Below are 108,798 nucleotides of genomic sequence, written 5' to 3'. Positions count from 1 at the left end.
ATTCGCTCGATCGCGTCACCAATCCGAAGACGCAGAGCCCGGGCGCCGGCTTCTTCGGCTCGATCAAGGGCCATGACGAAGTCGCTGCCGGCAAGGCGGAAAGGCTGGCGGGCGTCACCGTCGTCGATCCCTACACGATCAAGTTCGAGCTGACCCGGCCCGACGCCACCTTCCTGCATGTCATGGCCATCAACTTCTCGCATGTCGTGCCGAAGGAGGAAGTCGAGAAATACGGCGCGGATTTTGGCAAGCATCCGGTCGGCACCGGGGCTTTCAAGTTCGCCGAATGGACGCTCGGCCAGCGCGTCGTCTTCGAGCGTAACCCGGATTACTGGCACAAGGGCCTGCCGCATCTCGACAAGGTCACCTTCGAGATCGGCCAGGAGCCGATCGTGGCGCTGCTGCGGCTGCAGAAGGGCGAGATCGACATTCCCGGCGACGGCATTCCGCCGGCCAAGTTCCAGGAGGTGATGGCCGATCCCGAGCAGAAGGCCCGCGTCGTCGAGGGCGGCCAGTTGCACACCGGCTACATCACCATGAACACCACCATGGCGCCCTTCGACAATGTGAAGGTGCGGCAAGCGGTCAACATGGCGATCAACAAGGACCGTATCGTCCAGCTGATCAACAACCGTGCGGTGCCGGCCAATCAGCCGCTGCCGCCGTCGATGCCGGGCTACGACAAGGAATTCAAGGGCTATCCCTATGACGTGGCCAAGGCCAAGGCTTTGCTTGCCGAGGCCGGTCATCCCGACGGTTTCGACACGCAGCTGTTCGCGATGAACACCGATCCCAACCCGCGTATCGCCCAGGCGATCCAGCAGGATCTGGCGGCAGTCGGCATCAAGGCCAGCATCCAGTCGCTCGCGCAGGCCAATGTTATCGCCGCCGGCGGCGACAAGGCCGGCGCGCCGATGATCTGGTCCGGCGGCATGGCCTGGATCGCCGATTTCCCCGATCCGTCGAACTTCTACGGGCCGATCCTCGGCTGCGCCGGCGCGGTTCCGGGCGGCTGGAACTGGTCGTGGTACTGCAACAAGGATCTCGACGCCAAGGCGGCGGAGGCCGACTCGATCGTCGATCCGGCCAAATCAGGCGAACGTGCCGAGATGTGGAGCGCGATCTACGGCAAGATCATGGAAGACGCGCCCTGGGCGCCGGTCTTCAACGAGCAGCGTTTCACCATGAAATCGGCCCGGATGGGTGGCGCCGACAATCTCTATGTCGACCCCGTCCATATCCCGATCAATTATGACAATGTGTATGTGACCGATGTGCAATAACTGCGACTACACCATCCATGGGCGCCATCACCATTTCGGCTGGGACAATTCCTTTGTCCCGACTGAGCGGGTGGCGCCCGGTTCGACGATCGAGTTCCAGTGCCTCGATTCGTCGGGTGGCCAGCTTCAGGCCGACAGCACCGTTGCTGACGTCGCTTTGCTCGACTTCGCCAAGGTGAACCCCGTCACCGGGCCCATCTATGTCGAAGGTGCCGAGCCGGGCGATGCACTGAAGGTGACGATCGAGATGTTCAGGCCGTCCGGCTTCGGCTGGACGGCGAACATTCCGGGGTTCGGGCTGCTCGCCGACGATTTTCCGGAGCCGGCGCTGAACATCTGGACATACGACGCCGCCTCGCTCGAGCCGGCGCTGTTCGGCAAGCATGCCCGCGTGCCGCTGAAACCCTTTGCCGGCACCATCGGCAACGCGCCGGCTGAAATGGGCCTCCACTCGGTGGTGCCGCCAAGGCGCGTCGGCGGCAATCTCGACATCCGCGATCTCGCGGCCGGCACCACGCTCTATCTGCCGGTGGAGGTGGCCGGTGCGCTGTTTTCGGTCGGCGACACGCATGCCGCGCAGGGCGACGGCGAAGTGTGCGGCACGGCGATCGAAAGCCCGATGGATGTCGTGCTCAAGCTCGACCTGGTTAAGGATGCGCGGCTGAAGACGCCGCGCTTCACCACGCCGGGTCCGGTGACGCGCCATCTCGATGCCAAGGGCTATGAGGTGACGACCGGCATCGGACCGGACCTGATGACGGGCGCCAGGGAAGCGGTCTCGCAGATGATCGACCTGCTTGCCGGCCGCTACGCAATGGACCCGGTCGAGGCCTACATGCTGGTTTCGGTCTGCGGCGATCTCCGGATCAGCGAGATCGTCGACATGCCGAACTGGGTGGTGTCGTTCTACTTCCCGCGCTGCGTCTTCGAATGAGCAAAAGCGCAGGCAAAAAGCGGACCGGGGTTTTTGCCCCGGCCGTTTCGACCACGGCTGGACCGGTGCTGGAAATCTCCGGCCTGACCGTCAGCGTGCGCGGCGAAGACGGCGAGCGGCCGGTGGTATCAGGCCTGTCGTTCTCGATTGCACGCGGTGAGACCCTTTGCATTGCCGGTGAATCCGGTTCCGGCAAATCGATGACCGCGCTGGCGATCATGCAGTTGCTTCCGCAGCCCGCCGCCCGGATAGAATCCGGCGCGATCCGGTTTCGCGATATCGATCGGGGCGACATCGATCTGGCTTTGCTCGATGAGCGCCGGATGCGCCACATTCGCGGCGACCGCATCGCGATGATCTTCCAGGAGCCGATGACCTCGCTCAATCCGGTGCTGTCGATCGGCCGGCAGCTGGTCGAGTCCATCGAGGCCCATACCGGCCTGTCACGCGCCGAGGCGCGCCGGCGCGCCATCGAGGCGCTGAAGGCCGTCCGCATCCCGGAACCCGAAAGCCGGCTAAAACAGTTTCCGCACGAACTGTCCGGCGGTATGCGCCAGCGCGTGATGATCGCCATGGCGCTGGCGCTGAAACCGGATGTGCTGATCGCCGACGAGCCGACGACGGCGCTTGACGTCACCGTTCAAGGCGAGGTGCTGGAACTGTTGCGCGATCTGCAGCGCGAACACGGCACCAGCGTCATCCTCATCACCCACGACATGGGCGTGGTTGCCGAAATGGCCGATCGCGTCGTCATCATGCGGCACGGCCGCATGGTCGAGCAGGGAACAGCCGCCGATATCTTTTCCCGCCCGCAAGCCGACTATACGCGTGAACTGCTCGCCGCCGTGCCGCGCATCGGTACCGGCGCCGGCCGCCGGAGTTCCGTCGAAGCGGAAATGCCCGGAAGCGTGGCGGTGGTCAACGATCTGCATGTCCATTTCGACCTGCGCGGTGGCTTCTTCGGCCAAGTGAACCGCCGTGTCCACGCCGTCGAAGGCATCAGCTTTTCGATCGCGCCGCACGAGACGCTGGCGCTGGTCGGCGAATCCGGCTGCGGCAAGTCGACCACCGCCAAGGCGCTGGCCGGGCTTGTGCCCTACCACGGCGATATCGTGATCGGCGGGCGCAATCTGGCGGGCCTTGGCCGTGACCAGCGCAAGGCGGTTCGCCGCGACGTGCAGATGATTTTCCAGGATCCCTATGCCTCGCTTGACCCGCGCATGCGCGTTGGCGACCTCGTTGCCGAGCCGCTGTTGATCCATGGCATTGCCTCGAAGGAAGAGCGCGGCCAGCTTGTGGCGGCGCTGTTCGAGCGCGTCGGCCTGTCGGCCGACCAGATGGAGCTCTATCCGCACGAATTCTCGGGCGGCCAGCGCCAGCGCATCTGCATCGCGCGCGCTCTGGCGCTCAGGCCCAAACTCATCATCGCCGACGAGAGCGTTTCGGCACTCGACGTGTCGGTGCAGGCCCGGGTGCTCGACCTGCTGAAGGAACTGCAGCGCGAATTCGGCATCGCCTATCTGTTCATCTCGCACGACATGGCGGTAGTCGAGAACATTTCCGATCGTGTCGCCGTCATGTATCTCGGCCAGATCGTCGAAATGGGCACCCGCGACCAGGTCTTTTCGAACCCGCGCCATCCCTACACCAAGCGCTTGATCGAGGCCGTGCCGGTGCCCGATCCGGCAAAGCGCCGGCCGCGTTTCGCGCGTCTCGATCAGGAGATCCCGAGCCCGACCCGAAAAATTGGCGAAGAGCCGCCGAAACTGGCCCTGAGGGATCTTGGCAACGGTCATCTCGTTGCGGTTTCCTGACGTGCGCAACTGTCGGCATTCTTGCGACGCTCAGAGCCAGCGCCGCACGCGTTGCCTGTAGTCGAGATACGCACTGCCGAAACGCCGTTCGAGATAGGCCTCCTCGCGGGCGACGACGCCGTAGCGGATCAGGATTGCAAGCGGCAGAGTGAGGACAAGGATCCAAATATTCTGCGCGGCCACGCCGATGCCGCCATAGATGAGGAACATGCCGAGGTAGATCGGATTGCGCGTCCATCCGTGGATGCCGGTCATCACCAGCACGCGCGTCGGCTCATTCGTCGGCACCGGCGTCGCTGCGCGCATGAAGTTGCCAATGCCCGCGGCGAAAAGCGCCAGGCCGATCAGGATCAGCGAGCCGCCGATGATCCAGGCCCCCGCAACCGGGAACGGCAAACGCAGCAGGCGATCCAGCACGAAGCCGATCAGCAGAGCGGCGAGAAAGAGCAGGGGCGGTCTCGCGATGACGCCTGCGGTTCCGCTGTCGGTTTGCCCAGCCGGGTCCATTGCCATGTCTGCTCCCGCAAATGCTGGAGGGCTACGAAGCTCACAGCTGCCTATAATGACAACTAAGGTGTCACTCTAGAAGTTGACAACAAGGGTGTCAATCGCAGAAATTCGCAAGACAAAAGGAAGGAAGCGATGGCGTCGGCAAGACACGACCAGAGGACCGGGGCGGACCCCATCGCTGACGGCAAGGCCGAGGCGATCGCCGAGCTGATGCTCGAAGTGGCCCAGTGCTTCTTCAGAATACGGGCTCTCGGCCAGAAGACAGGGCTCATCACCAGTTGGGGCGGCGGCTCGTTCGGCTTCATGCGAAGCCTCGCGCTGCTTGGCCCGCTCACCGTGCCGCAGATCGCCCGGATGCGGCCCACCAGCCGCCAGCGCATGCAGCGGCTGGCGGATGAGCTAGCGGCCGAGGGGCTCGTCGAATTCATGGACAATCCGAAGCACCGGCGCTCGAAGCTTGTGCAGCTGACGCGCAATGGCGCGGCGCGCTACGGCGAGCTGAACGCCCAGCTCCTGGCGATCGCCTCGACCATGGGCGTCGCTCTCGACGAAGCCGACATCCACAAGACCGCCGATATCGTGCGGCAGCTGAGCGACGATGTGAAACTGCGCTCGGAGCGGCTGGGCTGACGCAAAGGCTGCGAGGGCGCCATTGAAGCGATCCCCGATGCTTGAGCGACGAGCTGCCGGCCGTTTGCCGCTTCCGTCCGCCCGCCGGCGGACGATTGCCAACCGGAACCTCTGCGGAACTGAGGCGTTCGAAGCGCAAAAGCTGAGAGCTGCGCCACCGCAAGAAGAGTACTGCAATGGCTCAGAAAAAAACGACAGGCACGAACGACCGGCCGCGCAACAAGACCATAGGCCAATCCGGCGAAGGCCTGCCGGGCAGCAAGCCGCTTGAAGTCGATGAGGCTGCGGTCGCCTGGGTGAGAAAGCAGCTGCAAGGCGAACCCGGGCAATCTGGCAAAGCCAATGCCGAAGCGGCAGGCACTGCCGGCGCTGGCGAGCATATGTGTCGCCGCTGCGCCGGGACAGGCATGATCGACGGCCGCACCTGCCCCGAATGCGGCGGAACCGGAAAGGTGACGACGCCGATAGGCGGCGGCTGAGAAGATCGAGACAGCGATCCCATTTCGCGGCAATCTGGATCACTGAAGAGCCAAGCAGTTGGGGCGATGGAAATTGTGCGGGTCAGATCGCCGGCACCCACTTCCAGAACACGCCCTCCATCCGTTCGGGATAGTATTTGAACTCGCATTCGAAGCGCCATCCGTAAGTCTTGGCGGCCGCCAGCGCTTCCTTGCTGACCGGGTTCATGCCCGTTCCCGGCGCGAACCAGTCTTCCAGCAAGTCGTCGGGCACGTAGGCGCCGATCCTCAAAGGCAGCTTTTCGAGGACGACATCCATTTCGGCAGGTGCGGACACGGCGGCGCTCCTTTCAGGCTACCTACGGAGAAGTCATTCGCAGCCGATTGGGTTCCAGACTATCGCTGAGTTCGAAGGTGACGTGGGCGGGATCGTCCCGGAACCCCTTAAACTTGGTCAGGCCTGTTCGGCCAAAATAGCTCCCGTTCCTCCGGCAGAGGCGGTCGCGAAGGCCCGGTCGCCGCACCCTGCGGCGACCCATCCTCAGGCACCTCAATTCAGCTTGAGTTTGTCATCTATCGGTGCCTGTTCACTCCACCTGCTCTGCCTGCTGAATTGAAGATGCGTCGACGATCTTCGGCAGATTTTCAGCTAAGGCCAGCACAGTGGATGCGGCACCTCTAGCCGCCATACGACGAAAGTCGTCCATGAACTCCCCTATGCCATTATCTCCGGAGCTGTCGGTCGGATGCATGCTGCGAAGCGCGTGCTCGCAGCCTAACAAGAGAATGCGCATTCCGAGGATGTACTTCTCGGTAATGACGTTGCGGGCAACGCCGTCCTTCGCCGCTATTCGGTATTTGATATGATAGACGTTGTCATAGTTGATCTTGTAAACGCTCTCCTTTCCGAGATCCTGAATCAGGCCACCGTCGGTCTCGGAGAAGTCATCCGGCCATTCTTCGGTCTGATAGCCGGACATTTCTCGCCCATCCTTGGTCAAGAGAATGACGGCCGGCAATCCGTGGGTTGGGGCATCTTCCCCATCGCCTGCTTTCTTATCCCCAGCACTGACATCAGGCTTCGGCTTCGGCTTCGGCGTTACTTTTTTCTCGTCGTCTTCATCGACCACGGCAACTACCCGCACGGTCACCTCTTCCGATACAACGGCCTGCGGCATTGCTTCGTCCTGTAACGCTATCCGAAATGTGAATGTGTCGTCGACATCAACATCTTCCTTGTCCGGAGAAAGGTAGAGAGTCAGTCGACCGTCCTTCAGATGCTCGCGAACGCCGAACTTCTTCCGGATCTCTTCGTCAAGGATCACTCGGCCGGGATTGTCTGGTCTCTGCAGATAATCGTTGCCCGCGTCCGTTCTGGCTCCCAGCGGTCGGCTGCGGCCCAGCGGAATTTCGACAGCGTTTTTCGCAACGCGTTCCTCCAACCGGATAAAGGTCGGGCTGTAGGATCCCTTGAACTCCTCGGCTGTTCCGCTCTCTTTTCCGCCAGCCTTGGACCCACCCGAGGCAGGCAGCTTGATCGAAGGATCGCGGCTCGACAGCAAGCCGGCGAGACTGGGATCTCGGTCGACAAGCTTCTGGAACAGCGAATTGCCCTCTGTCTTCGCCGCGCGCTCCAACTCCTCGGCGGCGATCTTGGCTTGTAGGTCCTTCAGTGCCTGTGACTCTTTTATTGTCTTGGTGACCTCTTCGACGTAGCGCTCGCCATCGAGCGTGTTGCTAAGGTGTTCCCGATCGCCCTTCCACACCTCGTTGTGTGCCGCGAATGTCAGATTGCTGGCATCAACGATAACGACGATGCGGTCCTTTAAGGCAGGAAATCCGCATGTGGTGGAGAGATAGCCGCGTGTCTGCTTGAACTGGACCTGTCCGTTGACGGCATGAAAGACACGATTGTTGGAGTTGTTCGGCTTGAGCCACCCTGGGATGTCGCGCTTCAACGGTATCGCGCTGATGCTCACTTCGCCGAGATTCGGGTGCGAAAACTTGCCGACAAACACCCTGTCTTCGCCCGAGGCTTCGTCTTCGCCTTCCAGGCCCTCTTCCTTGTGGGAATTGAGGAGCAGGAATTCCATCCCGTAAAACGGGCGTGGGTCTACCCCCAATGCGCGGTCCGGACCGCGCTTCGGGTCCGGCTTCTGCCTGAGATCAAGGATGCGGAATGGCAGGATGGTCTCGACCAAGTTCTCGTTAAGCGCATCGCGCGAACCGCGGAAGCTGAGAAACCGGGACCCGACCTGGTAGTCGTAGAGCTTCACGATCGTGCCCGCATTCAAATGCATGCGGTCGTAGCGCTTCTTCTCGATCGTATGGTAGGGAAACAGCTCCTCGGCATCGAACCTTGCGATCTTGCCGCCCGGCATGACGAAATACTCTGCCACAGGCATGCGATCGCCGTCGGTCGGGCGGCGACGCATGATGGTCCATCCCCACGGACCCGACTTATCGTAACGGCGGGACACGATGAGCTTGAACCAGCGACGGCCGCAATAGCGAAGCACGCCGGACGAGCCCATGTTGAACTTGCCCTGGACGAAGTTGATAGATTTCTTGTTGCCGGCGCTCAGCGACAGGAAAGTGGTTTCAAAATCGTCCGGGTGCTGGCCTTCACCGTTGTCGGCGAATGAATAACAAGGCAACCCTTCCGCCTTCGACTTCGCACCTGTGATACCGATCGCGAGATTGCTCTGGGCGAACTTCTTGAGCCATGGATCGTTTGGCCCGAGGTTCACCAGCTTTCCGCCGTGCATCTTATGAACGAGGTGGTCGACCGCTTGATACATGGTGGCGGGGGCTTTTTTGCCTTTCGGATCGATGCCCTTGAGGTAGGCGTGTTTCAGGAGCACGGCATCGACCATGTTGGTCATCAGTTCGGTCAGTGCCTTCCCGCCGTCCGATGCCTGGTTGGAAGTAACGTTGAAGTTGGTTTCGCGGCCGTCGAGAGGCTTCCAGTTTTTGGAGTCCTGCATCTCCGGGACTGAAGCAAGAATTTTTTCGACTTCGAGTTCGGACTCGGCAGCCAGAAGTGACAGACATACTTTTTTGGAATCCATGACTTATCCCCTATTCCAACGTGAACTTGGTCGCCCCGTTTCTCTTTCCGGAGAGCTCAAACCGTTTCCGGCAAACGCTGATCTCTTCGTTCAGAGCCTTAAAAATCTTCGTAATATCCTCATCCGTGTAGTCATAATTCGATCGATTTGCGAGATTTCCGATAAGCTGGATGTCCTTTAGCGCCTTGGTAACCCGGGTGGATGCCAGTCTTATAAATTTTGCCCGGTCTTCTTCGCGTACCATATTCGCTCTCCACGCAATTGAGGCCGTACATATGACAAATGTACGATCGTGAAAAGCAATATGTTGCATTGCTAGGTAGGTGGTCCACTCCGAGCAACGTATTTGGATGACCGATAACGCGTTAAATGATTGTGACTCCAACGAAATTTCTTGCGCAGCCATTGACTGCATTCCGACGATGAGTATGATTGAATATATTCACGGAGATTTGTGTGTCGCGCGAGAAGACCTACTCCACGGACGGGGCCGCAAAGGAGTTGGGAATCTCGAAAAGCACCCTCCTGCGCTGGTTCCGGGAAAAGAGGATCGAAGATGTGAAGCGCGACAGAAATGGTTGGCGTGTGTTCACGTCTGCCGATATCAAGCGCATCAGGAAGGTACTGTGATGGGTGTTTCGGTCGGCAAGAAAGACGAGCAAAAGGCGGCAAAGATGCCGAATTTTCTCGCAGTTGATTTTTTTTGCGGTGCCGGCGGAACGACGCGAGGTCTGATCGATGCCGGCGGTTACGTGATTGCCGGGATCGACAAGGACAATCGCTGCCGCCTTACCTACGCAGAGAACAATTTCAACGAAACGGTCGACCATTCAAACTCAAGGTTCCTCCACTACGACGTTTTCCCCGCAACCGAGGATTACCCAGGCGGGCAACAGGCAGAACTGTGTGCGGAGCTTGATTCGCTGCTGGGCTACTATCGGTCGAAAGCTCCAGCCACTCCCGTACTTTTTGCCATTTGTGCGCCCTGCCAGCCATTCACCCGCCTTTCCCGGAAGAAACTGAGCGAAAAGCGTCGATTGGGAAGGGAGAAGGACCGTAGCTTGCTGACGGAAGCTGCCGAATATGTCGACCGCTATAAGCCTGAAATGGTGTTGTCCGAGAATGTTGCAGGTATCAAGGATGCCAAGTACGGAGGTATCTGGGAAGATTTCAGAGTGCGCCTTAATCAATTGGGTTACGTGACCGGCTCGAAGGTGGTGTGCACTTCGAACTTCGGCATCCCTCAATTCCGCAAACGGTCGATTCTGATAGCGGTTCGACGCGACCTTGTCCGCGAGGAGCGTTTCGCCGATCTCTTGGAAACCGAGTTGTTGGTACCGGACTCCGATCCGAACGAAACTCTGGTTTCGGTGTCCCGTGCGATCGGACACTTGCCCCCCGTGGCCGCGGGCGAAGTCCATCCGGAAATCCCCAACCACAAGGCCCGCTCGCTGAGCGAGCTGAACCTCATGCGTCTGTCTTCCGCCAAGCCCGGAGAGTCGAATGCTTACATGGCAAACACCCAATACGGCGACCTGACGCTCGACTGCCACCGCAAGGTCAACGAGCGTCTCAACGACCGCTGCTTCAGCGATGTCTACACCCGAATGCATCCAGATCGGCCGTCGCCGACAATCACGACGAAGTGCCACAGCATTTCAAACGGGCGATTTGGGCATTTCGATACCAACCAAGTTCGCGGGATTTCCCTTCGGGAGGCAGCCATCCTGCAATCCTTTCCAGATGAATACGTTTTCTATCCGACGGAGCAGATCGAGCCTGTCGCTCGCATGATCGGAAATGCCGTCCCTCCCAAGCTGGCTCGCTATTTTGCAGGCTACCTTGTCAACTCGATAGAACCGTCGCGCGCCCGCTGACGTCTGCCAGGTCTGTTAGCAGGGCATCGGTGTCGGCTTCGAGACGGCATTCCCAGATCGTTACTACGTGCCAGCCAGCCGCCGTCAGAGCTTCCAAGTTGCGTCGGTCGCGGCCCATGGTTCTGTCGATCTTCTCTGCCCAGAATTCCGTGTTCGAAGACGGGCGCTTGCCTCGCCTACAATCGTGACCGTGCCAGAAGCAGCCGTTTATGAACACCGCCGTCCAATATCTCGGCAGCACGATATCTGGTCGGCCTGGCAAATCATTACGATGAAGGCGGAATCGATAGCCGGCAGCGTGGAGGATCCGCCGAACATAAATCTCTGGACGCGTGTTCCTGCCTCGAATCAGGCTCATTATTCGCGAGCGAACTTCTGAGGAAATGCTGTCGACCATCGTCTGTACTGTGGTTCCAGTAGGGCGGAAGAAAGCTTCGGCCATCGAGCGGGGCTGAGGCAATTCTATGGCGCACCCGACAGGATTCGAACCTGTGACCTCTGCCTTCGGAGGGCAGCGCTCTATCCAGCTGAGCTACGGGTGCCTTCAGGATCGAAATCCGGAAAACGAACCAGCCAGTGAACCGGCCAGCCACGGCTTCTTAGCTGAAGCCGGGGCGGGCTTCAACGCAGAAATGGAACAGCGCCCGCCACTTCATGCATGGTGATCCGGACACAAACCCAAAAGGTTTCCAACGTGGGGTGATCGGTGATCTGCTGGGAGACACTCAATACGGCACGAGCGCGAAAGCTGGAGAAGCCGGAGCGTTTCCGATTCTGCGCATGGGCAATGTCACCAATGACGGTCGAATTGTCGTGGTTGACCTCAAGTTCATCGATCTTTCTGACAAAGAGGTAGAAAAATACACGGTCCGGAAAGGAGACATCCTATTCAATCGGAAAAACAGCGTCGATCTTGTGGGTAAGACTGCTGTTTTTGGAATAGAGGAGCCATTTGCTTTCGCTGGGTATCTTGTTCGGGCGAGGACCAAGAATTCAATCAGTCCGCACTACGTTGCAGGCTACCTCAATTCTCGACAGGGCAAAGCCACCTTGCGCAACATGGCAAAGAGCATCGTCGGAATGGCAAATATCAACGCGAAGGAAATGGCCTCAATCTCCATTCTTATCCCGGACGCCGACAGCCAGGGTCGCTACACGACTGCTCTAACATCAGTCGGAGATCAGCGCAGGCGATTGGAGACACAATTGCGGGACACCAACTCACTCTTCTCCTCCCTCCAATTCCGCGCCTTCTCAGGCCAGCTCTGACTATGTCCGACGCGCTGACCGGCAGTGATTGGACGGACCGCGAGATCGACCTCATCACCGCCGACTATTTCGACATGCTGTCGCTGGAACTGGCGGGCCGTTCGTTCGTCAAGGCGCAGCGCAACGCGCAGCTTCAGGAATTGACCGGCCGCAGCCGCGGCTCGATCGAATTCAAACACCAGAACATAAGTGCGGTGCTCTATCGGCTCGGCATGCCGTGGATCGCCGGATACAAGCCGATGGCGAACTTCCAACGCGCCCTGGTCGACGGCGTCGAGCGCCATATCGCCCGCGATCCGGCGCTCTTTGAGAGCCCGATCTTGGCCGCGTCTGCACCCGGGTTGCACGAGCCTCAGCCCCTTTTCTTCGAAGCGCCACCTGTCGCGGCGTTCGAAACCGTGCCGCCCGCGCTGGAGCGGATCGTGCGGAAATTCGATCCGGCGCTGCGGGACGCCCGCAACAGACAACTGGGCCAGAGCGGCGAGGAACGCATCTTCTTTGCCGAGCAGTCGGGCTTGCGCGCGGCAGGGCGCGACGATCTTGCCCGGAAGGTGCGCTGGGTATCAGTGGAGGACGGCGCCGGCGCCGGCTATGACATTCGCTCGTTCGATCCGGCCGGCAGCGAGCGGCTGATCGAGGTGAAGACCACCACCGGCCACAAGCAGACCCCGTTCCTGCTTTCGGAGAACGAACGGGCCTTCTCGGAGGAGCGGCCGGACGCCTTCCGGCTGGTCCGGCTGTTCGACTTCGTGCGCCAACCGCGCGCCTTCGAACTTACGCCACCGCTGGACAGATCCGTGCTGCTGAAGGCCGCAACCTGGCGGGCGCATTTCTGATGCCGCTCAATATTTGAAACTGCTTGCTAAATGGTAACATAAATGTCACCATGTGATCCGTATTGAAGAGTATCTGACCGAAAAGGATGAAAGCCCGTTCCGCAAATGGTTCGATGCGCTCGACGGCCAGGCGGCGGCGCTTGTCACGACGCGGCTCGCCAGGCTTGGCGATGGCAATACGTCGAACGTGAAGCCGATCGGCGAAGGTGCGGCGGAACTTCGGATCGATCGCGGACCCGGCTATCGTATCTATTTCGGCTGGGACGGCACGACGCTGGTGATCCTGTTGGGCGGCGGAACGAAGAGACGGCAGCAGGACGACATACAAGACGCACTGAGACACTGGCGCGATTACAGGGCGCGCAAGCGCGCGGGCAGCAGGAAGGACAGATAGTCATGCCGTTGACGAGGGCGTTTCGCGAGACGGTGCGCGCGCGGGCTGAGCGCGATTCGCTTTTTCGGGAGGCGTTGTTGCGCCAAGCGGTGCAGGATCTGCTCGATGGCGATGCCGCTGGCGGCCGCGCGGCGATGCGCGAGGCGATCAACGCCACGATCGGCTTCGAGCGGCTGGGTGAAATCGTCGGCAAGTCGCCGAAGAGCCTCATGCGCATGTTCGGACCAGACGGCAACCCTACGGCGGAGAACCTTCTCGGCGTCATCCGCGCCCTGCAGATCGAAACCGGGGTGCATCTGACGGTGCAAGCCGCGGCCGACGCGGCCTGACCAAAAGTCTGCCGGGGGGCTGCGGCAGCCATGACGAGGACCGTGTGATGAGGCTGGTCAGCCGCATCCGCGAGATCAGCGACAGCGCAGTCGCCTAGTCTCACTGCTCCCCGGCATACAGCAGCCGCGTCGTCGTGTTCGACGCCGGCGACAGGTTGCGCTGGATCAGTGCTTCGACGTGGTCGTTGCGCTGGCGCGCGCTGTCGGCGCCCATCACCACGAGGATCAGCCGGCGGCCGTCGGCATCGTAGGAGGTGACGATGTTGAAGCCTGAGGCTCTGATATAGCCTGTCTTGATGCCGTTGACGCCGCGGACGCGGCCGAGCATGTCGTTGTGGCCGCGCACCAGCCTGCCCCGGAACATGAAGTCGCTTTCCGAAAAATAGTGGAAATGCTGGGGGAAGCGGGCGCGTAGCGCCATCCCGAGCACCGCCATGTCGCGCGCCGTCGTCTGCTGGCCGCCGTCCGGCAGGCCGGAAGCGTTGCGGAAGACGGTGCTTCGCATGCCGATCTGGCGCGCCTTGGCCGTCATCATCGCGGCAAACGCAGCTTCGCTGCCGCCGAGATATTCGGCGACGGCGACCGCCACGTCATTGGCCGACTTGACGGTGATCGCCCGGATCGCCGAATCGACGTCGATCGTCTCGCCGCGCCGGAAGCGCAGCTTGGTCGGCGGCTGCCTGGCGGCGTTGGCCGAAACCGGGATCAGCGTCGTCTTGCTGACGCGGCCCTGATCCAGCGCTTCGAACAGCAGGTAGAGCGTCATCATCTTGGTCAGCGACGCGGGATAGCGCGGCGCCGTCGAATTGGCCTCGAACAGCGTCCTGCCGCTGCTGCCATCGACGACGACAGCCGCATATTTCTGCGCCGGCGCCGGCACCGCCAGCATGGTCTCGGTCGGCGTCGTCGCGCAGCCGGCAACGAGCACCAGCAGCGCAAACGCCGCGACAAATTTCTGGAGGAGCGGAAAGTGGCGCGGTTTGGACATTCTGAAGGTAAGCTGTTGCTGAAACGAGTGGGAAACTAGCCTAACCCAATGGCGCCGTCCATTTGGTTAATGCCGGTCTTCACGGCAATCGCTTCGGGTTGAATTCCCGGCGTTGGCGCTGCCCCTCATTGCCCTGCCGGCATTGCGGCCAGTTTCTTTCTCCCCGTTTACGGCAGGGCTATCTCGGTGAAAGGCCGAGGCTTTCGCTCTACGATGGACCCCCACCCTAACCCTCCCCACAAGGGGGAGGGAACGCTGCCGCGCGCCTTTACTTTCCCTTGGGTGCGCCGGAAGGCAGGCAATTTGCCGAGGTCAGCGCCAACGGAAGTCTCCCTCCCCCTTGTGGGGAGGGGTTAGGGGTGGGGGTACATCGTAGAGCAAAAGCCTCGGCTTTACCTGCGGTAGCGCTGCCCTTGTGGGGAGGGGTTAGGGGTGGGGGTACATCGTAGCGCGAAAGCCTCGGGGCTAGGGGTACGTCACCGGGCAAATGCGTCTCTGACATGAAATGCCCGTCACCCAGCTTGCGCAACCGACACCGAGCGGGTTTGCTGGCGCCGGCAGAATCAGCAGGTGCGCCATGGATACGCTCACGATCAAGGCAAAGGGCATTTCGGTAACTGTCGATCTCACCGTCGGCCATCTCGCCGACATGACCGTCGATATCGACGGGCGCCGACTAAAACCGCTGCATCGCGCGCCGTGGGTCGACGAGCCGCGCGAGACGCTGCCGCCAGACCTGCCCGAGGGCACCGTTCGCCTGTCCGGCGATTTTTTATGCGCGCCGTTTTCGCGCAGCGATGTCGAGGAAGCGCCCTTGCATGGCTGGCCGGCCAACAGCCGCTGGGATGTCGTCGCCTCCGCGGCGACTGCCGATGGCTGGCGGGCCGTTTTCAGGCTGCAGCACAAGGTCATGGGCGCGACGGTCGACAAGATTCTCACCCTGCGCGACGATCATCCGTTTCTCTATCAGGAACATGTCTTTTCCGGCGGGTCCGGCGGCATTTCCGTCGCCCATCATCCGATGACGGTGATGACGGACGGCGGCAGGCTGGCTTTCTCGCCGAAGCGGTTTGCGGCAACGCCGGACGACCCGCTCGAGCCCGATCCGGCCCGCGGCCGTTTCCGCTTCGCCTATCCCGCGCGGTCCGCCGACCTGACGCGTTTTCCCGCCGCCGATGGCGGCACGCTCGACCTGACCGACTATCGCATCGACCAGGGCCGAGAGGATTTCGTCACGCTGGTCGAGGCCGACCATGGCGGGCCGGGCTGGACCGCGCTGGCGCGAAAAGCGGAAGCCGATCTGGTTGTGGTGCTGAAAAACCCGGCCGAGCTGCCGGTCACCATGCTGTGGGTCAGCAATGGCGGGCGCGACTACGCGCCGTGGAGCGGCCGCCATCGCGGCGTGCTCGGCATCGAGGACGGCCGCACCGCGCTCGGCCATGCCGCGTCGCTCGGTGACAACTGGCTGAAGCGGGAAGGTGTGGCGACCGCCTTTGCGCTTGGCGAAGGCCGCAACGTCTCGTTCCGCCACGTCATCGGCGCACTGCCCCAACAAGCCGGCGGCGAGCCGCCGCGTGACATCATAACAGCGCAGGGGCATATGCGCCTTGCGGCTGCCGACGGTTCGACGCGGGATGTCGCTTTCGACGGCGATTTCCTGCGGATTGGCCGATCGGTTCCTGGTTGATTGGGCTGGCCTGGGCGATTGCTTTAACTTGAATTACGCCTCACGGTCCAGTTCTGGGGCGAGCGGCCACGTGCAGCTTTCCCTTCTCCCACAAGGGGAGAAGGAAGAAGCGCGGCGCCGACGTCGCGGCCAATGAGGGGCGGCGCCGACCTCGACAATTGGGCGATCTTCAATCCCGCGTTTGAAATTTCCGCGAACTGTCGCCAAGATGCAGCCGAAATTATCACCCGGAATCACGCATGTCCGAGATTGCCCACCTCGCCGCCACCATCTTCAAGCGCGCCGGCAAGGCGCGGCGCTTTGTCGTTGCCATCGCCGGTCCTCCGGGCGCCGGCAAGTCGACGCTGTCGGCCCGCCTGCATGAGCTGCTGCCGGAAGGCGCGGCCGAAATCGTGCCGATGGACGGCTTCCATTACGACGATATCGTGCTCGAGCGGCGCGGCCTGCGGGCGCGAAAAGGCGCTCCGGAAACTTTTGACTTTGCCGGCTTCGAAACCTTGCTGAAGCGCATCCGCGCCGCCGAGCCCGACATCGCCATTCCGGTGTTCGACCGCAGCATGGAGCTGTCTCGCGCGGCCGCTTCGATCATCGCCGCCGACACCAAGTTCATCCTGGTCGAAGGCAACTATTTGCTCCTTGACGAGGAACCGTGGTCGCGGCTGGCGCCGCTGTTCGATTTCTCTGTTTTCGTCGATGTGCCGCGCGCCGAGCTCGAGCGCCGGCTGCTCGAGCGATGGCACGAGCATGGACGCTCCGATGAGGACGCCCGCGCCTGGATCGCCTCCAACGACATGCCCAACATCGACCGCGTGCTTGCCCGCCGCCGCCCCGCCGATCTGGTGATCGGCGATCACGCCTGATTTGCAGGATGGCCCGCGCCTGGAACCTTAGGACTTTCCGGCCGTTGTCTCAGATACGGCAATGATGCTGACATGAGGAAAACTGTCCGATGGCTACTCCGATGGCAACCAAGGCAAGAAAGCCTGCGCCCGGCAAGGGCAGGGTAACTCGATCCAGGGCAACTGGATCAAAGGCAACTGAATCCAAGACCGGTGCTGGCCCGGCCGTTGCCGCCCGCTCCAAGGATGCAAAACCCAGTTTCGGCAAGGCAGCACCGAAGAAAGTGACACCGACCGCAGCCAAGGCCACGGCAAAACCGACCAAGCCGAGGAAATCGGCAAGCGGTGGCTCGATGGCAGACAGCGCAATGCGCACGGTCAAGACGACGGCCAATGTCGCGGCCGGCGCGGTTGTCGCCACCGCCAGGGGCGCTGCATCGCTTGCCGCTTCCGTCATGGGCAAGGGTGGCTCAAAACCCAAAGCCAAGACAAAGTAATCGGTTCGCGGCACCAGCCGCCGATTTGAGCTAACGCCGGGCGGGGATAATAAGACCCCGTTGCACCGCCGGCCGGGCAAGGCCGCGCTCCAGCCATGCCGCGACATGGGAAAAATCGTCGAAGCCGACAAGTTCCCTTGCCTCGTAAAAACCGATCAAATTGCGCACCCAGCCCAGCATCGAGATATCGGCGATGGTGTAATCGTCGTCCATGATCCAGCTGCGGCCCGTCAGCCTCGTCTCGAGCACACCGATCAGCCGCCGCGATTCGTCGCGATAGCGCGCCAGCGGCCGTTTGTCGGCGATCTCGCGTCCGGCGAATTTGTGGAAGAAGCCGACCTGCCCGAACATCGGCCCGATCGAGGCCATCTGGAAGAACACCCACTGGATCGTTTCGTAACGCCGCGCCGGGTCGGCCGGGATCAGCCTGCCGGTCTTGTCGGTGAGGTAGAGCAGGATGGCGCCGGATTCGAACAGCCCGATCGGCTTGCCGCCCGGGCCGTCCGGATCGATCATCGCCGGGATCTTGCCGTTCGGGTTCAGCGACAGGAATTCCGGCGTCCAGCTTTCGTCCTTGCCGATGTTCACCGCATGCGCCTCGTAGGGCAGGCCGAGTTCCTCCAGCGCGATCGACACTTTCACTCCGTTCGGCGTCGGGAACGAATAGAGCTGGATGCGGTCGGGATGGCTGGCCGGCCAGCGCGTGGCGATCGGAAAGGCGGACAGGTCGGTCATCGAAACTCCTGGGCGTGATTTTTTTTCGCGCGGCATCGCGTGGCAAAGAAGTCTCGCGGTAGGTGGGCAACCGATTGCGGTCAGACCGCCTTGAACGCCAGCACCGCATTGGTGCCGCCGAAGGCGAAGCCGTTGCTGATCGCCGCGCGCACCTTGCGCTCGCGCGCCACATTCGGCGTGATGTCGAGATCGCAATCGGCGTCGGTTTCGCGAAAATTAGCCGTCGGCGGCACGATGCCTTCGCGGATCGCCATCACGCAGGCGATCAGCTCCAGCGCGCCCGACGCGCCGAGGCAGTGGGCATGCATCGATTTGGTCGAGGAGATTGAAAGCCTGTGCGCATGATCGCCGAAGACGCGCTTGATCGCCGCCGTTTCGATCTGGTCGTTGGCCTTGGTGCCGGTGCCATGCGCATTGATGTAGTCGATGTCTTCCGGGTTGAGCCTGGCATCGACGAGGCAGAAGCGTATCGCCGCCTCCGGCCCTTCGATGGTCGGCGCCACGATGTCGGAGGCATCGCCGGAAAGCCCGGCGCCGGCAATTTCGGCGAGTATAGTGGCGCCGCGCGCCATGGCATGCTCGTAGGTTTCCAGCACGACCATGCCGGCGCCTTCGCCGAGCACCAGGCCCTGGCGATCGGCCGAAAACGGCCGGCAGGTGTCGGGCGCCAGCACCCGCAGCGCCTCCCAGCCTTTCAGGATGCCCCAGACCAGCGGCGCATCGGTGCCGCCGGCGAGCATGACATCGGCGCGGCCAAGCCTGATCTGGTCGACCGCCGAGGCAATGGCGTGGTTGGACGAGGAGCAGGCCGAGGTGATGCCGAAGACCGGCCCGCGCAGGCCGAGGTTCATGCTGACATGGCCGGCCGCAGCGCCCGGCATCACTTTCGGCACGGTGAAGATGCCGGTGCGGTTCTTGCCTTCGAGCAGAATGGCGCGATAGCTCTCTTCGATCGCCTCCCAGCCGCAGACGCCGACGCCGACGATGGAGCCCATCCGGTAGGTGTTGGCCGCGTGCAGGCTTAGCCCGGCTTGTTGCGCGGCCTCGCGCGCGGCGATGGTCGCCAAAAGGCTGAAGCGGTCCATCGACACGGCCTGCTTGCGGTCGATGCCGTGCTCGGGAAGCGTCCTGATTTCGCAGCCGACCCTGATTTTCAGGTCATGCAGCTCCGAATTGACGATCGGGCCAATGGCCGAGCGGCCGGCGCGCATCTCGTCCCAGATCGCCGGCACATTGGTGCCGAGCCCGCACAGGCCGCCGATGCCGGTAATGACGACGCGCTTGTGCATTCAGTCAGGCTTTTTTCGCGATCAGCGCGCGAACCGCCTCGACCATGTCGCCGACGTTCTTCAGATTGCTCCAGGCATCGACCGTGTTCATCTCGATCTCGATGCCATACTGTTCCTCGAGGTCGAAGATGATCTCCGTCAGTTCCAGCGAATGGATGCCAAGTGAGGTCAGTTCGGTGCTGGTGGTGATTTCTTCGCCACCCGGCTCGGCATGAGCTTTGATCTTCTCGATGATGTCCGTTGCCAGCTGGTCAGCCATTCGGTTCCTTCCCCAACCCTTGTCGTTTCCCGACGCCAACTGCTCGGCGCCTGTTTTTCCCCAGGTCCAGATAGTCACCGTCGCCTTTTATCCCCGCCAAGCGCTGTGTGACCGTACCAAGACGGCTCCTCTATAGAAACCGAAACGTTGTCAAGCAACAAGCTTATATGTCGACAAAGCCGGCGCTGTGGTTATCGTTGGCACCATGGATATGATCGAACATGGCCTGACCTTTGTGCCGCCGGCGCAGCGCGTCGCCGGAACGGCGCGTCTCGGCTGTGACAGGAATGGCGGCCGCACGCGTCTTCGGCGGCTTTATCAGGATGGTTCCGCCAAGATCCGCATGCCGGCCGTCTCGGCCGATCCGCTTGAAGCCGTCCTGATCAACACCGCCGGCGGGCTGACCGGCGGCGACCGCCTCGGCTGGGAGGTCGATGTCGGCGCCGGCGCCTGCGCCACCATCACCACCCAGGCCTGCGAGAAGGTCTACCGCGCCGCGTCCGATCGCGCCGAGGTGCGGGTGAAGCTGACCGTCGGCGCCGGCGGCCGCATCGCCTGGCTGCCGCAGGAGACCATCGTCTTTGATCGATCGGCTTTTGCCCGCAGGCTCGACCTGGAGCTTGCTGCCGGTGCCGAGGCGCTGGTGCTCGAGGCGACCGTGTTCGGCCGCCTCGCCATGGGCGAACGCGCGGCGCACGGCAATTTCCACGACCGCTGGCGCGTCAGCCAGGACGGAGCGCTGGTTCATGCCGAGGATTTCCGCATCGGGCCGGACATTGCCGCCATTCTGGGCGGTTCGGCCGTGGCCGGTGGCGCCATCGCCATGGCGACGGTGCTGATGATCTCGCCGCGGGTCGAGGCTTTGCTCGATCCGGCCCGGGACATCATCGGCGGCCAGGGCGACGCCAGCGTCTGGAGCGTGAAGAAATCTGGCAAGCTTCTTGCGAGGCTGTTTGCCGAGGACGGCTACCAGCTCCGCAAGCGGCTGGTTCCGCTCGTCGAATTGCTCAACGGACGGGCGGGTCTGCCCAAATTATGGTCACTCTGATTCCGATTACGCCATTCTGACTATGCTATTGCGGGGAAACGCATGAACCTGACGCCAAGGGAAAAGGACAAGCTGCTCATCGCGATGGCAGCGATCGTGGCGCGCAAGCGGCTCGAACGCGGCGTCAAGCTCAATCATCCGGAGGCGATCGCGCTGATCACCGACTTCGTCGTCGAGGGCGCCCGCGACGGCCGCCAGGTCGCCGAGCTGATGGAGGCCGGCGCCCACGTCGTCACCCGCGCGCAGGTGATGGAGGGCATCGCCGAGATGATCCACGACGTCCAGGTCGAGGCGACGTTTCCCGACGGCACCAAGCTGGTGACCGTGCACGAGCCGATAAGGTGAGTGCCGACAAGGTGAGGTGAGAAAAATGCTTGAGCTGCGCCCCAACTGCGAATGCTGCGACAAGGACCTGCCGCCTGAGGCGACGGATGCGCTGATCTGCACCTTCGAGTGCACCTTCTGCGCCGATTGCGCGGCAAATGTGCTGGGCGGCGTCTGCCCGAATTGCGCCGGCAATTTTTCAGCGCGCCCGATCCGGCCGGCAGCGATGCTGGACAAATATCCCGCCTCGACAAAGCGCGTCCTCAAGGCCGAAGGCTGCGGCCCGGCCCGCAACGCCGCGTGACGGCACGATCCTGACAGTGAAAGGCATATCGATGGTCCCCGCAACGATCAAACGCACGTCCCTCTCGGCGATCCTGCTGCTCGCCTCCGGCCTCGGCTTCGGCGCTTTGTGAGGTTGGCGATGATCCCGGGCGAAATCATCACGGCAGGCGGCGAGATCGAACTCAACAAGGGCCAGCCGACCGTCACCATGAAAGTGGCCAACAGCGGCGACCGGCCGATCCAGGTCGGCAGCCACTATCATTTCTTCGAGACCAATGAGGGGCTGAAATTCGATCGCGACAAGGCGCGCGGCATGCGCCTCGACATCGCCGCCGGCACGGCAATGCGCTTCGAGCCCGGCCAGGAGCGCGACGTCACCTTGGTGCCGCTCGGCGGCAAGCGGGAGGTCTACGGGTTTCAGCAGAAGATCATGGGCGCACTGTGAGATCAGTAGCGTCGAGCGGTTTCGGCTCAGCCGGGCGGCTTGGCCGCCGCGTAGATGACGACCTTGCCAGGATCGTTGAATTCGACGGCGAGAACGTCTTCGGTCTGCACGCGTCGAGAGTCGATGGCGTTGAACAGCAATGCGTTCGCCTCGATCTCGTCGCGCAGTTCCGCAATCTCCTCCTGATGCTGCTCGACCTTGCTTTCGATCGCCGGCGGCAGCCCGCCTTCCGTGCGCGCGGCGTCGGTAAGGAACACGATATCGACCTTGTCGAGCTTGGATGTCTTGCGCACCGCGCCGATGTTTTCACGCGTCCGGTCGATCGCGGTAGTGACTTTGCCGGCCTCGACAGCCGTGTTGGTCTCTTCCTGGCCGACCTCCGAGCCGATGATCTTGTTCACGGTCTCAGGGCCTTCAAGGCCCTGCGCATTCAGCCCGGCCTGGGGAGCGCTCACCGCAAGAAACGCAGTTGCGGCAATCATATGCAGCCATCGGGTGTCGGGGAAGGTGGTGATCGCCATCGCTCGCTCTCAAAGCCTCTTTCGAGACTCGGTTCTAGGCCAAAAAGTCGAAACGTATTCCGCCCTGCGAAGGTTCCCTCCCCGATGCGGCAGGCCGGCCTCGTGCCGGCCCGCCACTGCGTGTCGTCAGCTCGCCTTCTTGGTGATCAAGGTCAGCGAGCCGTTGGCGTCCATGCTGGCGGCGATCACTTGCGCCGAGGTCAGTCCCTTGGCTTCGAGCGCGGATTTGACTTGGGGGGTCGCGTCGATCGAGCTGCGCAATTTCTGCAGGCCGTCCTCGCCGCGCTTGGCGATCACTTCGTTGACCTTCGTCTGCGTTTCCTTGGGCAGTTCCTCGATGTCGACGACGTTGACGGTCTGGATCGCCGGCGCAGCCGGCTGGGTGCCAGGCGCCGCGGGAGCGGGCGAAGCCGGCGGCTCGCCGGGTTGCGGAGCAGGCTGTTGCTGGGCGCTGGCAGCGGTCGCGAGCAGGAGGGTGGCGGCTGCTGCGAGAGATATCGTTTTGCGCATGGATCTTCCTTTCCATCGATTGGCAAACGGTCGTTTTGGGGTGACCTTGCCACCTCAAACGTTAAATGGGATCGGAAGGTGTCGCCCAGCGGGTCATTGCGTGACCATAGGATGGCGACAATGTGGGGCCGGGCTTCGACCGGCTGTATCTTGGGGCTGTATTTCGGGCCGTATTTCGGGAGCAATTGCTGATGGCTAGAATCACCCGCGCCGCCTATGCGCAGATGTACGGCCCCACCGTCGGCGACAAGGTGCGGCTCGCCGATACCGAGCTGTTCATCGAGGTCGAGAAGGATTTTACGCTGCATGGCGAAGAGGTGAAATTCGGCGGCGGCAAGGTCATCCGCGACGGCATGGGCCAGAGCCAGGTGTCCCGCGCCCAAGGCGCGGTCGACACCGTGATCACCAATGCGCTGGTCGTCGATGCCTCAGGCGGCATCTTCAAGGCCGATATCGGCCTCAGGGATGGCCGCATCGCCGCGATCGGCAAGGCCGGCAATCCCGACATGCAAGACGGCGTCACCATCATCATCGGCCCCGGCACCGAAATCATCGCCGGCGAAGGCAAGATCCTCACCGCCGGCGGCTTCGACGCGCATATCCATTTCATCTGCCCGCAGCAGATCGAGGAAGCGCTGATGTCAGGCATCACAACCATGCTCGGCGGCGGCACAGGACCGGCGCATGGCACGCTGGCGACGACCTGCACGCCCGGCCCGTGGCATCTGGCGCGCATGATCCAGTCCTTCGACGCCTTCCCGATGAATATCGGCCTGTCGGGCAAGGGCAACGCGTCGTTGCCGGCCGCGCTTGAAGAAATGGTGCTGGGCGGTGCCTGCTCGCTTAAGTTGCACGAGGACTGGGGCACGACGCCAGCGGCAATCGACTGCTGCCTGTCGGTCGCCGACAACTATGACGTGCAGGTGATGATCCACACCGACACGCTGAACGAGTCCGGCTTTGTCGAGAACACGGTGGCGGCGATCAAGGGCCGCACCATCCACGCCTTCCACACCGAAGGCGCCGGCGGCGGCCATGCGCCCGACATCATCAAGGTTTGCGGCCTGCCCAACGTCATCCCGTCGTCGACCAATCCGACCCGGCCATACACCGTCAACACGCTGGCCGAGCATCTCGACATGCTGATGGTCTGCCATCATCTGTCGCCGTCGATCCCCGAAGACATCGCCTTTGCCGAAAGCCGCATCCGCAAGGAGACCATCGCCGCCGAAGACATTTTGCACGACATCGGCGCCTTCTCGATCATCTCGTCGGACAGCCAGGCGATGGGCCGCGTCGGCGAGGTGGCGATCCGCACCTGGCAGACCGCCGACAAGATGAAGCGCCAGCGCGGTTCGCTGCCGCAGGAGACCGGCGACAACGACAATTTCCGCGTCCGCCGCTACATCGCCAAATACACGATCAACCCGGCCATCGCCCACGGCCTGTCGAACGAGATCGGCTCGGTGGCGGTCGGCAAGCGCGCCGACCTGGTGCTGTGGAACCCGGCCTTCTTCGGCGTCAAGCCGGACATGGTGCTGGTTGGCGGCATGATCGCCGCCGCCCCGATGGGCGATCCCAACGCCTCGATCCCGACGCCGCAGCCGATGCACTACCGGCCGATGTTCGGCGCCTATGGCAAGGCGATGACCAATTCGTCGGTGACCTTCGTTTCCAGGGCGGCGCTCGATGCGGGCCTGCGCGACAGTCTCGGCGTCGACAAGCAGATGGTCGCCGTCGACAACACCCGCGGCGGCATCGGCAAGCATTCGATGGTGCTCAACGACGCCACCCCGCATGTCGAGGTCGATCCCGAAACCTACGAGGTGCGCGCCGACGGCGAATTGCTCACCTGCGAACCGGCCACCGTGCTGCCGATGGCGCAGCGGTACTTTTTGTTTTGATCCCTACCGTCGCCTTGGCGGCTGAGGTCAAATTCGGTGCTCAGTTGTCCAAGGCTCTCTCGTGCCGTTTTGCGATTGTCTCGAAATTGCGGCATGATGGGCCTCATGAACAGGATTGATCGTCTCAGGGCCCTCACTCCCTACGAAGCGGACTACGTCCAGTGGTGCGCCGAGCAAGGCGCATTGTTGCGCGAAGCTCGTTTCTCCGACCTCGATCGTGAGAATCTTGCCGAGGAGATCGAGAGCTTGGGGAGACGTGACAAACGAGAGATTCGCAGTCGGATGGAGGTGCTGCTTGCACATCTCCTGAAATGGGAATTCCAACCCGGCCATCGAAGTCATAGTTGGCAGTCGTCAATTTCCGAACAGCGCATCTGGATCGGAAACATCATCAAGGACAGCCCGAGTCTTCGCCGATATCCCGTTCAGATTTTCGACGAGGCATATAAAGACGCTTTGCTTGTCGCGGTCAGGGAAACGGGTCTCAGGAAATCTCACTTTCCAGGCGAACCTCCGTTCACATGCAAGCAGGCGCTCGATGAACGATTTTGGCCGGGCAATCCACTCTCGATGGGCGATTTCCTGCGGGATTAGCTGGGTCCTTCAGCGACCGCCGCTTTCACACCACCTTCGTCGCCGCCGCCCTCGTCTACCAGATATCGTTCATCCTGCGGCTCTTCGACACGATCGTTTGAGCAGCATTGGGGCGGCGGATGCGATAGGCTACGCTTGTTGGGAAAGGCAGTTTTACATGAAGCTCGACATCCGCACCGATTTCACCAAATTCCCGCGTGCCGTCTCGGTTCTGAGCGCCGGCGAGGCAGGAGCGGTCGCGCCCTACGATCGTGCGGTGCTTGCCCATGACGAGCGGCATCTGCGCCGCCGCGCCATCGAAACTGCCCGTAGCGATAGAGTGCTGGTCGACCTGCCCGAGCCGGTGGCCTTGAACGATGGCGACCGCCTGGTGCTGGAGGATGGCCGTCATATCGAGATCGTCGCGGCCGAGGAACCGCTCTACGATATCCGTGCCAGCGGCCCTGTCCATCTGGCCGAGCTTGCCTGGCATATCGGCAACCGCCATCTTGCCGCCGCCATCGAGGCTAACCGCATCCTCATCCTGCGCGATCACGTTATCAAGGCGATGCTGGAAGGCCTGGGCGCCACGGTGAGCGACGTCTCCGAGCCGTTCAAGCCGCTGCGCGGCGCCTATTCTGGGCACAGTCACGGTCATGCCCATGCCGAGGCGCATGCGCACAGCGGGTCGCATTCCCATACCCATGGCGAATCGCATACCCACAGCCATTCGCACGACCATGACTGACCAGCCTTCCAACGTCGCTTTGTTGCGGCTGATGGCGTGGCTGTCGCCTGCCTTCCCGGTCGGCGGTTTTTCCTACAGCCATGGTCTCGAACAAGCCGTGCATGCCGGCCTGGTCGCCGACAGCAAAGACCTCGCCGCATGGCTGGAGACGCTGGTCGAGATGGGCTCGGGCTGGAACGATGCCGTGCTGTTTGCCGAAAGCTGGCGGCGCGCCCGCCAAGCCGGCGATCTCGCCGAAATCGCCGCCCTCGCCGAGGCCTTGGCCGGCTCGCGCGAGCGCCATGCCGAGACCATGCTGCAGGGCGCCGCCTTCCTGAAGGCGGCATCGGCCTGGCCGTGCCAGGTGCTCGACCGTCTGCCGGCCGAGTGCGCCTATTGCGTTGCCGTCGGTGCAACTGCCGGTGGCAACGCCATTGCCCTGCACGATGCACTGTCGGCCTTCCTGCAGAGCTTCTTTTCCAACCTCGTCCAGGCCGCGATCCGGCTCGGCGTCGTCGGCCAGACCGGCGCCACGGCGCTGCTCGCCGGCTTCGAACCGCTGGCCTTGGAAACTGCCGCTCGCGCCGCCGGCTCGACGCTGGACGATCTCGGCGGCTGCGCGTTTGTCTCGGATGTCATGGCGATGAAGCACGAAACGCAATATTCGCGGCTGTTCCGCTCATGATCGTCCTCGCCTTCGCGCTCTCCTTCGTCCTGCTGCTGATCACCACCCTGCATGTCTATTGGGGCATTGGCGGCATCTGGCCGGGCAGCGACGCTGCCTCCTGCGCCCGCGCTGTGGTCGGCTTTCGCGGCGTCGACGAAATGCCGGCGCCCTTCGCCAGCTTCGCCGTCGCCGCCTGCCTCGGCCTGGCGACACTGTGGCCGCTGGCGCTCGAAGGCGTGTTTGCCACGCCCTTTCCCAAGGCCGGGCTTGCCGCGACAGCGCTGCTCATCGCGCTGGTCTTCCTGGGGCGCGGCATTGCCGGCTTCACGCCGTGGTGGCGCCGGCTGGCGCCCGAACAGCCTTTCGCGCGGCTCGATGTCAGCTATTATTCGCCGCTCTGCCTGGTTGTAGGGCTCGGCTTTGCAGTGTTAGCCATCATGGAGTTCCCTGGATGACACAAGCCAATGGTCCTCTTCGCGTCGGCATCGGCGGCCCCGTCGGCTCCGGCAAGACGACGCTCACCGAAAAGCTCTGCAAGGCGCTGCGCGACGAGTTCTCGATCGCCGTCGTCACCAATGACATCTATACCAAGGAAGACGCCATGATGCTGGCCCGGCTTCAGGCGCTGCCCGAGGATCGCATCATCGGCGTCGAGACCGGCGGCTGCCCGCACACCGCCATCCGCGAGGACGCCTCGATCAATCTGCAGGCGATCGCCGAGATGACCAGGAAATTCCCGGATCTCGACATCGTCTTCATCGAATCGGGCGGCGACAACCTCGCCGCCACGTTTTCCCCGGACCTCGCCGATCTGACGCTCTACGTCATCTCGGTCTGCCAGGGCGAAGAAATCCCGCGCAAGGGCGGCCCGGCGATCACCCGATCCGATTTCCTGGTCATCAACAAGAGCGATCTCGCCCCCTATGTGAACGTCAATCTCGATGTCATGGAGAGCGATGCCGCCCGCATGCGCGGCAAGCGGCCGTTCGGATTTACCGATCTGTCGCGCGGCAAGGGCCTGCAGGAGGTGATCGATTTTATCGTCGAGCATGGCGGGCTGCGCATCGACGCCGCCAGAAGCACGGCGGCGTAAGGCACGGCGCTCGCCTGCACCAAACGAAACCGGTTGCGCGCATCTGCGGCGCGCGGCATCCTCGCTTCTTTCACGGAGGTTTCCATGAGCATCGCCCGCCTGCAGAAGGAAATGCTGACCAACCTGCCCTTCTACGAGGAACGCGTCGATCTGGCTTGCGCCTTCCGCTGGACAGCGCGGCTCAACATGCATGAAGCGGTGGCCAATCATTTCTCGCTGGCGGTCAACGATGACGGCTCGCAATTTCTGATGAATCCCAACCAGGTGCATTTCTCGCGCATCAAGGCGAGCGACCTGCTGCTGATCGACGCCAACGATCCCGATACGCTCTCCGGCCCGGATGCGCCCGACCCGACGGCATGGGGGCTGCATGGCGCCATCCATCGCAATGTCCGTCATGCGCGCTGCGTCATGCATGTGCACTCGATCCACGCCACGGTGCTCGCTTCGCTCGCCGACTCGACGTTGCCGCCGATCGACCAGAACGCGGCGATCTTCTTCAACCGCCACGTCGTCGACGGCCATTATGGTGGGCTCGCCTTCGAGGAAGAGGGCGAACGCTGCTCGCAGCTGCTCACCGATCCGAAGGTCAAGGTGATGGTCATGGGCAACCATGGCGTGCTGGTCATCGGCGATACCGTCGCCGACACCTTCAACCGCATGTTCTATTTCGAACGCGCCGCCGAGACCTACATCAAGGCGCTGTGGACCGGCCGTCCGCTGCGGATCCTGTCGGACGAAATCGCCGAGAAGGCAGCAGTGGAGCAGGAAGATTATCCCGGTCAGGCCGAACGGCACCTGTCCGAATTGAAGGCGATCCTCGACGAGCAGGAGCCGGTTTACCGGGCCTAAAGTCCCAGCTCCGCCCGCAATTCGTCGGCGCTGTCGATGACGATCGCGCCGGGCGGCCCTGCCATGGGCGCTTCCGGCCAGAAGATCGTCCTGATCCCCGCCGCCAGCCCTGCCGTGGCGCCGGTCACGCTGTCCTCGACGGCCATGGCATCGGCTGGATCGACACCGGCCAGCCATGCGGCGCGCAGAAACGGTTCGGCGTGCGGCTTGCCTTCGCGCACGTCGTTGCGGCTGATCGTCTTCATGCCGGGATAGAAAAGACCGACCATGCGCAGATTGGCGTCGACGACCAGCCGGTCGGAATTGGACACCACCGCTTGCGCCACGCCAAGCGCGCGCAGCTCGTTGTAGATCTCGATGGCGCCGGGGCGCGGCTTCAGCGTCTCGGCCATCGGCAGATAGTGGTCGTATTTGCGCACGATCCAGTCGTCGAAGGCCAGGCCGAGGCCGAACTCGTCGCGCAGCATCTCGTAGACCGGCCATGCGGCGATGCCGAGCACACGCTCATGCAGGTTGGCCGGCGCCGCGATGCCGACGCTGTGCAGCGCCGCTATCAGCGCCGCCTCGTGCAACGGCTCGCTGTCAACCAGCGTGCCGTCCATGTCCCAGAAAACCGCTTTCGGCGTCATGCAAGGCTCCTTTGCCCGAATCCCTTAAAGGGTTTGCCTCGGGAGATAAACCGCCGCGCCGGCTGCACCAACATTGTGGGATCTGCTTGGATATTACCACCCACTCGAAACACCGCAGGCACATCGGGAGCTTTACCTAGGCAATTGCTCTGGCAACAGGCAATTGCTTACAAGCGCATTCCCCGGTAGAACTAAATGCGCTCCCGCTCGGTGCTCGGGGGCAGGGAGGCAGCAAGTTGAATTCCCGGCAGGACAGCGGCAGCAACAGGCTGGACGACGCGGCGCGCGCCGGCTGGCTCTATTATGTCGCCGGCAACACGCAGGACCAGATCGCCTCGATGCTCGGCATCTCACGGCAGACGGCGCAGCGGCTGGTGTCGCTTGCGGTGTCGGAAGGGCTGATCAAGGTGCGTGTCGACCACCCGATCGCCAATTGCCTCGACCTCGCGGCCCGGCTGAAATCGCGTTTCGCCCTCGATCTGGTCGAGGTGGTGCCGAGCGATCCTGCTTCCTCCTCCACCATCGGCGTCGCCGTGGCGGCGGCCGCCGAGATCGAAAAGCGGCTGCGCTCGCCGACGCCGATCGTCATGGCGATCGGCACCGGCCGCACGCTGAAGGCGGCAATCGAGCAGCTGCCGCCGATGGAATGCCCGCAGCACAAGGTGGTGTCGCTGACCGGCAACATCTCGCCCGACGGTTCGGCCGCCTTCTACAACGTCATCTTCACCATGGCCGACAGGGTCAAGGCGCGGTCCTTCCCGATGCCGCTGCCGGTCATCGCCTCCTCGCCGCAGGAGCGCGAGATGCTGCTAAGCCAGCCGATGATCCAACCGACGCTGGCGCTTGCCGCGGAAGCCGACGTTACCTTCGTGGGCATCGGCGATCTCGGCCCCAAGGCGCCGCTTTACGAGGACGGCTTCATTTCGGAGAGTGAGTTGAAAGCGCTGCAAAAGGCCGGCGGCGTCGCCGAGATCGTCGGCTGGGTGTTCGATCGCGAAGGCCGGATGATCGAGGGCATCACCAATGACAGGGTGTCGTCGGCATCGTTGCCGTCGCGTGAAAAATCGCTGGTGATAGCGCTCGCCATGGGCGAGCGGAAACTGCCGGGTATCCTTGCGGCTGTTAACCGGCGGCTGGTCAACGGTCTCATCACCGACGAGCGGACCGCCGCCGCCTTGCTGGCCGCCGGCTGATTTGCGATAAATCCAGCAAGGCTATTTGCGCCGGCCGCAAGGATCGTTGCCGTCAAGAAAACCCATGTCGCGCTGCAGATGCGGCGGCAATTCCCTGATGTCGAGATAGGCCCGTTTCCTGGCTCCGTGCCGTGCCAATCCCCGCGCCAGCCGCAAAAACCAGCCTCGCCCTGGCGTCAGAAATAGCTTTTCCTGTACCGTGGTCATGATCGTCAGCCTTCGTTATCTCTGCGCATGACCCCGAAAACCGAGATCGATTTTCGGAAAGGATCATGCGCAAAATCAAAAGTGCTACAGCGTCCTTTGCGCGTCCAAAAAGGACGCGCGGCGCTGTAGACGAGAGTGATCGTCGACCTCAAATATCGGCTGGATCGGGCCTTGCTGCCAATCAAACGTCGATCACGGCCCATAAGGAGGGCTTATGCCTGAACTGAAGTCACGGCAGGTCTCCCAACTCCCTCCGCTTCAGGCGATTCGGGTGTTCGAGGCGGTGGCGCGGCATCTTTCCTTCACCAAGGCCGCCGGCGAGCTCGGCATGACGCAGGCGGCGGCGAGCTATCAGATCAAGCTTCTGGAGGAGCGCGTCGGGGCGCCTTTGTTCCTGCGCCGGCCAAAGCAGATCGTGCTGACCGAGGCCGGGCAACGCATGGCGCCGGCGGTCAGCGAGGCGTTCGCCCTGTTGGGCGGAGCCTATGCCGCGGCGCGCAGCGGCGCCGACGGAGTACTTTGTGTCTCGACGCTGCTGACCTTTGCCTCGAACTGGCTGGCGCAGCATCTCGGTTCGTTCCAGGTCGCGCATCCGTCGCTGGCGGTGCGTCTCGATACATCGAACCGCATCGTCGACTTTGCCCGCGAGGACATCGACATCGCCATCCGTTCGGGCGGCGGAAACTGGCCGGGCGTGGAGGTGCACAAGCTTTTCAATGCGGACTTCACGCCGATGCTGAGCCCGAAACTCGCGGCGACCATCGGCGGGGTGAAGGAGCCAGCCGATCTGTTGCGCCTGCCGATCCTCGACCCTGGCGACATCTGGTGGCGGGACTGGTTTATCGCCGCCGGCCTGCCGGTCGAGGAACTGGCCAAGCGCCCCGGCTCCAGCATGGGTGCGCAGGCCTATGAGGCCAACGCCGCGATCGCCGGGCAGGGCGTGGCGATCGTAACGGCCGCTCTTTTCAAGGCCGAGCTTGCCGATGGCCGCCTGATCCAGCCTTTCGATCTGGTCGGCGACGACGGCCACGCCTATTGGCTGGTCTATCCCCAGGCGCGGCGCAACGTGCCGAAGATCCGCGCTTTTCGCGAATGGATCCTGGCTGAGATCGCCGGCCAATAGTCGATAATCCATCCGGTCAAGCGAGCACCGAAATTCGGCATTTTCGCGCGCCCTAATCCTCCGGAGCAAGATCCCGCACGAGGCTGCGTGCTGCACTGCAGCAACGAATCCGGCTTGACATAAATCACGCGAGGTGAGTAATTGCTCACAGCCAAAGCAAATGCTCAGCTTGGTCCATGGGAGGAATTTTGATGAAACTTCGCACGCTCACCCTGGGTCTGTTGTCGGCCAGCACCCTCGCGTTCGCCGCGCATGCCGAATCCATCACCATCGCCACCGTCAACAATGGCGATATGGTGCGCATGCAGACGCTGACCGACGATTTCACCGCCAAGAACCCCGATATCCAGCTCCAGTGGGTCACGCTCGAGGAGAACGTGCTGCGCGAGCGCGTCACCACCGACATCGCCACCAAGGGCGGCCAGTACGACGTGATGACCATCGGCACTTACGAAGTTCCGATCTGGGCCAAGCAGAGCTGGCTGCTGCCGCTCGACAAGCTCGGCGACGACTATGACGTCAAGGACATCATCCCGGCCATTGCCGGTGGCCTCTCGGTCGATGGCACGCTTTATGCAGCACCGTTCTATGGCGAAAGCTCGTTCGTCATGTACCGCAAGGACCTGATGGAGAAGGCCGGGCTGACCATGCCCGACGCGCCGACCTGGGACTTCGTCAAGCAGGCCGCCGAGAAGATGACCGATCGCGCCAATGGCGTGAACGGCGTCTGCCTGCGCGGCAAGGCCGGCTGGGGCGAGAACATGGCCTTCCTGACCGCCATGTCGAACTCCTTCGGCGCACGCTGGTTCGATGAGAACTGGAAGCCGCAGTTCGACCAGCCCGAGTGGAAGAACACGCTGCAGTTCTATGTCGACCTGATGAAGGCCAATGGCCCAGAGGGCGCATCTTCGAACGGCTTCAACGAAAACCTGGCGCTGTTCCAGCAGGGCAAGTGCGGCATGTGGATCGACGCCACCGTCGCTGCCTCCTTCGTCTCCGACCCGAAGAACTCCACGGTCGCCGACAAGGTCGGTTATGCGCTGGCGCCCGACAATGGCCTGGGCAAGCGCGGCAATTGGCTGTGGGCGTGGTCGCTGGCCATTCCCGCCGGCACGCAAAAGGCTGACGCCGCCCAAAAATTCGTATCCTGGGCAACCAGCAAGGCCTATCTCGAGCTCGTCGCAGCGAAGGAAGGCTGGGCCAATGTTCCGCCGGGAACGCGCACCTCGCTCTACGCCAACCCCGAATACCAGAAGGCGGCGCCGTTCGCCAAGATGACGCTGGACTCGATCAACGCCGCCGATCCGACGCATCCGACCGTCAAGCCGGTGCCTTATGTCGGTGTCCAGTTCGTCGCCATCCCCGAGTTCCAGGGCCTTGGCACCACCGTCGGCCAGCTGTTCTCGGCGGCACTCGCCGGCCAGACCAGCGTCGACGACGCCTTGAAGCAGGCCCAGGACGCCGCCACCGCAACGATGACCGAGGGCGGTTATATCCAGTAGGCTCCTCCCGGTGCCGAAAGCCGGTTGCCTATCTTAACCGGCAGGGGCCGCCCGAATCCCAGTTCGGGCGGCCACCTTCAAACCTTGAAAAATTTGGCTGACCTTGAAGGGTGACCGTCATGGCTACTCAGCAGACCCGTTCGCTTGCCCGCTTCATGATGGCGCCATCCGTGGTGCTGCTGTTCGTCTGGATGATCGTGCCGCTGGCATTCACCCTGTGGTTCTCCTTCCAGCAGTACAATCCGCTCAACCCGATCCGCGACGGCTTCGTCGGCTTCTCGAACTACGCGCTTTTTTATTCCAATCCGGCATTCCTGCAGTCGATCCTCAACACGCTTATCCTCGTGGCCAGCGTGCTTTTGATCACGGTGATCGGCGGCATCCTGCTGGCGCTGCTGATCGATCAGCCGATGTGGGGACAGGGCATCGTCCGCATCCTCGTCATCTCGCCGTTCTTCGTCATGCCGCCGGTCGCCGCGCTGGTGTGGAAGAACATGATCATGCATCCGCAATACGGCGTCTTTGCCGACATTGCGCGTTTCTTCGGCGGGCAGCCGATCGACTGGTTTGGCCAATACCCGATGCTGGCGATCATCATCATCGTCGCCTGGCAATGGCTGCCGTTTGCGACGCTGATCCTGTTGACCTCCCTGCAGTCGCTCGACGGCGAGCAGAAGGAAGCCGCCGAGATGGACGGCGCCGGTTTTGTCAGCCGCTTCATCTATCTGACGCTGCCGCATATGTCGCGCGCCATAACCGTCGTCATCCTGATCCAGACGATCTTCCTTCTGTCGGTCTATGCCGAGATCCTCGTCACTACCAATGGCGGCCCGGGTTACGCCTCCACCAACCTGCCCTTCCTCGTCTACCAGAAGGCGTTGCTGGAGTTCAAAATCGGCCAGGCATCCGCCGGCGGTATCATTGCCGTCATTTTAGCCAACATCGTCGCCTTCTTCGCCATGCGCGCGGTCGGCAAGAACCTGGACAAATAGGGAGGAAACGATGGCACGTGCAGTCAGCACCCAGCACAAGACGATCGCGACCGGGGCCGCCTGGATCGTCGCCCTGCTGATCTTCTTCCCGATCCTCTATACGATCATCACCTCGTTCAAGTCGGAGCAGGAGGCCATCCAGGGCTTCAACCTGTTTCCGTCGGGAACCACGGAAAGCTACACCGCGGTCGAGGCGCAGAGCGGCTACTTCAAGTTCTTCCTCAACTCGGTGTTCCTGTCGGTCGGCTCGACCATCCTGGCCTTGCTCGTCGCCATACCGGCGGCCTGGTCGATGGCGTTCTCGCCGGGCAAGTGGACCAAGGACATCCTGATGTGGATGCTTTCCACCAAGATGATGCCGGCGGTCGCCGTGCTGTTCCCGATCTACCTGATCTTCCGCGATACCGGATTGCTCGACAGCCGCATCGGCCTGATGATCATGCTGATGTTGATCAACCTGCCGATCGTGGTGTGGATGCTCTACACCTATTTTCGCGAGATCCCCGGCGAGATCCTGGAAGCGGCGCGCATGGACGGCGCATCGCTCTGGAACGAGATCGTCTATGTGCTGACGCCGATGGCGGTGCCGGGCATCGCCTCGACGATGCTGCTCAACATCATCCTGGCATGGAACGAGGCGTTCTGGACGATCCGGCTGACCACCACCGAGGCCGCCCCTCTCACCGCCTTCATCAGTTCCTTCTCAAGCCCGCAAGGCCTGTTCTGGGCCAAGCTGTCGGCGGCCTCGACACTGGCGATCGCGCCGATCCTGATCATGGGTTGGTTCAGCCAGAAGCAGCTGGTGCGCGGCCTGACGTTTGGCGCCGTGAAGTAACACCGCCGCGAGCGATGAACGACGGACAATAACCCCTCGGGGAGGAAACCATGGGAAACATCACGCTCAAGCACGTCTCCAAGTCGTTCGGGTCGACGATCATCATTCCGGGCATCGACCTGGTCATCGAAAACGGCGAGTTCGTCGTCTTCGTCGGCCCGTCGGGCTGCGGCAAGTCCACGCTGCTGCGACTGATCGCCGGGCTGGAGGACACCACCGCCGGTACCATCAACATCGACGGCCGCGACGTCACCGGCGAGGCGCCGGCCAAGCGCAAGCTGGCCATGGTGTTCCAGTCCTATGCGCTCTACCCGCACATGACGGTGGCCAAGAACATCGCCTTCCCGCTGAAGATGGCGGGCGAGGACCAGGCGACTATCGACAGGAAGGTGAAGGACGCGGCGCGCATCCTGAACCTCACCAACTATCTCGATCGCCGCCCCGGCCAGCTCTCCGGCGGTCAGCGCCAGCGCGTCGCCATCGGCCGCGCCATCGTACGCCAGCCATCGGCTTTCCTGTTCGACGAACCTTTGTCCAATCTCGACGCGGCGCTGCGCGGCACCATGCGGCTGGAGATCAGCGAGCTGCATCATCAGCTCAAGACGACGATGATCTACGTCACCCACGACCAGGTCGAGGCGATGACCATGGCCGACAAGATCGTCGTGCTCAATGCCGGCAACATCGAGCAGGTCGGCTCGCCGATGGAGCTCTACAAGACGCCGAAGAACCTGTTCGTCGCCGGCTTCATCGGTTCGCCCAGGATGAACCTGATCGAAGGCGCGCCGGCGGCCAAACATGGCGCCAAGACCGTCGGCATCCGTCCCGAACATATGAACATCTCGACGACTTCAGGCGAATGGAAAGCCACGGTCGGCGTCGCCGAGCATCTCGGCTCCGACACATTTCTGCACGTTCAGGCCGACGGTGTCGGGCCGCTGACGGTGCGCGCAGACGGCGAACTGGCCGCCCATCACGGCGACACGATCTATCTGACGCCGGACAAGACCAAGCTGCACCGCTTCGGCGCCGACGGAAAGGCGATGTTGCAATGAGGCTCAGGGGTAAATCGGCGCTGATCACCGGATCGGCGCGCGGCATCGGCCGGGCGTTCGCCGAAGCCTATGTCCGCGAGGGCGCCACGGTCGCCATCGGCGACATCAATCTCGAAGCTGCGGAAAAGACCGCTTCGGAGATCGGCGGCAATGCTTACGCCGTGAAACTGGACGTCACCGACCTCGCTTCGATCGAGGCGGCGGTGAAAGCGGTCGAGACAAGGGCTGGCGGACTGGACATTCTGATCAACAACGCCGCTCTGTTCGACCTGGCGCCGATCGTCGAGATCAGCAAGGCGAGCTACGACAGGCTGTTTTCCGTCAATGTCGCCGGCACGCTGTTCATGCTGCAGGCAGCAAGCCGCTCGATGATCGCGGCTGGCAAGGGCGGCAAGATCATCAACATGGCGAGCCAGGCCGGACGCCGCGGCGAGGCCCTGGTCGCCGTCTATTGCGCCACCAAGGCCGCCGTCATCTCGCTCACCCAGTCTGCCGGGCTCGATTTGATCAAGCACCGCATCAACGTCAATGCCATCGCGCCCGGAGTCGTCGACGGCGAGCACTGGGACCATGTCGATGCCCTGTTCGCCAAGTACGAAAACCGGCCGAAGGGCGAGAAGAAGAGGCTGGTCGGCGAAGCCGTGCCTTACGGCCGCATGGGCACGGCGCAAGACCTCACCGGCATGGCGGTGTTCCTGGCCAGCGACGACGCCGAATACATCGTCGCCCAGACCTACAATGTCGATGGCGGCCAGTGGATGAGTTGAGGGGGCGAAGGCGCTCTTCTCCCCGTCTCCTCCACGGGGGGAAGAGCCGTCCCGCTAAAAGGTAAAGCAGATGACCGGGAAACTCTCTTCTTCCATCCTCGCCAAGCTTCCGCCTGAGGTCGCCGGCCCGAAATATGATCGCGCGGCGCTCAACGCCGGCATCGTGCATTTCGGCGTCGGCAATTTCCATCGCTCGCACCAAGCCGTCTATCTCGACGACCTGTTCAATGCGGGCGTCGGCCACGACTGGGCAATTGTCGGCGCCGGCGTTTTTGAGGGCGAAAAGGTCGGCCGCGGCAAGTTGCAGGAACAGGACTGGTTGACCACCGTGGTCGAGCAGGATTCTGGCCACATGAGCGCCCGCGTCACCGGTGTTATGATCGACTTCCTGATGCCGGGCGACGCGGTCGCGATCATAGAGCGGCTTGCCGACCCGGCGATAAGGATCGTTTCGCTGACCATCACCGAGGGCGGCTATTTCATCGATCCGGCGTCCGGCGTGTTCAACCCGACCCATCCGGACATCGTCGCCGATGCTGAGCCGGGAGCAATGCCGAAGACCGTGTTCGGCATCATTCTTGCCGGGCTGTTGCGCCGCCGCGACGACGGCATCGTGCCCTTCACGATCATGTCCTGCGACAACATCCCCCACAACGGCCATGTCACCGCCGACGGCGTCATCGGGCTCGCGCGGCTGATCGACGAGAAACTGGCGACCTGGGTGAGCGAGAACGTCGCCTTTCCCAACGGCATGGTCGACCGCATCACGCCGGCCACTACCGACCGCGAGCGCGGCATTCTGTCGAGCGAGTTCGGGCTCGACGACAATTGGCCGGTATTTTGCGAGCCGTTCAGGCAATGGGTGCTGGAGGACCATTTCACCGACGGCCGCCCGCCGCTGGAAAAGGTCGGCGTGCAATTCGTCAGCGATGTCGCACCCTACGAGCTGATGAAGATCCGCATCCTCAATGGCGGCCATGCGACCATCGCCTATCCGGCCGGGCTGATGGACATCCATTTCGTCGACGAGGCGATGCAGGAGCCGCTGGTGCGCGGTTTTCTCGAAAAACTGGAGCACGACGAGATCATCCCGACGGTGCCGCCGGTGCCGGGTACCGTGCTGGAGGATTATTACCAGCTCATCGAGCACCGCTTCTCCAATCCGAAGATTGGCGACACCATTCGCAGGCTTTGCCTCGACGGCTCCAACCGGCAGCCGAAATTCATCATCCCGACCATCGCCGACCGGCTGAAGGCCGGCAAGGGCGTCGCCGGCCTGGCGCTGGAATCGGCGCTCTGGTGCCGCTATTGCTTCGGCACCACGGATTCAGGCGCGGTCATCGAGCCCAATGATCCAAGTTGGGACCGGCTGCAGACGACCGCCAGGGCGGCAAAGGCTGCGCCTGCCGCCTGGCTGGCCATGGAGGACATCTATGGCGAGGTCGGCCGCTCGATGCCGTTCGTCGAGGCCTTTGCCAAGGCGCTCGAGGCGCTCTGGGCCGATGGCGCACGTACGACGCTGACGCGCTACCTCGCCGGCAACCTCTAAGATCGGCCCAATGCATGTCCCCGCCGATGAGGGCCCTGCAATGACGCCTGACCTGGTCATTTTCGACTGCGACGGCGTGCTGGTCGACAGCGAGGGGCTGTCCGTTTCGGCGCTGCTTAGCATGATCACGCTTGCCGGCGGCAGTGTCAGCGAGGATGCCGCCTATGAGCATTTCCTCGGCAAAAGCATGAAAAGCGTTCGCGAAATCCTCGGTCGCGACTTCGGACTTGATATCACCGACCTGCATCTGAGCGAGATGCGCGTCGGGCTGATGCGCAAATTTCGCGACGAGCTGAAGCCGATCCCCGGCATCGGCCAGGTTCTTCCGAAGCTTACCGTGCCATGCTGCGTTGCTTCCTCCGGCACGCTGGATCGCATCCGCTATGCGCTCGACGTCACCGGGCTGCTCGGGCTGCTCGAGCCGCATCTGTTCAGCGCCGCCATGGTGGCGCGGGGCAAGCCGGCGCCGGACCTTTTTCTCCACGCAGCCGCCAAAATGGGAGCGATCCCGCAAAATTGCGTCGTCGTCGAGGACAGCCCCGTCGGCGTCGCGGCGGCACGGGCGGCGGGAATGCGCGTCCTGGCCTTCACCGGCGGCTCGCATGCCGGCAACCCGGCACTGAAAGCGCGGCTTGCGTCGAGTGAGCCGGACTTTATATTCGCTGACATGCTGCAACTGCCCGATCTGATTGCAGGCCTGGGAGCGAGAGTAAGAACATCTTGACGAACAGTTTCGTTTGCGCGGTCGATGTCGGCACCGGGAGCGCTCGTGCGGGCATTCTCGACACCAGAGGCACCTTGCTCGGCCGCGCCGAGCATCCGATCGTCATGAACCGGCCGAAGGCCGATCACGCCGAGCACGATTCGCAGGATATCTGGTCGGCGGTCTGCATTGCGGTGCGCGCCGCCCGCGAAAAAGCCGGCGTGTCAGCGCAGGATATCGTCGGCATCTCCTTCGACGCCACCTGCTCGCTGGTGGTGCGCGGCAAGGATGGTGGCCAGCTCAGCGTGTCGGTGTCAGGCGAAAGGCGCTGGGACACTATCGTCTGGCTCGATCACCGCGCTATTGCCGAGGCCGATGAATGCACCGAAAGCGGCCATGCCGTGCTCGACTATATCGGCGGCGTCATGTCGCCGGAAATGGAGACGCCGAAGCTGATGTGGCTGAAGCGCAACCTGCCCGCAACATGGAGCGAAGCCGGCTATCTATTCGACCTCGCCGACTTTCTCAGTTGGAAGGCAACCGGTTCGCTTGCCCGCTCGCAATGCACGCTGACCGCCAAATGGACCTATCTGGCGCATGAAGAGACCGGCTGGCGGCACGACTTCTTCAAAGCCGTCGGGCTCGGCGATCTTTTCGAGCACGGCAATCTGCCTGACAAGGCCAGCCCGGTGGGCGCCGATATCGGCCGGCTGAGCGCGCAAGCCGCGGCCGAGCTTGGCCTGAGCGAACAATGCCGGGTCGGCGCCGGCGTCATCGATGCCTATGCCGGCGCGCTCGGCGTGCTCGGCGGCTTCGCCGGCGATGAAACCAACATCGGCCGGCATCTGGCGCTGATCGCCGGCACTTCGAGCTGCGTCATGGCGATGTCGCCCGACCCGCAACCCTTTGCCGGGGTCTGGGGCCCGTATTATGGCGCGGCCCTTCCCCGGCTTTGGCTGTCGGAAGGCGGCCAATCGGCCACCGGCGCGCTGCTCGATCACATCATCCGCTGGCACGGCGCCGGCGGCGAGCCGGACGCCGCCATGCACGCCAGGATTGCCCGGCGCGTTGTCGAGTTGCGCGCCATAGAGGGCGAAAATCTGGCCGGAAGGCTGCATGTGCTGCCGGATTTCCATGGCAACCGCTCGCCGCTCGCCGACCCGCATGCCGTCGGCGTCATCACCGGTCTGACGCTGGATACCTCCTTCGACAGCCTGTGCAAGCTGTATTGGCGCACCGCCATCAGCATTGCGCTGGGCGTGCGGCATGTGCTGGAAGCCCTGAACGAGAACGGCTATCTGATCGACACGCTGCATGTCACCGGCGGTCACACCAAGAACCCGCTGCTGATGGAGCTTTATGCCGACGCCACCGGCTGCACGGTGGTCGAGCCGCTGGCCGATGAGGCGGTGCTGCTCGGCACCGGCATGATCGCCGCCACCGCCGCCGGGCTTTTCCCCGATTTGAACGCCGCCTGCGTCGCCATGCAGCAAGGCGGCAAGACGCGAGAGCCCAATTCGGCGGCCGCCGGCCGGTTCGACCGCGACTACCGCGTGTTTTTGGAGATGCACCGGCAGCGGCAGGCGCTGGACGCGATCAGGTAGGCTCGAATGGCTTGTACCGCTACCTCTGGTTCCAGCGCCGGATAATTGGCTCGCCAAGGTCGTGCTCATAACCGAGCACGCTTGTGCTGGCGGTATCCAGCACGAAAAGCGCGCCATCTTGCGGCGGCAGGCCGAGCCAGCGCGCCGTCAGCACCCGCAGGAAATGCGAGCTTGAGAACACCAGGACATTGCCGTTGACGTCACGCAATTCATTGACGATCCGATCGGCCCTTGCGCTGACATCCTCTGCCGCCTCGCCGTCAGGGCAGCCGTCGCGAAACAGACGCCAGCCGGGACGCTCGACGAGGATCTGCTTCGTGGTCAGTCCCTCGTAAGCGCCGTAATCCCATTCCGCCAGATCGGCCTTCTTCATGCCGGCCGAACCGAAGCCGGCAAGCGCGCAGGTCTTGAAGGCGCGCTGCGACGGGCTCGACCAGACTGCCTGGAACGAAAGCCCCTGCAACCGCTCAGCGACCCGCCCGGCGGCCGCCTCGCCGGCTGGCGTCAACGGTATGTCGGTCAGGCCGGTGTGCTTTCCCGACGCGCTCCATTCCGTCTCGCCATGCCGAACCAGATGGATTTCGGGAAACGCGCTCATCCGCATGCCCTTTCGAGACACTGGGTATACAGCCTGCCCGGCTAGAAACCGCCTGAAGAGCAGACCTCATCGACTTCTACACTTCTACAGTCGCTGCTTCCGACGGTATTGCAAGCGGCGCGACCGGATCTCACGAGGATCGGCGACGATCATCGCCAGTTTCCGAAATGCGCCGGCGGGGCGGATGATCCAGGGATATCCAGAGAAGAGACAGCGGGATCTGCTACCGAGTGGTGCGATCATTGCTCGGCGCAGCGCTGCTGATCTCCAGAACGAGCTTTCTGCGAATGGCGACCGAATAGTCGGCGGGCGAAGCGGGCGCGATGACGAATGATCCTGCCCCGCCGATGACATTCTCCCTGAAGTAGCCGGGAAGGTCGGTGATAACGCCGGGCTCGGTTCGCTCCACTGCGATTGCGTTGATGATGTAACCCTTGGCAACCGCTCGCCGGCGGCTTTCCGTCACCGGCAACCCGTCATTGTTGGTTCCATTCGAGGAGACATCGATAATGTTCTTTCTTGCAGTTCCCGGAAACCTGTCGAGCAATTGGCCGCTTACGTCGATCGCGAAGGAAAGAGACGTTCTTCCGCGAGAGCTGCGCCCTTGACCCGTGTCGCCCGCCCTGTCGGTGGTTGAGGCCGCAGCTGCAGCTTGCCCACTGTCGCATATTGTCGTCCACGGCAGCACCGTCTGGAGGCGTCCAACGCTCGACTATTGGATGTAAGTGATGGCAATACATCCGACCAGGCCGCCGGCGATGGCGTACGCCACCTCTTTCGAACGGAGTGCGTCGACATGCCCCTGTCGCTGCAGAGTCGCATGTTCGATGTTTATTGAGGCGGACTTGTCGACCGCAAAGACGAACGCCGCGTCGACATCGTTTGCCCAGGCCTTCGCGCCAGGGAAGGGTACAATGGCGGCAAGCAAGCAAACGCCGGAAACGAGGCTGCGGAGGCTCCGCAGCGTTGCATGAGACATGGGGCGTTTCCTCGTTCCCCGCTTAAGGCGCGTCGCGTTTGAACCGATTCATGCGACGCGCTTGAAGTCTTTGTTTTTGTGCATGCTGTTGGTCCAAAACCGCCGCACACCTTTGGGTCAAGCCCAGGGGCACGCTTTTGGGCGATATGCACCAGCCGCGAGATTCTAGATGAACCCGACATTCTCGCTTCTCCAGGCAAGCACCGTCATCGTCCATTTGAATGACAGGGCACAGCGCCGTACGGATCGCTGGCTCAACGCTTCCCCTAAGCCAGCCCCCTTGCCATACCTGCCCATTTCGTGGACAAGCCGTGCGGATAATGCGGAATCCGGGCCGATCACGGCCATTTTCCGCGCTGAGACGCGGCTTCCGGCCCTTTTTGCCGACGCGCCGCAATCGGATAGGCGAAATAATGTCTGCGATCGAAGCCGGCGCGCGCGCGCCGGAAAATCTTTGGCGTCGGGAAATCAAGGCGACGCTGGCGCTCGCCTGGCCGATGGTGCTCACCAATCTCGGCCAGACCGCGATGACCGCCACCGATGTCATGATGATGGGGCGGCTGGGTCCGGACACGCTGGCCAGCGGCGCGCTCGGCGCCAACCTCTATTTCATGCCGCTGATCTTCGGGCTCGGCCTGATGTTGGCGACCTCGCCGATGATCGCCACGGAACTCGGCCGCCGTCGCCACTCCGTGCGCGATCTGCGCCGCACCGTGCGGCAGGGCCTGTGGCTGGCGATCCTCATCTCAATCCCGATCTGGATATTTCTCTGGTACGGCGAGGCCGTGTTGCTGGCCATGGGCCAGGAACCGGCGCTGGCGCATCAGGCCGGTATCTACCTGCGCTGGCTCGAATGGGCGGTGCTGCCGTTCTATGGCTATATCGTCCTGCGCTCGTTCATCTCGGCGCTGGAGCGGCCTGGTTGGGCGCTGGTCATCGTCTTCGTTGCCGTCGCCTGCAATGTGTTTTTCAACTGGGTGTTCATGTTCGGCAATCTCGGCGCCCCTTCGATGGGCATCGCCGGCTCCGGCCTCGCCACCACGCTGTCCAGCGTGCTGATGTTCGCCGGCATGGCGGCGGTGGTGATGCTTGAGCCGAAGTTTCGCCGCTACCAACTGTTCGGGCGGTTCTGGCGGGCCGACTGGCCGCGCTTCAAGGGCCTGCTGCGGCTCGGCCTGCCGATCGCCGGCCTGCTTGCCTTCGAGGTGACGATCTTCAACGCGGCGGCCCTCCTCATGGGGCTGATCGACGCCGCCTCGCTCGCGGCGCATGCCATCGCCATCCAGATCGCTTCGATCAGCTTCATGGTGCCGCTTGGCCTCAACCAGGCGGCGACGGTGCGCGTCGGGCTCGCCCATGGCGCCGGCAATCCGGAAGGGGTTTCCCGTGCCGGCTGGACCGCTTTTGTCATCGGCGTCTCATTCATGGCGCTGATGGGGCTGGTGATGATCCTGTGGCCGCAATTGCTGATCAGCGCCTTCATCGATCTCGCCGACCCGGCCAATGCCACTGTGATCGGGCTTGCCGTGTCGTTCCTGGCCTTTGCCGCGCTGTTCCAGATTTTCGATGGCGCCCAGGCCGTGGCCGCCGGCATGCTGCGCGGCCTGCACGACACCCAGGTGCCGATGATCTATGCCGCGATCGGCTATTGGGGCATCGGCCTGCCGCTCGGCGTCCTGCTCGCCTTCCATTCCGGGCTCGACGGCGTCGGCATCTGGATCGGCCTGTCGTTGGGGCTGGCGGTGGTGGCGGCGCTGCTCCTGGCGCGCTGGCTGGGGGGGGGGGGGGGGGCGCCCCCCCCCGGCGGGGGGGGGGGTTTTGGGGGGGGGGGGGGCGCCCCGGGGGGGGGGGGGGGGGGGGCCCGCGGCCCCCCCCGCCGCTCTACTTTGGGCATTGATGAAAGCGGCTTCGTCACGAGCAGGACGGGGTCGTGACGTCTATGGATATTTCGTCTGATTTGCACGCGCGGCCTGTGGGCTTAAGTCACTGTGCAACTCCTTTGGCAGTGGAAGGCTTGAGCACCGCAAGTGCACCGCGCGGGCGAACAATTTTCGTTGCTTCTGCTGGTGCTCCTTGATGGCTGCTGCGAGCCCTAATCCGTACGGGCCAAGAAAGACGCCGGTTCCCCAGCCCGGCTGCTTTTTTTCGCGAGCGTCGTAGTCCGAAGCCTCCATGCGGGCTTGCTGGCATTCCGGCGACGCCCATTTCCGGTCTTGCTTCGAAAGCGACGCTCCATAGTCGACCGGAGAGGTCGCGCACCCGGCTACTGTCGCGGCCAACGCGACGAACATTGCAATTCTCATCCCCAAGCCCTTGATAAGCATTGTGAGAGTACACAGAACTCTTCTTCCAACAAGGAGATAGCTCCGAAGAAGCGAAGAAGGTGTCCGAACGCCAAGCGCAGAGGCGGCTTGCTAGTTTGAAGTCGCCCGTCGTTCAAGCGAACGTGCATATTGCGTCAGCGGGAAGCACACGACGAAGAAGATCAAGGCGACCAGCCCATAGACGGTGAACGGCTCGAAGGTCGCATTGTTGATGGCGTTGGATGTCCTGACCAGTTCCTCGAAACCGATGATCGAGGTCAGCGCGGTCGACTTGATCAGCTGCACCAGGAAACCGACGGTCGGGGCGCGGGTGATCGAAAACGCCTGCGGCAGGATGATCAGCCTGAGTTCCTGCAGATAGTGAAGGCCGAGGCTGGCGCCGGCGTCCCACTGGCCGCGCGGCAGCGCATCGACGCCGCCGCGCCAGATCTCGGCGAGATAGGCGCTGGCGAAGAAGGTCAGGCCAAGCGCTGCAGCGGTCCACGGCTCGATGCGCAAGCCCAGCATCGGCAGGCCGAAGAACATCAGGAAGAGCTGCATGAGCAGCGGCGTGCCCTGGAAAAGCGCAATGTAGCCCGAGGCCAGCCGCCGCGCCCATTTATTTTTGGCGATCCGGAAGAACAGCACGACCATGCCGACCACGCCGCCGCCGACGAAGGCCGCCAGTGACAGAAGCACCGTCCAGCGCGCGGCGAGCAGAAGGTTGCGGACAATATCCCAGAAGGTAAATTCGATCATGACACGCCGGCTCCCAGAGCCCGGCGGCCGCCGCTGACCAGCAGCCGGCGCAGCCCCATCGACAGGACGAGATAGACCATCGTCACCACGAAATAGGTCTCGAAAGCACGGAAGGTGCGCGCCTGCAGCATGTCGGCCTCGTAGGTCAGTTCGCGCACCGCGATCTGCGACACCACGGCGGACTCCAGCATCATGATGATGATCTGGCTGGTCAGCGCCGGAAAGATCACCTTGAGCGCTTGCGGCAGCACGATCTTGACGAAGACCTGACGCAGCCTGAGCCCAAGCGCAAGGGCTGCTTCCGTCTGCCCGCGCGGCACCGCGTCGAGCCCGGCGCCGACGATCTCGATCGTGTAGGCCGCCATGTTGAGCGTCATTGCCAGCATGGCGGCCAGCAGCGGATCGAGCCTCACGCCGATGCTGGGCAACCCGAAGAAGATGAAGAACAGCTGCACAAGGAACGGCGTGTTCCTGATAATTTCGACATAGACGCCGATTGCCCGCTTGAGCAGCAAGGGGCCGTTTCGTCGCCCTGCTGCGCCGAGGATGCTGAGGAACGTTCCCGCGAGCGTGGTCACGGCGATCAAAAGGATCGTCATGGCCGCCCCGCGCGCGATCGCACCTGTCGCATCGGCAAGCCAGCCGAAGTCGAGGCTGTAGCCCATGATAGGTCCTTACCCCGGAGATCAATCCTTGAGGTTGTCGGGATTGAGCGGTGTTTTGAGCCAGGCTTTCGAGCTTTCGTCCAGCTTGCCGTCGGCCAGCATCTTGGCGACCGCGTCGTTGACCGCCTGCTTCAGGCGGTCCTCGTTCTTGTTGAGGCCGATATGCGAGGGCGAGGTGAGAAGCTGGAACTTCTGCTCCGGCTTCAGTGCCTCCTGGCGGGCGAGCACCTGGGCGCCGACATCGTTGCCGACGACCATCAGTTGGGTCTGACCCGAGATGAAGGCCTGGATGACGGAATTATAGTTGTCGAAACGGCGGATGTCGGCCGAGGCGGGTGCTGCCTCGGTCAGTGACGTATCTTCCAGCGTGCCGCGGTTGACGGCGATCGACTTGTCGGCGAGATCGTCCTTGCCTTCGACCTTGAGCGCGGCCGGGCCGATGACGGCGATATAATAGGGCGCGTAGGCGGCGGCGAAATCGATCACCTGCTCGCGCTCCTTGGAGTAGCCGACGCTCATCAGGATATCGACGCGCTTGTCGGTAAGATACGGGATGCGGTTCTGCCCGGTCACGCTGACCAAATTGAGCTTGACCTTGAGCTGGTCGGCGATGAACTGCGCCACGTCGATGTCATAGCCCTTGATGCTCATATCGGCACTGGCCGAGGAGAAGGGCGGAAAGTCGGAGAAAATGCCGACATTGATCGCGCCGGCCTTAGTGATGTCGTCGAGCGCGTCGGCATTGGCGGCCTGGGTGGCAAGACCGAGGCCGGCGAGCATCAGCACGGCGGCGATGGATGATTTCATGTGAAGTGCCATTGTCGTTCCCCTGCTGGAAGCTTGTTTTGTTTGAATGCGGCCGCCGGCTCCAGCGCGGCGCTCGCCTTGGAAGTTCTTGCCTGATGCGTCAGGCTCGCTTGCCTGAGAGCGCCGGGCTGAACACCATCAGGCTGAGGATCTCGAACAGCACCTGCGCGCCGGCATGGGCGGTGTTGGTGGTCGCGTCATACTGCGGCGCCACCTCGACGACGTCGCCGCCGACGATGTTGAGGCCCTTCAGGCCGCGCAAGAGTTCAAGCACTTCCCGCGTCGTCAGCCCGCCGACTTCCGGCGTGCCGGTGCCGGGCGCGAAGGCCGGGTCGATGCTGTCGATGTCGAAGGATACATAGGTCGGGCCGTCGCCAACGATCTGGCGCGCCTTCGCGATGATGGCTGGGATGCCGAGGCCGGTAACCTCTTCGGCATGCACGACGGTCATCCCGGATTCGTAGGTGAACTCCCACAGATATTCGGCCGAGCCGCGGATGCCGATCTGGATGGTGCGCGACGGGTCCAGCACCCCGTCCAGCACCGCGTTGCGGAACGGCCCGCCATGGTGGAACTTGGTCATGTCGAACAGGCCGCTGGTGTCGCAATGGGCGTCGATGTGGACCATGCCGACCGGCGCCTTTTTGCCGACAGCCCTCAGGATCGGGTGGCTGATCGAGTGATCGCCGCCGACCGAAAGCGGAATGACGCCGGCGTCGACGATCTGGTTCGTCCGGCGCTCGATGTCGTCATGGCTGGTCTCCAGCCGGTAGCGGCTCTGGAACGGCACGTCGCCGATGTCGGCCACCTTCAGTTCGTGTGTCGGCGCGCATTCCAGCACGTGGTTGTAGGGACCGATGCGCTCGATTGCGCGCAGTGCCCTTGGCCCGAAGCGGGCGCCCGGCCGGTTGGTCACGCCAAGGTCCATCGGCACGCCGATCATCGCCACCTGCAGATCGCCGAAATCAGGATTGTCGGCGGCTATTTCCCGGTAAGGCGCGCTGAGGAAGGTCGGGATGCCGGAATAGGGCGCCAGCCGCGTGCCGCTCTTGGAAAAAATCTTGTCGGCGACGCGGCGGAATTTTGGGTCGAACATCTCGCCGCCATGGCTTTCGCCGTATTTGCGGCGCAACGCCTCGAGCTTGCCGCGATCATAACCCATGTCGGTCCTCCATGGCTGGTGCAGAGCGGCCATCAATGACGGTCGCGCCGGCTGCCTGCGGATTTCACGTCTTGATGCTGTACGCGCCAAAGTGTCTTGCAGCTGCATTGAAAAATCAATTGATATTGTTAGGGTCTTTGCTGTGAGAAAATCTCACATTAATTTCGAGCACGATCTTATCCGAAAACGGGGTCCCACTTCTGGGGATCGTGCTCCTTTGAGGCTCCGATGGCCAAGCGTCTGCCTCCCCTGAATCCATTGCGGGCCTTCGAGGCGACGGCGCGCCATGCCTCGCTGACCAAGGCGGCGGCTGAGCTCAACGTCACCCACGGCGCCGTCAGCCATCAGATCAAGGCGCTCGAACAGTCGCTGGGCGTCAAGCTGTTCGAGCGCGCCGGTCAGCGGGTGAAGCTGACGCCGCACGGCGCCGAATTGCTGCCGGCGGTGTCGACCGCCTTCGACGGCATCGCCGCCGCCACGCAGCGCATGACAAGGCCGGCGAGCACCGGCGCCCTGTCGGTCTCCTGCGTGCCGGCACTGCTGCTGCTGTGGATGATCCCGCGGCTCGGCAGCTTCACCTCGCAGTATCCCGATATCAGGCTGACGCTGATCCCGTCGAATGATGCCAAGGACGTCCGCGCACCGCATATCGATATCTGCGTGCATTATGGCGATGGCAGCTGGACCGATTGCTGGATGCGCAAATGGTCGGGCCTCGAACTGTTCCCGGTGGTCAGCCCGACGCTGATCAACAACCGTCCGATCCGCACCGTGCGCGACCTTGCCGATCACGTCTTCCTGCACGGCGACGACGGCCGCGAATGGCACACCTGGCTGGCCGCCGCCGATGCGCTGGATCTGGAGCGCGGCCGCCGCCACCATCTCGGCGACGCGCGCATGGCGAGCGAGGCTGCGGTCCACGGCCATGGCGTGGCGCTGGGCGATACGGTGACGGCAAGCGGACTGCTTGCCAGGGGACTGCTGGTCGCGCCGTTCAGCCTGTCGGTGCCGGCGGTCGACGATTTCTACGTCGTCTGCCGCAACGAGATGAGGTCGGCACCGATCGTGCAGCTGTTCATCGACTGGCTGTTTGCCGAAAAGGAGCAGGCCGACGGCCGCGCCGATGCGCCGGTGGCGGGCCGCATCGGCATCCGCAGGAAGCGTCCGGCGCTGAGGGTGATCGGCGCCAAGACCGCGCCCTGAAGTTGCTGCAGCCGACGCAGCGCGCTTGCCGCAGCTTTTTCTTTTTGTCGGGCCAACCGGCAAAGCGGGAGGCGCATTCAAAAATACAATGCTAAGAGGCATTTGGAGCAATTCCCGGAATAGTGCGCAGCGGCTTTCCCGGGAAAAGCGCTAAACAAAGGCTAGGGCGAGCAGCGAAGGCGGCATCGAGACATGACCAAGACCGATATAGCGCGGCGCGTCTACAACCACACCTGGAAGCTCGACCCGATTGTCCGCAGCCTGCTCGACACCGATTTCTACAAGCTGCTGATGCTGCAGATGATCTGGGGCATGTATCCCAGGATCGACACCACCTTCTCGCTGATCAACCGCACCACCTCGGTTCGCCTTGCCGAGGAGATCGACGAAGCAGAACTGCGCGATCAGCTCGACCATGCCCGCACCTTGCGCTTCTCCAAGAAAGAGATGATCTGGCTTGGCGGCAACACCTTCTATGGCCGCAAGCAGATATTTGAACCGGAATTCCTCGCCTGGCTCGAGAATTTCCAGTTGCCGGAATACGAGCTTTTCAAGCGCGATGGCCAGTACGAGCTCACCTTCAGCGGTCCGTGGATGTACACGACGCTGTGGGAGATTCCGGCGCTGGCAATTATCAATGAACTTCGCTCTCGCGCCGCCATGCGGGCGTTCGGGCCCTTTGCGCTCGACGTGCTCTATGCTCGCGCCAAGGCTAAGATGTGGGCCAAGACCGAACGGCTGAAAGCGCTGCCGGATATCCGCATTTCGGATTTCGGTACCCGCCGCCGCCATTCCTTCCTGTGGCAGCGCTGGTGCGTCGAAGCGCTCAAGGAAGGCATCGGCGAGGCGTTCACCGGCACCTCCAACGTGCTTTTGGCCATGGACAACGACCTCGAGGCGCTCGGCACCAACGCGCATGAACTGCCGATGGTGTTCGCCGCGCTCGCCAATTCGGAAAAGGAAATGAAGCAGTCGCCCTACAAGGTGCTGCAGGACTGGCAGCGCTACTATGGCGGCAATCTGCTGATCGTGCTGCCGGACACCTTCGGCACCGCGGCGTTCCTGCGTGACGCGCCGGACTGGATCGCCGACTGGACCGGTTTTCGCCCCGACAGCGCGCCGCCGATCGAAGGCGGCGAGAAGATCCTTTCCTGGTGGCGCGGAAAGGGCAAGGACCCCAGACAGAAGCTGCTGATTTTCTCCGACGGGCTCGAGGTCGAGACCATCGAGGAAACCTACCGCCATTTCCACGGCAAGGTGCGCATGTCCTTCGGCTGGGGCACCAACCTGACCAATGATTTCGAGGGCTGCGCGCCGACCAAAACCAACCGGCTCGACGCCATCTCGCTGGTCTGCAAGGTCACCGAGGCCAATGGCCACCCGGCGGTCAAGCTCTCCGACAATCCCGCCAAGGCCACCGGCGACGAAAAAGAGATCGAGCGCTATTTGCGCATATTTGGCGAGAAAGACCGCGTGGAGCAGCTGGTCAAGGTGTGAGGGTGAGGGAACTCTTGGATAATTCGAGTTCCTTCGCGCCCCCCTCTGTCCTGCCCTCTTTGCCAAAACTTGACATCTCCCCCACTTGGGGGGAGATCGGCAGTTCGCTCGGTCGGCGCCTTCCATGCGACGTTGGAGATTGGCGAAGGTGTAGATGACGGCCAATCTCCCCCCTCGTGGGGGAGATGTCCGGCAGGACAGAGGGGGGCGCGAAGGAACTCGAATTATCCAAGAGTTCCCTCACCCTCACACCTTGACCAGCTGCTCCACGCGGTCTTTCTCGCCAAATATGCGCAAATAGCGCTCGATCTCTTTTTCGTCGCCGGTGGCCTTGGCGGGATTGTCGGAGAGCTTGACCGCCGGGTGGCCATTGGCCTCGGTGACCTTGCAGACCAGCGAGATGGCGTCGAGCCGGTTGGTTTTGGTCGGCGCGCAGCCCTCGAAATCATTGGTCAGGTTGGTGCCCCAGCCGAAGGACATGCGCACCTTGCCGTGGAAATGGCGGTAGGTTTCCTCGATGGTCTCGACCTCGAGCCCGTCGGAGAAAATCAGCAGCTTCTGTCTGGGGTCCTTGCCCTTTCCGCGCCACCAGGAAAGGATCTTCTCGCCGCCTTCGATCGGCGGCGCGCTGTCGGGGCGAAAACCGGTCCAGTCGGCGATCCAGTCCGGCGCGTCACGCAGGAACGCCGCGGTGCCGAAGGTGTCCGGCAGCACGATCAGCAGATTGCCGCCATAGTAGCGCTGCCAGTCCTGCAGCACCTTGTAGGGCGACTGCTTCATTTCCTTTTCCGAATTGGCGAGCGCGGCGAACACCATCGGCAGTTCATGCGCGTTGGTGCCGAGCGCCTCGAGGTCGTTGTCCATGGCCAAAAGCACGTTGGAGGTGCCGGTGAACGCCTCGCCGATGCCTTCCTTGAGCGCTTCGACGCACCAGCGCTGCCACAGGAAGGAATGGCGGCGGCGGGTACCGAAATCCGAAATGCGGATATCCGGCAGCGCTTTCAGCCGTTCGGTCTTGGCCCACATCTTAGCCTTGGCGCGAGCATAGAGCACGTCGAGCGCAAAGGGCCCGAACGCCCGCATGGCGGCGCGAGAGCGAAGTTCATTGATAATTGCCAGCGCCGGAATCTCCCACAGCGTCGTGTACATCCACGGACCGCTGAAGGTGAGCTCGTACTGGCCATCGCGCTTGAAAAGCTCGTATTCCGGCAACTGGAAATTCTCGAGCCAGGCGAGGAATTCCGGTTCAAATATCTGCTTGCGGCCATAGAAGGTGTTGCCGCCAAGCCAGATCATCTCTTTCTTGGAGAAGCGCAAGGTGCGGGCATGGTCGAGCTGATCGCGCAGTTCTGCTTCGTCGATCTCCTCGGCAAGGCGAACCGAGGTGGTGCGGTTGATCAGCGAGAAGGTGGTGTCGATCCTGGGATACATGCCCCAGATCATCTGCAGCATCAGCAGCTTGTAGAAATCGGTGTCGAGCAGGCTGCGGACAATCGGGTCGAGCTTCCAGGTGTGGTTGTAGACGCGCCGCGCTATATCGGTCTTGGTCATGTCTCGATGCCGCCTTCGCTGCTCGCCCTAGCCTTTGTTTAGCGCTTTTCCCGGGAAAGCCGCTGCGCACTATTCCGGGAATTGCTCCAAATGCCTCTTAGCATTGTATTTTTGAATGCGCCTCCCGCTTTGCCGGTTGGCCCGACAAAAAGAAAAAGCTGCGGCAAGCGCGCTGCGTCGGCTGCAGCAACTTCAGGGCGCGGTCTTGGCGCCGATCACCCTCAGCGCCGGACGCTTCCTGCGGATGCCGATGCGGCCCGCCACCGGCGCATCGGCGCGGCCGTCGGCCTGCTCCTTTTCGGCAAACAGCCAGTCGATGAACAGCTGCACGATCGGTGCCGACCTCATCTCGTTGCGGCAGACGACGTAGAAATCGTCGACCGCCGGCACCGACAGGCTGAACGGCGCGACCAGCAGTCCCCTGGCAAGCAGTCCGCTTGCCGTCACCGTATCGCCCAGCGCCACGCCATGGCCGTGGACCGCAGCCTCGCTCGCCATGCGCGCGTCGCCGAGATGGTGGCGGCGGCCGCGCTCCAGATCCAGCGCATCGGCGGCGGCCAGCCAGGTGTGCCATTCGCGGCCGTCGTCGCCGTGCAGGAAGACGTGATCGGCAAGGTCGCGCACGGTGCGGATCGGACGGTTGTTGATCAGCGTCGGGCTGACCACCGGGAACAGTTCGAGGCCCGACCATTTGCGCATCCAGCAATCGGTCCAGCTGCCATCGCCATAATGCACGCAGATATCGATATGCGGTGCGCGGACGTCCTTGGCATCATTCGACGGGATCAGCGTCAGCCTGATATCGGGATACTGCGAGGTGAAGCTGCCGAGCCGCGGGATCATCCACAGCAGCAGCAGTGCCGGCACGCAGGAGACCGACAGGGCGCCGGTGCTCGCCGGCCTTGTCATGCGCTGCGTGGCGGCGGCGATGCCGTCGAAGGCGGTCGACACCGCCGGCAGCAATTCGGCGCCGTGCGGCGTCAGCTTCACCCGCTGACCGGCGCGCTCGAACAGCTTGACGCCCAGCGACTGTTCGAGCGCCTTGATCTGATGGCTGACGGCGCCGTGGGTGACGTTGAGCTCAGCCGCCGCCTTGGTCAGCGAGGCATGGCGCGCCGTCGCCTCGAAGGCCCGCAATGGATTCAGGGGAGGCAGACGCTTGGCCATCGGAGCCTCAAAGGAGCACGATCCCCAGAAGTGGGACCCCGTTTTCGGATAAGATCGTGCTCGAAATTAATGTGAGATTTTCTCACAGCAAAGACCCTAACAATATCAATTGATTTTTCAATGCAGCTGCAAGACACTTTGGCGCGTACAGCATCAAGACGTGAAATCCGCAGGCAGCCGGCGCGACCGTCATTGATGGCCGCTCTGCACCAGCCATGGAGGACCGACATGGGTTATGATCGCGGCAAGCTCGAGGCGTTGCGCCGCAAATACGGCGAAAGCCATGGCGGCGAGATGTTCGACCCAAAATTCCGCCGCGTCGCCGACAAGATTTTTTCCAAGAGCGGCACGCGGCTGGCGCCCTATTCCGGCATCCCGACCTTCCTCAGCGCGCCTTACCGGGAAATAGCCGCCGACAATCCTGATTTCGGCGATCTGCAGGTGGCGATGATCGGCGTGCCGATGGACCTTGGCGTGACCAACCGGCCGGGCGCCCGCTTCGGGCCAAGGGCACTGCGCGCAATCGAGCGCATCGGTCCCTACAACCACGTGCTGGAATGCGCGCCGACACACGAACTGAAGGTGGCCGACATCGGCGACGTGCCGTTCCAGAGCCGCTACCGGCTGGAGACCAGCCATGACGACATCGAGCGCCGGACGAACCAGATCGTCGACGCCGGCGTCATTCCGCTTTCGGTCGGCGGCGATCACTCGATCAGCCACCCGATCCTGAGGGCTGTCGGCAAAAAGGCGCCGGTCGGCATGGTCCACATCGACGCCCATTGCGACACCAGCGGCCTGTTCGACATGACCAAGTTCCACCATGGCGGGCCGTTCCGCAACGCGGTGCTGGACGGGGTGCTGGACCCGTCGCGCACCATCCAGATCGGCATCCGCGGCTCGGCCGAATATCTGTGGGAGTTCACCTACGAATCCGGGATGACCGTCGTGCATGCCGAAGAGGTTACCGGCCTCGGCATCCCAGCCATCATCGCGAAGGCGCGCCAGATCGTTGGCGACGGCCCGACCTATGTATCCTTCGACATCGACAGCATCGACCCGGCCTTCGCGCCCGGCACCGGCACGCCGGAAGTCGGCGGGCTGACGACGCGGGAAGTGCTTGAACTCTTGCGCGGCCTGAAGGGCCTCAACATCGTCGGCGGCGACGTCGTCGAGGTGGCGCCGCAGTATGACGCGACCACCAACACCGCCCATGCCGGCGCGCAGGTGCTGTTCGAGATCCTCAGCCTGATGGTGTTCAGCCCGGCGCTCTCAGGCAAGCGAGCCTGACGCATCAGGCAAGAACTTCCAAGGCGAGCGCCGCGCTGGAGCCGGCGGCCGCATTCAAACAAAACAAGCTTCCAGCAGGGGAACGACAATGGCACTTCACATGAAATCATCCATCGCCGCCGTGCTGATGCTCGCCGGCCTCGGTCTTGCCACCCAGGCCGCCAATGCCGACGCGCTCGACGACATCACTAAGGCCGGCGCGATCAATGTCGGCATTTTCTCCGACTTTCCGCCCTTCTCCTCGGCCAGTGCCGATATGAGCATCAAGGGCTATGACATCGACGTGGCGCAGTTCATCGCCGACCAGCTCAAGGTCAAGCTCAATTTGGTCAGCGTGACCGGGCAGAACCGCATCCCGTATCTTACCGACAAGCGCGTCGATATCCTGATGAGCGTCGGCTACTCCAAGGAGCGCGAGCAGGTGATCGATTTCGCCGCCGCCTACGCGCCCTATTATATCGCCGTCATCGGCCCGGCCGCGCTCAAGGTCGAAGGCAAGGACGATCTCGCCGACAAGTCGATCGCCGTCAACCGCGGCACGCTGGAAGATACGTCACTGACCGAGGCAGCACCCGCCTCGGCCGACATCCGCCGTTTCGACAACTATAATTCCGTCATCCAGGCCTTCATCTCGGGTCAGACCCAACTGATGGTCGTCGGCAACGATGTCGGCGCCCAGGTGCTCGCCCGCCAGGAGGCACTGAAGCCGGAGCAGAAGTTCCAGCTTCTCACCTCGCCCTCGCATATCGGCCTCAACAAGAACGAGGACCGCCTGAAGCAGGCGGTCAACGACGCGGTCGCCAAGATGCTGGCCGACGGCAAGCTGGACGAAAGCTCGAAAGCCTGGCTCAAAACACCGCTCAATCCCGACAACCTCAAGGATTGATCTCCGGGGTAAGGACCTATCATGGGCTACAGCCTCGACTTCGGCTGGCTTGCCGATGCGACAGGTGCGATCGCGCGCGGGGCGGCCATGACGATCCTTTTGATCGCCGTGACCACGCTCGCGGGAACGTTCCTCAGCATCCTCGGCGCAGCAGGGCGACGAAACGGCCCCTTGCTGCTCAAGCGGGCAATCGGCGTCTATGTCGAAATTATCAGGAACACGCCGTTCCTTGTGCAGCTGTTCTTCATCTTCTTCGGGTTGCCCAGCATCGGCGTGAGGCTCGATCCGCTGCTGGCCGCCATGCTGGCAATGACGCTCAACATGGCGGCCTACACGATCGAGATCGTCGGCGCCGGGCTCGACGCGGTGCCGCGCGGGCAGACGGAAGCAGCCCTTGCGCTTGGGCTCAGGCTGCGTCAGGTCTTCGTCAAGATCGTGCTGCCGCAAGCGCTCAAGGTGATCTTTCCGGCGCTGACCAGCCAGATCATCATCATGATGCTGGAGTCCGCCGTGGTGTCGCAGATCGCGGTGCGCGAACTGACCTACGAGGCCGACATGCTGCAGGCGCGCACCTTCCGTGCTTTCGAGACCTATTTCGTGGTGACGATGGTCTATCTCGTCCTGTCGATGGGGCTGCGCCGGCTGCTGGTCAGCGGCGGCCGCCGGGCTCTGGGAGCCGGCGTGTCATGATCGAATTTACCTTCTGGGATATTGTCCGCAACCTTCTGCTCGCCGCGCGCTGGACGGTGCTTCTGTCACTGGCGGCCTTCGTCGGCGGCGGCGTGGTCGGCATGGTCGTGCTGTTCTTCCGGATCGCCAAAAATAAATGGGCGCGGCGGCTGGCCTCGGGCTACATTGCGCTTTTCCAGGGCACGCCGCTGCTCATGCAGCTCTTCCTGATGTTCTTCGGCCTGCCGATGCTGGGCTTGCGCATCGAGCCGTGGACCGCTGCAGCGCTTGGCCTGACCTTCTTCGCCAGCGCCTATCTCGCCGAGATCTGGCGCGGCGGCGTCGATGCGCTGCCGCGCGGCCAGTGGGACGCCGGCGCCAGCCTCGGCCTTCACTATCTGCAGGAACTCAGGCTGATCATCCTGCCGCAGGCGTTTTCGATCACCCGCGCCCCGACCGTCGGTTTCCTGGTGCAGCTGATCAAGTCGACCGCGCTGACCTCGATCATCGGTTTCGAGGAACTGGTCAGGACATCCAACGCCATCAACAATGCGACCTTCGAGCCGTTCACCGTCTATGGGCTGGTCGCCTTGATCTTCTTCGTCGTGTGCTTCCCGCTGACGCAATATGCACGTTCGCTTGAACGACGGGCGACTTCAAACTAGCAAGCCGCCTCTGCGCTTGGCGTTCGGACACCTTCTTCGCTTCTTCGGAGCTATCTCCTTGTTGGAAGAAGAGTTCTGTGTACTCTCACAATGCTTATCAAGGGCTTGGGGATGAGAATTGCAATGTTCGTCGCGTTGGCCGCGACAGTAGCCGGGTGCGCGACCTCTCCGGTCGACTATGGAGCGTCGCTTTCGAAGCAAGACCGGAAATGGGCGTCGCCGGAATGCCAGCAAGCCCGCATGGAGGCTTCGGACTACGACGCTCGCGAAAAAAAGCAGCCGGGCTGGGGAACCGGCGTCTTTCTTGGCCCGTACGGATTAGGGCTCGCAGCAGCCATCAAGGAGCACCAGCAGAAGCAACGAAAATTGTTCGCCCGCGCGGTGCACTTGCGGTGCTCAAGCCTTCCACTGCCAAAGGAGTTGCACAGTGACTTAAGCCCACAGGCCGCGCGTGCAAATCAGACGAAATATCCATAGACGTCACGACCCCGTCCTGCTCGTGACGAAGCCGCTTTCATCAATGCCCAAAGTAGAGCGGCGGGGGGGGCCGCGGGCCCCCCCCCCCCCCCCCCCCGGGGCGCCCCCCCCCCCCCCAAAACCCCCCCCCCCGCCGGGGGGGGGCGCCCCCCCCCCCCCCCCCAGCCAGCGCGCCAGGAGCAGCGCCGCCACCACCGCCAGCCCCAACGACAGGCCGATCCAGATGCCGACGCCGTCGAGCCCGGAATGGAAGGCGAGCAGGACGCCGAGCGGCAGGCCGATGCCCCAATAGCCGATCGCGGCATAGATCATCGGCACCTGGGTGTCGTGCAGGCCGCGCAGCATGCCGGCGGCCACGGCCTGGGCGCCATCGAAAATCTGGAACAGCGCGGCAAAGGCCAGGAACGACACGGCAAGCCCGATCACAGTGGCATTGGCCGGGTCGGCGAGATCGATGAAGGCGCTGATCAGCAATTGCGGCCACAGGATCATCACCAGCCCCATCAGCGCCATGAATGAGACGCCGATGACAAAAGCGGTCCAGCCGGCACGGGAAACCCCTTCCGGATTGCCGGCGCCATGGGCGAGCCCGACGCGCACCGTCGCCGCCTGGTTGAGGCCAAGCGGCACCATGAAGCTGATCGAAGCGATCTGGATGGCGATGGCATGCGCCGCGAGCGAGGCGGCGTCGATCAGCCCCATGAGGAGGGCCGCCGCGTTGAAGATCGTCACCTCGAAGGCAAGCAGGCCGGCGATCGGCAGGCCGAGCCGCAGCAGGCCCTTGAAGCGCGGCCAGTCGGCCCGCCAGAACCGCCCGAACAGTTGGTAGCGGCGAAACTTCGGCTCAAGCATCACCACCGCCGCCATGCCGGCGAACATCAGCACGCTGGACAGCGTGGTGGCGAGGCCGGAGCCGGCGATGCCCATCGAAGGGGCGCCGAGATTGCCGAACATGAACACCCAGTTGAAAAACACATTGCAGGCGACGGCAACGAAGACGATGACCAGCGCCCAACCAGGCCGCTCCAGCGCCGAGATGAACGAGCGCAGGACGATATAGCCATAGAACGGCAGCACCGCCCATTCGAGCCAGCGCAGGTAGATACCGGCCTGATGCGCCAGCGCCGGTTCCTGGCCCATGGCCAGCAACACGGCCTCGCCGTACCAGAGAAATATCCAGATCGGGATTGAGATGAGGATCGCCAGCCACAGGCCCTGCCGCACGGTGCGGCGCAGATCGCGCACGGAGTGGCGACGGCGGCCGAGTTCCGTGGCGATCATCGGCGAGGTCGCCAACATCAGGCCGAGCCCGAAGATCAGCGGCATGAAATAGAGGTTGGCGCCGAGCGCGCCGCTGGCCAGCGTGTCCGGACCCAGCCGCCCCATCATCATGACATCGGTGGCGGTCATCGCGGTCTGGCCGAGATTGGTGAGCACCATCGGCCAGGCGAGCGCCAGCGTCGCCTTGATTTCCCGACGCCAAAGATTTTCCGGCGCGCGCGCGCCGGCTTCGATCGCAGACATTATTTCGCCTATCCGATTGCGGCGCGTCGGCAAAAAGGGCCGGAAGCCGCGTCTCAGCGCGGAAAATGGCCGTGATCGGCCCGGATTCCGCATTATCCGCACGGCTTGTCCACGAAATGGGCAGGTATGGCAAGGGGGCTGGCTTAGGGGAAGCGTTGAGCCAGCGATCCGTACGGCGCTGTGCCCTGTCATTCAAATGGACGATGACGGTGCTTGCCTGGAGAAGCGAGAATGTCGGGTTCATCTAGAATCTCGCGGCTGGTGCATATCGCCCAAAAGCGTGCCCCTGGGCTTGACCCAAAGGTGTGCGGCGGTTTTGGACCAACAGCATGCACAAAAACAAAGACTTCAAGCGCGTCGCATGAATCGGTTCAAACGCGACGCGCCTTAAGCGGGGAACGAGGAAACGCCCCATGTCTCATGCAACGCTGCGGAGCCTCCGCAGCCTCGTTTCCGGCGTTTGCTTGCTTGCCGCCATTGTACCCTTCCCTGGCGCGAAGGCCTGGGCAAACGATGTCGACGCGGCGTTCGTCTTTGCGGTCGACAAGTCCGCCTCAATAAACATCGAACATGCGACTCTGCAGCGACAGGGGCATGTCGACGCACTCCGTTCGAAAGAGGTGGCGTACGCCATCGCCGGCGGCCTGGTCGGATGTATTGCCATCACTTACATCCAATAGTCGAGCGTTGGACGCCTCCAGACGGTGCTGCCGTGGACGACAATATGCGACAGTGGGCAAGCTGCAGCTGCGGCCTCAACCACCGACAGGGCGGGCGACACGGGTCAAGGGCGCAGCTCTCGCGGAAGAACGTCTCTTTCCTTCGCGATCGACGTAAGCGGCCAATTGCTCGACAGGTTTCCGGGAACTGCAAGAAAGAACATTATCGATGTCTCCTCGAATGGAACCAACAATGACGGGTTGCCGGTGACGGAAAGCCGCCGGCGAGCGGTTGCCAAGGGTTACATCATCAACGCAATCGCAGTGGAGCGAACCGAGCCCGGCGTTATCACCGACCTTCCCGGCTACTTCAGGGAGAATGTCATCGGCGGGGCAGGATCATTCGTCATCGCGCCCGCTTCGCCCGCCGACTATTCGGTCGCCATTCGCAGAAAGCTCGTTCTGGAGATCAGCAGCGCTGCGCCGAGCAATGATCGCACCACTCGGTAGCAGATCCCGCTGTCTCTTCTCTGGATATCCCTGGATCATCCGCCCCGCCGGCGCATTTCGGAAACTGGCGATGATCGTCGCCGATCCTCGTGAGATCCGGTCGCGCCGCTTGCAATACCGTCGGAAGCAGCGACTGTAGAAGTGTAGAAGTCGATGAGGTCTGCTCTTCAGGCGGTTTCTAGCCGGGCAGGCTGTATACCCAGTGTCTCGAAAGGGCATGCGGATGAGCGCGTTTCCCGAAATCCATCTGGTTCGGCATGGCGAGACGGAATGGAGCGCGTCGGGAAAGCACACCGGCCTGACCGACATACCGTTGACGCCAGCCGGCGAGGCGGCCGCCGGGCGGGTCGCTGAGCGGTTGCAGGGGCTTTCGTTCCAGGCAGTCTGGTCGAGCCCGTCGCAGCGCGCCTTCAAGACCTGCGCGCTTGCCGGCTTCGGTTCGGCCGGCATGAAGAAGGCCGATCTGGCGGAATGGGATTACGGCGCTTACGAGGGACTGACCACGAAGCAGATCCTCGTCGAGCGTCCCGGCTGGCGTCTGTTTCGCGACGGCTGCCCTGACGGCGAGGCGGCAGAGGATGTCAGCGCAAGGGCCGATCGGATCGTCAATGAATTGCGTGACGTCAACGGCAATGTCCTGGTGTTCTCAAGCTCGCATTTCCTGCGGGTGCTGACGGCGCGCTGGCTCGGCCTGCCGCCGCAAGATGGCGCGCTTTTCGTGCTGGATACCGCCAGCACAAGCGTGCTCGGTTATGAGCACGACCTTGGCGAGCCAATTATCCGGCGCTGGAACCAGAGGTAGCGGTACAAGCCATTCGAGCCTACCTGATCGCGTCCAGCGCCTGCCGCTGCCGGTGCATCTCCAAAAACACGCGGTAGTCGCGGTCGAACCGGCCGGCGGCCGCCGAATTGGGCTCTCGCGTCTTGCCGCCTTGCTGCATGGCGACGCAGGCGGCGTTCAAATCGGGGAAAAGCCCGGCGGCGGTGGCGGCGATCATGCCGGTGCCGAGCAGCACCGCCTCATCGGCCAGCGGCTCGACCACCGTGCAGCCGGTGGCGTCGGCATAAAGCTCCATCAGCAGCGGGTTCTTGGTGTGACCGCCGGTGACATGCAGCGTGTCGATCAGATAGCCGTTCTCGTTCAGGGCTTCCAGCACATGCCGCACGCCCAGCGCAATGCTGATGGCGGTGCGCCAATACAGCTTGCACAGGCTGTCGAAGGAGGTATCCAGCGTCAGACCGGTGATGACGCCGACGGCATGCGGGTCGGCGAGCGGCGAGCGGTTGCCATGGAAATCCGGCAGCACATGCAGCCTTCCGGCCAGATTTTCGCCCTCTATGGCGCGCAACTCGACAACGCGCCGGGCAATCCTGGCGTGCATGGCGGCGTCCGGCTCGCCGCCGGCGCCGTGCCAGCGGATGATGTGATCGAGCAGCGCGCCGGTGGCCGATTGGCCGCCTTCCGACAGCCAAAGCCGGGGAAGGGCCGCGCCATAATACGGGCCCCAGACCCCGGCAAAGGGTTGCGGGTCGGGCGACATCGCCATGACGCAGCTCGAAGTGCCGGCGATCAGCGCCAGATGCCGGCCGATGTTGGTTTCATCGCCGGCGAAGCCGCCGAGCACGCCGAGCGCGCCGGCATAGGCATCGATGACGCCGGCGCCGACCCGGCATTGTTCGCTCAGGCCAAGCTCGGCCGCGGCTTGCGCGCTCAGCCGGCCGATATCGGCGCCCACCGGGCTGGCCTTGTCAGGCAGATTGCCGTGCTCGAAAAGATCGCCGAGCCCGACGGCTTTGAAGAAGTCGTGCCGCCAGCCGGTCTCTTCATGCGCCAGATAGGTCCATTTGGCGGTCAGCGTGCATTGCGAGCGGGCAAGCGAACCGGTTGCCTTCCAACTGAGAAAGTCGGCGAGGTCGAATAGATAGCCGGCTTCGCTCCATGTTGCGGGCAGGTTGCGCTTCAGCCACATCAGCTTCGGCGTCTCCATTTCCGGCGACATGACGCCGCCGATATAGTCGAGCACGGCATGGCCGCTTTCGGTGCATTCATCGGCCTCGGCAATAGCGCGGTGATCGAGCCAGACGATAGTGTCCCAGCGCCTTTCGCCTGACACCGACACGCTGAGCTGGCCACCATCCTTGCCGCGCACCACCAGCGAGCAGGTGGCGTCGAAGGAGATGCCGACGATATCCTGCGCTGACACGCCGGCTTTTTCGCGGGCGGCGCGCACCGCAATGCAGACCGCCGACCAGATATCCTGCGAATCGTGCTCGGCGTGATCGGCCTTCGGCCGGTTCATGACGATCGGATGCTCGGCGCGGCCGAGCAAGGTGCCTCTGGTGTCGAGAATGCCCGCACGAGCGCTCCCGGTGCCGACATCGACCGCGCAAACGAAACTGTTCGTCAAGATGTTCTTACTCTCGCTCCCAGGCCTGCAATCAGATCGGGCAGTTGCAGCATGTCAGCGAATATAAAGTCCGGCTCACTCGACGCAAGCCGCGCTTTCAGTGCCGGGTTGCCGGCATGCGAGCCGCCGGTGAAGGCCAGGACGCGCATTCCCGCCGCCCGTGCCGCCGCGACGCCGACGGGGCTGTCCTCGACGACGACGCAATTTTGCGGGATCGCTCCCATTTTGGCGGCTGCGTGGAGAAAAAGGTCCGGCGCCGGCTTGCCCCGCGCCACCATGGCGGCGCTGAACAGATGCGGCTCGAGCAGCCCGAGCAGCCCGGTGACGTCGAGCGCATAGCGGATGCGATCCAGCGTGCCGGAGGAAGCAACGCAGCATGGCACGGTAAGCTTCGGAAGAACCTGGCCGATGCCGGGGATCGGCTTCAGCTCGTCGCGAAATTTGCGCATCAGCCCGACGCGCATCTCGCTCAGATGCAGGTCGGTGATATCAAGTCCGAAGTCGCGACCGAGGATTTCGCGAACGCTTTTCATGCTTTTGCCGAGGAAATGCTCATAGGCGGCATCCTCGCTGACACTGCCGCCGGCAAGCGTGATCATGCTAAGCAGCGCCGAAACGGACAGCCCCTCGCTGTCGACCAGCACGCCGTCGCAGTCGAAAATGACCAGGTCAGGCGTCATTGCAGGGCCCTCATCGGCGGGGACATGCATTGGGCCGATCTTAGAGGTTGCCGGCGAGGTAGCGCGTCAGCGTCGTACGTGCGCCATCGGCCCAGAGCGCCTCGAGCGCCTTGGCAAAGGCCTCGACGAACGGCATCGAGCGGCCGACCTCGCCATAGATGTCCTCCATGGCCAGCCAGGCGGCAGGCGCAGCCTTTGCCGCCCTGGCGGTCGTCTGCAGCCGGTCCCAACTTGGATCATTGGGCTCGATGACCGCGCCTGAATCCGTGGTGCCGAAGCAATAGCGGCACCAGAGCGCCGATTCCAGCGCCAGGCCGGCGACGCCCTTGCCGGCCTTCAGCCGGTCGGCGATGGTCGGGATGATGAATTTCGGCTGCCGGTTGGAGCCGTCGAGGCAAAGCCTGCGAATGGTGTCGCCAATCTTCGGATTGGAGAAGCGGTGCTCGATGAGCTGGTAATAATCCTCCAGCACGGTACCCGGCACCGGCGGCACCGTCGGGATGATCTCGTCGTGCTCCAGTTTTTCGAGAAAACCGCGCACCAGCGGCTCCTGCATCGCCTCGTCGACGAAATGGATGTCCATCAGCCCGGCCGGATAGGCGATGGTCGCATGGCCGCCATTGAGGATGCGGATCTTCATCAGCTCGTAGGGTGCGACATCGCTGACGAATTGCACGCCGACCTTTTCCAGCGGCGGGCGGCCGTCGGTGAAATGGTCCTCCAGCACCCATTGCCTGAACGGCTCGCAAAATACCGGCCAATTGTCGTCGAGCCCGAACTCGCTCGACAGAATGCCGCGCTCGCGGTCGGTAGTGGCCGGCGTGATGCGGTCGACCATGCCGTTGGGAAAGGCGACGTTCTCGCTCACCCAGGTCGCCAGTTTCTCGTCGATCAGCCGCGCGAGCCCGATGACGCCGTCGGCGGTGACATGGCCGTTGTGGGGGATGTTGTCGCAGGACATGATCGTGAAGGGCACGATGCCGTCGTCGCGGCGGCGCAACAGCCCGGCAAGAATGATGCCGAACACGGTCTTCGGCATTGCTCCCGGCTCAGCATCGGCGACGATGTCCGGATGGGTCGGGTTGAACACGCCGGACGCCGGATCGATGAAATAGCCGCCCTCGGTGATGGTCAGCGAAACGATCCTTATCGCCGGGTCGGCAAGCCGCTCTATGATCGCGACCGCGTCGCCCGGCATCAGGAAGTCGATCATAACACCGGTGACGCGGGCGCTCATGTGGCCAGAATCCTGCTCGACCACGGTGGTCAACCAGTCCTGTTCCTGCAACTTGCCGCGGCCGACCTTTTCGCCCTCAAAAACGCCGGCGCCGACAATTGCCCAGTCGTGGCCGACGCCCGCATTGAACAGGTCGTCGAGATAGACGGCTTGGTGCGAGCGATGGAAATTGCCGACGCCGAAATGCACGATGCCGGCGTTGAGCGCCGCGCGATCATATTTCGGGCCGGCGACCTCAGGCGGAAGCTTGGCGAGGATGGAAGAAGAGAGTTTCCCGGTCATCTGCTTTACCTTTTAGCGGGACGGCTCTTCCCCCCGTGGAGGAGACGGGGAGAAGAGCGCCTTCGCCCCCTCAACTCATCCACTGGCCGCCATCGACATTGTAGGTCTGGGCGACGATGTATTCGGCGTCGTCGCTGGCCAGGAACACCGCCATGCCGGTGAGGTCTTGCGCCGTGCCCATGCGGCCGTAAGGCACGGCTTCGCCGACCAGCCTCTTCTTCTCGCCCTTCGGCCGGTTTTCGTACTTGGCGAACAGGGCATCGACATGGTCCCAGTGCTCGCCGTCGACGACTCCGGGCGCGATGGCATTGACGTTGATGCGGTGCTTGATCAAATCGAGCCCGGCAGACTGGGTGAGCGAGATGACGGCGGCCTTGGTGGCGCAATAGACGGCGACCAGGGCCTCGCCGCGGCGTCCGGCCTGGCTCGCCATGTTGATGATCTTGCCGCCCTTGCCAGCCGCGATCATCGAGCGGCTTGCTGCCTGCAGCATGAACAGCGTGCCGGCGACATTGACGGAAAACAGCCTGTCGTAGCTCGCCTTGCTGATCTCGACGATCGGCGCCAGGTCGAACAGAGCGGCGTTGTTGATCAGAATGTCCAGTCCGCCAGCCCTTGTCTCGACCGCTTTCACCGCCGCCTCGATCGAAGCGAGGTCGGTGACGTCCAGTTTCACGGCGTAAGCATTGCCGCCGATCTCCGAAGCGGTCTTTTCCGCAGCTTCGAGATTGATGTCGCCGATGGCGACCGTGGCGCCCTCGCGGACATAGGCTTCGGCGAACGCCCGGCCGATGCCGCGCGCCGATCCGGTGATCAGCGCCGATTTACCCCTGAGCCTCATTGCAACATCGCCTTTCCGTCGGCGCCGAAGCGGTGCAGCTTGGTCTTGTCCGGCGTCAGATAGATCGTGTCGCCGTGATGGGCGGCCAGTTCGCCGTCTGCGCGCACCGTCAGCGGCCCGACACCGTCGGCCTGAACGTGCAGAAATGTGTCGGAGCCGAGATGCTCGGCGACGCCGACCGTGGCTTTCCATTCGCCTGAAGTCGTCGAGATGTTCATATGTTCGGGACGGATGCCGACGGTCTTGGCGCCATGTTTGGCCGCCGGCGCGCCTTCGATCAGGTTCATCCTGGGCGAACCGATGAAGCCGGCGACGAACAGGTTCTTCGGCGTCTTGTAGAGCTCCATCGGCGAGCCGACCTGCTCGATGTTGCCGGCATTGAGCACGACGATCTTGTCGGCCATGGTCATCGCCTCGACCTGGTCGTGGGTGACGTAGATCATCGTCGTCTTGAGCTGATGATGCAGCTCGCTGATCTCCAGCCGCATGGTGCCGCGCAGCGCCGCGTCGAGATTGGACAAAGGTTCGTCGAACAGGAAAGCCGATGGCTGGCGTACGATGGCGCGGCCGATGGCGACGCGCTGGCGCTGACCGCCGGAGAGCTGGCCGGGGCGGCGATCGAGATAGTTGGTGAGGTTCAGGATGCGCGCCGCGTCCTTCACCTTCCTGTCGATAGTCGCCTGGTCCTCGCCCGCCATCTTCAGCGGGAAGGCGATGTTCTTGGCCACCGTCATGTGCGGGTAGAGCGCATAGGACTGGAACACCATGGCCAGCTTGCGCTTGGCCGGCGCCTCGCCGGTGACGTCGCGGCCGTCGATGTTGATGGTACCGGCGGTGGTGTCCTCCAGCCCGGCGATCAGTCGCAGCAGCGTGGACTTGCCGCAGCCCGACGGGCCGACGAAGACGACGAACTCGCCGTTTTCGATGACCAGGTCGATGCCCGGAATGATGATCGTCGACCCGAACGACTTGGAGACGTGCTTGAGCGTGATGTTTCCCATGGTTTCCTCCCCGAGGGGTTATTGTCCGTCGTTCATCGCTCGCGGCGGTGTTACTTCACGGCGCCAAACGTCAGGCCGCGCACCAGCTGCTTCTGGCTGAACCAACCCATGATCAGGATCGGCGCGATCGCCAGTGTCGAGGCCGCCGACAGCTTGGCCCAGAACAGGCCTTGCGGGCTTGAGAAGGAACTGATGAAGGCGGTGAGAGGGGCGGCCTCGGTGGTGGTCAGCCGGATCGTCCAGAACGCCTCGTTCCATGCCAGGATGATGTTGAGCAGCATCGTCGAGGCGATGCCCGGCACCGCCATCGGCGTCAGCACATAGACGATCTCGTTCCAGAGCGATGCGCCGTCCATGCGCGCCGCTTCCAGGATCTCGCCGGGGATCTCGCGAAAATAGGTGTAGAGCATCCACACCACGATCGGCAGGTTGATCAACATCAGCATGATCATCAGGCCGATGCGGCTGTCGAGCAATCCGGTATCGCGGAAGATCAGGTAGATCGGGAACAGCACGGCGACCGCCGGCATCATCTTGGTGGAAAGCATCCACATCAGGATGTCCTTGGTCCACTTGCCCGGCGAGAACGCCATCGACCAGGCCGCCGGTATGGCGACGAGCAAGGCCAGGATGGTCGAGCCGACCGACAGGAACACCGAGTTGAGGAAGAACTTGAAGTAGCCGCTCTGCGCCTCGACCGCGGTGTAGCTTTCCGTGGTTCCCGACGGAAACAGGTTGAAGCCCTGGATGGCCTCCTGCTCCGACTTGAACGAGGTGATGATCGTATAGAGGATCGGGAAGAAGATCAGCAGGGCGACGATCCAGGCGGCCCCGGTCGCGATCGTCTTGTGCTGGGTGCTGACTGCACGTGCCATCGTTTCCTCCCTATTTGTCCAGGTTCTTGCCGACCGCGCGCATGGCGAAGAAGGCGACGATGTTGGCTAAAATGACGGCAATGATACCGCCGGCGGATGCCTGGCCGATTTTGAACTCCAGCAACGCCTTCTGGTAGACGAGGAAGGGCAGGTTGGTGGAGGCGTAACCCGGGCCGCCATTGGTAGTGACGAGGATCTCGGCATAGACCGACAGAAGGAAGATCGTCTGGATCAGGATGACGACGGTTATGGCGCGCGACATATGCGGCAGCGTCAGATAGATGAAGCGGCTGACAAAACCGGCGCCGTCCATCTCGGCGGCTTCCTTCTGCTCGCCGTCGAGCGACTGCAGGGAGGTCAACAGGATCAGCGTCGCAAACGGCAGCCATTGCCAGGCGACGATGATGATGATCGCCAGCATCGGGTATTGGCCAAACCAGTCGATCGGCTGCCCGCCGAAGAAACGCGCAATGTCGGCAAAGACGCCGTATTGCGGATGCATGATCATGTTCTTCCACACCAGCGCGGCGACCGGCGGCATGACGAAGAACGGCGAGATGACGAGGATGCGGACGATGCCCTGTCCCCACATCGGCTGATCGATCAGCAGCGCCAGCAGGATGCCGCCGATCACCGTGATCAAAAGCACGCTGGCCACGAGGATAAGCGTGTTGAGGATCGACTGCAGGAATGCCGGATTGGAATAAAAAAGCGCGTAGTTCGAGAAGCCGACGAAGCCGTCGCGGATCGGGTTGAGCGGATTGTACTGCTGGAAGGAGAACCACAGGGTGAATGCCAGCGGCACGATCATCCAGACGAACAGCAGCACCACGGATGGCGCCATCATGAAGCGGGCAAGCGAACGGGTCTGCTGAGTAGCCATGACGGTCACCCTTCAAGGTCAGCCAAATTTTTCAAGGTTTGAAGGTGGCCGCCCGAACTGGGATTCGGGCGGCCCCTGCCGGTTAAGATAGGCAACCGGCTTTCGGCACCGGGAGGAGCCTACTGGATATAACCGCCCTCGGTCATCGTTGCGGTGGCGGCGTCCTGGGCCTGCTTCAAGGCGTCGTCGACGCTGGTCTGGCCGGCGAGTGCCGCCGAGAACAGCTGGCCGACGGTGGTGCCAAGGCCCTGGAACTCGGGGATGGCGACGAACTGGACACCGACATAAGGCACCGGCTTGACGGTCGGATGCGTCGGATCGGCGGCGTTGATCGAGTCCAGCGTCATCTTGGCGAACGGCGCCGCCTTCTGGTATTCGGGGTTGGCGTAGAGCGAGGTGCGCGTTCCCGGCGGAACATTGGCCCAGCCTTCCTTCGCTGCGACGAGCTCGAGATAGGCCTTGCTGGTTGCCCAGGATACGAATTTTTGGGCGGCGTCAGCCTTTTGCGTGCCGGCGGGAATGGCCAGCGACCACGCCCACAGCCAATTGCCGCGCTTGCCCAGGCCATTGTCGGGCGCCAGCGCATAACCGACCTTGTCGGCGACCGTGGAGTTCTTCGGGTCGGAGACGAAGGAGGCAGCGACGGTGGCGTCGATCCACATGCCGCACTTGCCCTGCTGGAACAGCGCCAGGTTTTCGTTGAAGCCGTTCGAAGATGCGCCCTCTGGGCCATTGGCCTTCATCAGGTCGACATAGAACTGCAGCGTGTTCTTCCACTCGGGCTGGTCGAACTGCGGCTTCCAGTTCTCATCGAACCAGCGTGCGCCGAAGGAGTTCGACATGGCGGTCAGGAAGGCCATGTTCTCGCCCCAGCCGGCCTTGCCGCGCAGGCAGACGCCGTTCACGCCATTGGCGCGATCGGTCATCTTCTCGGCGGCCTGCTTGACGAAGTCCCAGGTCGGCGCGTCGGGCATGGTCAGCCCGGCCTTCTCCATCAGGTCCTTGCGGTACATGACGAACGAGCTTTCGCCATAGAACGGTGCTGCATAAAGCGTGCCATCGACCGAGAGGCCACCGGCAATGGCCGGGATGATGTCCTTGACGTCATAGTCGTCGCCGAGCTTGTCGAGCGGCAGCAGCCAGCTCTGCTTGGCCCAGATCGGAACTTCGTAAGTGCCGATGGTCATCACGTCGTACTGGCCGCCCTTGGTGGCGATGTCGGTGGTGACGCGCTCGCGCAGCACGTTCTCCTCGAGCGTGACCCACTGGAGCTGGATATCGGGGTTCTTGGCGGTGAAATCGTCGGTCAGCGTCTGCATGCGCACCATATCGCCATTGTTGACGGTGGCGATGGTGATGGATTCGGCATGCGCGGCGAACGCGAGGGTGCTGGCCGACAACAGACCCAGGGTGAGCGTGCGAAGTTTCATCAAAATTCCTCCCATGGACCAAGCTGAGCATTTGCTTTGGCTGTGAGCAATTACTCACCTCGCGTGATTTATGTCAAGCCGGATTCGTTGCTGCAGTGCAGCACGCAGCCTCGTGCGGGATCTTGCTCCGGAGGATTAGGGCGCGCGAAAATGCCGAATTTCGGTGCTCGCTTGACCGGATGGATTATCGACTATTGGCCGGCGATCTCAGCCAGGATCCATTCGCGAAAAGCGCGGATCTTCGGCACGTTGCGCCGCGCCTGGGGATAGACCAGCCAATAGGCGTGGCCGTCGTCGCCGACCAGATCGAAAGGCTGGATCAGGCGGCCATCGGCAAGCTCGGCCTTGAAAAGAGCGGCCGTTACGATCGCCACGCCCTGCCCGGCGATCGCGGCGTTGGCCTCATAGGCCTGCGCACCCATGCTGGAGCCGGGGCGCTTGGCCAGTTCCTCGACCGGCAGGCCGGCGGCGATAAACCAGTCCCGCCACCAGATGTCGCCAGGGTCGAGGATCGGCAGGCGCAACAGATCGGCTGGCTCCTTCACCCCGCCGATGGTCGCCGCGAGTTTCGGGCTCAGCATCGGCGTGAAGTCCGCATTGAAAAGCTTGTGCACCTCCACGCCCGGCCAGTTTCCGCCGCCCGAACGGATGGCGATGTCGATGTCCTCGCGGGCAAAGTCGACGATGCGGTTCGATGTATCGAGACGCACCGCCAGCGACGGATGCGCGACCTGGAACGAACCGAGATGCTGCGCCAGCCAGTTCGAGGCAAAGGTCAGCAGCGTCGAGACACAAAGTACTCCGTCGGCGCCGCTGCGCGCCGCGGCATAGGCTCCGCCCAACAGGGCGAACGCCTCGCTGACCGCCGGCGCCATGCGTTGCCCGGCCTCGGTCAGCACGATCTGCTTTGGCCGGCGCAGGAACAAAGGCGCCCCGACGCGCTCCTCCAGAAGCTTGATCTGATAGCTCGCCGCCGCCTGCGTCATGCCGAGCTCGCCGGCGGCCTTGGTGAAGGAAAGATGCCGCGCCACCGCCTCGAACACCCGAATCGCCTGAAGCGGAGGGAGTTGGGAGACCTGCCGTGACTTCAGTTCAGGCATAAGCCCTCCTTATGGGCCGTGATCGACGTTTGATTGGCAGCAAGGCCCGATCCAGCCGATATTTGAGGTCGACGATCACTCTCGTCTACAGCGCCGCGCGTCCTTTTTGGACGCGCAAAGGACGCTGTAGCACTTTTGATTTTGCGCATGATCCTTTCCGAAAATCGATCTCGGTTTTCGGGGTCATGCGCAGAGATAACGAAGGCTGACGATCATGACCACGGTACAGGAAAAGCTATTTCTGACGCCAGGGCGAGGCTGGTTTTTGCGGCTGGCGCGGGGATTGGCACGGCACGGAGCCAGGAAACGGGCCTATCTCGACATCAGGGAATTGCCGCCGCATCTGCAGCGCGACATGGGTTTTCTTGACGGCAACGATCCTTGCGGCCGGCGCAAATAGCCTTGCTGGATTTATCGCAAATCAGCCGGCGGCCAGCAAGGCGGCGGCGGTCCGCTCGTCGGTGATGAGACCGTTGACCAGCCGCCGGTTAACAGCCGCAAGGATACCCGGCAGTTTCCGCTCGCCCATGGCGAGCGCTATCACCAGCGATTTTTCACGCGACGGCAACGATGCCGACGACACCCTGTCATTGGTGATGCCCTCGATCATCCGGCCTTCGCGATCGAACACCCAGCCGACGATCTCGGCGACGCCGCCGGCCTTTTGCAGCGCTTTCAACTCACTCTCCGAAATGAAGCCGTCCTCGTAAAGCGGCGCCTTGGGGCCGAGATCGCCGATGCCCACGAAGGTAACGTCGGCTTCCGCGGCAAGCGCCAGCGTCGGTTGGATCATCGGCTGGCTTAGCAGCATCTCGCGCTCCTGCGGCGAGGAGGCGATGACCGGCAGCGGCATCGGGAAGGACCGCGCCTTGACCCTGTCGGCCATGGTGAAGATGACGTTGTAGAAGGCGGCCGAACCGTCGGGCGAGATGTTGCCGGTCAGCGACACCACCTTGTGCTGCGGGCATTCCATCGGCGGCAGCTGCTCGATTGCCGCCTTCAGCGTGCGGCCGGTGCCGATCGCCATGACGATCGGCGTCGGCGAGCGCAGCCGCTTTTCGATCTCGGCGGCCGCCGCCACGGCGACGCCGATGGTGGAGGAGGAAGCAGGATCGCTCGGCACCACCTCGACCAGATCGAGGGCGAAACGCGATTTCAGCCGGGCCGCGAGGTCGAGGCAATTGGCGATCGGGTGGTCGACACGCACCTTGATCAGCCCTTCCGACACCGCAAGCGACACCAGCCGCTGCGCCGTCTGCCGTGAGATGCCGAGCATCGAGGCGATCTGGTCCTGCGTGTTGCCGGCGACATAATAGAGCCAGCCGGCGCGCGCCGCGTCGTCCAGCCTGTTGCTGCCGCTGTCCTGCCGGGAATTCAACTTGCTGCCTCCCTGCCCCCGAGCACCGAGCGGGAGCGCATTTAGTTCTACCGGGGAATGCGCTTGTAAGCAATTGCCTGTTGCCAGAGCAATTGCCTAGGTAAAGCTCCCGATGTGCCTGCGGTGTTTCGAGTGGGTGGTAATATCCAAGCAGATCCCACAATGTTGGTGCAGCCGGCGCGGCGGTTTATCTCCCGAGGCAAACCCTTTAAGGGATTCGGGCAAAGGAGCCTTGCATGACGCCGAAAGCGGTTTTCTGGGACATGGACGGCACGCTGGTTGACAGCGAGCCGTTGCACGAGGCGGCGCTGATAGCGGCGCTGCACAGCGTCGGCATCGCGGCGCCGGCCAACCTGCATGAGCGTGTGCTCGGCATCGCCGCATGGCCGGTCTACGAGATGCTGCGCGACGAGTTCGGCCTCGGCCTGGCCTTCGACGACTGGATCGTGCGCAAATACGACCACTATCTGCCGATGGCCGAGACGCTGAAGCCGCGCCCCGGCGCCATCGAGATCTACAACGAGCTGCGCGCGCTTGGCGTGGCGCAAGCGGTGGTGTCCAATTCCGACCGGCTGGTCGTCGACGCCAATCTGCGCATGGTCGGTCTTTTCTATCCCGGCATGAAGACGATCAGCCGCAACGACGTGCGCGAAGGCAAGCCGCACGCCGAACCGTTTCTGCGCGCCGCATGGCTGGCCGGTGTCGATCCAGCCGATGCCATGGCCGTCGAGGACAGCGTGACCGGCGCCACGGCAGGGCTGGCGGCGGGGATCAGGACGATCTTCTGGCCGGAAGCGCCCATGGCAGGGCCGCCCGGCGCGATCGTCATCGACAGCGCCGACGAATTGCGGGCGGAGCTGGGACTTTAGGCCCGGTAAACCGGCTCCTGCTCGTCGAGGATCGCCTTCAATTCGGACAGGTGCCGTTCGGCCTGACCGGGATAATCTTCCTGCTCCACTGCTGCCTTCTCGGCGATTTCGTCCGACAGGATCCGCAGCGGACGGCCGGTCCACAGCGCCTTGATGTAGGTCTCGGCGGCGCGTTCGAAATAGAACATGCGGTTGAAGGTGTCGGCGACGGTATCGCCGATGACCAGCACGCCATGGTTGCCCATGACCATCACCTTGACCTTCGGATCGGTGAGCAGCTGCGAGCAGCGTTCGCCCTCTTCCTCGAAGGCGAGCCCACCATAATGGCCGTCGACGACGTGGCGGTTGAAGAAGATCGCCGCGTTCTGGTCGATCGGCGGCAACGTCGAGTCGGCGAGCGAAGCGAGCACCGTGGCGTGGATCGAGTGCACATGCATGACGCAGCGCGCATGACGGACATTGCGATGGATGGCGCCATGCAGCCCCCATGCCGTCGGGTCGGGCGCATCCGGGCCGGAGAGCGTATCGGGATCGTTGGCGTCGATCAGCAGCAGGTCGCTCGCCTTGATGCGCGAGAAATGCACCTGGTTGGGATTCATCAGAAATTGCGAGCCGTCATCGTTGACCGCCAGCGAGAAATGATTGGCCACCGCTTCATGCATGTTGAGCCGCGCTGTCCAGCGGAAGGCGCAAGCCAGATCGACGCGTTCCTCGTAGAAGGGCAGGTTGGTCAGCATTTCCTTCTGCAGGCGGGCGATGCTCATGGAAACCTCCGTGAAAGAAGCGAGGATGCCGCGCGCCGCAGATGCGCGCAACCGGTTTCGTTTGGTGCAGGCGAGCGCCGTGCCTTACGCCGCCGTGCTTCTGGCGGCGTCGATGCGCAGCCCGCCATGCTCGACGATAAAATCGATCACCTCCTGCAGGCCCTTGCCGCGCGACAGATCGGTAAATCCGAACGGCCGCTTGCCGCGCATGCGGGCGGCATCGCTCTCCATGACATCGAGATTGACGTTCACATAGGGGGCGAGATCGCTCTTGTTGATGACCAGGAAATCGGATCGGGTGATCGCCGGGCCGCCCTTGCGCGGGATTTCTTCGCCCTGGCAGACCGAGATGACGTAGAGCGTCAGATCGGCGAGGTCCGGGGAAAACGTGGCGGCGAGGTTGTCGCCGCCCGATTCGATGAAGACGATGTCGAGATCCGGGAATTTCCTGGTCATCTCGGCGATCGCCTGCAGATTGATCGAGGCGTCCTCGCGGATGGCGGTGTGCGGGCAGCCGCCGGTCTCGACGCCGATGATGCGATCCTCGGGCAGCGCCTGAAGCCGGGCCAGCATCATGGCGTCTTCCTTGGTATAGATGTCATTGGTGACGACGGCGATCGAGAACTCGTCGCGCAGCGCCTTGCAGAGCTTTTCGGTGAGCGTCGTCTTGCCGGAGCCGACGGGGCCGCCGATGCCGACGCGAAGAGGACCATTGGCTTGTGTCATCCAGGGAACTCCATGATGGCTAACACTGCAAAGCCGAGCCCTACAACCAGGCAGAGCGGCGAATAATAGCTGACATCGAGCCGCGCGAAAGGCTGTTCGGGCGCCAGCCGGCGCCACCACGGCGTGAAGCCGGCAATGCCGCGCCCCAGGAAGACCAGCGCGATGAGCAGCGCTGTCGCGGCAAGCCCGGCCTTGGGAAAGGGCGTGGCAAACACGCCTTCGAGCGCCAGCGGCCACAGTGTCGCCAGGCCGAGGCAGGCGGCGACGGCGAAGCTGGCGAAGGGCGCCGGCATTTCGTCGACGCCGCGAAAGCCGACCACAGCGCGGGCGCAGGAGGCAGCGTCGCTGCCCGGCCAGATGCCGCCAATGCCCCAATAGACATGCAGGGTGGTGATCAGCAGCAGGACGAAGGAGAGCGCGAAGGCGAGGACGATCATGAGCGGAACAGCCGCGAATATTGCGTTTCGTGCTTCATCGCCATGACATCCGAGACAAACGCGCAGCCGCCGAGATCGTCCAGCGTCGAGCCGGCGGCGCGAGCGGCAGTTTCCAAGGCCAGCGGTTCGAAGCCGGCGAGCAGCGCCGTGGCGCCGGTCTGGCCGACGACGCCGAGCCGGATCGCGGCCTGGACGAGGTTGGAAAAGAAGCTCTGCAGGAAGGCCGACAGTGCATCGTGCAGGGCAATGGCGTTGCCACCGGCAGTTGCACCGACGGCAACGCAATAGGCGCACTCGGCCGGCAGACGGTCGAGCACCTGGCACGGCCAGGCCGATGCCGCCTTCAGGAAGGCGGCGCCCTGCAGCATGGTCTCGGCATGGCGCTCGCGCGAGCCGGCCAAGGCCTCGGCGAGGGCGGCGATTTCGGCGAGATCGCCGGCTTGGCGGGCGCGCCGCCAGCTTTCGGCAAACAGCACGGCATCGTTCCAGCCCGAGCCCATCTCGACCAGCGTCTCCAGCCATGCGGCGAGGTCTTTGCTGTCGGCGACCAGGCCGGCATGCACGGCTTGTTCGAGACCATGGCTGTAGGAAAAACCGCCGACCGGGAAGGCAGGCGACAGCCACGCCATCAGCCGCAACAAAGCGACGTTGGAAGGCTGGTCAGTCATGGTCGTGCGAATGGCTGTGGGTATGCGATTCGCCATGGGTATGGGAATGCGACCCGCTGTGCGCATGCGCCTCGGCATGGGCATGACCGTGACTGTGCCCAGAATAGGCGCCGCGCAGCGGCTTGAACGGCTCGGAGACGTCGCTCACCGTGGCGCCCAGGCCTTCCAGCATCGCCTTGATAACGTGATCGCGCAGGATGAGGATGCGGTTAGCCTCGATGGCGGCGGCAAGATGGCGGTTGCCGATATGCCAGGCAAGCTCGGCCAGATGGACAGGGCCGCTGGCACGGATATCGTAGAGCGGTTCCTCGGCCGCGACGATCTCGATATGACGGCCATCCTCCAGCACCAGGCGGTCGCCATCGTTCAAGGCCACCGGCTCGGGCAGGTCGACCAGCACTCTATCGCTACGGGCAGTTTCGATGGCGCGGCGGCGCAGATGCCGCTCGTCATGGGCAAGCACCGCACGATCGTAGGGCGCGACCGCTCCTGCCTCGCCGGCGCTCAGAACCGAGACGGCACGCGGGAATTTGGTGAAATCGGTGCGGATGTCGAGCTTCATGTAAAACTGCCTTTCCCAACAAGCGTAGCCTATCGCATCCGCCGCCCCAATGCTGCTCAAACGATCGTGTCGAAGAGCCGCAGGATGAACGATATCTGGTAGACGAGGGCGGCGGCGACGAAGGTGGTGTGAAAGCGGCGGTCGCTGAAGGACCCAGCTAATCCCGCAGGAAATCGCCCATCGAGAGTGGATTGCCCGGCCAAAATCGTTCATCGAGCGCCTGCTTGCATGTGAACGGAGGTTCGCCTGGAAAGTGAGATTTCCTGAGACCCGTTTCCCTGACCGCGACAAGCAAAGCGTCTTTATATGCCTCGTCGAAAATCTGAACGGGATATCGGCGAAGACTCGGGCTGTCCTTGATGATGTTTCCGATCCAGATGCGCTGTTCGGAAATTGACGACTGCCAACTATGACTTCGATGGCCGGGTTGGAATTCCCATTTCAGGAGATGTGCAAGCAGCACCTCCATCCGACTGCGAATCTCTCGTTTGTCACGTCTCCCCAAGCTCTCGATCTCCTCGGCAAGATTCTCACGATCGAGGTCGGAGAAACGAGCTTCGCGCAACAATGCGCCTTGCTCGGCGCACCACTGGACGTAGTCCGCTTCGTAGGGAGTGAGGGCCCTGAGACGATCAATCCTGTTCATGAGGCCCATCATGCCGCAATTTCGAGACAATCGCAAAACGGCACGAGAGAGCCTTGGACAACTGAGCACCGAATTTGACCTCAGCCGCCAAGGCGACGGTAGGGATCAAAACAAAAAGTACCGCTGCGCCATCGGCAGCACGGTGGCCGGTTCGCAGGTGAGCAATTCGCCGTCGGCGCGCACCTCGTAGGTTTCGGGATCGACCTCGACATGCGGGGTGGCGTCGTTGAGCACCATCGAATGCTTGCCGATGCCGCCGCGGGTGTTGTCGACGGCGACCATCTGCTTGTCGACGCCGAGACTGTCGCGCAGGCCCGCATCGAGCGCCGCCCTGGAAACGAAGGTCACCGACGAATTGGTCATCGCCTTGCCATAGGCGCCGAACATCGGCCGGTAGTGCATCGGCTGCGGCGTCGGGATCGAGGCGTTGGGATCGCCCATCGGGGCGGCGGCGATCATGCCGCCAACCAGCACCATGTCCGGCTTGACGCCGAAGAAGGCCGGGTTCCACAGCACCAGGTCGGCGCGCTTGCCGACCGCCACCGAGCCGATCTCGTTCGACAGGCCGTGGGCGATGGCCGGGTTGATCGTGTATTTGGCGATGTAGCGGCGGACGCGGAAATTGTCGTTGTCGCCGGTCTCCTGCGGCAGCGAACCGCGCTGGCGCTTCATCTTGTCGGCGGTCTGCCAGGTGCGGATCGCCACCTCGCCGACGCGGCCCATCGCCTGGCTGTCCGACGAGATGATCGAGAAGGCGCCGATGTCGTGCAAAATGTCTTCGGCGGCGATGGTCTCCTTGCGGATGCGGCTTTCGGCAAAGGCGATGTCTTCGGGGATCGACGGCGACAGATGATGGCAGACCATCAGCATGTCGAGATGCTCGGCCAGCGTGTTGACGGTGTATGGCCGGGTCGGATTGGTCGACGACGGGATGACGTTGGGCAGGCCGCAAACCTTGATGATGTCGGGCGCATGGCCGCCGCCGGCGCCTTCGGTGTGGAAGGCGTGGATGGTGCGGCCCTTGATCGCCGCCACCGTGTTCTCGACAAAGCCGGACTCGTTCAGCGTGTCGGTGTGGATCATCACCTGCACGTCATAGTTGTCGGCGACCGACAGGCAGCAGTCGATTGCCGCTGGCGTCGTGCCCCAGTCCTCGTGCAACTTAAGCGAGCAGGCACCGCCCAGCACCATTTCTTCAAGCGCGGCCGGCAACGACGCGTTGCCCTTGCCCGACAGGCCGATATTCATCGGGAAGGCGTCGAAGGACTGGATCATGCGCGCCAGATGCCACGGGCCGGGCGTGCAGGTCGTCGCCAGCGTGCCATGCGCCGGTCCTGTGCCGCCGCCGAGCATGGTTGTGATGCCTGACATCAGCGCTTCCTCGATCTGCTGCGGGCAGATGAAATGGATATGCGCGTCGAAGCCGCCGGCGGTGAGGATCTTGCCTTCGCCGGCGATGATTTCGGTGCCGGGGCCGATGATGATGGTGACGCCGTCTTGCATGTCGGGATTGCCGGCCTTGCCGATCGCGGCGATGCGGCCATCCCTGAGGCCGATATCGGCCTTGAAGATGCCGCCTGAGGCATCGACGACCAGCGCATTGGTGATCACGGTGTCGACCGCGCCTTGGGCGCGGGACACCTGGCTCTGGCCCATGCCGTCGCGGATGACCTTGCCGCCGCCGAATTTCACCTCTTCGCCATGCAGCGTAAAATCCTTCTCGACCTCGATGAACAGCTCGGTATCGGCGAGCCGCACCTTGTCGCCGACGGTGGGGCCGTACATCTGCGCATAGGCGGCGCGGGTGATTCTAGCCATCAGCAATTGCTCCCGAAATACGGCCCGAAATACAGCCCCAAGATACAGCCGGTCGAAGCCCGGCCCCACATTGTCGCCATCCTATGGTCACGCAATGACCCGCTGGGCGACACCTTCCGATCCCATTTAACGTTTGAGGTGGCAAGGTCACCCCAAAACGACCGTTTGCCAATCGATGGAAAGGAAGATCCATGCGCAAAACGATATCTCTCGCAGCAGCCGCCACCCTCCTGCTCGCGACCGCTGCCAGCGCCCAGCAACAGCCTGCTCCGCAACCCGGCGAGCCGCCGGCTTCGCCCGCTCCCGCGGCGCCTGGCACCCAGCCGGCTGCGCCGGCGATCCAGACCGTCAACGTCGTCGACATCGAGGAACTGCCCAAGGAAACGCAGACGAAGGTCAACGAAGTGATCGCCAAGCGCGGCGAGGACGGCCTGCAGAAATTGCGCAGCTCGATCGACGCGACCCCCCAAGTCAAATCCGCGCTCGAAGCCAAGGGACTGACCTCGGCGCAAGTGATCGCCGCCAGCATGGACGCCAACGGCTCGCTGACCTTGATCACCAAGAAGGCGAGCTGACGACACGCAGTGGCGGGCCGGCACGAGGCCGGCCTGCCGCATCGGGGAGGGAACCTTCGCAGGGCGGAATACGTTTCGACTTTTTGGCCTAGAACCGAGTCTCGAAAGAGGCTTTGAGAGCGAGCGATGGCGATCACCACCTTCCCCGACACCCGATGGCTGCATATGATTGCCGCAACTGCGTTTCTTGCGGTGAGCGCTCCCCAGGCCGGGCTGAATGCGCAGGGCCTTGAAGGCCCTGAGACCGTGAACAAGATCATCGGCTCGGAGGTCGGCCAGGAAGAGACCAACACGGCTGTCGAGGCCGGCAAAGTCACTACCGCGATCGACCGGACGCGTGAAAACATCGGCGCGGTGCGCAAGACATCCAAGCTCGACAAGGTCGATATCGTGTTCCTTACCGACGCCGCGCGCACGGAAGGCGGGCTGCCGCCGGCGATCGAAAGCAAGGTCGAGCAGCATCAGGAGGAGATTGCGGAACTGCGCGACGAGATCGAGGCGAACGCATTGCTGTTCAACGCCATCGACTCTCGACGCGTGCAGACCGAAGACGTTCTCGCCGTCGAATTCAACGATCCTGGCAAGGTCGTCATCTACGCGGCGGCCAAGCCGCCCGGCTGAGCCGAAACCGCTCGACGCTACTGATCTCACAGTGCGCCCATGATCTTCTGCTGAAACCCGTAGACCTCCCGCTTGCCGCCGAGCGGCACCAAGGTGACGTCGCGCTCCTGGCCGGGCTCGAAGCGCATTGCCGTGCCGGCGGCGATGTCGAGGCGCATGCCGCGCGCCTTGTCGCGATCGAATTTCAGCCCCTCATTGGTCTCGAAGAAATGATAGTGGCTGCCGACCTGGATCGGCCGGTCGCCGCTGTTGGCCACTTTCATGGTGACGGTCGGCTGGCCCTTGTTGAGTTCGATCTCGCCGCCTGCCGTGATGATTTCGCCCGGGATCATCGCCAACCTCACAAAGCGCCGAAGCCGAGGCCGGAGGCGAGCAGCAGGATCGCCGAGAGGGACGTGCGTTTGATCGTTGCGGGGACCATCGATATGCCTTTCACTGTCAGGATCGTGCCGTCACGCGGCGTTGCGGGCCGGGCCGCAGCCTTCGGCCTTGAGGACGCGCTTTGTCGAGGCGGGATATTTGTCCAGCATCGCTGCCGGCCGGATCGGGCGCGCTGAAAAATTGCCGGCGCAATTCGGGCAGACGCCGCCCAGCACATTTGCCGCGCAATCGGCGCAGAAGGTGCACTCGAAGGTGCAGATCAGCGCATCCGTCGCCTCAGGCGGCAGGTCCTTGTCGCAGCATTCGCAGTTGGGGCGCAGCTCAAGCATTTTTCTCACCTCACCTTGTCGGCACTCACCTTATCGGCTCGTGCACGGTCACCAGCTTGGTGCCGTCGGGAAACGTCGCCTCGACCTGGACGTCGTGGATCATCTCGGCGATGCCCTCCATCACCTGCGCGCGGGTGACGACGTGGGCGCCGGCCTCCATCAGCTCGGCGACCTGGCGGCCGTCGCGGGCGCCCTCGACGACGAAGTCGGTGATCAGCGCGATCGCCTCCGGATGATTGAGCTTGACGCCGCGTTCGAGCCGCTTGCGCGCCACGATCGCTGCCATCGCGATGAGCAGCTTGTCCTTTTCCCTTGGCGTCAGGTTCATGCGTTTCCCCGCAATAGCATAGTCAGAATGGCGTAATCGGAATCAGAGTGACCATAATTTGGGCAGACCCGCCCGTCCGTTGAGCAATTCGACGAGCGGAACCAGCCGCTTGCGGAGCTGGTAGCCGTCCTCGGCAAACAGCCTCGCAAGAAGCTTGCCAGATTTCTTCACGCTCCAGACGCTGGCGTCGCCCTGGCCGCCGATGATGTCCCGGGCCGGATCGAGCAAAGCCTCGACCCGCGGCGAGATCATCAGCACCGTCGCCATGGCGATGGCGCCACCGGCCACGGCCGAACCGCCCAGAATGGCGGCAATGTCCGGCCCGATGCGGAAATCCTCGGCATGAACCAGCGCTCCGTCCTGGCTGACGCGCCAGCGGTCGTGGAAATTGCCGTGCGCCGCGCGTTCGCCCATGGCGAGGCGGCCGAACACGGTCGCCTCGAGCACCAGCGCCTCGGCACCGGCAGCAAGCTCCAGGTCGAGCCTGCGGGCAAAAGCCGATCGATCAAAGACGATGGTCTCCTGCGGCAGCCAGGCGATGCGGCCGCCGGCGCCGACGGTCAGCTTCACCCGCACCTCGGCGCGATCGGACGCGGCGCGGTAGACCTTCTCGCAGGCCTGGGTGGTGATGGTGGCGCAGGCGCCGGCGCCGACATCGACCTCCCAGCCGAGGCGGTCGCCGCCGGTCAGCCCGCCGGCGGTGTTGATCAGGACGGCTTCAAGCGGATCGGCCGAGACGGCCGGCATGCGGATCTTGGCGGAACCATCCTGATAAAGCCGCCGAAGACGCGTGCGGCCGCCATTCCTGTCACAGCCGAGACGCGCCGTTCCGGCGACGCGCTGCGCCGGCGGCACAAAGGTCAGGCCATGTTCGATCATATCCATGGTGCCAACGATAACCACAGCGCCGGCTTTGTCGACATATAAGCTTGTTGCTTGACAACGTTTCGGTTTCTATAGAGGAGCCGTCTTGGTACGGTCACACAGCGCTTGGCGGGGATAAAAGGCGACGGTGACTATCTGGACCTGGGGAAAAACAGGCGCCGAGCAGTTGGCGTCGGGAAACGACAAGGGTTGGGGAAGGAACCGAATGGCTGACCAGCTGGCAACGGACATCATCGAGAAGATCAAAGCTCATGCCGAGCCGGGTGGCGAAGAAATCACCACCAGCACCGAACTGACCTCACTTGGCATCCATTCGCTGGAACTGACGGAGATCATCTTCGACCTCGAGGAACAGTATGGCATCGAGATCGAGATGAACACGGTCGATGCCTGGAGCAATCTGAAGAACGTCGGCGACATGGTCGAGGCGGTTCGCGCGCTGATCGCGAAAAAAGCCTGACTGAATGCACAAGCGCGTCGTCATTACCGGCATCGGCGGCCTGTGCGGGCTCGGCACCAATGTGCCGGCGATCTGGGACGAGATGCGCGCCGGCCGCTCGGCCATTGGCCCGATCGTCAATTCGGAGCTGCATGACCTGAAAATCAGGGTCGGCTGCGAAATCAGGACGCTTCCCGAGCACGGCATCGACCGCAAGCAGGCCGTGTCGATGGACCGCTTCAGCCTTTTGGCGACCATCGCCGCGCGCGAGGCCGCGCAACAAGCCGGGCTAAGCCTGCACGCGGCCAACACCTACCGGATGGGCTCCATCGTCGGCGTCGGCGTCTGCGGCTGGGAGGCGATCGAAGAGAGCTATCGCGCCATTCTGCTCGAAGGCAAGAACCGCACCGGCATCTTCACCGTGCCGAAAGTGATGCCGGGCGCTGCGGCCGGCCATGTCAGCATGAACCTCGGCCTGCGCGGGCCGGTCTTCGGCATCACCTCGGCCTGCTCCTCGTCCAACCACGCCATTGCCTCGGCGGTCGACCAGATCAGGCTTGGCCGCGCCGATGTCATGCTCGCCGGCGGCACCGATGCGCCGCTGGTCTGGGGCATCCTGAAAGGCTGGGAGGCGCTGCGGGTGCTGGCGCCCGACACCTGCCGGCCGTTTTCGGCCGATCGCCAGGGCCTGGTGCTCGGCGAAGGCGCCGGCATGGTCGTGCTGGAAACCTACGAGCATGCCATGGCGCGCGGCGCCACTATACTCGCCGAAATTGCCGGCGCCGGGCTTTCCGGCGATGCCTCCGACATCGTGGCGCCGACCATCGAAGGGCCGGAGGCGGCGATACGCTTCTGCCTCGTCGATGCCAGGCTCAACCCGGAAGACATCGACTACATCAATGCGCATGGCACCGGCACCAAGGCCAACGACCAGATCGAAACGGCGGCGATCAAGCGCGTCTTCGGCGATCATGCGCACAGGCTTTCAATCTCCTCGACCAAATCGATGCATGCCCACTGCCTCGGCGCGTCGGGCGCGCTGGAGCTGATCGCCTGCGTGATGGCGATCCGCGAAGGCATCGTGCCGCCGACGGCTAATTTTCGCGAAACCGACGCCGATTGCGATCTCGACATCACGCCGAATGTGGCGCGCGAGCGCAAGGTGCGCGCGGCGATCAGCAACGGCTTCGCCTTCGGCGGCACCAATGCGGTGCTGGCGTTCAAGGCGGTCTGACCGCAATCGGTTGCCCACCTACCGCGAGACTTCTTTGCCACGCGATGCCGCGCGAAAAAAAATCACGCCCAGGAGTTTCGATGACCGACCTGTCCGCCTTTCCGATCGCCACGCGCTGGCCGGCCAGCCATCCCGACCGCATCCAGCTCTATTCGTTCCCGACGCCGAACGGAGTGAAAGTGTCGATCGCGCTGGAGGAACTCGGCCTGCCCTACGAGGCGCATGCGGTGAACATCGGCAAGGACGAAAGCTGGACGCCGGAATTCCTGTCGCTGAACCCGAACGGCAAGATCCCGGCGATGATCGATCCGGACGGCCCGGGCGGCAAGCCGATCGGGCTGTTCGAATCCGGCGCCATCCTGCTCTACCTCACCGACAAGACCGGCAGGCTGATCCCGGCCGACCCGGCGCGGCGTTACGAAACGATCCAGTGGGTGTTCTTCCAGATGGCCTCGATCGGGCCGATGTTCGGGCAGGTCGGCTTCTTCCACAAATTCGCCGGACGCGAGATCGCCGACAAACGGCCGCTGGCGCGCTATCGCGACGAATCGCGGCGGCTGATCGGTGTGCTCGAGACGAGGCTGACGGGCCGCAGCTGGATCATGGACGACGATTACACCATCGCCGATATCTCGATGCTGGGCTGGGTGCGCAATTTGATCGGTTTTTACGAGGCAAGGGAACTTGTCGGCTTCGACGATTTTTCCCATGTCGCGGCATGGCTGGAGCGCGGCCTTGCCCGGCCGGCGGTGCAACGGGGTCTTATTATCCCCGCCCGGCGTTAGCTCAAATCGGCGGCTGGTGCCGCGAACCGATTACTTTGTCTTGGCTTTGGGTTTTGAGCCACCCTTGCCCATGACGGAAGCGGCAAGCGATGCAGCGCCCCTGGCGGTGGCGACAACCGCGCCGGCCGCGACATTGGCCGTCGTCTTGACCGTGCGCATTGCGCTGTCTGCCATCGAGCCACCGCTTGCCGATTTCCTCGGCTTGGTCGGTTTTGCCGTGGCCTTGGCTGCGGTCGGTGTCACTTTCTTCGGTGCTGCCTTGCCGAAACTGGGTTTTGCATCCTTGGAGCGGGCGGCAACGGCCGGGCCAGCACCGGTCTTGGATTCAGTTGCCTTTGATCCAGTTGCCCTGGATCGAGTTACCCTGCCCTTGCCGGGCGCAGGCTTTCTTGCCTTGGTTGCCATCGGAGTAGCCATCGGACAGTTTTCCTCATGTCAGCATCATTGCCGTATCTGAGACAACGGCCGGAAAGTCCTAAGGTTCCAGGCGCGGGCCATCCTGCAAATCAGGCGTGATCGCCGATCACCAGATCGGCGGGGCGGCGGCGGGCAAGCACGCGGTCGATGTTGGGCATGTCGTTGGAGGCGATCCAGGCGCGGGCGTCCTCATCGGAGCGTCCATGCTCGTGCCATCGCTCGAGCAGCCGGCGCTCGAGCTCGGCGCGCGGCACATCGACGAAAACAGAGAAATCGAACAGCGGCGCCAGCCGCGACCACGGTTCCTCGTCAAGGAGCAAATAGTTGCCTTCGACCAGGATGAACTTGGTGTCGGCGGCGATGATCGAAGCGGCCGCGCGAGACAGCTCCATGCTGCGGTCGAACACCGGAATGGCGATGTCGGGCTCGGCGGCGCGGATGCGCTTCAGCAAGGTTTCGAAGCCGGCAAAGTCAAAAGTTTCCGGAGCGCCTTTTCGCGCCCGCAGGCCGCGCCGCTCGAGCACGATATCGTCGTAATGGAAGCCGTCCATCGGCACGATTTCGGCCGCGCCTTCCGGCAGCAGCTCATGCAGGCGGGCCGACAGCGTCGACTTGCCGGCGCCCGGAGGACCGGCGATGGCAACGACAAAGCGCCGCGCCTTGCCGGCGCGCTTGAAGATGGTGGCGGCGAGGTGGGCAATCTCGGACATGCGTGATTCCGGGTGATAATTTCGGCTGCATCTTGGCGACAGTTCGCGGAAATTTCAAACGCGGGATTGAAGATCGCCCAATTGTCGAGGTCGGCGCCGCCCCTCATTGGCCGCGACGTCGGCGCCGCGCTTCTTCCTTCTCCCCTTGTGGGAGAAGGGAAAGCTGCACGTGGCCGCTCGCCCCAGAACTGGACCGTGAGGCGTAATTCAAGTTAAAGCAATCGCCCAGGCCAGCCCAATCAACCAGGAACCGATCGGCCAATCCGCAGGAAATCGCCGTCGAAAGCGACATCCCGCGTCGAACCGTCGGCAGCCGCAAGGCGCATATGCCCCTGCGCTGTTATGATGTCACGCGGCGGCTCGCCGCCGGCTTGTTGGGGCAGTGCGCCGATGACGTGGCGGAACGAGACGTTGCGGCCTTCGCCAAGCGCAAAGGCGGTCGCCACACCTTCCCGCTTCAGCCAGTTGTCACCGAGCGACGCGGCATGGCCGAGCGCGGTGCGGCCGTCCTCGATGCCGAGCACGCCGCGATGGCGGCCGCTCCACGGCGCGTAGTCGCGCCCGCCATTGCTGACCCACAGCATGGTGACCGGCAGCTCGGCCGGGTTTTTCAGCACCACAACCAGATCGGCTTCCGCTTTTCGCGCCAGCGCGGTCCAGCCCGGCCCGCCATGGTCGGCCTCGACCAGCGTGACGAAATCCTCTCGGCCCTGGTCGATGCGATAGTCGGTCAGGTCGAGCGTGCCGCCATCGGCGGCGGGAAAACGCGTCAGGTCGGCGGACCGCGCGGGATAGGCGAAGCGGAAACGGCCGCGGGCCGGATCGGGCTCGAGCGGGTCGTCCGGCGTTGCCGCAAACCGCTTCGGCGAGAAAGCCAGCCTGCCGCCGTCCGTCATCACCGTCATCGGATGATGGGCGACGGAAATGCCGCCGGACCCGCCGGAAAAGACATGTTCCTGATAGAGAAACGGATGATCGTCGCGCAGGGTGAGAATCTTGTCGACCGTCGCGCCCATGACCTTGTGCTGCAGCCTGAAAACGGCCCGCCAGCCATCGGCAGTCGCCGCGGAGGCGACGACATCCCAGCGGCTGTTGGCCGGCCAGCCATGCAAGGGCGCTTCCTCGACATCGCTGCGCGAAAACGGCGCGCATAAAAAATCGCCGGACAGGCGAACGGTGCCCTCGGGCAGGTCTGGCGGCAGCGTCTCGCGCGGCTCGTCGACCCACGGCGCGCGATGCAGCGGTTTTAGTCGGCGCCCGTCGATATCGACGGTCATGTCGGCGAGATGGCCGACGGTGAGATCGACAGTTACCGAAATGCCCTTTGCCTTGATCGTGAGCGTATCCATGGCGCACCTGCTGATTCTGCCGGCGCCAGCAAACCCGCTCGGTGTCGGTTGCGCAAGCTGGGTGACGGGCATTTCATGTCAGAGACGCATTTGCCCGGTGACGTACCCCTAGCCCCGAGGCTTTCGCGCTACGATGTACCCCCACCCCTAACCCCTCCCCACAAGGGCAGCGCTACCGCAGGTAAAGCCGAGGCTTTTGCTCTACGATGTACCCCCACCCCTAACCCCTCCCCACAAGGGGGAGGGAGACTTCCGTTGGCGCTGACCTCGGCAAATTGCCTGCCTTCCGGCGCACCCAAGGGAAAGTAAAGGCGCGCGGCAGCGTTCCCTCCCCCTTGTGGGGAGGGTTAGGGTGGGGGTCCATCGTAGAGCGAAAGCCTCGGCCTTTCACCGAGATAGCCCTGCCGTAAACGGGGAGAAAGAAACTGGCCGCAATGCCGGCAGGGCAATGAGGGGCAGCGCCAACGCCGGGAATTCAACCCGAAGCGATTGCCGTGAAGACCGGCATTAACCAAATGGACGGCGCCATTGGGTTAGGCTAGTTTCCCACTCGTTTCAGCAACAGCTTACCTTCAGAATGTCCAAACCGCGCCACTTTCCGCTCCTCCAGAAATTTGTCGCGGCGTTTGCGCTGCTGGTGCTCGTTGCCGGCTGCGCGACGACGCCGACCGAGACCATGCTGGCGGTGCCGGCGCCGGCGCAGAAATATGCGGCTGTCGTCGTCGATGGCAGCAGCGGCAGGACGCTGTTCGAGGCCAATTCGACGGCGCCGCGCTATCCCGCGTCGCTGACCAAGATGATGACGCTCTACCTGCTGTTCGAAGCGCTGGATCAGGGCCGCGTCAGCAAGACGACGCTGATCCCGGTTTCGGCCAACGCCGCCAGGCAGCCGCCGACCAAGCTGCGCTTCCGGCGCGGCGAGACGATCGACGTCGATTCGGCGATCCGGGCGATCACCGTCAAGTCGGCCAATGACGTGGCGGTCGCCGTCGCCGAATATCTCGGCGGCAGCGAAGCTGCGTTTGCCGCGATGATGACGGCCAAGGCGCGCCAGATCGGCATGCGAAGCACCGTCTTCCGCAACGCTTCCGGCCTGCCGGACGGCGGCCAGCAGACGACGGCGCGCGACATGGCGGTGCTCGGGATGGCGCTACGCGCCCGCTTCCCCCAGCATTTCCACTATTTTTCGGAAAGCGACTTCATGTTCCGGGGCAGGCTGGTGCGCGGCCACAACGACATGCTCGGCCGCGTCCGCGGCGTCAACGGCATCAAGACAGGCTATATCAGAGCCTCAGGCTTCAACATCGTCACCTCCTACGATGCCGACGGCCGCCGGCTGATCCTCGTGGTGATGGGCGCCGACAGCGCGCGCCAGCGCAACGACCACGTCGAAGCACTGATCCAGCGCAACCTGTCGCCGGCGTCGAACACGACGACGCGGCTGCTGTATGCCGGGGAGCAGTGAGACTAGGCGACTGCGCTGTCGCTGATCTCGCGGATGCGGCTGACCAGCCTCATCACACGGTCCTCGTCATGGCTGCCGCAGCCCCCCGGCAGACTTTTGGTCAGGCCGCGTCGGCCGCGGCTTGCACCGTCAGATGCACCCCGGTTTCGATCTGCAGGGCGCGGATGACGCCGAGAAGGTTCTCCGCCGTAGGGTTGCCGTCTGGTCCGAACATGCGCATGAGGCTCTTCGGCGACTTGCCGACGATTTCACCCAGCCGCTCGAAGCCGATCGTGGCGTTGATCGCCTCGCGCATCGCCGCGCGGCCGCCAGCGGCATCGCCATCGAGCAGATCCTGCACCGCTTGGCGCAACAACGCCTCCCGAAAAAGCGAATCGCGCTCAGCCCGCGCGCGCACCGTCTCGCGAAACGCCCTCGTCAACGGCATGACTATCTGTCCTTCCTGCTGCCCGCGCGCTTGCGCGCCCTGTAATCGCGCCAGTGTCTCAGTGCGTCTTGTATGTCGTCCTGCTGCCGTCTCTTCGTTCCGCCGCCCAACAGGATCACCAGCGTCGTGCCGTCCCAGCCGAAATAGATACGATAGCCGGGTCCGCGATCGATCCGAAGTTCCGCCGCACCTTCGCCGATCGGCTTCACGTTCGACGTATTGCCATCGCCAAGCCTGGCGAGCCGCGTCGTGACAAGCGCCGCCGCCTGGCCGTCGAGCGCATCGAACCATTTGCGGAACGGGCTTTCATCCTTTTCGGTCAGATACTCTTCAATACGGATCACATGGTGACATTTATGTTACCATTTAGCAAGCAGTTTCAAATATTGAGCGGCATCAGAAATGCGCCCGCCAGGTTGCGGCCTTCAGCAGCACGGATCTGTCCAGCGGTGGCGTAAGTTCGAAGGCGCGCGGTTGGCGCACGAAGTCGAACAGCCGGACCAGCCGGAAGGCGTCCGGCCGCTCCTCCGAGAAGGCCCGTTCGTTCTCCGAAAGCAGGAACGGGGTCTGCTTGTGGCCGGTGGTGGTCTTCACCTCGATCAGCCGCTCGCTGCCGGCCGGATCGAACGAGCGAATGTCATAGCCGGCGCCGGCGCCGTCCTCCACTGATACCCAGCGCACCTTCCGGGCAAGATCGTCGCGCCCTGCCGCGCGCAAGCCCGACTGCTCGGCAAAGAAGATGCGTTCCTCGCCGCTCTGGCCCAGTTGTCTGTTGCGGGCGTCCCGCAGCGCCGGATCGAATTTCCGCACGATCCGCTCCAGCGCGGGCGGCACGGTTTCGAACGCCGCGACAGGTGGCGCTTCGAAGAAAAGGGGCTGAGGCTCGTGCAACCCGGGTGCAGACGCGGCCAAGATCGGGCTCTCAAAGAGCGCCGGATCGCGGGCGATATGGCGCTCGACGCCGTCGACCAGGGCGCGTTGGAAGTTCGCCATCGGCTTGTATCCGGCGATCCACGGCATGCCGAGCCGATAGAGCACCGCACTTATGTTCTGGTGTTTGAATTCGATCGAGCCGCGGCTGCGGCCGGTCAATTCCTGAAGCTGCGCGTTGCGCTGCGCCTTGACGAACGAACGGCCCGCCAGTTCCAGCGACAGCATGTCGAAATAGTCGGCGGTGATGAGGTCGATCTCGCGGTCCGTCCAATCACTGCCGGTCAGCGCGTCGGACATAGTCAGAGCTGGCCTGAGAAGGCGCGGAATTGGAGGGAGGAGAAGAGTGAGTTGGTGTCCCGCAATTGTGTCTCCAATCGCCTGCGCTGATCTCCGACTGATGTTAGAGCAGTCGTGTAGCGACCCTGGCTGTCGGCGTCCGGGATAAGAATGGAGATTGAGGCCATTTCCTTCGCGTTGATATTTGCCATTCCGACGATGCTCTTTGCCATGTTGCGCAAGGTGGCTTTGCCCTGTCGAGAATTGAGGTAGCCTGCAACGTAGTGCGGACTGATTGAATTCTTGGTCCTCGCCCGAACAAGATACCCAGCGAAAGCAAATGGCTCCTCTATTCCAAAAACAGCAGTCTTACCCACAAGATCGACGCTGTTTTTCCGATTGAATAGGATGTCTCCTTTCCGGACCGTGTATTTTTCTACCTCTTTGTCAGAAAGATCGATGAACTTGAGGTCAACCACGACAATTCGACCGTCATTGGTGACATTGCCCATGCGCAGAATCGGAAACGCTCCGGCTTCTCCAGCTTTCGCGCTCGTGCCGTATTGAGTGTCTCCCAGCAGATCACCGATCACCCCACGTTGGAAACCTTTTGGGTTTGTGTCCGGATCACCATGCATGAAGTGGCGGGCGCTGTTCCATTTCTGCGTTGAAGCCCGCCCCGGCTTCAGCTAAGAAGCCGTGGCTGGCCGGTTCACTGGCTGGTTCGTTTTCCGGATTTCGATCCTGAAGGCACCCGTAGCTCAGCTGGATAGAGCGCTGCCCTCCGAAGGCAGAGGTCACAGGTTCGAATCCTGTCGGGTGCGCCATAGAATTGCCTCAGCCCCGCTCGATGGCCGAAGCTTTCTTCCGCCCTACTGGAACCACAGTACAGACGATGGTCGACAGCATTTCCTCAGAAGTTCGCTCGCGAATAATGAGCCTGATTCGAGGCAGGAACACGCGTCCAGAGATTTATGTTCGGCGGATCCTCCACGCTGCCGGCTATCGATTCCGCCTTCATCGTAATGATTTGCCAGGCCGACCAGATATCGTGCTGCCGAGATATTGGACGGCGGTGTTCATAAACGGCTGCTTCTGGCACGGTCACGATTGTAGGCGAGGCAAGCGCCCGTCTTCGAACACGGAATTCTGGGCAGAGAAGATCGACAGAACCATGGGCCGCGACCGACGCAACTTGGAAGCTCTGACGGCGGCTGGCTGGCACGTAGTAACGATCTGGGAATGCCGTCTCGAAGCCGACACCGATGCCCTGCTAACAGACCTGGCAGACGTCAGCGGGCGCGCGACGGTTCTATCGAGTTGACAAGGTAGCCTGCAAAATAGCGAGCCAGCTTGGGAGGGACGGCATTTCCGATCATGCGAGCGACAGGCTCGATCTGCTCCGTCGGATAGAAAACGTATTCATCTGGAAAGGATTGCAGGATGGCTGCCTCCCGAAGGGAAATCCCGCGAACTTGGTTGGTATCGAAATGCCCAAATCGCCCGTTTGAAATGCTGTGGCACTTCGTCGTGATTGTCGGCGACGGCCGATCTGGATGCATTCGGGTGTAGACATCGCTGAAGCAGCGGTCGTTGAGACGCTCGTTGACCTTGCGGTGGCAGTCGAGCGTCAGGTCGCCGTATTGGGTGTTTGCCATGTAAGCATTCGACTCTCCGGGCTTGGCGGAAGACAGACGCATGAGGTTCAGCTCGCTCAGCGAGCGGGCCTTGTGGTTGGGGATTTCCGGATGGACTTCGCCCGCGGCCACGGGGGGCAAGTGTCCGATCGCACGGGACACCGAAACCAGAGTTTCGTTCGGATCGGAGTCCGGTACCAACAACTCGGTTTCCAAGAGATCGGCGAAACGCTCCTCGCGGACAAGGTCGCGTCGAACCGCTATCAGAATCGACCGTTTGCGGAATTGAGGGATGCCGAAGTTCGAAGTGCACACCACCTTCGAGCCGGTCACGTAACCCAATTGATTAAGGCGCACTCTGAAATCTTCCCAGATACCTCCGTACTTGGCATCCTTGATACCTGCAACATTCTCGGACAACACCATTTCAGGCTTATAGCGGTCGACATATTCGGCAGCTTCCGTCAGCAAGCTACGGTCCTTCTCCCTTCCCAATCGACGCTTTTCGCTCAGTTTCTTCCGGGAAAGGCGGGTGAATGGCTGGCAGGGCGCACAAATGGCAAAAAGTACGGGAGTGGCTGGAGCTTTCGACCGATAGTAGCCCAGCAGCGAATCAAGCTCCGCACACAGTTCTGCCTGTTGCCCGCCTGGGTAATCCTCGGTTGCGGGGAAAACGTCGTAGTGGAGGAACCTTGAGTTTGAATGGTCGACCGTTTCGTTGAAATTGTTCTCTGCGTAGGTAAGGCGGCAGCGATTGTCCTTGTCGATCCCGGCAATCACGTAACCGCCGGCATCGATCAGACCTCGCGTCGTTCCGCCGGCACCGCAAAAAAAATCAACTGCGAGAAAATTCGGCATCTTTGCCGCCTTTTGCTCGTCTTTCTTGCCGACCGAAACACCCATCACAGTACCTTCCTGATGCGCTTGATATCGGCAGACGTGAACACACGCCAACCATTTCTGTCGCGCTTCACATCTTCGATCCTCTTTTCCCGGAACCAGCGCAGGAGGGTGCTTTTCGAGATTCCCAACTCCTTTGCGGCCCCGTCCGTGGAGTAGGTCTTCTCGCGCGACACACAAATCTCCGTGAATATATTCAATCATACTCATCGTCGGAATGCAGTCAATGGCTGCGCAAGAAATTTCGTTGGAGTCACAATCATTTAACGCGTTATCGGTCATCCAAATACGTTGCTCGGAGTGGACCACCTACCTAGCAATGCAACATATTGCTTTTCACGATCGTACATTTGTCATATGTACGGCCTCAATTGCGTGGAGAGCGAATATGGTACGCGAAGAAGACCGGGCAAAATTTATAAGACTGGCATCCACCCGGGTTACCAAGGCGCTAAAGGACATCCAGCTTATCGGAAATCTCGCAAATCGATCGAATTATGACTACACGGATGAGGATATTACGAAGATTTTTAAGGCTCTGAACGAAGAGATCAGCGTTTGCCGGAAACGGTTTGAGCTCTCCGGAAAGAGAAACGGGGCGACCAAGTTCACGTTGGAATAGGGGATAAGTCATGGATTCCAAAAAAGTATGTCTGTCACTTCTGGCTGCCGAGTCCGAACTCGAAGTCGAAAAAATTCTTGCTTCAGTCCCGGAGATGCAGGACTCCAAAAACTGGAAGCCTCTCGACGGCCGCGAAACCAACTTCAACGTTACTTCCAACCAGGCATCGGACGGCGGGAAGGCACTGACCGAACTGATGACCAACATGGTCGATGCCGTGCTCCTGAAACACGCCTACCTCAAGGGCATCGATCCGAAAGGCAAAAAAGCCCCCGCCACCATGTATCAAGCGGTCGACCACCTCGTTCATAAGATGCACGGCGGAAAGCTGGTGAACCTCGGGCCAAACGATCCATGGCTCAAGAAGTTCGCCCAGAGCAATCTCGCGATCGGTATCACAGGTGCGAAGTCGAAGGCGGAAGGGTTGCCTTGTTATTCATTCGCCGACAACGGTGAAGGCCAGCACCCGGACGATTTTGAAACCACTTTCCTGTCGCTGAGCGCCGGCAACAAGAAATCTATCAACTTCGTCCAGGGCAAGTTCAACATGGGCTCGTCCGGCGTGCTTCGCTATTGCGGCCGTCGCTGGTTCAAGCTCATCGTGTCCCGCCGTTACGATAAGTCGGGTCCGTGGGGATGGACCATCATGCGTCGCCGCCCGACCGACGGCGATCGCATGCCTGTGGCAGAGTATTTCGTCATGCCGGGCGGCAAGATCGCAAGGTTCGATGCCGAGGAGCTGTTTCCCTACCATACGATCGAGAAGAAGCGCTACGACCGCATGCATTTGAATGCGGGCACGATCGTGAAGCTCTACGACTACCAGGTCGGGTCCCGGTTTCTCAGCTTCCGCGGTTCGCGCGATGCGCTTAACGAGAACTTGGTCGAGACCATCCTGCCATTCCGCATCCTTGATCTCAGGCAGAAGCCGGACCCGAAGCGCGGTCCGGACCGCGCATTGGGGGTAGACCCACGCCCGTTTTACGGGATGGAATTCCTGCTCCTCAATTCCCACAAGGAAGAGGGCCTGGAAGGCGAAGACGAAGCCTCGGGCGAAGACAGGGTGTTTGTCGGCAAGTTTTCGCACCCGAATCTCGGCGAAGTGAGCATCAGCGCGATACCGTTGAAGCGCGACATCCCAGGGTGGCTCAAGCCGAACAACTCCAACAATCGTGTCTTTCATGCCGTCAACGGACAGGTCCAGTTCAAGCAGACACGCGGCTATCTCTCCACCACATGCGGATTTCCTGCCTTAAAGGACCGCATCGTCGTTATCGTTGATGCCAGCAATCTGACATTCGCGGCACACAACGAGGTGTGGAAGGGCGATCGGGAACACCTTAGCAACACGCTCGATGGCGAGCGCTACGTCGAAGAGGTCACCAAGACAATAAAAGAGTCACAGGCACTGAAGGACCTACAAGCCAAGATCGCCGCCGAGGAGTTGGAGCGCGCGGCGAAGACAGAGGGCAATTCGCTGTTCCAGAAGCTTGTCGACCGAGATCCCAGTCTCGCCGGCTTGCTGTCGAGCCGCGATCCTTCGATCAAGCTGCCTGCCTCGGGTGGGTCCAAGGCTGGCGGAAAAGAGAGCGGAACAGCCGAGGAGTTCAAGGGATCCTACAGCCCGACCTTTATCCGGTTGGAGGAACGCGTTGCGAAAAACGCTGTCGAAATTCCGCTGGGCCGCAGCCGACCGCTGGGAGCCAGAACGGACGCGGGCAACGATTATCTGCAGAGACCAGACAATCCCGGCCGAGTGATCCTTGACGAAGAGATCCGGAAGAAGTTCGGCGTTCGCGAGCATCTGAAGGACGGTCGACTGACTCTCTACCTTTCTCCGGACAAGGAAGATGTTGATGTCGACGACACATTCACATTTCGGATAGCGTTACAGGACGAAGCAATGCCGCAGGCCGTTGTATCGGAAGAGGTGACCGTGCGGGTAGTTGCCGTGGTCGATGAAGACGACGAGAAAAAAGTAACGCCGAAGCCGAAGCCGAAGCCTGATGTCAGTGCTGGGGATAAGAAAGCAGGCGATGGGGAAGATGCCCCAACCCACGGATTGCCGGCCGTCATTCTCTTGACCAAGGATGGGCGAGAAATGTCCGGCTATCAGACCGAAGAATGGCCGGATGACTTCTCCGAGACCGACGGTGGCCTGATTCAGGATCTCGGAAAGGAGAGCGTTTACAAGATCAACTATGACAACGTCTATCATATCAAATACCGAATAGCGGCGAAGGACGGCGTTGCCCGCAACGTCATTACCGAGAAGTACATCCTCGGAATGCGCATTCTCTTGTTAGGCTGCGAGCACGCGCTTCGCAGCATGCATCCGACCGACAGCTCCGGAGATAATGGCATAGGGGAGTTCATGGACGACTTTCGTCGTATGGCGGCTAGAGGTGCCGCATCCACTGTGCTGGCCTTAGCTGAAAATCTGCCGAAGATCGTCGACGCATCTTCAATTCAGCAGGCAGAGCAGGTGGAGTGAACAGGCACCGATAGATGACAAACTCAAGCTGAATTGAGGTGCCTGAGGATGGGTCGCCGCAGGGTGCGGCGACCGGGCCTTCGCGACCGCCTCTGCCGGAGGAACGGGAGCTATTTTGGCCGAACAGGCCTGACCAAGTTTAAGGGGTTCCGGGACGATCCCGCCCACGTCACCTTCGAACTCAGCGATAGTCTGGAACCCAATCGGCTGCGAATGACTTCTCCGTAGGTAGCCTGAAAGGAGCGCCGCCGTGTCCGCACCTGCCGAAATGGATGTCGTCCTCGAAAAGCTGCCTTTGAGGATCGGCGCCTACGTGCCCGACGACTTGCTGGAAGACTGGTTCGCGCCGGGAACGGGCATGAACCCGGTCAGCAAGGAAGCGCTGGCGGCCGCCAAGACTTACGGATGGCGCTTCGAATGCGAGTTCAAATACTATCCCGAACGGATGGAGGGCGTGTTCTGGAAGTGGGTGCCGGCGATCTGACCCGCACAATTTCCATCGCCCCAACTGCTTGGCTCTTCAGTGATCCAGATTGCCGCGAAATGGGATCGCTGTCTCGATCTTCTCAGCCGCCGCCTATCGGCGTCGTCACCTTTCCGGTTCCGCCGCATTCGGGGCAGGTGCGGCCGTCGATCATGCCTGTCCCGGCGCAGCGGCGACACATATGCTCGCCAGCGCCGGCAGTGCCTGCCGCTTCGGCATTGGCTTTGCCAGATTGCCCGGGTTCGCCTTGCAGCTGCTTTCTCACCCAGGCGACCGCAGCCTCATCGACTTCAAGCGGCTTGCTGCCCGGCAGGCCTTCGCCGGATTGGCCTATGGTCTTGTTGCGCGGCCGGTCGTTCGTGCCTGTCGTTTTTTTCTGAGCCATTGCAGTACTCTTCTTGCGGTGGCGCAGCTCTCAGCTTTTGCGCTTCGAACGCCTCAGTTCCGCAGAGGTTCCGGTTGGCAATCGTCCGCCGGCGGGCGGACGGAAGCGGCAAACGGCCGGCAGCTCGTCGCTCAAGCATCGGGGATCGCTTCAATGGCGCCCTCGCAGCCTTTGCGTCAGCCCAGCCGCTCCGAGCGCAGTTTCACATCGTCGCTCAGCTGCCGCACGATATCGGCGGTCTTGTGGATGTCGGCTTCGTCGAGAGCGACGCCCATGGTCGAGGCGATCGCCAGGAGCTGGGCGTTCAGCTCGCCGTAGCGCGCCGCGCCATTGCGCGTCAGCTGCACAAGCTTCGAGCGCCGGTGCTTCGGATTGTCCATGAATTCGACGAGCCCCTCGGCCGCTAGCTCATCCGCCAGCCGCTGCATGCGCTGGCGGCTGGTGGGCCGCATCCGGGCGATCTGCGGCACGGTGAGCGGGCCAAGCAGCGCGAGGCTTCGCATGAAGCCGAACGAGCCGCCGCCCCAACTGGTGATGAGCCCTGTCTTCTGGCCGAGAGCCCGTATTCTGAAGAAGCACTGGGCCACTTCGAGCATCAGCTCGGCGATCGCCTCGGCCTTGCCGTCAGCGATGGGGTCCGCCCCGGTCCTCTGGTCGTGTCTTGCCGACGCCATCGCTTCCTTCCTTTTGTCTTGCGAATTTCTGCGATTGACACCCTTGTTGTCAACTTCTAGAGTGACACCTTAGTTGTCATTATAGGCAGCTGTGAGCTTCGTAGCCCTCCAGCATTTGCGGGAGCAGACATGGCAATGGACCCGGCTGGGCAAACCGACAGCGGAACCGCAGGCGTCATCGCGAGACCGCCCCTGCTCTTTCTCGCCGCTCTGCTGATCGGCTTCGTGCTGGATCGCCTGCTGCGTTTGCCGTTCCCGGTTGCGGGGGCCTGGATCATCGGCGGCTCGCTGATCCTGATCGGCCTGGCGCTTTTCGCCGCGGGCATTGGCAACTTCATGCGCGCAGCGACGCCGGTGCCGACGAATGAGCCGACGCGCGTGCTGGTGATGACCGGCATCCACGGATGGACGCGCAATCCGATCTACCTCGGCATGTTCCTCATCTATGGCGGCATCGGCGTGGCCGCGCAGAATATTTGGATCCTTGTCCTCACTCTGCCGCTTGCAATCCTGATCCGCTACGGCGTCGTCGCCCGCGAGGAGGCCTATCTCGAACGGCGTTTCGGCAGTGCGTATCTCGACTACAGGCAACGCGTGCGGCGCTGGCTCTGAGCGTCGCAAGAATGCCGACAGTTGCGCACGTCAGGAAACCGCAACGAGATGACCGTTGCCAAGATCCCTCAGGGCCAGTTTCGGCGGCTCTTCGCCAATTTTTCGGGTCGGGCTCGGGATCTCCTGATCGAGACGCGCGAAACGCGGCCGGCGCTTTGCCGGATCGGGCACCGGCACGGCCTCGATCAAGCGCTTGGTGTAGGGATGGCGCGGGTTCGAAAAGACCTGGTCGCGGGTGCCCATTTCGACGATCTGGCCGAGATACATGACGGCGACACGATCGGAAATGTTCTCGACTACCGCCATGTCGTGCGAGATGAACAGATAGGCGATGCCGAATTCGCGCTGCAGTTCCTTCAGCAGGTCGAGCACCCGGGCCTGCACCGACACGTCGAGTGCCGAAACGCTCTCGTCGGCGATGATGAGTTTGGGCCTGAGCGCCAGAGCGCGCGCGATGCAGATGCGCTGGCGCTGGCCGCCCGAGAATTCGTGCGGATAGAGCTCCATCTGGTCGGCCGACAGGCCGACGCGCTCGAACAGCGCCGCCACAAGCTGGCCGCGCTCTTCCTTCGAGGCAATGCCATGGATCAACAGCGGCTCGGCAACGAGGTCGCCAACGCGCATGCGCGGGTCAAGCGAGGCATAGGGATCCTGGAAAATCATCTGCACGTCGCGGCGAACCGCCTTGCGCTGGTCACGGCCAAGGCCCGCCAGATTGCGCCCGCCGATCACGATATCGCCGTGGTAGGGCACAAGCCCGGCCAGCGCCTTGGCGGTGGTCGACTTGCCGCAGCCGGATTCGCCGACCAGCGCCAGCGTCTCGTGCGGCGCGATCGAAAAGCTGATGCCTTCGACGGCGTGGACACGGCGGTTCACTTGGCCGAAGAAGCCACCGCGCAGGTCGAAATGGACATGCAGATCGTTGACCACCGCCACGCTTCCGGGCATTTCCGCTTCGACGGAACTCCGGCGGCCGGCGCCGGTACCGATGCGCGGCACGGCGGCGAGCAGTTCACGCGTATAGTCGGCTTGCGGGCGGGAAAAGATATCGGCGGCTGTTCCCTGCTCGACCATGCGGCCGTGCCGCATGATGACGACGCGATCGGCCATTTCGGCAACCACGCCCATGTCGTGGGTGATGAGGATGACGCTGGTGCCGTGTTCGCGCTGCAGATCGCGCAACAGTTCCAGCACCTCGCCTTGAACGGTGACGTCAAGCGCCGTCGTCGGCTCGTCGGCGATCAGCACATCCGGTTTCAGCGCCAGCGCCATGGCGATCATCACGCGCTGGCGCATACCGCCGGACAGTTCGTGCGGAAACTGTTTTAGCCGGCTTTCGGGTTCCGGGATGCGGACGGCCTTCAGCGCCTCGATGGCGCGCCGGCGCGCCTCGGCGCGTGACAGGCCGGTATGGGCCTCGATGGACTCGACCAGCTGCCGGCCGATCGACAGCACCGGATTGAGCGAGGTCATCGGCTCCTGGAAGATCATCGCGATGCGGTCGCCGCGAATGTGGCGCATCCGGCGCTCATCGAGCAAAGCCAGATCGATGTCGCCCCGATCGATATCGCGAAACCGGATCGCGCCGGATTCTATCCGGGCGGCGGGCTGCGGAAGCAACTGCATGATCGCCAGCGCGGTCATCGATTTGCCGGAACCGGATTCACCGGCAATGCAAAGGGTCTCACCGCGTGCAATCGAGAACGACAGGCCTGATACCACCGGCCGCTCGCCGTCTTCGCCGCGCACGCTGACGGTCAGGCCGGAGATTTCCAGCACCGGTCCAGCCGTGGTCGAAACGGCCGGGGCAAAAACCCCGGTCCGCTTTTTGCCTGCGCTTTTGCTCATTCGAAGACGCAGCGCGGGAAGTAGAACGACACCACCCAGTTCGGCATGTCGACGATCTCGCTGATCCGGAGATCGCCGCAGACCGAAACCAGCATGTAGGCCTCGACCGGGTCCATTGCGTAGCGGCCGGCAAGCAGGTCGATCATCTGCGAGACCGCTTCCCTGGCGCCCGTCATCAGGTCCGGTCCGATGCCGGTCGTCACCTCATAGCCCTTGGCATCGAGATGGCGCGTCACCGGACCCGGCGTGGTGAAGCGCGGCGTCTTCAGCCGCGCATCCTTAACCAGGTCGAGCTTGAGCACGACATCCATCGGGCTTTCGATCGCCGTGCCGCACACTTCGCCGTCGCCCTGCGCGGCATGCGTGTCGCCGACCGAAAACAGCGCACCGGCCACCTCCACCGGCAGATAGAGCGTGGTGCCGGCCGCGAGATCGCGGATGTCGAGATTGCCGCCGACGCGCCTTGGCGGCACCACCGAGTGGAGGCCCATTTCAGCCGGCGCGTTGCCGATGGTGCCGGCAAAGGGTTTCAGCGGCACGCGGGCATGCTTGCCGAACAGCGCCGGCTCGAGCGAGGCGGCGTCGTATGTCCAGATGTTCAGCGCCGGCTCCGGAAAATCGTCGGCGAGCAGCCCGAACCCCGGAATGTTCGCCGTCCAGCCGAAGCCGGACGGCCTGAACATCTCGATCGTCACCTTCAGTGCATCGCCCGGCTCGGCACCTTCGACATAGATGGGCCCGGTGACGGGGTTCACCTTGGCGAAGTCGAGCAAAGCGACGTCAGCAACGGTGCTGTCGGCCTGAAGCTGGCCACCCGACGAATCGAGGCACTGGAACTCGATCGTCGAACCGGGCGCCACCCGCTCAGTCGGGACAAAGGAATTGTCCCAGCCGAAATGGTGATGGCGCCCATGGATGGTGTAGTCGCAGTTATTGCACATCGGTCACATACACATTGTCATAATTGATCGGGATATGGACGGGGTCGACATAGAGATTGTCGGCGCCACCCATCCGGGCCGATTTCATGGTGAAACGCTGCTCGTTGAAGACCGGCGCCCAGGGCGCGTCTTCCATGATCTTGCCGTAGATCGCGCTCCACATCTCGGCACGTTCGCCTGATTTGGCCGGATCGACGATCGAGTCGGCCTCCGCCGCCTTGGCGTCGAGATCCTTGTTGCAGTACCACGACCAGTTCCAGCCGCCCGGAACCGCGCCGGCGCAGCCGAGGATCGGCCCGTAGAAGTTCGACGGATCGGGGAAATCGGCGATCCAGGCCATGCCGCCGGACCAGATCATCGGCGCGCCGGCCTTGTCGCCGCCGGCGGCGATAACATTGGCCTGCGCGAGCGACTGGATGCTGGCCTTGATGCCGACTGCCGCCAGATCCTGCTGGATCGCCTGGGCGATACGCGGGTTGGGATCGGTGTTCATCGCGAACAGCTGCGTGTCGAAACCGTCGGGATGACCGGCCTCGGCAAGCAAAGCCTTGGCCTTGGCCACGTCATAGGGATAGCCCTTGAATTCCTTGTCGTAGCCCGGCATCGACGGCGGCAGCGGCTGATTGGCCGGCACCGCACGGTTGTTGATCAGCTGGACGATACGGTCCTTGTTGATCGCCATGTTGACCGCTTGCCGCACCTTCACATTGTCGAAGGGCGCCATGGTGGTGTTCATGGTGATGTAGCCGGTGTGCAACTGGCCGCCCTCGACGACGCGGGCCTTCTGCTCGGGATCGGCCATCACCTCCTGGAACTTGGCCGGCGGAATGCCGTCGCCGGGAATGTCGATCTCGCCCTTCTGCAGCCGCAGCAGCGCCACGATCGGCTCCTGGCCGATCTCGAAGGTGACCTTGTCGAGATGCGGCAGGCCCTTGTGCCAGTAATCCGGGTTACGCTCGAAGACGACGCGCTGGCCGAGCGTCCATTCGGCGAACTTGAAAGCCCCGGTGCCGACCGGATGCTTGCCAAAATCCGCGCCGTATTTCTCGACTTCCTCCTTCGGCACGACATGCGAGAAGTTGATGGCCATGACATGCAGGAAGGTGGCGTCGGGCCGGGTCAGCTCGAACTTGATCGTGTAGGGATCGACGACGGTGACGCCCGCCAGCCTTTCCGCCTTGCCGGCAGCGACTTCGTCATGGCCCTTGATCGAGCCGAAGAAGCCGGCGCCCGGGCTCTGCGTCTTCGGATTGGTGACGCGATCGAGCGAATATTTCACGTCGTCGGCGGTCATCTCGCGGCCATTGTGGAACTTCACCCCCTGGCGCAGCTTGAACGTGAAGGTCTTGCCGTCGGGCGCAATCTCGTAGCTCTCGGCGAGGTCGGGACGCAGATTGGTGGTGCCCGGCTCGTAGTCCATCAGCCCGTCGAACAGGCTCTTGATCATCGACCAGTTCTGCCAGTCATAGCCAATGGCCGGATCGAGCGTGGCGACGTCGTCCTTGTAGGTGATGGTGATCGCGCCGCCCTGCTTGGCGTTCGGGTCGACGGCGTCCTCGGCGCGGACGCTTGTCATGCCGAGCATCAGCGCGAGCGCCGACACGGCCACGCTGGAGGTCAAGAATTTCTTCATCTCATGTTCCCTTTCTCTGGTTGTTACCGGTCTTTTTTGGCTTTCATCTGAGCTTGATGCGCGGATCGATGAACGGTGCGACGGTGTCGGCCAGGAGATTGCCGAGCACGATGGCGAAGGCCGAAACCAGGGTGACACCCATGATGATCGGAATGTCGACGCGCTGGATGGCCTGCCAGGCAAGCTGGCCGATGCCGGGCCAGCCGAACACGCTTTCGACCACCACGATGCCGCCCATGAAGATGCCGATGTCGATGCCGATCATGGCGATGACCGGCAGGATGGCGTTGGGCAGCGCGTGGCGGAAAATGATGGCGCTGCGTGCAAGGCCCTTGGCGCGGGCGGTCCGCATATAGTCCTGGCGCAGCACGTCGATCATCGACGAGCGCATCATGCGGGCGTACCAGCCGGCGCCGAGGATCCCCATGGTCAGCGAGGGCAGCACCAAATGGCGCCAGGTGCCGTAGCCGCCGATCGGAAACCAGCCGAGCCGCACGGCGAATACATAAAGGAGCAGCAGGCCGACGACGAATTGCGGCGCCGAGACGCCGACAAAGGACGCGACCATCAGCGTCTGGTCGGTGGCGGTGCCGCGCCTGACGGCGGCAACAAGGCCCATCGTCAGGCCGATCGCCAGCTCGCAAAGGATGGCGCCGACCATCAGCAGCAGGCTTGCCGGCAGTCGCGAGACGATGAGCTCCGTGACCTCGGAACGCTGGATGTAGGAGCGGCCGAGATCGCCGCTGAGCAGGCTGATCAGATAGTGCCAGTACTGGATGAAGAAGGGCTGATCGAGGCCGAGCTGCCGGCGGATGTTCTCGACCGTTTCGGGCGTGGCACTGCGGCCGGCGATCTGGCGGACGGGGTCGGCGGGCAGCAGGTAGAGCAGTGCAAATGTGATCAATGAGACGCCGAGCAGGATGAGCACGGACTGGATAACGCGGCGGCCGAGATAGGCGATCATGCCCGGCCCCTTTGCGTCGGATCGAGGATGTCGCGCAGCGCATCGCCGATGAGGTTGAAGGCCAGCGCCAGCGCCAGGATCGCCGCACCAGGAAAGAAGACCAGCCAGGGCGCTGCCTGAAAATATGTCTGGTTCTCGAAAATGATGTTGCCCCAGGATGCGGTCGGCGGCTGCACGCCGATGCCGAGATAGCTGAGCGTTGCTTCGAGCAGCACTGTGGTCGAGATGCCGAGCGTGCCCCAGACGATGATCGTCGGCAGCAGATGCGGCAGGATATGGCGAAACAGGATGCGTGGCGCGCTGGCCCCGATCGTACGCTCGGCGTCGATGAACTCGCGCTCGGCCAGCGAGCTGGTCTCGGTGTAGATGACCCGCGCGGTCTGCACCCAGTTCACCAGAGCGATCACCATGGCAACGATCCACAGGCTCGGCTGGAGCACCGCCGCCAGGCAGATGGCGAGCAGCAGCGCCGGAAAGGCCATCATCAGATCGGTGAAGCGCATCAGCGCGCCACCGATCCAGCCGCGGAAATATCCCGCGGTGACGCCAACCAGCGTGCCGATCAGAAGCGCCACGCCGTTGGCGACGATGCCGATGATCAGCGAGGTGCGTGCGCCGAAAAGGATGCGGGTCAGCAGATCGCGGCCGAGCAGATCCGTGCCCAGCCAGAAGCTGGCATTCGGCGGCAAGGGCGCGCCTTCAAGCGTCAGCCCGTCGAACATCTGCTCGTTCGGATCGTAGCCGGTCAGCCACGGCGCCAGGACGGCGCCGGCCACGACGACGGCAACGATCACCAGGCCGATCAACGCCAGAGGACGCTTGACCAGGCGCCGCCAGACGCCGGCGCGCGGCCTGGCCGGCATGCGCCCGGTTGCCGGAAGATCAGGCGCGATGGGATTGGTCATCGCCGCCTTCTTCCGTCATCGCCACGATCCTGCGCGCGGCCTCTTCGACACTGATCTGCCAGCTCATCGCCAGCGACCGGAGCTGCGCATAGGCGCGGCCGTCCTCAGCGCCTTTGGACAAGGCCTCCACCGCGCGCACGATGGTCTGGCGCTCTGCGACGCGCAGGCGAAGCGACGATATCTCACTTGCCAAAAGCTTGCGCGCCTCGAAACTCTGCCGCGCGATCAAAAGGGCGCTGTAGACGCCGGCATTGCCGACCGGCTTCAGCAACTGGGCGTCGGCCTTGTGCGACAGCGCCCACTCGATGCGGCCCGGCGCTTCGGAGCCGATCAGCGCGACCAGCGGCATCGGCGCCTCACCCGGCGTCCACGGGAATTGTTCGTCGAAGCCGAGATCGGCATCGAAGAAAACGAAGTCCGCCGCCAGCGCCTCGGCCGGCAGTTCCGGCCAGCAGCCGACCGTCTCGAGGCCGATGGCCGACAATTGCCGCGTGATAGCTAGCACCGTCGGATGCGGACGATGCAGGACAAAGGCCGTGGCGCCGCCGAGATTCGGGATGCGCGGGACCCTGCTCACGACACCACCCTCAAGCGTGGGCGGCCGAATGTCTCGGTCCGGTCATAGCGGGACAGATAGGGATCGGGCGCGACACCCTTGGTCAGCGTGACGGTCTTGAACGCGGTGCCCTCGATGCGCCCGATCTGCACCGGCAAGGTGGCGTGCTGGGTTTGCGGATCGATGGAGATGTCGCCGAACGGGGTTCGAAACGAGGTTCCGGCAAAGGCCTGGGAAAGATCCGGCCATTGTGCGCCGGGATTGCAGGCGAGGATTTCGGCAAGCGTCCGCACCGAGGCATAGGCCGCCGCCTCGAAGGACGAGGCAGGCATGGTGGAGGGCGCCGAATCGCCATGGCGATCCGCTGCCGAGATATCGTGAAAGTATGGCCCGACGGAAAGGTGGCCATTGCCCGCCCCGTTGAGCGCCGGCAACTCGCATTCGGTGAGATTGCAGGACAGGATCGGGCAGCGCTCCGGCCTGAAATGCGGGTCGCGTTCGGCAAGTTTGGCATAGGCCGCAATGAAGGCGTAGGACGAGGAACCGATCAGGTTGTTCAGGACGAAATCCGGCCGGGTCGCCTGGATCTCGGCGATCAGCCTGGAGACATCGACCTCGCCGAGCGGCAGATAGCGCTCGCCCAAAACCTTGCCGCCGGCATCTGCGATCAGGTCGCGGGCGACACGGTTGGTCTCCCAGCCCCAGATGTAGTTCGAGCCGAGCAGAAAACCGTTGGCGCCGAAGCGCGGCACGACATGGGCCAGCAGCGGAACGAGATGCTGGTTCGGGCAAGCGTGCATGTAGACGACATGCTCGTTCGCTTCGAAGCCCTCATAGGGACAGGCATACCAGAGCGTGCCGCCGGCGCGCTCGAGGATCGGGATGACCTCCTTGCGGCTCCATGACGTGATGCAGCCAATGATGTGGCGCGCGCCGCTGTTGGCGAGAATGTCGGCGCATCCCGTCGCGTAGCCGTCGATGTTGCCTTGCGGGTCGCGCTCCACAGGAACGAATTCGATCGGGATGGCGGGATCGGCGTTGACATCGGCGATGGCCGTCATCGCACCGGAACGGCAGGATTCGGACAGCAGGCGGTAGTTGCCCGACCGCGAGTAAAGGATGCCGATTTCAATACGCCGTCCCAAGCAAATCCCCAAAATAACAATGCCCCGCAGCCGCCGCCGCGGAAGGCGAGGCATACGAGGCATTTTTGCCGCCCGGCGGTCGGAGCCGGTATTTTCCCCAATAGCGTATTCGGTACGGCGGGTCAGTCAAGCGGGAAAGTGGAGGCCGGCCCGACGATGCTGCTGTAGAAGGGGGAGCGCCGTTCGGGCTTCACCAATTGTCGATGTTGGCGCTCGGTGCGCCTCCGCCTACTCGCCGTAGACGTCGAAGGCAAAATACTTGTCGTTGATTTCCTTGTATTTGCCGTTGGCGCGCAGGGCGTCGATCGCCGCGTCGAGTTTTTGGGCCAACTCCTTGTTGCCCTTCTGCAGCGCGATGCCGACACCCGGGCCATGGATGGCCGGGTCTGGCGCCAGGGTGCCGAGCAGCTTGCAACAGGCGCCCTCGGGCTTCTCCAGCCATTCGGTCAGCAGGATCGAGCCGTCCATCACCGCGTCGAGGCGGCCGTTGACCATGTCGGTACGGGCGTCGTCGCCGGTCGGATACGGTCTGATGGTCGAGCCTGCGTATTTCTGCTCGGCGAAATTCTGATGGATCGTGGCGCTCTGCACGCCAAGCGCCTTGCCTTTCAGGTCCTCGGGCGAGGTGCCGGTGACGGTCGAATCCTTCGGCACCGCGATGGCCGGTGGCGTCTGGTAGTATTTGTGGGTGAAGTCGACCTTCTCGGCGCGTTCCGGCGTGATGGTGATGTTGATGATGGCGTCGAACTTGCCGGCCTGCAGGGCCGGGATCGAGCCGTCGAAATCCTGCACGACGAACTCGCACTCGGTCTTCATCTCGGCGCACAGCGCCTTGCCGAGATCGATGTCGAAGCCGCCCAGCGTGCCATCGGCATTGGCATAGTTGAAAGGCGGATAGGCGCCCTCGGTGCCAAGCTTGAGTTTCTTGTCCTGGGCGGAGGCAGCGCCGGTGGCGAGCGCCATGGCGACGGAAGCGGCAGCCAAGAAACGACCGAAAAGGCGCATGATCCAAATCTCCGTTGATGGGAGAAGTCTACGGGGTTTTGTGGGCGCGGCGGAGACGGAAACGACATGCCCTGCGGCAAGCACGCCGCGGCAAGGCCGATTGGCAGCTTCGGCGGTCAGCCGGCTGCTCGTGCCCGCTCGGTGGCGGCTCGGTCGACTGCCGACCCGTCCGCGGAAAGGGCAACGCCAAATTTCTCGCTGGCCTGTTCGGGCGTATAGTACCCCAGCCTGACATCCCGCAGCACCAGTTCCGGATCGCGCTGCAGGGGATCACCATAGCCGCCGCCGCCCGGCGTGCCGACGCGCACGCGGTCGCCGGCCTGCAGCGCGATGTCTTGCTCCTTGGAGAGGTGCAGCGGCACATGCTCCGCGCCGTCGCGAAAAACGGTCACCGTGTTGACCGCGCCGTCCTTGCCGCCGAGCGCGCCTTGCGGGCCGAAACGGCCATGGTCCATGACGAAGGAGGCGCGGGCATCGCCGCGCAGGATCTCGACCTCATAGGCGAGGCCGAAACCGCCGCGATGCCTGCCGGCGCCGCCCGAGCCTTCGCGCAGGGCATAGTGGCGGTAGAGCACCGGAAACGCCTGCTCCATGATCTCGACCGGCGGCGATTTGGAGATGCCGATGGTCGAGCAGCCATTGCTCAGGCCATCATGACCCGCATTGCCGCCATAGCCGCCGCCGGAGATCTGGTACATGACGTAGTCGCGGCCGCGCGCCGGGTCGTTGCCACCGAGCGCGAAATTGCCGCTGGAGCCGGCCGGGGCCGCCGTCACCTTGTCAGGCAATGCCTGCACCATCGCCGCGAACACCGCCTCGGCGATGCGCTGCGAAACCTCGGCGGCGCAGCCCGATACCGGGCGCGGATATTTGGCGTCGAGGAAAGTGCCTTCCGGCCGCTTGACGATCAGCGGCTCGAAGGCGCCGGCGCTGATCGGCACATCAGGGAAAATGTGGCGCATGGCGAGATAGACCGACGACAAGGTCGTCGCCAGAACGCTGTTCATCGGCCCGGCGCAAGGTTTTGACGAGCCCGAAAAATCGAAGCTGAGCGTGTCGCCGTGTTTCTCGACGGCCAGCGCGATGGTCAGTGGCTCGTTCACCACCCCGTCGGAATCGACGAAGGCCCGCGAGCGATAGATGCCGTCGGGAATGGCCGATATGTTGGCACGCATCTGCTCGGCGGCGCGGCGGCGCAGTTCGGCGATCGCCTCGACGACTGTTTCCTCGCCGTAACGATCCAGGATTCCATTGAGCCGGTCCTGGCCGATCAGCAGTGCCGCCGCCTGCGCGCGGATGTCGCCGATGCGCTGGTCGGCAACCCTGATGTTGGAACAGATGATGGCGTAGATCTCGCGATCGAGCACGCCCTGCTTGAACAATTTTACCGGCGGCAGCCGCAAGCCTTCCTGCTCGACCGCCGTTGCCGAGGCAGAAAAACCGCCCGGCACCGAACCGCCGATATCGGGCCAGTGGCCGGTGTTCGACAGCCAGCAGAAGATTTTGCCGTCGCGGTAGACCGGCATGGCGAAGCGCACATCCATCAGATGGGTGCCGCCGAGATAGGGGTCGTTGACGATGTAGATATCGCCTGGCTCGGGCGGCAGGCAGCGGCCGTCGGCGATCATTTCGATCACCGTTTTGGTCGAATACTGCATGACGCCGACGAATACCGGCAGGCCCTGGCTGCCTTGTGCGATCAGCGAACCATCGACCGCCGAATAGATGCCGTCGGAGCGATCGTTGGCCTCGGCGATAACCGGCGAGAATGCGGCGCGCGAAAACGTCAGGTCCATCTCGTCGCAGACCTGCTGCAGCGCCGCCTGGATGACCGAAAGCGTGATGGCGTCGAGAGTGATCATCCGCGCGCCTCAAGTTGGACGAGGCGGGCGTCAATTTTGCACGCCGAGAGCTGGCATACGGATTCTGACGAAGAGGGACCCCCACCCCTAACCCCTCCCCACAAGGGGGAGGGGGATTCTCGTTGGCGCTGAAAGCAGCAAATCGCTGCGTGTCGATGCCAGGAACTGGTGGCTCGACCAAATCCCCCTCCCCC

The 108,798-nt window shown here is 62.9% G+C and carries 120 protein-coding genes, 2 tRNA genes and 2 pseudogenes (1 of these 124 only partly in view); 59 read left to right on the top strand and 65 right to left on the bottom strand.

The genetic code is table 11. The features are described 5' to 3' along the window. The 3 genes in view from AC0L15_RS17200 to AC0L15_RS17190 are tightly spaced (each overlapping or abutting the next) and all read left to right on the top strand, a layout consistent with a single transcriptional unit that may run on beyond the window. Nucleotides 1-1,283: the 3' portion of an ABC transporter substrate-binding protein gene (locus AC0L15_RS17200; protein ID WP_473496621.1), read on the top strand. Its footprint begins 313 nt before the window's first position; 1,283 of the gene's 1,596 nt are visible here — the last part of the coding sequence; its start codon lies off the left edge, out of view; the stop codon is at nt 1,281-1,283. Beyond that, nucleotides 1,273-2,217: an acetamidase/formamidase family protein gene (locus tag AC0L15_RS17195; protein ID WP_473496589.1), complete on the top strand. Its 945-nt coding sequence runs from the start codon at nt 1,273-1,275 to the stop codon at nt 2,215-2,217. The genes AC0L15_RS17200 and AC0L15_RS17195 overlap by 11 nt, the downstream gene beginning before the upstream one ends. Then, nucleotides 2,214-4,031, top strand: coding sequence for an ABC transporter ATP-binding protein (locus AC0L15_RS17190; RefSeq protein WP_473496590.1), 1,818 nt, complete (start codon nt 2,214-2,216; stop codon nt 4,029-4,031). The genes AC0L15_RS17195 and AC0L15_RS17190 overlap by 4 nt, the downstream gene beginning before the upstream one ends. A 30-nt stretch (nt 4,032-4,061) precedes the next feature. Here the strand turns inward: AC0L15_RS17190 and AC0L15_RS17185 are convergent, their stop codons facing one another. Beyond that, a complete protein-coding gene (locus tag AC0L15_RS17185) occupies nt 4,062-4,544 on the bottom strand; it encodes a methyltransferase family protein (RefSeq protein WP_473496591.1) in 483 nt (160 codons plus the stop codon). A gap of 129 nt (nt 4,545-4,673) precedes the next feature. On the opposite strand from AC0L15_RS17185, the gene AC0L15_RS17180 reads away from it, so the two are divergent. Both AC0L15_RS17180 and AC0L15_RS17175 read left to right on the top strand, forming a co-directional pair. Next, the gene (locus AC0L15_RS17180) at nt 4,674-5,171 is read left to right on the top strand and encodes a MarR family winged helix-turn-helix transcriptional regulator (RefSeq protein ID WP_473496592.1); all 498 of its coding nucleotides are present in this window, start codon (nt 4,674-4,676) and stop codon (nt 5,169-5,171) included. A 176-nt stretch (nt 5,172-5,347) separates the two neighbouring features. Continuing rightward, the gene (locus tag AC0L15_RS17175; RefSeq protein WP_473496593.1) at nt 5,348-5,650 is read left to right on the top strand and encodes a hypothetical protein; all 303 of its coding nucleotides are present in this window, start codon (nt 5,348-5,350) and stop codon (nt 5,648-5,650) included. An 82-nt stretch (nt 5,651-5,732) separates the two neighbouring features. Here AC0L15_RS17175 and AC0L15_RS17170 read toward each other — a convergent pair whose 3' ends face one another. The 3 genes from AC0L15_RS17170 to AC0L15_RS17160 all read right to left on the bottom strand — a co-directional run bounded on the left by AC0L15_RS17170 (nt 5,733) and on the right by AC0L15_RS17160 (nt 8,944). Continuing rightward, on the bottom strand, nt 5,733-5,966 hold the full coding sequence (locus AC0L15_RS17170) for a hypothetical protein (RefSeq protein WP_473496594.1): 234 nt from the start codon (nt 5,964-5,966) through the stop codon (nt 5,733-5,735). Between the two features lie 250 nt (nt 5,967-6,216). Beyond that, entirely contained in the window at nt 6,217-8,700 is a 2,484-nt protein-coding gene (locus AC0L15_RS17165; protein ID WP_473496595.1) for a hypothetical protein, read from the bottom strand. Nucleotides 8,701-8,710: 10 nt separating this feature from the next. Then, complete coding sequence (locus AC0L15_RS17160; protein ID WP_473496596.1) at nt 8,711-8,944, bottom strand: hypothetical protein; 234 nt, start codon at nt 8,942-8,944, stop codon at nt 8,711-8,713. A 212-nt stretch (nt 8,945-9,156) separates the two neighbouring features. Here AC0L15_RS17160 and AC0L15_RS17155 point away from each other — a divergent pair, with 212 nt between their 5' ends. Both AC0L15_RS17155 and AC0L15_RS17150 read left to right on the top strand, forming a co-directional pair. Beyond that, nucleotides 9,157-9,330: a MerR family transcriptional regulator gene (locus AC0L15_RS17155; RefSeq protein ID WP_258121048.1), complete on the top strand. Its 174-nt coding sequence runs from the start codon at nt 9,157-9,159 to the stop codon at nt 9,328-9,330. Continuing rightward, nucleotides 9,330-10,577 carry a DNA cytosine methyltransferase gene (locus AC0L15_RS17150; RefSeq protein ID WP_473496597.1) on the top strand — a complete coding sequence of 416 codons (1,248 nt, stop codon included), beginning with the start codon at nt 9,330-9,332 and terminating at the stop codon, nt 10,575-10,577. Before AC0L15_RS17155 ends, AC0L15_RS17150 begins: the two co-directional genes overlap by 1 nt. On the opposite strand, the gene AC0L15_RS17145 is transcribed toward AC0L15_RS17150, so the two are convergent. Next, nucleotides 10,546-10,974: a very short patch repair endonuclease gene (locus AC0L15_RS17145; protein ID WP_473496623.1), complete on the bottom strand. Its 429-nt coding sequence runs from the start codon at nt 10,972-10,974 to the stop codon at nt 10,546-10,548. The genes AC0L15_RS17150 and AC0L15_RS17145 overlap by 32 nt on opposite strands. 68 nt (nt 10,975-11,042) lie before the next feature. After that, nucleotides 11,043-11,119, bottom strand: a tRNA-Arg gene (locus AC0L15_RS17140). Between the two features lie 157 nt (nt 11,120-11,276). Between AC0L15_RS17140 and AC0L15_RS17135 the strand changes: the two genes are divergently transcribed. Genes AC0L15_RS17135 through AC0L15_RS17120 form a run of 4 tightly spaced genes read left to right on the top strand, consistent with a single transcriptional unit; the run spans nt 11,277 to nt 13,405 of the window. Beyond that, complete coding sequence (locus tag AC0L15_RS17135) at nt 11,277-11,846, top strand: restriction endonuclease subunit S (RefSeq protein WP_473496599.1); 570 nt, start codon at nt 11,277-11,279, stop codon at nt 11,844-11,846. A 2-nt stretch (nt 11,847-11,848) separates the two neighbouring features. Further along, nucleotides 11,849-12,682, top strand: a complete 834-nt coding sequence (locus AC0L15_RS17130; RefSeq protein WP_473496600.1) for a protein NO VEIN domain-containing protein — start codon at nt 11,849-11,851, stop codon at nt 12,680-12,682. Nucleotides 12,683-12,737: 55 nt separating this feature from the next. Continuing rightward, entirely contained in the window at nt 12,738-13,076 is a 339-nt protein-coding gene (locus AC0L15_RS17125) for a type II toxin-antitoxin system RelE/ParE family toxin (RefSeq protein ID WP_473496622.1), read from the top strand. Nucleotides 13,077-13,078: 2 nt separating this feature from the next. After that, nucleotides 13,079-13,405 carry a helix-turn-helix domain-containing transcriptional regulator gene (locus tag AC0L15_RS17120; protein WP_287316887.1) on the top strand — a complete coding sequence of 109 codons (327 nt, stop codon included), beginning with the start codon at nt 13,079-13,081 and terminating at the stop codon, nt 13,403-13,405. 100 nt (nt 13,406-13,505) lie between these two features. Here the strand turns inward: AC0L15_RS17120 and AC0L15_RS17115 are convergent, their stop codons facing one another. Further along, the gene (locus AC0L15_RS17115) at nt 13,506-14,393 is read right to left on the bottom strand and encodes a D-alanyl-D-alanine carboxypeptidase family protein (RefSeq protein WP_473496601.1); all 888 of its coding nucleotides are present in this window, start codon (nt 14,391-14,393) and stop codon (nt 13,506-13,508) included. A gap of 577 nt (nt 14,394-14,970) precedes the next feature. On the opposite strand from AC0L15_RS17115, the gene AC0L15_RS17110 reads away from it, so the two are divergent. Both AC0L15_RS17110 and AC0L15_RS17105 read left to right on the top strand, forming a co-directional pair. Continuing rightward, nucleotides 14,971-16,080, top strand: a complete 1,110-nt coding sequence (locus AC0L15_RS17110) for a hypothetical protein (RefSeq protein ID WP_473496602.1) — start codon at nt 14,971-14,973, stop codon at nt 16,078-16,080. Between the two features lie 239 nt (nt 16,081-16,319). Then, a complete protein-coding gene (locus tag AC0L15_RS17105; protein WP_128174700.1) occupies nt 16,320-16,940 on the top strand; it encodes a nucleoside triphosphate hydrolase in 621 nt (206 codons plus the stop codon). Nucleotides 16,941-16,989: 49 nt separating this feature from the next. On the opposite strand, the gene AC0L15_RS17100 is transcribed toward AC0L15_RS17105, so the two are convergent. The 4 genes from AC0L15_RS17100 to AC0L15_RS17085 form a co-directional block, all read right to left on the bottom strand. Next, nucleotides 16,990-17,376 carry a hypothetical protein gene (locus tag AC0L15_RS17100; RefSeq protein ID WP_287319109.1) on the bottom strand — a complete coding sequence of 129 codons (387 nt, stop codon included), beginning with the start codon at nt 17,374-17,376 and terminating at the stop codon, nt 16,990-16,992. A 70-nt stretch (nt 17,377-17,446) separates the two neighbouring features. Next, nucleotides 17,447-18,151: a glutathione S-transferase family protein gene (locus AC0L15_RS17095; protein ID WP_473496603.1), complete on the bottom strand. Its 705-nt coding sequence runs from the start codon at nt 18,149-18,151 to the stop codon at nt 17,447-17,449. Nucleotides 18,152-18,231: 80 nt separating this feature from the next. Continuing rightward, nucleotides 18,232-19,440 carry a beta-ketoacyl-[acyl-carrier-protein] synthase family protein gene (locus AC0L15_RS17090; RefSeq protein WP_473496604.1) on the bottom strand — a complete coding sequence of 403 codons (1,209 nt, stop codon included), beginning with the start codon at nt 19,438-19,440 and terminating at the stop codon, nt 18,232-18,234. 4 nt (nt 19,441-19,444) lie between these two features. Beyond that, nucleotides 19,445-19,699, bottom strand: a complete 255-nt coding sequence (locus AC0L15_RS17085) for an acyl carrier protein (RefSeq protein WP_010912831.1) — start codon at nt 19,697-19,699, stop codon at nt 19,445-19,447. A 205-nt stretch (nt 19,700-19,904) separates the two neighbouring features. Between AC0L15_RS17085 and AC0L15_RS17080 the strand changes: the two genes are divergently transcribed. The 4 genes from AC0L15_RS17080 (at nt 19,905) to AC0L15_RS17065 (ending at nt 21,801) form a co-directional block, all read left to right on the top strand. Continuing rightward, complete coding sequence (locus AC0L15_RS17080; protein ID WP_473496605.1) at nt 19,905-20,747, top strand: urease accessory protein UreD; 843 nt, start codon at nt 19,905-19,907, stop codon at nt 20,745-20,747. Nucleotides 20,748-20,789: 42 nt separating this feature from the next. Further along, complete coding sequence (locus AC0L15_RS17075) at nt 20,790-21,092, top strand: urease subunit gamma (protein ID WP_023801505.1); 303 nt, start codon at nt 20,790-20,792, stop codon at nt 21,090-21,092. A 25-nt stretch (nt 21,093-21,117) separates the two neighbouring features. Continuing rightward, on the top strand, nt 21,118-21,375 hold the full coding sequence (locus AC0L15_RS17070; protein ID WP_473496606.1) for a DUF1272 domain-containing protein: 258 nt from the start codon (nt 21,118-21,120) through the stop codon (nt 21,373-21,375). Nucleotides 21,376-21,495: 120 nt separating this feature from the next. Continuing rightward, nucleotides 21,496-21,801, top strand: coding sequence for an urease subunit beta (locus AC0L15_RS17065; protein WP_065011660.1), 306 nt, complete (start codon nt 21,496-21,498; stop codon nt 21,799-21,801). 26 nt (nt 21,802-21,827) lie between these two features. On the opposite strand, the gene AC0L15_RS17060 is transcribed toward AC0L15_RS17065, so the two are convergent. Both AC0L15_RS17060 and AC0L15_RS17055 read right to left on the bottom strand, forming a co-directional pair. Beyond that, nucleotides 21,828-22,322, bottom strand: a complete 495-nt coding sequence (locus AC0L15_RS17060; RefSeq protein WP_473496607.1) for a hypothetical protein — start codon at nt 22,320-22,322, stop codon at nt 21,828-21,830. 126 nt (nt 22,323-22,448) lie between these two features. After that, a complete protein-coding gene (locus tag AC0L15_RS17055; protein ID WP_473496608.1) occupies nt 22,449-22,832 on the bottom strand; it encodes a hypothetical protein in 384 nt (127 codons plus the stop codon). A 191-nt stretch (nt 22,833-23,023) separates the two neighbouring features. On the opposite strand from AC0L15_RS17055, the gene ureC (AC0L15_RS17050) reads away from it, so the two are divergent. The 7 genes from ureC (AC0L15_RS17050) (at nt 23,024) to AC0L15_RS17020 (ending at nt 28,648) form a co-directional block, all read left to right on the top strand. Beyond that, nucleotides 23,024-24,736 (top strand): urease subunit alpha, encoded by a 1,713-nt coding sequence (gene ureC, locus AC0L15_RS17050; RefSeq protein WP_473496609.1) that lies wholly within the window; start codon nt 23,024-23,026, stop codon nt 24,734-24,736. 105 nt (nt 24,737-24,841) lie between these two features. Continuing rightward, nucleotides 24,842-25,330, top strand: a complete 489-nt coding sequence (locus AC0L15_RS17045) for a DUF29 domain-containing protein (protein ID WP_473496610.1) — start codon at nt 24,842-24,844, stop codon at nt 25,328-25,330. A gap of 157 nt (nt 25,331-25,487) precedes the next feature. Continuing rightward, complete coding sequence (locus AC0L15_RS17040; RefSeq protein ID WP_473496611.1) at nt 25,488-26,057, top strand: urease accessory protein UreE; 570 nt, start codon at nt 25,488-25,490, stop codon at nt 26,055-26,057. Next, a complete protein-coding gene (locus AC0L15_RS17035; RefSeq protein WP_473496612.1) occupies nt 26,050-26,721 on the top strand; it encodes an urease accessory protein UreF in 672 nt (223 codons plus the stop codon). The genes AC0L15_RS17040 and AC0L15_RS17035 overlap by 8 nt, the downstream gene beginning before the upstream one ends. Next, nucleotides 26,718-27,158 carry a DUF3995 domain-containing protein gene (locus AC0L15_RS17030; protein WP_473496613.1) on the top strand — a complete coding sequence of 147 codons (441 nt, stop codon included), beginning with the start codon at nt 26,718-26,720 and terminating at the stop codon, nt 27,156-27,158. Before AC0L15_RS17035 ends, AC0L15_RS17030 begins: the two co-directional genes overlap by 4 nt. Further along, nucleotides 27,155-27,796 carry an urease accessory protein UreG gene (ureG, locus tag AC0L15_RS17025; RefSeq protein WP_287307763.1) on the top strand — a complete coding sequence of 214 codons (642 nt, stop codon included), beginning with the start codon at nt 27,155-27,157 and terminating at the stop codon, nt 27,794-27,796. Before AC0L15_RS17030 ends, ureG (AC0L15_RS17025) begins: the two co-directional genes overlap by 4 nt. An 84-nt stretch (nt 27,797-27,880) precedes the next feature. Continuing rightward, on the top strand, nt 27,881-28,648 hold the full coding sequence (locus AC0L15_RS17020; RefSeq protein WP_473496614.1) for a class II aldolase and adducin N-terminal domain-containing protein: 768 nt from the start codon (nt 27,881-27,883) through the stop codon (nt 28,646-28,648). Here the strand turns inward: AC0L15_RS17020 and AC0L15_RS17015 are convergent. Next, nucleotides 28,645-29,277 (bottom strand): HAD family hydrolase, encoded by a 633-nt coding sequence (locus AC0L15_RS17015; protein WP_473496615.1) that lies wholly within the window; start codon nt 29,275-29,277, stop codon nt 28,645-28,647. The two genes, AC0L15_RS17020 and AC0L15_RS17015, sit on opposite strands and share 4 nt — an antisense overlap. 236 nt (nt 29,278-29,513) lie before the next feature. Between AC0L15_RS17015 and AC0L15_RS17010 the strand changes: the two genes are divergently transcribed. Further along, nucleotides 29,514-30,470 carry a sugar-binding transcriptional regulator gene (locus AC0L15_RS17010; RefSeq protein WP_473496616.1) on the top strand — a complete coding sequence of 319 codons (957 nt, stop codon included), beginning with the start codon at nt 29,514-29,516 and terminating at the stop codon, nt 30,468-30,470. Nucleotides 30,471-30,491: 21 nt separating this feature from the next. On the opposite strand, the gene AC0L15_RS17005 is transcribed toward AC0L15_RS17010, so the two are convergent. Next, entirely contained in the window at nt 30,492-30,677 is a 186-nt protein-coding gene (locus AC0L15_RS17005; RefSeq protein WP_419695489.1) for a hypothetical protein, read from the bottom strand. A 214-nt stretch (nt 30,678-30,891) separates the two neighbouring features. Here AC0L15_RS17005 and gcvA (AC0L15_RS17000) point away from each other — a divergent pair, with 214 nt between their 5' ends. The 9 genes from gcvA (AC0L15_RS17000) (at nt 30,892) to AC0L15_RS16960 (ending at nt 40,807) form a co-directional block, all read left to right on the top strand. Continuing rightward, on the top strand, nt 30,892-31,800 hold the full coding sequence (gcvA, locus tag AC0L15_RS17000; protein ID WP_473496617.1) for a transcriptional regulator GcvA: 909 nt from the start codon (nt 30,892-30,894) through the stop codon (nt 31,798-31,800). A gap of 191 nt (nt 31,801-31,991) precedes the next feature. Next, a complete protein-coding gene (locus AC0L15_RS16995) occupies nt 31,992-33,302 on the top strand; it encodes an ABC transporter substrate-binding protein (protein WP_023801519.1) in 1,311 nt (436 codons plus the stop codon). A gap of 119 nt (nt 33,303-33,421) precedes the next feature. Then, entirely contained in the window at nt 33,422-34,294 is an 873-nt protein-coding gene (locus AC0L15_RS16990; protein WP_091596287.1) for a carbohydrate ABC transporter permease, read from the top strand. A 10-nt stretch (nt 34,295-34,304) separates the two neighbouring features. Next, on the top strand, nt 34,305-35,129 hold the full coding sequence (locus AC0L15_RS16985) for a carbohydrate ABC transporter permease (RefSeq protein ID WP_287246866.1): 825 nt from the start codon (nt 34,305-34,307) through the stop codon (nt 35,127-35,129). Between the two features lie 50 nt (nt 35,130-35,179). Further along, nucleotides 35,180-36,184 carry an ABC transporter ATP-binding protein gene (locus AC0L15_RS16980; protein WP_287246865.1) on the top strand — a complete coding sequence of 335 codons (1,005 nt, stop codon included), beginning with the start codon at nt 35,180-35,182 and terminating at the stop codon, nt 36,182-36,184. After that, nucleotides 36,181-36,951 (top strand): L-iditol 2-dehydrogenase, encoded by a 771-nt coding sequence (locus tag AC0L15_RS16975; RefSeq protein WP_287246864.1) that lies wholly within the window; start codon nt 36,181-36,183, stop codon nt 36,949-36,951. The genes AC0L15_RS16980 and AC0L15_RS16975 overlap by 4 nt, the downstream gene beginning before the upstream one ends. Before the next feature lie 70 nt (nt 36,952-37,021). Beyond that, complete coding sequence (locus tag AC0L15_RS16970; RefSeq protein ID WP_473496618.1) at nt 37,022-38,500, top strand: mannitol dehydrogenase family protein; 1,479 nt, start codon at nt 37,022-37,024, stop codon at nt 38,498-38,500. A 40-nt stretch (nt 38,501-38,540) separates the two neighbouring features. Beyond that, the gene (locus AC0L15_RS16965) at nt 38,541-39,224 is read left to right on the top strand and encodes an HAD-IA family hydrolase (protein ID WP_128184908.1); all 684 of its coding nucleotides are present in this window, start codon (nt 38,541-38,543) and stop codon (nt 39,222-39,224) included. Beyond that, complete coding sequence (locus AC0L15_RS16960) at nt 39,221-40,807, top strand: FGGY-family carbohydrate kinase (RefSeq protein ID WP_287246862.1); 1,587 nt, start codon at nt 39,221-39,223, stop codon at nt 40,805-40,807. The genes AC0L15_RS16965 and AC0L15_RS16960 overlap by 4 nt, the downstream gene beginning before the upstream one ends. A gap of 19 nt (nt 40,808-40,826) precedes the next feature. Here the strand turns inward: AC0L15_RS16960 and AC0L15_RS16955 are convergent, their stop codons facing one another. Both AC0L15_RS16955 and AC0L15_RS16950 read right to left on the bottom strand, forming a co-directional pair. Then, nucleotides 40,827-41,405 (bottom strand): histidine phosphatase family protein, encoded by a 579-nt coding sequence (locus AC0L15_RS16955; RefSeq protein ID WP_287246861.1) that lies wholly within the window; start codon nt 41,403-41,405, stop codon nt 40,827-40,829. 223 nt (nt 41,406-41,628) lie between these two features. Next, nucleotides 41,629-42,384 (bottom strand): annotated as a pseudogene (locus AC0L15_RS16950) (DUF1194 domain-containing protein). A 413-nt stretch (nt 42,385-42,797) separates the two neighbouring features. Between AC0L15_RS16950 and AC0L15_RS16945 the strand changes: the two are divergent. Continuing rightward, nucleotides 42,798-44,318, top strand: coding sequence for an MATE family efflux transporter (locus AC0L15_RS16945; protein WP_473496619.1), 1,521 nt, complete (start codon nt 42,798-42,800; stop codon nt 44,316-44,318). A 3-nt stretch (nt 44,319-44,321) separates the two neighbouring features. Here the strand turns inward: AC0L15_RS16945 and AC0L15_RS16940 are convergent, their stop codons facing one another. The 5 genes from AC0L15_RS16940 to speB (AC0L15_RS16920) all read right to left on the bottom strand — a co-directional run bounded on the left by AC0L15_RS16940 (nt 44,322) and on the right by speB (AC0L15_RS16920) (nt 48,080). After that, nucleotides 44,322-44,687 (bottom strand): hypothetical protein, encoded by a 366-nt coding sequence (locus AC0L15_RS16940; protein WP_287246970.1) that lies wholly within the window; start codon nt 44,685-44,687, stop codon nt 44,322-44,324. 111 nt (nt 44,688-44,798) lie between these two features. Beyond that, the gene (locus tag AC0L15_RS16935) at nt 44,799-45,446 is read right to left on the bottom strand and encodes an amino acid ABC transporter permease (protein ID WP_473496620.1); all 648 of its coding nucleotides are present in this window, start codon (nt 45,444-45,446) and stop codon (nt 44,799-44,801) included. Further along, nucleotides 45,443-46,111: an amino acid ABC transporter permease gene (locus AC0L15_RS16930; RefSeq protein WP_023801531.1), complete on the bottom strand. Its 669-nt coding sequence runs from the start codon at nt 46,109-46,111 to the stop codon at nt 45,443-45,445. The genes AC0L15_RS16935 and AC0L15_RS16930 overlap by 4 nt, the downstream gene beginning before the upstream one ends. Before the next feature lie 21 nt (nt 46,112-46,132). Continuing rightward, nucleotides 46,133-46,930 carry a transporter substrate-binding domain-containing protein gene (locus AC0L15_RS16925; RefSeq protein WP_027152164.1) on the bottom strand — a complete coding sequence of 266 codons (798 nt, stop codon included), beginning with the start codon at nt 46,928-46,930 and terminating at the stop codon, nt 46,133-46,135. An 88-nt stretch (nt 46,931-47,018) separates the two neighbouring features. Then, nucleotides 47,019-48,080 carry an agmatinase gene (gene speB, locus AC0L15_RS16920; protein WP_287246858.1) on the bottom strand — a complete coding sequence of 354 codons (1,062 nt, stop codon included), beginning with the start codon at nt 48,078-48,080 and terminating at the stop codon, nt 47,019-47,021. A 228-nt stretch (nt 48,081-48,308) separates the two neighbouring features. On the opposite strand from speB (AC0L15_RS16920), the gene gcvA (AC0L15_RS16915) reads away from it, so the two are divergent. Beyond that, nucleotides 48,309-49,283 carry a transcriptional regulator GcvA gene (gcvA, locus tag AC0L15_RS16915; protein WP_091596313.1) on the top strand — a complete coding sequence of 325 codons (975 nt, stop codon included), beginning with the start codon at nt 48,309-48,311 and terminating at the stop codon, nt 49,281-49,283. Between the two features lie 192 nt (nt 49,284-49,475). Next, the gene (gene pncB / locus AC0L15_RS16910; RefSeq protein ID WP_287246857.1) at nt 49,476-50,780 is read left to right on the top strand and encodes a nicotinate phosphoribosyltransferase; all 1,305 of its coding nucleotides are present in this window, start codon (nt 49,476-49,478) and stop codon (nt 50,778-50,780) included. Nucleotides 50,781-51,026: 246 nt separating this feature from the next. Here pncB (AC0L15_RS16910) and pncB (AC0L15_RS16905) read toward each other — a convergent pair whose 3' ends face one another. Together pncB (AC0L15_RS16905) and gcvA (AC0L15_RS16900) are read right to left on the bottom strand one after the other, a co-directional pair. Further along, nucleotides 51,027-52,331 carry a nicotinate phosphoribosyltransferase gene (gene pncB / locus AC0L15_RS16905; RefSeq protein WP_287246857.1) on the bottom strand — a complete coding sequence of 435 codons (1,305 nt, stop codon included), beginning with the start codon at nt 52,329-52,331 and terminating at the stop codon, nt 51,027-51,029. Nucleotides 52,332-52,523: 192 nt separating this feature from the next. Next, entirely contained in the window at nt 52,524-53,498 is a 975-nt protein-coding gene (gcvA, locus tag AC0L15_RS16900; RefSeq protein ID WP_091596313.1) for a transcriptional regulator GcvA, read from the bottom strand. Between the two features lie 228 nt (nt 53,499-53,726). Between gcvA (AC0L15_RS16900) and speB (AC0L15_RS16895) the strand changes: the two genes are divergently transcribed. The 5 genes from speB (AC0L15_RS16895) (at nt 53,727) to AC0L15_RS16875 (ending at nt 57,485) form a co-directional block, all read left to right on the top strand. Next, nucleotides 53,727-54,788: an agmatinase gene (speB, locus tag AC0L15_RS16895; protein WP_287246858.1), complete on the top strand. Its 1,062-nt coding sequence runs from the start codon at nt 53,727-53,729 to the stop codon at nt 54,786-54,788. A gap of 88 nt (nt 54,789-54,876) precedes the next feature. Next, a complete protein-coding gene (locus AC0L15_RS16890) occupies nt 54,877-55,674 on the top strand; it encodes a transporter substrate-binding domain-containing protein (protein ID WP_027152164.1) in 798 nt (265 codons plus the stop codon). A 21-nt stretch (nt 55,675-55,695) separates the two neighbouring features. Then, nucleotides 55,696-56,364, top strand: coding sequence for an amino acid ABC transporter permease (locus AC0L15_RS16885; protein ID WP_023801531.1), 669 nt, complete (start codon nt 55,696-55,698; stop codon nt 56,362-56,364). Then, nucleotides 56,361-57,008, top strand: a complete 648-nt coding sequence (locus AC0L15_RS16880) for an amino acid ABC transporter permease (RefSeq protein WP_473496620.1) — start codon at nt 56,361-56,363, stop codon at nt 57,006-57,008. The genes AC0L15_RS16885 and AC0L15_RS16880 overlap by 4 nt, the downstream gene beginning before the upstream one ends. Nucleotides 57,009-57,119: 111 nt before the next feature. Then, on the top strand, nt 57,120-57,485 hold the full coding sequence (locus AC0L15_RS16875; RefSeq protein ID WP_287246970.1) for a hypothetical protein: 366 nt from the start codon (nt 57,120-57,122) through the stop codon (nt 57,483-57,485). 3 nt (nt 57,486-57,488) lie between these two features. Here the strand turns inward: AC0L15_RS16875 and AC0L15_RS16870 are convergent, their stop codons facing one another. Then, nucleotides 57,489-59,009, bottom strand: coding sequence for an MATE family efflux transporter (locus tag AC0L15_RS16870; protein WP_473496619.1), 1,521 nt, complete (start codon nt 59,007-59,009; stop codon nt 57,489-57,491). A 413-nt stretch (nt 59,010-59,422) separates the two neighbouring features. Here AC0L15_RS16870 and AC0L15_RS16865 point away from each other — a divergent pair. Both AC0L15_RS16865 and AC0L15_RS16860 read left to right on the top strand, forming a co-directional pair. Continuing rightward, nucleotides 59,423-60,178 (top strand): annotated as a pseudogene (locus AC0L15_RS16865) (DUF1194 domain-containing protein). Nucleotides 60,179-60,401: 223 nt separating this feature from the next. Beyond that, complete coding sequence (locus tag AC0L15_RS16860) at nt 60,402-60,980, top strand: histidine phosphatase family protein (RefSeq protein WP_287246861.1); 579 nt, start codon at nt 60,402-60,404, stop codon at nt 60,978-60,980. Nucleotides 60,981-60,999: 19 nt separating this feature from the next. Here AC0L15_RS16860 and AC0L15_RS16855 read toward each other — a convergent pair whose 3' ends face one another. The 9 genes from AC0L15_RS16855 to gcvA (AC0L15_RS16815) all read right to left on the bottom strand — a co-directional run bounded on the left by AC0L15_RS16855 (nt 61,000) and on the right by gcvA (AC0L15_RS16815) (nt 70,915). After that, on the bottom strand, nt 61,000-62,586 hold the full coding sequence (locus AC0L15_RS16855) for an FGGY-family carbohydrate kinase (RefSeq protein WP_287246862.1): 1,587 nt from the start codon (nt 62,584-62,586) through the stop codon (nt 61,000-61,002). Then, the gene (locus AC0L15_RS16850) at nt 62,583-63,266 is read right to left on the bottom strand and encodes an HAD-IA family hydrolase (protein WP_128184908.1); all 684 of its coding nucleotides are present in this window, start codon (nt 63,264-63,266) and stop codon (nt 62,583-62,585) included. The genes AC0L15_RS16855 and AC0L15_RS16850 overlap by 4 nt, the downstream gene beginning before the upstream one ends. A 40-nt stretch (nt 63,267-63,306) precedes the next feature. After that, entirely contained in the window at nt 63,307-64,785 is a 1,479-nt protein-coding gene (locus tag AC0L15_RS16845) for a mannitol dehydrogenase family protein (protein ID WP_473496618.1), read from the bottom strand. A 70-nt stretch (nt 64,786-64,855) separates the two neighbouring features. After that, entirely contained in the window at nt 64,856-65,626 is a 771-nt protein-coding gene (locus AC0L15_RS16840; RefSeq protein WP_287246864.1) for an L-iditol 2-dehydrogenase, read from the bottom strand. After that, the gene (locus tag AC0L15_RS16835; protein WP_287246865.1) at nt 65,623-66,627 is read right to left on the bottom strand and encodes an ABC transporter ATP-binding protein; all 1,005 of its coding nucleotides are present in this window, start codon (nt 66,625-66,627) and stop codon (nt 65,623-65,625) included. Before AC0L15_RS16835 ends, AC0L15_RS16840 begins: the two co-directional genes overlap by 4 nt. A gap of 50 nt (nt 66,628-66,677) precedes the next feature. After that, a complete protein-coding gene (locus tag AC0L15_RS16830) occupies nt 66,678-67,502 on the bottom strand; it encodes a carbohydrate ABC transporter permease (RefSeq protein ID WP_287246866.1) in 825 nt (274 codons plus the stop codon). A 10-nt stretch (nt 67,503-67,512) separates the two neighbouring features. Next, complete coding sequence (locus tag AC0L15_RS16825) at nt 67,513-68,385, bottom strand: carbohydrate ABC transporter permease (protein WP_091596287.1); 873 nt, start codon at nt 68,383-68,385, stop codon at nt 67,513-67,515. Nucleotides 68,386-68,504: 119 nt separating this feature from the next. Beyond that, nucleotides 68,505-69,815, bottom strand: a complete 1,311-nt coding sequence (locus tag AC0L15_RS16820; RefSeq protein ID WP_023801519.1) for an ABC transporter substrate-binding protein — start codon at nt 69,813-69,815, stop codon at nt 68,505-68,507. Between the two features lie 191 nt (nt 69,816-70,006). Then, complete coding sequence (gene gcvA / locus AC0L15_RS16815; RefSeq protein ID WP_473496617.1) at nt 70,007-70,915, bottom strand: transcriptional regulator GcvA; 909 nt, start codon at nt 70,913-70,915, stop codon at nt 70,007-70,009. A gap of 214 nt (nt 70,916-71,129) precedes the next feature. On the opposite strand from gcvA (AC0L15_RS16815), the gene AC0L15_RS16810 reads away from it, so the two are divergent. Then, nucleotides 71,130-71,315, top strand: a complete 186-nt coding sequence (locus tag AC0L15_RS16810) for a hypothetical protein (RefSeq protein ID WP_419695489.1) — start codon at nt 71,130-71,132, stop codon at nt 71,313-71,315. Nucleotides 71,316-71,336: 21 nt separating this feature from the next. Here the strand turns inward: AC0L15_RS16810 and AC0L15_RS16805 are convergent, their stop codons facing one another. Continuing rightward, a complete protein-coding gene (locus AC0L15_RS16805) occupies nt 71,337-72,293 on the bottom strand; it encodes a sugar-binding transcriptional regulator (RefSeq protein ID WP_473496616.1) in 957 nt (318 codons plus the stop codon). Nucleotides 72,294-72,529: 236 nt separating this feature from the next. On the opposite strand from AC0L15_RS16805, the gene AC0L15_RS16800 reads away from it, so the two are divergent. Beyond that, nucleotides 72,530-73,162, top strand: coding sequence for an HAD family hydrolase (locus tag AC0L15_RS16800; RefSeq protein ID WP_473496615.1), 633 nt, complete (start codon nt 72,530-72,532; stop codon nt 73,160-73,162). Here AC0L15_RS16800 and AC0L15_RS16795 read toward each other — a convergent pair. The 7 genes from AC0L15_RS16795 to ureC (AC0L15_RS16765) form a co-directional block, all read right to left on the bottom strand. After that, on the bottom strand, nt 73,159-73,926 hold the full coding sequence (locus AC0L15_RS16795; protein ID WP_473496614.1) for a class II aldolase and adducin N-terminal domain-containing protein: 768 nt from the start codon (nt 73,924-73,926) through the stop codon (nt 73,159-73,161). The genes AC0L15_RS16800 and AC0L15_RS16795 overlap by 4 nt on opposite strands. 84 nt (nt 73,927-74,010) lie before the next feature. Next, on the bottom strand, nt 74,011-74,652 hold the full coding sequence (gene ureG, locus AC0L15_RS16790; protein WP_287307763.1) for an urease accessory protein UreG: 642 nt from the start codon (nt 74,650-74,652) through the stop codon (nt 74,011-74,013). Beyond that, nucleotides 74,649-75,089 carry a DUF3995 domain-containing protein gene (locus AC0L15_RS16785; RefSeq protein WP_473496613.1) on the bottom strand — a complete coding sequence of 147 codons (441 nt, stop codon included), beginning with the start codon at nt 75,087-75,089 and terminating at the stop codon, nt 74,649-74,651. The genes ureG (AC0L15_RS16790) and AC0L15_RS16785 overlap by 4 nt, the downstream gene beginning before the upstream one ends. Beyond that, complete coding sequence (locus AC0L15_RS16780; protein WP_473496612.1) at nt 75,086-75,757, bottom strand: urease accessory protein UreF; 672 nt, start codon at nt 75,755-75,757, stop codon at nt 75,086-75,088. Before AC0L15_RS16780 ends, AC0L15_RS16785 begins: the two co-directional genes overlap by 4 nt. After that, nucleotides 75,750-76,319 (bottom strand): urease accessory protein UreE, encoded by a 570-nt coding sequence (locus tag AC0L15_RS16775; protein ID WP_473496611.1) that lies wholly within the window; start codon nt 76,317-76,319, stop codon nt 75,750-75,752. The genes AC0L15_RS16780 and AC0L15_RS16775 overlap by 8 nt, the downstream gene beginning before the upstream one ends. A 157-nt stretch (nt 76,320-76,476) precedes the next feature. Next, the gene (locus AC0L15_RS16770) at nt 76,477-76,965 is read right to left on the bottom strand and encodes a DUF29 domain-containing protein (protein ID WP_473496610.1); all 489 of its coding nucleotides are present in this window, start codon (nt 76,963-76,965) and stop codon (nt 76,477-76,479) included. Between the two features lie 105 nt (nt 76,966-77,070). Further along, entirely contained in the window at nt 77,071-78,783 is a 1,713-nt protein-coding gene (gene ureC / locus AC0L15_RS16765; RefSeq protein WP_473496609.1) for an urease subunit alpha, read from the bottom strand. Between the two features lie 191 nt (nt 78,784-78,974). Here ureC (AC0L15_RS16765) and AC0L15_RS16760 point away from each other — a divergent pair, with 191 nt between their 5' ends. Next, entirely contained in the window at nt 78,975-79,358 is a 384-nt protein-coding gene (locus AC0L15_RS16760; RefSeq protein WP_473496608.1) for a hypothetical protein, read from the top strand. A gap of 126 nt (nt 79,359-79,484) precedes the next feature. Continuing rightward, entirely contained in the window at nt 79,485-79,979 is a 495-nt protein-coding gene (locus AC0L15_RS16755) for a hypothetical protein (RefSeq protein WP_473496607.1), read from the top strand. Between the two features lie 26 nt (nt 79,980-80,005). Here AC0L15_RS16755 and AC0L15_RS16750 read toward each other — a convergent pair whose 3' ends face one another. From AC0L15_RS16750 to AC0L15_RS16735, 4 genes are all read right to left on the bottom strand, one after another. Continuing rightward, on the bottom strand, nt 80,006-80,311 hold the full coding sequence (locus AC0L15_RS16750; protein ID WP_065011660.1) for an urease subunit beta: 306 nt from the start codon (nt 80,309-80,311) through the stop codon (nt 80,006-80,008). A 120-nt stretch (nt 80,312-80,431) separates the two neighbouring features. Further along, nucleotides 80,432-80,689, bottom strand: coding sequence for a DUF1272 domain-containing protein (locus AC0L15_RS16745; protein WP_473496606.1), 258 nt, complete (start codon nt 80,687-80,689; stop codon nt 80,432-80,434). Nucleotides 80,690-80,714: 25 nt separating this feature from the next. Beyond that, nucleotides 80,715-81,017, bottom strand: coding sequence for an urease subunit gamma (locus tag AC0L15_RS16740; protein WP_023801505.1), 303 nt, complete (start codon nt 81,015-81,017; stop codon nt 80,715-80,717). A 42-nt stretch (nt 81,018-81,059) separates the two neighbouring features. Further along, nucleotides 81,060-81,902, bottom strand: a complete 843-nt coding sequence (locus AC0L15_RS16735) for an urease accessory protein UreD (RefSeq protein ID WP_473496605.1) — start codon at nt 81,900-81,902, stop codon at nt 81,060-81,062. 205 nt (nt 81,903-82,107) lie between these two features. Here AC0L15_RS16735 and AC0L15_RS16730 point away from each other — a divergent pair, with 205 nt between their 5' ends. The 4 genes from AC0L15_RS16730 to AC0L15_RS16715 all read left to right on the top strand — a co-directional run bounded on the left by AC0L15_RS16730 (nt 82,108) and on the right by AC0L15_RS16715 (nt 84,817). Next, nucleotides 82,108-82,362 carry an acyl carrier protein gene (locus tag AC0L15_RS16730; RefSeq protein WP_010912831.1) on the top strand — a complete coding sequence of 85 codons (255 nt, stop codon included), beginning with the start codon at nt 82,108-82,110 and terminating at the stop codon, nt 82,360-82,362. A 4-nt stretch (nt 82,363-82,366) separates the two neighbouring features. Next, nucleotides 82,367-83,575, top strand: coding sequence for a beta-ketoacyl-[acyl-carrier-protein] synthase family protein (locus tag AC0L15_RS16725; RefSeq protein WP_473496604.1), 1,209 nt, complete (start codon nt 82,367-82,369; stop codon nt 83,573-83,575). Between the two features lie 80 nt (nt 83,576-83,655). Beyond that, complete coding sequence (locus AC0L15_RS16720; RefSeq protein ID WP_473496603.1) at nt 83,656-84,360, top strand: glutathione S-transferase family protein; 705 nt, start codon at nt 83,656-83,658, stop codon at nt 84,358-84,360. A gap of 70 nt (nt 84,361-84,430) precedes the next feature. Next, the gene (locus AC0L15_RS16715; protein ID WP_287319109.1) at nt 84,431-84,817 is read left to right on the top strand and encodes a hypothetical protein; all 387 of its coding nucleotides are present in this window, start codon (nt 84,431-84,433) and stop codon (nt 84,815-84,817) included. Between the two features lie 49 nt (nt 84,818-84,866). Here the strand turns inward: AC0L15_RS16715 and AC0L15_RS16710 are convergent, their stop codons facing one another. Both AC0L15_RS16710 and AC0L15_RS16705 read right to left on the bottom strand, forming a co-directional pair. Next, nucleotides 84,867-85,487, bottom strand: coding sequence for a nucleoside triphosphate hydrolase (locus AC0L15_RS16710; RefSeq protein ID WP_128174700.1), 621 nt, complete (start codon nt 85,485-85,487; stop codon nt 84,867-84,869). A 239-nt stretch (nt 85,488-85,726) separates the two neighbouring features. Further along, the gene (locus AC0L15_RS16705) at nt 85,727-86,836 is read right to left on the bottom strand and encodes a hypothetical protein (RefSeq protein ID WP_473496602.1); all 1,110 of its coding nucleotides are present in this window, start codon (nt 86,834-86,836) and stop codon (nt 85,727-85,729) included. A 577-nt stretch (nt 86,837-87,413) separates the two neighbouring features. Between AC0L15_RS16705 and AC0L15_RS16700 the strand changes: the two genes are divergently transcribed. Then, nucleotides 87,414-88,301 carry a D-alanyl-D-alanine carboxypeptidase family protein gene (locus AC0L15_RS16700; RefSeq protein WP_473496601.1) on the top strand — a complete coding sequence of 296 codons (888 nt, stop codon included), beginning with the start codon at nt 87,414-87,416 and terminating at the stop codon, nt 88,299-88,301. A gap of 100 nt (nt 88,302-88,401) precedes the next feature. On the opposite strand, the gene AC0L15_RS16695 is transcribed toward AC0L15_RS16700, so the two are convergent. Genes AC0L15_RS16695 through AC0L15_RS16680 form a run of 4 tightly spaced genes read right to left on the bottom strand, consistent with a single transcriptional unit; the run spans nt 88,402 to nt 90,530 of the window. Then, complete coding sequence (locus AC0L15_RS16695; protein WP_287316887.1) at nt 88,402-88,728, bottom strand: helix-turn-helix domain-containing transcriptional regulator; 327 nt, start codon at nt 88,726-88,728, stop codon at nt 88,402-88,404. A 2-nt stretch (nt 88,729-88,730) separates the two neighbouring features. Then, nucleotides 88,731-89,069, bottom strand: a complete 339-nt coding sequence (locus AC0L15_RS16690) for a type II toxin-antitoxin system RelE/ParE family toxin (RefSeq protein WP_473496622.1) — start codon at nt 89,067-89,069, stop codon at nt 88,731-88,733. Between the two features lie 55 nt (nt 89,070-89,124). Further along, complete coding sequence (locus AC0L15_RS16685; protein WP_473496600.1) at nt 89,125-89,958, bottom strand: protein NO VEIN domain-containing protein; 834 nt, start codon at nt 89,956-89,958, stop codon at nt 89,125-89,127. A 2-nt stretch (nt 89,959-89,960) separates the two neighbouring features. Beyond that, a complete protein-coding gene (locus AC0L15_RS16680; protein WP_473496599.1) occupies nt 89,961-90,530 on the bottom strand; it encodes a restriction endonuclease subunit S in 570 nt (189 codons plus the stop codon). A gap of 157 nt (nt 90,531-90,687) precedes the next feature. Between AC0L15_RS16680 and AC0L15_RS16675 the strand changes: the two genes are divergently transcribed. Together AC0L15_RS16675 and AC0L15_RS16670 are read left to right on the top strand one after the other, a co-directional pair. Further along, nucleotides 90,688-90,764: transfer RNA gene (locus AC0L15_RS16675), tRNA-Arg, on the top strand. A gap of 23 nt (nt 90,765-90,787) precedes the next feature. Further along, the gene (locus tag AC0L15_RS16670) at nt 90,788-91,261 is read left to right on the top strand and encodes a very short patch repair endonuclease (protein ID WP_473496598.1); all 474 of its coding nucleotides are present in this window, start codon (nt 90,788-90,790) and stop codon (nt 91,259-91,261) included. Here AC0L15_RS16670 and AC0L15_RS16665 read toward each other — a convergent pair. Both AC0L15_RS16665 and AC0L15_RS16660 read right to left on the bottom strand, forming a co-directional pair. Next, complete coding sequence (locus AC0L15_RS16665; RefSeq protein WP_473496597.1) at nt 91,230-92,477, bottom strand: DNA cytosine methyltransferase; 1,248 nt, start codon at nt 92,475-92,477, stop codon at nt 91,230-91,232. The genes AC0L15_RS16670 and AC0L15_RS16665 overlap by 32 nt on opposite strands. After that, nucleotides 92,477-92,650, bottom strand: coding sequence for a MerR family transcriptional regulator (locus AC0L15_RS16660; protein ID WP_258121048.1), 174 nt, complete (start codon nt 92,648-92,650; stop codon nt 92,477-92,479). Before AC0L15_RS16660 ends, AC0L15_RS16665 begins: the two co-directional genes overlap by 1 nt. A 212-nt stretch (nt 92,651-92,862) precedes the next feature. Here AC0L15_RS16660 and AC0L15_RS16655 point away from each other — a divergent pair, with 212 nt between their 5' ends. From AC0L15_RS16655 to AC0L15_RS16645, 3 genes are all read left to right on the top strand, one after another. Continuing rightward, on the top strand, nt 92,863-93,096 hold the full coding sequence (locus AC0L15_RS16655) for a hypothetical protein (RefSeq protein ID WP_473496596.1): 234 nt from the start codon (nt 92,863-92,865) through the stop codon (nt 93,094-93,096). Nucleotides 93,097-93,106: 10 nt separating this feature from the next. After that, nucleotides 93,107-95,590: a hypothetical protein gene (locus AC0L15_RS16650; RefSeq protein ID WP_473496595.1), complete on the top strand. Its 2,484-nt coding sequence runs from the start codon at nt 93,107-93,109 to the stop codon at nt 95,588-95,590. A 250-nt stretch (nt 95,591-95,840) separates the two neighbouring features. Continuing rightward, nucleotides 95,841-96,074 carry a hypothetical protein gene (locus AC0L15_RS16645; protein ID WP_473496594.1) on the top strand — a complete coding sequence of 78 codons (234 nt, stop codon included), beginning with the start codon at nt 95,841-95,843 and terminating at the stop codon, nt 96,072-96,074. A gap of 82 nt (nt 96,075-96,156) precedes the next feature. Here AC0L15_RS16645 and AC0L15_RS16640 read toward each other — a convergent pair whose 3' ends face one another. Next, the gene (locus AC0L15_RS16640; protein WP_473496593.1) at nt 96,157-96,459 is read right to left on the bottom strand and encodes a hypothetical protein; all 303 of its coding nucleotides are present in this window, start codon (nt 96,457-96,459) and stop codon (nt 96,157-96,159) included. A gap of 176 nt (nt 96,460-96,635) precedes the next feature. After that, on the bottom strand, nt 96,636-97,133 hold the full coding sequence (locus AC0L15_RS16635; protein WP_473496592.1) for a MarR family winged helix-turn-helix transcriptional regulator: 498 nt from the start codon (nt 97,131-97,133) through the stop codon (nt 96,636-96,638). Between the two features lie 129 nt (nt 97,134-97,262). Here AC0L15_RS16635 and AC0L15_RS16630 point away from each other — a divergent pair, with 129 nt between their 5' ends. Then, nucleotides 97,263-97,745 carry a methyltransferase family protein gene (locus tag AC0L15_RS16630; RefSeq protein ID WP_473496591.1) on the top strand — a complete coding sequence of 161 codons (483 nt, stop codon included), beginning with the start codon at nt 97,263-97,265 and terminating at the stop codon, nt 97,743-97,745. Between the two features lie 30 nt (nt 97,746-97,775). Here the strand turns inward: AC0L15_RS16630 and AC0L15_RS16625 are convergent, their stop codons facing one another. From AC0L15_RS16625 to AC0L15_RS16585, 9 genes are all read right to left on the bottom strand, one after another. Continuing rightward, a complete protein-coding gene (locus AC0L15_RS16625; protein WP_473496590.1) occupies nt 97,776-99,593 on the bottom strand; it encodes an ABC transporter ATP-binding protein in 1,818 nt (605 codons plus the stop codon). Then, complete coding sequence (locus AC0L15_RS16620; protein WP_473496589.1) at nt 99,590-100,534, bottom strand: acetamidase/formamidase family protein; 945 nt, start codon at nt 100,532-100,534, stop codon at nt 99,590-99,592. Before AC0L15_RS16620 ends, AC0L15_RS16625 begins: the two co-directional genes overlap by 4 nt. Continuing rightward, the gene (locus AC0L15_RS16615) at nt 100,524-102,119 is read right to left on the bottom strand and encodes an ABC transporter substrate-binding protein (protein WP_473496621.1); all 1,596 of its coding nucleotides are present in this window, start codon (nt 102,117-102,119) and stop codon (nt 100,524-100,526) included. The genes AC0L15_RS16620 and AC0L15_RS16615 overlap by 11 nt, the downstream gene beginning before the upstream one ends. A gap of 91 nt (nt 102,120-102,210) precedes the next feature. After that, a complete protein-coding gene (locus tag AC0L15_RS16610) occupies nt 102,211-103,131 on the bottom strand; it encodes an ABC transporter permease (RefSeq protein WP_473496588.1) in 921 nt (306 codons plus the stop codon). After that, complete coding sequence (locus AC0L15_RS16605; protein ID WP_473496587.1) at nt 103,128-104,036, bottom strand: ABC transporter permease; 909 nt, start codon at nt 104,034-104,036, stop codon at nt 103,128-103,130. Before AC0L15_RS16605 ends, AC0L15_RS16610 begins: the two co-directional genes overlap by 4 nt. Next, complete coding sequence (locus AC0L15_RS16600) at nt 104,014-104,613, bottom strand: ANTAR domain-containing response regulator (RefSeq protein WP_473496586.1); 600 nt, start codon at nt 104,611-104,613, stop codon at nt 104,014-104,016. Before AC0L15_RS16600 ends, AC0L15_RS16605 begins: the two co-directional genes overlap by 23 nt. Then, nucleotides 104,610-105,737 (bottom strand): transporter substrate-binding protein, encoded by a 1,128-nt coding sequence (locus tag AC0L15_RS16595; RefSeq protein ID WP_473496585.1) that lies wholly within the window; start codon nt 105,735-105,737, stop codon nt 104,610-104,612. The genes AC0L15_RS16600 and AC0L15_RS16595 overlap by 4 nt, the downstream gene beginning before the upstream one ends. A gap of 228 nt (nt 105,738-105,965) precedes the next feature. Beyond that, nucleotides 105,966-106,742 carry an ABC transporter substrate-binding protein gene (locus AC0L15_RS16590; protein WP_473496584.1) on the bottom strand — a complete coding sequence of 259 codons (777 nt, stop codon included), beginning with the start codon at nt 106,740-106,742 and terminating at the stop codon, nt 105,966-105,968. 116 nt (nt 106,743-106,858) lie between these two features. Next, nucleotides 106,859-108,604 (bottom strand): hydantoinase B/oxoprolinase family protein, encoded by a 1,746-nt coding sequence (locus AC0L15_RS16585; RefSeq protein WP_473496583.1) that lies wholly within the window; start codon nt 108,602-108,604, stop codon nt 106,859-106,861. Nucleotides 108,605-108,798: the final 194 nt, after the last annotated feature.

This window comes from Mesorhizobium sp. WSM4846 (assembly GCF_055811415.1).
This window is presented reverse-complemented; position numbering and strand designations above follow the sequence as displayed.

Bases quoted from the DNA above. Each gene is read 5' to 3' on its own strand.
- AC0L15_RS17195 (WP_473496589.1), top strand. From the start codon at position 1,273: ATGTGCAATAACTGCGACTACACCATCCATGGGCGCCATCACCATTTC.
- AC0L15_RS17190 (WP_473496590.1), top strand. From the start codon at position 2,214: ATGAGCAAAAGCGCAGGCAAAAAGCGGACCGGGGTTTTTGCCCCGGCC.
- AC0L15_RS17185 (WP_473496591.1), bottom strand. From the start codon at position 4,544: ATGGCAATGGACCCGGCTGGGCAAACCGACAGCGGAACCGCAGGCGTC.
- AC0L15_RS17180 (WP_473496592.1), top strand. From the start codon at position 4,674: ATGGCGTCGGCAAGACACGACCAGAGGACCGGGGCGGACCCCATCGCT.
- AC0L15_RS17175 (WP_473496593.1), top strand. From the start codon at position 5,348: ATGGCTCAGAAAAAAACGACAGGCACGAACGACCGGCCGCGCAACAAG.
- AC0L15_RS17165 (WP_473496595.1), bottom strand. From the start codon at position 8,700: ATGGATTCCAAAAAAGTATGTCTGTCACTTCTGGCTGCCGAGTCCGAA.
- AC0L15_RS17160 (WP_473496596.1), bottom strand. From the start codon at position 8,944: ATGGTACGCGAAGAAGACCGGGCAAAATTTATAAGACTGGCATCCACC.
- AC0L15_RS17150 (WP_473496597.1), top strand. From the start codon at position 9,330: ATGGGTGTTTCGGTCGGCAAGAAAGACGAGCAAAAGGCGGCAAAGATG.
- AC0L15_RS17145 (WP_473496623.1), bottom strand. From the start codon at position 10,974: ATGGTCGACAGCATTTCCTCAGAAGTTCGCTCGCGAATAATGAGCCTG.
- AC0L15_RS17130 (WP_473496600.1), top strand. From the start codon at position 11,849: ATGTCCGACGCGCTGACCGGCAGTGATTGGACGGACCGCGAGATCGAC.
- AC0L15_RS17120 (WP_287316887.1), top strand. From the start codon at position 13,079: ATGCCGTTGACGAGGGCGTTTCGCGAGACGGTGCGCGCGCGGGCTGAG.
- AC0L15_RS17115 (WP_473496601.1), bottom strand. From the start codon at position 14,393: ATGTCCAAACCGCGCCACTTTCCGCTCCTCCAGAAATTTGTCGCGGCG.
- AC0L15_RS17110 (WP_473496602.1), top strand. From the start codon at position 14,971: ATGGATACGCTCACGATCAAGGCAAAGGGCATTTCGGTAACTGTCGAT.
- AC0L15_RS17105 (WP_128174700.1), top strand. From the start codon at position 16,320: ATGTCCGAGATTGCCCACCTCGCCGCCACCATCTTCAAGCGCGCCGGC.
- AC0L15_RS17100 (WP_287319109.1), bottom strand. From the start codon at position 17,376: ATGACGGAAGCGGCAAGCGATGCAGCGCCCCTGGCGGTGGCGACAACC.
- AC0L15_RS17095 (WP_473496603.1), bottom strand. From the start codon at position 18,151: ATGACCGACCTGTCCGCCTTTCCGATCGCCACGCGCTGGCCGGCCAGC.
- AC0L15_RS17090 (WP_473496604.1), bottom strand. From the start codon at position 19,440: ATGCACAAGCGCGTCGTCATTACCGGCATCGGCGGCCTGTGCGGGCTC.
- AC0L15_RS17085 (WP_010912831.1), bottom strand. From the start codon at position 19,699: ATGGCTGACCAGCTGGCAACGGACATCATCGAGAAGATCAAAGCTCAT.
- AC0L15_RS17080 (WP_473496605.1), top strand. From the start codon at position 19,905: ATGGATATGATCGAACATGGCCTGACCTTTGTGCCGCCGGCGCAGCGC.
- AC0L15_RS17075 (WP_023801505.1), top strand. From the start codon at position 20,790: ATGAACCTGACGCCAAGGGAAAAGGACAAGCTGCTCATCGCGATGGCA.
- AC0L15_RS17070 (WP_473496606.1), top strand. From the start codon at position 21,118: ATGCTTGAGCTGCGCCCCAACTGCGAATGCTGCGACAAGGACCTGCCG.
- AC0L15_RS17065 (WP_065011660.1), top strand. From the start codon at position 21,496: ATGATCCCGGGCGAAATCATCACGGCAGGCGGCGAGATCGAACTCAAC.
- AC0L15_RS17060 (WP_473496607.1), bottom strand. From the start codon at position 22,322: ATGGCGATCACCACCTTCCCCGACACCCGATGGCTGCATATGATTGCC.
- AC0L15_RS17055 (WP_473496608.1), bottom strand. From the start codon at position 22,832: ATGCGCAAAACGATATCTCTCGCAGCAGCCGCCACCCTCCTGCTCGCG.
- ureC (WP_473496609.1), top strand. From the start codon at position 23,024: ATGGCTAGAATCACCCGCGCCGCCTATGCGCAGATGTACGGCCCCACC.
- AC0L15_RS17045 (WP_473496610.1), top strand. From the start codon at position 24,842: ATGAACAGGATTGATCGTCTCAGGGCCCTCACTCCCTACGAAGCGGAC.
- AC0L15_RS17040 (WP_473496611.1), top strand. From the start codon at position 25,488: ATGAAGCTCGACATCCGCACCGATTTCACCAAATTCCCGCGTGCCGTC.
- AC0L15_RS17035 (WP_473496612.1), top strand. From the start codon at position 26,050: ATGACTGACCAGCCTTCCAACGTCGCTTTGTTGCGGCTGATGGCGTGG.
- AC0L15_RS17030 (WP_473496613.1), top strand. From the start codon at position 26,718: ATGATCGTCCTCGCCTTCGCGCTCTCCTTCGTCCTGCTGCTGATCACC.
- ureG (WP_287307763.1), top strand. From the start codon at position 27,155: ATGACACAAGCCAATGGTCCTCTTCGCGTCGGCATCGGCGGCCCCGTC.
- AC0L15_RS17020 (WP_473496614.1), top strand. From the start codon at position 27,881: ATGAGCATCGCCCGCCTGCAGAAGGAAATGCTGACCAACCTGCCCTTC.
- AC0L15_RS17015 (WP_473496615.1), bottom strand. From the start codon at position 29,277: ATGACGCCGAAAGCGGTTTTCTGGGACATGGACGGCACGCTGGTTGAC.
- AC0L15_RS17005 (WP_419695489.1), bottom strand. From the start codon at position 30,677: ATGACCACGGTACAGGAAAAGCTATTTCTGACGCCAGGGCGAGGCTGG.
- gcvA (WP_473496617.1), top strand. From the start codon at position 30,892: ATGCCTGAACTGAAGTCACGGCAGGTCTCCCAACTCCCTCCGCTTCAG.
- AC0L15_RS16995 (WP_023801519.1), top strand. From the start codon at position 31,992: ATGAAACTTCGCACGCTCACCCTGGGTCTGTTGTCGGCCAGCACCCTC.
- AC0L15_RS16990 (WP_091596287.1), top strand. From the start codon at position 33,422: ATGGCTACTCAGCAGACCCGTTCGCTTGCCCGCTTCATGATGGCGCCA.
- AC0L15_RS16985 (WP_287246866.1), top strand. From the start codon at position 34,305: ATGGCACGTGCAGTCAGCACCCAGCACAAGACGATCGCGACCGGGGCC.
- AC0L15_RS16980 (WP_287246865.1), top strand. From the start codon at position 35,180: ATGGGAAACATCACGCTCAAGCACGTCTCCAAGTCGTTCGGGTCGACG.
- AC0L15_RS16975 (WP_287246864.1), top strand. From the start codon at position 36,181: ATGAGGCTCAGGGGTAAATCGGCGCTGATCACCGGATCGGCGCGCGGC.
- AC0L15_RS16970 (WP_473496618.1), top strand. From the start codon at position 37,022: ATGACCGGGAAACTCTCTTCTTCCATCCTCGCCAAGCTTCCGCCTGAG.
- AC0L15_RS16965 (WP_128184908.1), top strand. From the start codon at position 38,541: ATGACGCCTGACCTGGTCATTTTCGACTGCGACGGCGTGCTGGTCGAC.
- AC0L15_RS16955 (WP_287246861.1), bottom strand. From the start codon at position 41,405: ATGAGCGCGTTTCCCGAAATCCATCTGGTTCGGCATGGCGAGACGGAA.
- AC0L15_RS16945 (WP_473496619.1), top strand. From the start codon at position 42,798: ATGTCTGCGATCGAAGCCGGCGCGCGCGCGCCGGAAAATCTTTGGCGT.
- AC0L15_RS16940 (WP_287246970.1), bottom strand. From the start codon at position 44,687: ATGAGAATTGCAATGTTCGTCGCGTTGGCCGCGACAGTAGCCGGGTGC.
- AC0L15_RS16935 (WP_473496620.1), bottom strand. From the start codon at position 45,446: ATGATCGAATTTACCTTCTGGGATATTGTCCGCAACCTTCTGCTCGCC.
- AC0L15_RS16930 (WP_023801531.1), bottom strand. From the start codon at position 46,111: ATGGGCTACAGCCTCGACTTCGGCTGGCTTGCCGATGCGACAGGTGCG.
- AC0L15_RS16925 (WP_027152164.1), bottom strand. From the start codon at position 46,930: ATGGCACTTCACATGAAATCATCCATCGCCGCCGTGCTGATGCTCGCC.
- speB (WP_287246858.1), bottom strand. From the start codon at position 48,080: ATGGGTTATGATCGCGGCAAGCTCGAGGCGTTGCGCCGCAAATACGGC.
- gcvA (WP_091596313.1), top strand. From the start codon at position 48,309: ATGGCCAAGCGTCTGCCTCCCCTGAATCCATTGCGGGCCTTCGAGGCG.
- pncB (WP_287246857.1), top strand. From the start codon at position 49,476: ATGACCAAGACCGATATAGCGCGGCGCGTCTACAACCACACCTGGAAG.
- pncB (WP_287246857.1), bottom strand. From the start codon at position 52,331: ATGACCAAGACCGATATAGCGCGGCGCGTCTACAACCACACCTGGAAG.
- gcvA (WP_091596313.1), bottom strand. From the start codon at position 53,498: ATGGCCAAGCGTCTGCCTCCCCTGAATCCATTGCGGGCCTTCGAGGCG.
- speB (WP_287246858.1), top strand. From the start codon at position 53,727: ATGGGTTATGATCGCGGCAAGCTCGAGGCGTTGCGCCGCAAATACGGC.
- AC0L15_RS16890 (WP_027152164.1), top strand. From the start codon at position 54,877: ATGGCACTTCACATGAAATCATCCATCGCCGCCGTGCTGATGCTCGCC.
- AC0L15_RS16885 (WP_023801531.1), top strand. From the start codon at position 55,696: ATGGGCTACAGCCTCGACTTCGGCTGGCTTGCCGATGCGACAGGTGCG.
- AC0L15_RS16880 (WP_473496620.1), top strand. From the start codon at position 56,361: ATGATCGAATTTACCTTCTGGGATATTGTCCGCAACCTTCTGCTCGCC.
- AC0L15_RS16875 (WP_287246970.1), top strand. From the start codon at position 57,120: ATGAGAATTGCAATGTTCGTCGCGTTGGCCGCGACAGTAGCCGGGTGC.
- AC0L15_RS16870 (WP_473496619.1), bottom strand. From the start codon at position 59,009: ATGTCTGCGATCGAAGCCGGCGCGCGCGCGCCGGAAAATCTTTGGCGT.
- AC0L15_RS16860 (WP_287246861.1), top strand. From the start codon at position 60,402: ATGAGCGCGTTTCCCGAAATCCATCTGGTTCGGCATGGCGAGACGGAA.
- AC0L15_RS16850 (WP_128184908.1), bottom strand. From the start codon at position 63,266: ATGACGCCTGACCTGGTCATTTTCGACTGCGACGGCGTGCTGGTCGAC.
- AC0L15_RS16845 (WP_473496618.1), bottom strand. From the start codon at position 64,785: ATGACCGGGAAACTCTCTTCTTCCATCCTCGCCAAGCTTCCGCCTGAG.
- AC0L15_RS16840 (WP_287246864.1), bottom strand. From the start codon at position 65,626: ATGAGGCTCAGGGGTAAATCGGCGCTGATCACCGGATCGGCGCGCGGC.
- AC0L15_RS16835 (WP_287246865.1), bottom strand. From the start codon at position 66,627: ATGGGAAACATCACGCTCAAGCACGTCTCCAAGTCGTTCGGGTCGACG.
- AC0L15_RS16830 (WP_287246866.1), bottom strand. From the start codon at position 67,502: ATGGCACGTGCAGTCAGCACCCAGCACAAGACGATCGCGACCGGGGCC.
- AC0L15_RS16825 (WP_091596287.1), bottom strand. From the start codon at position 68,385: ATGGCTACTCAGCAGACCCGTTCGCTTGCCCGCTTCATGATGGCGCCA.
- AC0L15_RS16820 (WP_023801519.1), bottom strand. From the start codon at position 69,815: ATGAAACTTCGCACGCTCACCCTGGGTCTGTTGTCGGCCAGCACCCTC.
- gcvA (WP_473496617.1), bottom strand. From the start codon at position 70,915: ATGCCTGAACTGAAGTCACGGCAGGTCTCCCAACTCCCTCCGCTTCAG.
- AC0L15_RS16810 (WP_419695489.1), top strand. From the start codon at position 71,130: ATGACCACGGTACAGGAAAAGCTATTTCTGACGCCAGGGCGAGGCTGG.
- AC0L15_RS16800 (WP_473496615.1), top strand. From the start codon at position 72,530: ATGACGCCGAAAGCGGTTTTCTGGGACATGGACGGCACGCTGGTTGAC.
- AC0L15_RS16795 (WP_473496614.1), bottom strand. From the start codon at position 73,926: ATGAGCATCGCCCGCCTGCAGAAGGAAATGCTGACCAACCTGCCCTTC.
- ureG (WP_287307763.1), bottom strand. From the start codon at position 74,652: ATGACACAAGCCAATGGTCCTCTTCGCGTCGGCATCGGCGGCCCCGTC.
- AC0L15_RS16785 (WP_473496613.1), bottom strand. From the start codon at position 75,089: ATGATCGTCCTCGCCTTCGCGCTCTCCTTCGTCCTGCTGCTGATCACC.
- AC0L15_RS16780 (WP_473496612.1), bottom strand. From the start codon at position 75,757: ATGACTGACCAGCCTTCCAACGTCGCTTTGTTGCGGCTGATGGCGTGG.
- AC0L15_RS16775 (WP_473496611.1), bottom strand. From the start codon at position 76,319: ATGAAGCTCGACATCCGCACCGATTTCACCAAATTCCCGCGTGCCGTC.
- AC0L15_RS16770 (WP_473496610.1), bottom strand. From the start codon at position 76,965: ATGAACAGGATTGATCGTCTCAGGGCCCTCACTCCCTACGAAGCGGAC.
- ureC (WP_473496609.1), bottom strand. From the start codon at position 78,783: ATGGCTAGAATCACCCGCGCCGCCTATGCGCAGATGTACGGCCCCACC.
- AC0L15_RS16760 (WP_473496608.1), top strand. From the start codon at position 78,975: ATGCGCAAAACGATATCTCTCGCAGCAGCCGCCACCCTCCTGCTCGCG.
- AC0L15_RS16755 (WP_473496607.1), top strand. From the start codon at position 79,485: ATGGCGATCACCACCTTCCCCGACACCCGATGGCTGCATATGATTGCC.
- AC0L15_RS16750 (WP_065011660.1), bottom strand. From the start codon at position 80,311: ATGATCCCGGGCGAAATCATCACGGCAGGCGGCGAGATCGAACTCAAC.
- AC0L15_RS16745 (WP_473496606.1), bottom strand. From the start codon at position 80,689: ATGCTTGAGCTGCGCCCCAACTGCGAATGCTGCGACAAGGACCTGCCG.
- AC0L15_RS16740 (WP_023801505.1), bottom strand. From the start codon at position 81,017: ATGAACCTGACGCCAAGGGAAAAGGACAAGCTGCTCATCGCGATGGCA.
- AC0L15_RS16735 (WP_473496605.1), bottom strand. From the start codon at position 81,902: ATGGATATGATCGAACATGGCCTGACCTTTGTGCCGCCGGCGCAGCGC.
- AC0L15_RS16730 (WP_010912831.1), top strand. From the start codon at position 82,108: ATGGCTGACCAGCTGGCAACGGACATCATCGAGAAGATCAAAGCTCAT.
- AC0L15_RS16725 (WP_473496604.1), top strand. From the start codon at position 82,367: ATGCACAAGCGCGTCGTCATTACCGGCATCGGCGGCCTGTGCGGGCTC.
- AC0L15_RS16720 (WP_473496603.1), top strand. From the start codon at position 83,656: ATGACCGACCTGTCCGCCTTTCCGATCGCCACGCGCTGGCCGGCCAGC.
- AC0L15_RS16715 (WP_287319109.1), top strand. From the start codon at position 84,431: ATGACGGAAGCGGCAAGCGATGCAGCGCCCCTGGCGGTGGCGACAACC.
- AC0L15_RS16710 (WP_128174700.1), bottom strand. From the start codon at position 85,487: ATGTCCGAGATTGCCCACCTCGCCGCCACCATCTTCAAGCGCGCCGGC.
- AC0L15_RS16705 (WP_473496602.1), bottom strand. From the start codon at position 86,836: ATGGATACGCTCACGATCAAGGCAAAGGGCATTTCGGTAACTGTCGAT.
- AC0L15_RS16700 (WP_473496601.1), top strand. From the start codon at position 87,414: ATGTCCAAACCGCGCCACTTTCCGCTCCTCCAGAAATTTGTCGCGGCG.
- AC0L15_RS16695 (WP_287316887.1), bottom strand. From the start codon at position 88,728: ATGCCGTTGACGAGGGCGTTTCGCGAGACGGTGCGCGCGCGGGCTGAG.
- AC0L15_RS16685 (WP_473496600.1), bottom strand. From the start codon at position 89,958: ATGTCCGACGCGCTGACCGGCAGTGATTGGACGGACCGCGAGATCGAC.
- AC0L15_RS16670 (WP_473496598.1), top strand. From the start codon at position 90,788: ATGGCCGAAGCTTTCTTCCGCCCTACTGGAACCACAGTACAGACGATG.
- AC0L15_RS16665 (WP_473496597.1), bottom strand. From the start codon at position 92,477: ATGGGTGTTTCGGTCGGCAAGAAAGACGAGCAAAAGGCGGCAAAGATG.
- AC0L15_RS16655 (WP_473496596.1), top strand. From the start codon at position 92,863: ATGGTACGCGAAGAAGACCGGGCAAAATTTATAAGACTGGCATCCACC.
- AC0L15_RS16650 (WP_473496595.1), top strand. From the start codon at position 93,107: ATGGATTCCAAAAAAGTATGTCTGTCACTTCTGGCTGCCGAGTCCGAA.
- AC0L15_RS16640 (WP_473496593.1), bottom strand. From the start codon at position 96,459: ATGGCTCAGAAAAAAACGACAGGCACGAACGACCGGCCGCGCAACAAG.
- AC0L15_RS16635 (WP_473496592.1), bottom strand. From the start codon at position 97,133: ATGGCGTCGGCAAGACACGACCAGAGGACCGGGGCGGACCCCATCGCT.
- AC0L15_RS16630 (WP_473496591.1), top strand. From the start codon at position 97,263: ATGGCAATGGACCCGGCTGGGCAAACCGACAGCGGAACCGCAGGCGTC.
- AC0L15_RS16625 (WP_473496590.1), bottom strand. From the start codon at position 99,593: ATGAGCAAAAGCGCAGGCAAAAAGCGGACCGGGGTTTTTGCCCCGGCC.
- AC0L15_RS16620 (WP_473496589.1), bottom strand. From the start codon at position 100,534: ATGTGCAATAACTGCGACTACACCATCCATGGGCGCCATCACCATTTC.
- AC0L15_RS16615 (WP_473496621.1), bottom strand. From the start codon at position 102,119: ATGCTCGGCATGACAAGCGTCCGCGCCGAGGACGCCGTCGACCCGAAC.
- AC0L15_RS16610 (WP_473496588.1), bottom strand. From the start codon at position 103,131: ATGATCGCCTATCTCGGCCGCCGCGTTATCCAGTCCGTGCTCATCCTG.
- AC0L15_RS16605 (WP_473496587.1), bottom strand. From the start codon at position 104,036: ATGACCAATCCCATCGCGCCTGATCTTCCGGCAACCGGGCGCATGCCG.
- AC0L15_RS16590 (WP_473496584.1), bottom strand. From the start codon at position 106,742: ATGCGCCTTTTCGGTCGTTTCTTGGCTGCCGCTTCCGTCGCCATGGCG.
- AC0L15_RS16585 (WP_473496583.1), bottom strand. From the start codon at position 108,604: ATGATCACTCTCGACGCCATCACGCTTTCGGTCATCCAGGCGGCGCTG.